The organism is Pinisolibacter aquiterrae (genome assembly GCF_019160155.1).
Lineage (GTDB): Bacteria > Pseudomonadota > Alphaproteobacteria > Rhizobiales > Ancalomicrobiaceae > Pinisolibacter > Pinisolibacter aquiterrae.
Window position 1 is genome coordinate 1 of the sequence record NZ_JAFNIH010000044.1, and the last position, 113895, is coordinate 113895.

At 70.0% G+C, this 113895-nt stretch carries 102 protein-coding genes, 3 tRNA genes and 1 pseudogene (1 of these 106 only partly in view); 52 read left to right on the plus strand and 54 right to left on the minus strand.

What is annotated here, in order from left to right; genetic code table 11:
* On the minus strand, positions 1 to 253 hold a 253-nt coding region (locus J3S89_RS18805), incomplete at its 3' end, for an acyl-CoA dehydrogenase family protein (protein ID WP_217929508.1).
* A gap of 39 nt (positions 254 to 292) precedes the next feature.
* A complete protein-coding gene (gene amaB, locus J3S89_RS18810) occupies positions 293 to 1834 on the minus strand; it encodes an L-piperidine-6-carboxylate dehydrogenase (protein WP_217929510.1) in 1542 nt (513 codons plus the stop codon).
* A gap of 135 nt (positions 1835 to 1969) precedes the next feature.
* On the opposite strand from amaB, the gene J3S89_RS18815 reads away from it, so the two are divergent.
* Entirely contained in the window at positions 1970 to 2929 is a 960-nt protein-coding gene (locus J3S89_RS18815; RefSeq protein WP_217929512.1) for a LysR substrate-binding domain-containing protein, read from the plus strand.
* A 39-nt stretch (positions 2930 to 2968) separates the two neighbouring features.
* Complete coding sequence (locus tag J3S89_RS18820; protein ID WP_230489135.1) at positions 2969 to 3661, plus strand: transglycosylase domain-containing protein; 693 nt, start codon at positions 2969 to 2971, stop codon at positions 3659 to 3661.
* Positions 3662 to 3664: 3 nt separating this feature from the next.
* Here the strand turns inward: J3S89_RS18820 and truB are convergent, their stop codons facing one another.
* The 24 genes from truB to J3S89_RS18940 all read right to left on the minus strand — a co-directional run bounded on the left by truB (position 3665) and on the right by J3S89_RS18940 (position 30070).
* Positions 3665 to 4591, minus strand: a complete 927-nt coding sequence (gene truB / locus J3S89_RS18825; protein ID WP_217929517.1) for a tRNA pseudouridine(55) synthase TruB — start codon at positions 4589 to 4591, stop codon at positions 3665 to 3667.
* Positions 4592 to 4645: 54 nt separating this feature from the next.
* Positions 4646 to 5041 carry a 30S ribosome-binding factor RbfA gene (gene rbfA / locus J3S89_RS18830; RefSeq protein ID WP_217929519.1) on the minus strand — a complete coding sequence of 132 codons (396 nt, stop codon included), beginning with the start codon at positions 5039 to 5041 and terminating at the stop codon, positions 4646 to 4648.
* The gene (locus tag J3S89_RS18835; protein ID WP_217929521.1) at positions 5028 to 5594 is read right to left on the minus strand and encodes a YcxB family protein; all 567 of its coding nucleotides are present in this window, start codon (positions 5592 to 5594) and stop codon (positions 5028 to 5030) included. Before J3S89_RS18835 ends, rbfA begins: the two co-directional genes overlap by 14 nt.
* 94 nt (positions 5595 to 5688) lie before the next feature.
* On the minus strand, positions 5689 to 8454 hold the full coding sequence (infB, locus tag J3S89_RS18840; protein WP_217929523.1) for a translation initiation factor IF-2: 2766 nt from the start codon (positions 8452 to 8454) through the stop codon (positions 5689 to 5691).
* Positions 8455 to 8461: 7 nt separating this feature from the next.
* Positions 8462 to 9217, minus strand: a complete 756-nt coding sequence (locus J3S89_RS18845; protein WP_338019801.1) for an RNA-binding protein — start codon at positions 9215 to 9217, stop codon at positions 8462 to 8464.
* Entirely contained in the window at positions 9207 to 10805 is a 1599-nt protein-coding gene (gene nusA, locus J3S89_RS18850; protein ID WP_217929526.1) for a transcription termination factor NusA, read from the minus strand. Before nusA ends, J3S89_RS18845 begins: the two co-directional genes overlap by 11 nt.
* Positions 10806 to 10868: 63 nt before the next feature.
* Positions 10869 to 11471 carry a ribosome maturation factor RimP gene (rimP, locus tag J3S89_RS18855; RefSeq protein ID WP_217930200.1) on the minus strand — a complete coding sequence of 201 codons (603 nt, stop codon included), beginning with the start codon at positions 11469 to 11471 and terminating at the stop codon, positions 10869 to 10871.
* Between the two features lie 203 nt (positions 11472 to 11674).
* On the minus strand, positions 11675 to 12388 hold the full coding sequence (trmB, locus tag J3S89_RS18860; protein ID WP_230489136.1) for a tRNA (guanine(46)-N(7))-methyltransferase TrmB: 714 nt from the start codon (positions 12386 to 12388) through the stop codon (positions 11675 to 11677).
* A gap of 75 nt (positions 12389 to 12463) precedes the next feature.
* Entirely contained in the window at positions 12464 to 13660 is a 1197-nt protein-coding gene (metK, locus tag J3S89_RS18865) for a methionine adenosyltransferase (RefSeq protein WP_217929528.1), read from the minus strand.
* Positions 13661 to 13971: 311 nt separating this feature from the next.
* A complete protein-coding gene (locus J3S89_RS18870) occupies positions 13972 to 14388 on the minus strand; it encodes a helix-turn-helix domain-containing protein (RefSeq protein WP_217930211.1) in 417 nt (138 codons plus the stop codon).
* 232 nt (positions 14389 to 14620) lie between these two features.
* Positions 14621 to 16255: an apolipoprotein N-acyltransferase gene (gene lnt / locus J3S89_RS18875; protein ID WP_217929530.1), complete on the minus strand. Its 1635-nt coding sequence runs from the start codon at positions 16253 to 16255 to the stop codon at positions 14621 to 14623.
* A gap of 71 nt (positions 16256 to 16326) precedes the next feature.
* Entirely contained in the window at positions 16327 to 17322 is a 996-nt protein-coding gene (locus tag J3S89_RS18880; protein ID WP_217929532.1) for a hemolysin family protein, read from the minus strand.
* A 75-nt stretch (positions 17323 to 17397) separates the two neighbouring features.
* Complete coding sequence (ybeY, locus tag J3S89_RS18885) at positions 17398 to 17901, minus strand: rRNA maturation RNase YbeY (RefSeq protein WP_217929534.1); 504 nt, start codon at positions 17899 to 17901, stop codon at positions 17398 to 17400.
* Complete coding sequence (locus J3S89_RS18890; protein WP_230489137.1) at positions 17898 to 19055, minus strand: PhoH family protein; 1158 nt, start codon at positions 19053 to 19055, stop codon at positions 17898 to 17900. Before J3S89_RS18890 ends, ybeY begins: the two co-directional genes overlap by 4 nt.
* The gene (miaB, locus tag J3S89_RS18895; RefSeq protein ID WP_217929536.1) at positions 19052 to 20449 is read right to left on the minus strand and encodes a tRNA (N6-isopentenyl adenosine(37)-C2)-methylthiotransferase MiaB; all 1398 of its coding nucleotides are present in this window, start codon (positions 20447 to 20449) and stop codon (positions 19052 to 19054) included. Before miaB ends, J3S89_RS18890 begins: the two co-directional genes overlap by 4 nt.
* 164 nt (positions 20450 to 20613) lie before the next feature.
* Positions 20614 to 21396, minus strand: a complete 783-nt coding sequence (gene olsA / locus J3S89_RS18900) for a lyso-ornithine lipid O-acyltransferase (protein WP_217929538.1) — start codon at positions 21394 to 21396, stop codon at positions 20614 to 20616.
* Positions 21397 to 21400: 4 nt separating this feature from the next.
* A complete protein-coding gene (locus J3S89_RS18905) occupies positions 21401 to 21784 on the minus strand; it encodes a Fur family transcriptional regulator (protein WP_217930215.1) in 384 nt (127 codons plus the stop codon).
* Positions 21785 to 21899: 115 nt separating this feature from the next.
* A complete protein-coding gene (locus J3S89_RS18910) occupies positions 21900 to 22439 on the minus strand; it encodes a GNAT family N-acetyltransferase (protein WP_217929540.1) in 540 nt (179 codons plus the stop codon).
* The gene (tsaB, locus tag J3S89_RS18915; protein WP_217929548.1) at positions 22436 to 23155 is read right to left on the minus strand and encodes a tRNA (adenosine(37)-N6)-threonylcarbamoyltransferase complex dimerization subunit type 1 TsaB; all 720 of its coding nucleotides are present in this window, start codon (positions 23153 to 23155) and stop codon (positions 22436 to 22438) included. Before tsaB ends, J3S89_RS18910 begins: the two co-directional genes overlap by 4 nt.
* A gap of 87 nt (positions 23156 to 23242) precedes the next feature.
* Positions 23243 to 23797 (minus strand): NifU family protein, encoded by a 555-nt coding sequence (locus J3S89_RS18920; RefSeq protein WP_217929549.1) that lies wholly within the window; start codon positions 23795 to 23797, stop codon positions 23243 to 23245.
* Between the two features lie 134 nt (positions 23798 to 23931).
* Complete coding sequence (locus J3S89_RS18925; protein WP_217929550.1) at positions 23932 to 24423, minus strand: universal stress protein; 492 nt, start codon at positions 24421 to 24423, stop codon at positions 23932 to 23934.
* Between the two features lie 104 nt (positions 24424 to 24527).
* The gene (trpS, locus tag J3S89_RS18930; protein ID WP_217929551.1) at positions 24528 to 25589 is read right to left on the minus strand and encodes a tryptophan--tRNA ligase; all 1062 of its coding nucleotides are present in this window, start codon (positions 25587 to 25589) and stop codon (positions 24528 to 24530) included.
* Between the two features lie 67 nt (positions 25590 to 25656).
* The gene (murJ, locus tag J3S89_RS18935) at positions 25657 to 27252 is read right to left on the minus strand and encodes a murein biosynthesis integral membrane protein MurJ (protein ID WP_217929553.1); all 1596 of its coding nucleotides are present in this window, start codon (positions 27250 to 27252) and stop codon (positions 25657 to 25659) included.
* Between the two features lie 25 nt (positions 27253 to 27277).
* Positions 27278 to 30070 (minus strand): [protein-PII] uridylyltransferase, encoded by a 2793-nt coding sequence (locus J3S89_RS18940; RefSeq protein ID WP_217929554.1) that lies wholly within the window; start codon positions 30068 to 30070, stop codon positions 27278 to 27280.
* A 292-nt stretch (positions 30071 to 30362) separates the two neighbouring features.
* On the opposite strand from J3S89_RS18940, the gene J3S89_RS18945 reads away from it, so the two are divergent.
* The gene (locus tag J3S89_RS18945; protein ID WP_217929555.1) at positions 30363 to 30539 is read left to right on the plus strand and encodes a hypothetical protein; all 177 of its coding nucleotides are present in this window, start codon (positions 30363 to 30365) and stop codon (positions 30537 to 30539) included.
* Positions 30540 to 30685: 146 nt separating this feature from the next.
* Here J3S89_RS18945 and J3S89_RS18950 read toward each other — a convergent pair whose 3' ends face one another.
* Positions 30686 to 31900: a penicillin-binding protein activator gene (locus J3S89_RS18950; protein ID WP_217929556.1), complete on the minus strand. Its 1215-nt coding sequence runs from the start codon at positions 31898 to 31900 to the stop codon at positions 30686 to 30688.
* Positions 31901 to 32079: 179 nt separating this feature from the next.
* On the opposite strand from J3S89_RS18950, the gene rsmI reads away from it, so the two are divergent.
* The 7 genes from rsmI to olsB all read left to right on the plus strand — a co-directional run bounded on the left by rsmI (position 32080) and on the right by olsB (position 40502).
* Positions 32080 to 33033 (plus strand): 16S rRNA (cytidine(1402)-2'-O)-methyltransferase, encoded by a 954-nt coding sequence (gene rsmI, locus J3S89_RS18955; RefSeq protein WP_217929557.1) that lies wholly within the window; start codon positions 32080 to 32082, stop codon positions 33031 to 33033.
* The gene (locus tag J3S89_RS18960; RefSeq protein WP_217929558.1) at positions 33030 to 33431 is read left to right on the plus strand and encodes a YraN family protein; all 402 of its coding nucleotides are present in this window, start codon (positions 33030 to 33032) and stop codon (positions 33429 to 33431) included. Before rsmI ends, J3S89_RS18960 begins: the two co-directional genes overlap by 4 nt.
* A gap of 193 nt (positions 33432 to 33624) precedes the next feature.
* Positions 33625 to 34578: a glutathione synthase gene (gene gshB / locus J3S89_RS18965; RefSeq protein WP_217929559.1), complete on the plus strand. Its 954-nt coding sequence runs from the start codon at positions 33625 to 33627 to the stop codon at positions 34576 to 34578.
* 23 nt (positions 34579 to 34601) lie between these two features.
* Positions 34602 to 35558 (plus strand): substrate-binding domain-containing protein, encoded by a 957-nt coding sequence (locus J3S89_RS18970; protein ID WP_217929560.1) that lies wholly within the window; start codon positions 34602 to 34604, stop codon positions 35556 to 35558.
* A gap of 242 nt (positions 35559 to 35800) precedes the next feature.
* Positions 35801 to 37333: a YifB family Mg chelatase-like AAA ATPase gene (locus J3S89_RS18975; protein ID WP_217929561.1), complete on the plus strand. Its 1533-nt coding sequence runs from the start codon at positions 35801 to 35803 to the stop codon at positions 37331 to 37333.
* Between the two features lie 242 nt (positions 37334 to 37575).
* A complete protein-coding gene (locus J3S89_RS18980; protein WP_217929562.1) occupies positions 37576 to 39378 on the plus strand; it encodes an ATP-binding protein in 1803 nt (600 codons plus the stop codon).
* Positions 39379 to 39539: 161 nt separating this feature from the next.
* Positions 39540 to 40502: a l-ornithine N(alpha)-acyltransferase gene (gene olsB, locus J3S89_RS18985; protein WP_217929563.1), complete on the plus strand. Its 963-nt coding sequence runs from the start codon at positions 39540 to 39542 to the stop codon at positions 40500 to 40502.
* A 43-nt stretch (positions 40503 to 40545) separates the two neighbouring features.
* Here olsB and J3S89_RS18990 read toward each other — a convergent pair whose 3' ends face one another.
* Both J3S89_RS18990 and mutS read right to left on the minus strand, forming a co-directional pair.
* The gene (locus J3S89_RS18990) at positions 40546 to 41172 is read right to left on the minus strand and encodes a LysE family translocator (protein ID WP_217929566.1); all 627 of its coding nucleotides are present in this window, start codon (positions 41170 to 41172) and stop codon (positions 40546 to 40548) included.
* Positions 41173 to 41252: 80 nt separating this feature from the next.
* Positions 41253 to 43994, minus strand: coding sequence for a DNA mismatch repair protein MutS (gene mutS / locus J3S89_RS18995; RefSeq protein WP_217929567.1), 2742 nt, complete (start codon positions 43992 to 43994; stop codon positions 41253 to 41255).
* Positions 43995 to 44359: 365 nt separating this feature from the next.
* Here mutS and J3S89_RS19000 point away from each other — a divergent pair, with 365 nt between their 5' ends.
* The gene (locus tag J3S89_RS19000; protein WP_217929569.1) at positions 44360 to 46639 is read left to right on the plus strand and encodes an NADP-dependent malic enzyme; all 2280 of its coding nucleotides are present in this window, start codon (positions 44360 to 44362) and stop codon (positions 46637 to 46639) included.
* Positions 46640 to 46700: 61 nt separating this feature from the next.
* On the opposite strand, the gene J3S89_RS19005 is transcribed toward J3S89_RS19000, so the two are convergent.
* The 5 genes from J3S89_RS19005 to J3S89_RS19025 all read right to left on the minus strand — a co-directional run bounded on the left by J3S89_RS19005 (position 46701) and on the right by J3S89_RS19025 (position 51290).
* Positions 46701 to 47891, minus strand: coding sequence for a nucleotide sugar dehydrogenase (locus tag J3S89_RS19005; RefSeq protein WP_217929573.1), 1191 nt, complete (start codon positions 47889 to 47891; stop codon positions 46701 to 46703).
* Positions 47892 to 48270: 379 nt separating this feature from the next.
* On the minus strand, positions 48271 to 48642 hold the full coding sequence (locus J3S89_RS19010) for a helix-turn-helix domain-containing protein (protein WP_217929574.1): 372 nt from the start codon (positions 48640 to 48642) through the stop codon (positions 48271 to 48273).
* Positions 48639 to 49361, minus strand: a complete 723-nt coding sequence (locus J3S89_RS19015) for a Smr/MutS family protein (RefSeq protein WP_217929576.1) — start codon at positions 49359 to 49361, stop codon at positions 48639 to 48641. Before J3S89_RS19015 ends, J3S89_RS19010 begins: the two co-directional genes overlap by 4 nt.
* Positions 49358 to 50470, minus strand: a complete 1113-nt coding sequence (gene mltA / locus J3S89_RS19020) for a murein transglycosylase A (protein WP_217929579.1) — start codon at positions 50468 to 50470, stop codon at positions 49358 to 49360. The genes J3S89_RS19015 and mltA overlap by 4 nt, the downstream gene beginning before the upstream one ends.
* Before the next feature lie 118 nt (positions 50471 to 50588).
* A complete protein-coding gene (locus J3S89_RS19025) occupies positions 50589 to 51290 on the minus strand; it encodes a Tim44/TimA family putative adaptor protein (RefSeq protein WP_217929581.1) in 702 nt (233 codons plus the stop codon).
* Positions 51291 to 51504: 214 nt separating this feature from the next.
* Between J3S89_RS19025 and secB the strand changes: the two genes are divergently transcribed.
* Positions 51505 to 51972: a protein-export chaperone SecB gene (gene secB / locus J3S89_RS19030; RefSeq protein ID WP_217929582.1), complete on the plus strand. Its 468-nt coding sequence runs from the start codon at positions 51505 to 51507 to the stop codon at positions 51970 to 51972.
* Positions 51973 to 52048: 76 nt separating this feature from the next.
* Here secB and dnaQ read toward each other — a convergent pair whose 3' ends face one another.
* The 5 genes from dnaQ to J3S89_RS19055 form a co-directional block, all read right to left on the minus strand.
* Complete coding sequence (dnaQ, locus tag J3S89_RS19035; protein ID WP_217929583.1) at positions 52049 to 52777, minus strand: DNA polymerase III subunit epsilon; 729 nt, start codon at positions 52775 to 52777, stop codon at positions 52049 to 52051.
* Positions 52778 to 52853: 76 nt separating this feature from the next.
* On the minus strand, positions 52854 to 53444 hold the full coding sequence (coaE, locus tag J3S89_RS19040) for a dephospho-CoA kinase (RefSeq protein WP_217929584.1): 591 nt from the start codon (positions 53442 to 53444) through the stop codon (positions 52854 to 52856).
* Positions 53441 to 54283 (minus strand): shikimate dehydrogenase, encoded by an 843-nt coding sequence (locus tag J3S89_RS19045; RefSeq protein ID WP_217929585.1) that lies wholly within the window; start codon positions 54281 to 54283, stop codon positions 53441 to 53443. The genes coaE and J3S89_RS19045 overlap by 4 nt, the downstream gene beginning before the upstream one ends.
* Positions 54280 to 54879 (minus strand): Maf family protein, encoded by a 600-nt coding sequence (locus J3S89_RS19050; RefSeq protein WP_217929586.1) that lies wholly within the window; start codon positions 54877 to 54879, stop codon positions 54280 to 54282. The genes J3S89_RS19045 and J3S89_RS19050 overlap by 4 nt, the downstream gene beginning before the upstream one ends.
* Positions 54880 to 54910: 31 nt before the next feature.
* Entirely contained in the window at positions 54911 to 55738 is an 828-nt protein-coding gene (locus J3S89_RS19055) for a pyruvate, water dikinase regulatory protein (protein ID WP_217929587.1), read from the minus strand.
* Positions 55739 to 56166: 428 nt separating this feature from the next.
* On the opposite strand from J3S89_RS19055, the gene hemE reads away from it, so the two are divergent.
* The 3 genes from hemE (at position 56167) to rho (ending at position 59297) form a co-directional block, all read left to right on the plus strand.
* On the plus strand, positions 56167 to 57198 hold the full coding sequence (gene hemE / locus J3S89_RS19060) for a uroporphyrinogen decarboxylase (protein ID WP_217929588.1): 1032 nt from the start codon (positions 56167 to 56169) through the stop codon (positions 57196 to 57198).
* A 10-nt stretch (positions 57199 to 57208) separates the two neighbouring features.
* Positions 57209 to 57739, plus strand: a complete 531-nt coding sequence (gene hemJ, locus J3S89_RS19065; RefSeq protein WP_217929590.1) for a protoporphyrinogen oxidase HemJ — start codon at positions 57209 to 57211, stop codon at positions 57737 to 57739.
* 292 nt (positions 57740 to 58031) lie between these two features.
* Positions 58032 to 59297, plus strand: coding sequence for a transcription termination factor Rho (rho, locus tag J3S89_RS19070; RefSeq protein ID WP_217929593.1), 1266 nt, complete (start codon positions 58032 to 58034; stop codon positions 59295 to 59297).
* Positions 59298 to 59390: 93 nt separating this feature from the next.
* On the opposite strand, the gene J3S89_RS19075 is transcribed toward rho, so the two are convergent.
* On the minus strand, positions 59391 to 61430 hold the full coding sequence (locus tag J3S89_RS19075; protein ID WP_217929594.1) for a thioredoxin domain-containing protein: 2040 nt from the start codon (positions 61428 to 61430) through the stop codon (positions 59391 to 59393).
* Between the two features lie 62 nt (positions 61431 to 61492).
* Here J3S89_RS19075 and mnmE point away from each other — a divergent pair, with 62 nt between their 5' ends.
* The 5 genes from mnmE to J3S89_RS19100 all read left to right on the plus strand — a co-directional run bounded on the left by mnmE (position 61493) and on the right by J3S89_RS19100 (position 67277).
* Positions 61493 to 62842, plus strand: coding sequence for a tRNA uridine-5-carboxymethylaminomethyl(34) synthesis GTPase MnmE (gene mnmE / locus J3S89_RS19080; protein ID WP_217929595.1), 1350 nt, complete (start codon positions 61493 to 61495; stop codon positions 62840 to 62842).
* Between the two features lie 93 nt (positions 62843 to 62935).
* On the plus strand, positions 62936 to 64819 hold the full coding sequence (gene mnmG / locus J3S89_RS19085) for a tRNA uridine-5-carboxymethylaminomethyl(34) synthesis enzyme MnmG (protein ID WP_217929596.1): 1884 nt from the start codon (positions 62936 to 62938) through the stop codon (positions 64817 to 64819).
* A gap of 35 nt (positions 64820 to 64854) precedes the next feature.
* A complete protein-coding gene (gene rsmG / locus J3S89_RS19090; RefSeq protein WP_338019802.1) occupies positions 64855 to 65535 on the plus strand; it encodes a 16S rRNA (guanine(527)-N(7))-methyltransferase RsmG in 681 nt (226 codons plus the stop codon).
* Entirely contained in the window at positions 65535 to 66362 is an 828-nt protein-coding gene (locus tag J3S89_RS19095) for a ParA family protein (protein ID WP_217929597.1), read from the plus strand. The genes rsmG and J3S89_RS19095 overlap by 1 nt, the downstream gene beginning before the upstream one ends.
* 93 nt (positions 66363 to 66455) lie before the next feature.
* A complete protein-coding gene (locus J3S89_RS19100; protein WP_217930217.1) occupies positions 66456 to 67277 on the plus strand; it encodes a ParB/RepB/Spo0J family partition protein in 822 nt (273 codons plus the stop codon).
* A gap of 89 nt (positions 67278 to 67366) precedes the next feature.
* Here the strand turns inward: J3S89_RS19100 and holA are convergent, their stop codons facing one another.
* The 3 genes from holA to leuS form a co-directional block, all read right to left on the minus strand.
* Entirely contained in the window at positions 67367 to 68404 is a 1038-nt protein-coding gene (gene holA, locus J3S89_RS19105; RefSeq protein ID WP_217929599.1) for a DNA polymerase III subunit delta, read from the minus strand.
* A 68-nt stretch (positions 68405 to 68472) separates the two neighbouring features.
* Entirely contained in the window at positions 68473 to 69024 is a 552-nt protein-coding gene (locus J3S89_RS19110; protein WP_217929602.1) for a hypothetical protein, read from the minus strand.
* Positions 69011 to 71632: a leucine--tRNA ligase gene (gene leuS / locus J3S89_RS19115; RefSeq protein ID WP_217929604.1), complete on the minus strand. Its 2622-nt coding sequence runs from the start codon at positions 71630 to 71632 to the stop codon at positions 69011 to 69013. The genes J3S89_RS19110 and leuS overlap by 14 nt, the downstream gene beginning before the upstream one ends.
* A 249-nt stretch (positions 71633 to 71881) precedes the next feature.
* On the opposite strand from leuS, the gene J3S89_RS19120 reads away from it, so the two are divergent.
* Positions 71882 to 72544 (plus strand): YggS family pyridoxal phosphate-dependent enzyme, encoded by a 663-nt coding sequence (locus tag J3S89_RS19120; protein ID WP_217929618.1) that lies wholly within the window; start codon positions 71882 to 71884, stop codon positions 72542 to 72544.
* Between the two features lie 240 nt (positions 72545 to 72784).
* On the opposite strand, the gene J3S89_RS19125 is transcribed toward J3S89_RS19120, so the two are convergent.
* Entirely contained in the window at positions 72785 to 73333 is a 549-nt protein-coding gene (locus tag J3S89_RS19125; protein ID WP_217929620.1) for a L,D-transpeptidase family protein, read from the minus strand.
* A gap of 228 nt (positions 73334 to 73561) precedes the next feature.
* Positions 73562 to 73637, minus strand: a tRNA-Thr gene (locus J3S89_RS19130).
* Positions 73638 to 73820: 183 nt separating this feature from the next.
* Here J3S89_RS19130 and leuC point away from each other — a divergent pair.
* The 7 genes from leuC (at position 73821) to J3S89_RS19165 (ending at position 83433) form a co-directional block, all read left to right on the plus strand.
* Complete coding sequence (leuC, locus tag J3S89_RS19135; RefSeq protein ID WP_217929628.1) at positions 73821 to 75224, plus strand: 3-isopropylmalate dehydratase large subunit; 1404 nt, start codon at positions 73821 to 73823, stop codon at positions 75222 to 75224.
* A 170-nt stretch (positions 75225 to 75394) separates the two neighbouring features.
* Positions 75395 to 76429 carry a 2-hydroxyacid dehydrogenase gene (locus J3S89_RS19140; protein WP_217929630.1) on the plus strand — a complete coding sequence of 345 codons (1035 nt, stop codon included), beginning with the start codon at positions 75395 to 75397 and terminating at the stop codon, positions 76427 to 76429.
* Between the two features lie 385 nt (positions 76430 to 76814).
* Positions 76815 to 79895, plus strand: a complete 3081-nt coding sequence (locus tag J3S89_RS19145) for a helicase-related protein (protein ID WP_420801332.1) — start codon at positions 76815 to 76817, stop codon at positions 79893 to 79895.
* A gap of 46 nt (positions 79896 to 79941) precedes the next feature.
* A complete protein-coding gene (locus J3S89_RS19150) occupies positions 79942 to 80337 on the plus strand; it encodes an RNA-binding S4 domain-containing protein (protein WP_217929631.1) in 396 nt (131 codons plus the stop codon).
* A 187-nt stretch (positions 80338 to 80524) separates the two neighbouring features.
* Complete coding sequence (gene fdxA, locus J3S89_RS19155; protein ID WP_217929634.1) at positions 80525 to 80863, plus strand: ferredoxin FdxA; 339 nt, start codon at positions 80525 to 80527, stop codon at positions 80861 to 80863.
* A gap of 758 nt (positions 80864 to 81621) precedes the next feature.
* The gene (locus J3S89_RS19160; RefSeq protein WP_217929636.1) at positions 81622 to 82233 is read left to right on the plus strand and encodes a CarD family transcriptional regulator; all 612 of its coding nucleotides are present in this window, start codon (positions 81622 to 81624) and stop codon (positions 82231 to 82233) included.
* Between the two features lie 333 nt (positions 82234 to 82566).
* A complete protein-coding gene (locus tag J3S89_RS19165) occupies positions 82567 to 83433 on the plus strand; it encodes an RNA polymerase factor sigma-32 (RefSeq protein ID WP_217929647.1) in 867 nt (288 codons plus the stop codon).
* A 32-nt stretch (positions 83434 to 83465) separates the two neighbouring features.
* Here J3S89_RS19165 and J3S89_RS19170 read toward each other — a convergent pair whose 3' ends face one another.
* Positions 83466 to 84890, minus strand: coding sequence for a M48 family metalloprotease (locus tag J3S89_RS19170; RefSeq protein ID WP_230489139.1), 1425 nt, complete (start codon positions 84888 to 84890; stop codon positions 83466 to 83468).
* An 80-nt stretch (positions 84891 to 84970) separates the two neighbouring features.
* Positions 84971 to 85798: a hypothetical protein gene (locus J3S89_RS19175; protein WP_217929649.1), complete on the minus strand. Its 828-nt coding sequence runs from the start codon at positions 85796 to 85798 to the stop codon at positions 84971 to 84973.
* 112 nt (positions 85799 to 85910) lie between these two features.
* On the opposite strand from J3S89_RS19175, the gene J3S89_RS19180 reads away from it, so the two are divergent.
* The 7 genes from J3S89_RS19180 (at position 85911) to J3S89_RS19210 (ending at position 91955) form a co-directional block, all read left to right on the plus strand.
* Positions 85911 to 85987: transfer RNA gene (locus J3S89_RS19180), tRNA-Arg, on the plus strand.
* A gap of 198 nt (positions 85988 to 86185) precedes the next feature.
* Complete coding sequence (locus J3S89_RS19185; RefSeq protein ID WP_217929651.1) at positions 86186 to 86875, plus strand: outer membrane protein; 690 nt, start codon at positions 86186 to 86188, stop codon at positions 86873 to 86875.
* Between the two features lie 249 nt (positions 86876 to 87124).
* Entirely contained in the window at positions 87125 to 88048 is a 924-nt protein-coding gene (locus J3S89_RS19190) for an NAD(P)H-dependent flavin oxidoreductase (protein ID WP_217929653.1), read from the plus strand.
* A gap of 73 nt (positions 88049 to 88121) precedes the next feature.
* Complete coding sequence (locus J3S89_RS19195) at positions 88122 to 88535, plus strand: VOC family protein (protein ID WP_217929655.1); 414 nt, start codon at positions 88122 to 88124, stop codon at positions 88533 to 88535.
* 131 nt (positions 88536 to 88666) lie between these two features.
* Complete coding sequence (locus J3S89_RS19200) at positions 88667 to 90178, plus strand: UbiD family decarboxylase (RefSeq protein WP_217929657.1); 1512 nt, start codon at positions 88667 to 88669, stop codon at positions 90176 to 90178.
* Positions 90175 to 90756: a UbiX family flavin prenyltransferase gene (locus J3S89_RS19205; RefSeq protein ID WP_217929659.1), complete on the plus strand. Its 582-nt coding sequence runs from the start codon at positions 90175 to 90177 to the stop codon at positions 90754 to 90756. Before J3S89_RS19200 ends, J3S89_RS19205 begins: the two co-directional genes overlap by 4 nt.
* Entirely contained in the window at positions 90753 to 91955 is a 1203-nt protein-coding gene (locus tag J3S89_RS19210; protein WP_217929661.1) for an NnrS family protein, read from the plus strand. The genes J3S89_RS19205 and J3S89_RS19210 overlap by 4 nt, the downstream gene beginning before the upstream one ends.
* Before the next feature lie 81 nt (positions 91956 to 92036).
* On the opposite strand, the gene J3S89_RS19215 is transcribed toward J3S89_RS19210, so the two are convergent.
* Positions 92037 to 92111 (minus strand) — tRNA-Gly (locus J3S89_RS19215).
* 350 nt (positions 92112 to 92461) lie between these two features.
* On the opposite strand from J3S89_RS19215, the gene J3S89_RS19220 reads away from it, so the two are divergent.
* The 5 genes and pseudogenes from J3S89_RS19220 (at position 92462) to cynS (ending at position 95848) form a co-directional block, all read left to right on the plus strand.
* Positions 92462 to 92980 carry a prolyl-tRNA synthetase associated domain-containing protein gene (locus tag J3S89_RS19220; protein ID WP_217929664.1) on the plus strand — a complete coding sequence of 173 codons (519 nt, stop codon included), beginning with the start codon at positions 92462 to 92464 and terminating at the stop codon, positions 92978 to 92980.
* A 145-nt stretch (positions 92981 to 93125) separates the two neighbouring features.
* Entirely contained in the window at positions 93126 to 94076 is a 951-nt protein-coding gene (gene trxA, locus J3S89_RS19225; protein WP_217929666.1) for a thioredoxin, read from the plus strand.
* A gap of 10 nt (positions 94077 to 94086) precedes the next feature.
* Complete coding sequence (locus tag J3S89_RS19230; RefSeq protein ID WP_217929668.1) at positions 94087 to 94767, plus strand: LON peptidase substrate-binding domain-containing protein; 681 nt, start codon at positions 94087 to 94089, stop codon at positions 94765 to 94767.
* A gap of 148 nt (positions 94768 to 94915) precedes the next feature.
* Positions 94916 to 95122, plus strand: coding sequence for a Trm112 family protein (locus J3S89_RS19235; RefSeq protein WP_217929670.1), 207 nt, complete (start codon positions 94916 to 94918; stop codon positions 95120 to 95122).
* Between the two features lie 222 nt (positions 95123 to 95344).
* Positions 95345 to 95848, plus strand: a pseudogene (gene cynS / locus J3S89_RS19240) (cyanase).
* A 215-nt stretch (positions 95849 to 96063) separates the two neighbouring features.
* Here the strand turns inward: cynS and ftsY are convergent.
* The 3 genes from ftsY to dapF are packed head-to-tail and all read right to left on the minus strand — an operon-like array spanning position 96064 to position 99492.
* Positions 96064 to 97308 carry a signal recognition particle-docking protein FtsY gene (gene ftsY, locus J3S89_RS19245; protein ID WP_217929672.1) on the minus strand — a complete coding sequence of 415 codons (1245 nt, stop codon included), beginning with the start codon at positions 97306 to 97308 and terminating at the stop codon, positions 96064 to 96066.
* Between the two features lies 1 nt (position 97309).
* Positions 97310 to 98602, minus strand: a complete 1293-nt coding sequence (gene mtaB / locus J3S89_RS19250; protein ID WP_217929674.1) for a tRNA (N(6)-L-threonylcarbamoyladenosine(37)-C(2))-methylthiotransferase MtaB — start codon at positions 98600 to 98602, stop codon at positions 97310 to 97312.
* Positions 98599 to 99492 carry a diaminopimelate epimerase gene (gene dapF / locus J3S89_RS19255; protein WP_230489140.1) on the minus strand — a complete coding sequence of 298 codons (894 nt, stop codon included), beginning with the start codon at positions 99490 to 99492 and terminating at the stop codon, positions 98599 to 98601. The genes mtaB and dapF overlap by 4 nt, the downstream gene beginning before the upstream one ends.
* Before the next feature lie 119 nt (positions 99493 to 99611).
* On the opposite strand from dapF, the gene J3S89_RS19260 reads away from it, so the two are divergent.
* The 7 genes from J3S89_RS19260 to rplS all read left to right on the plus strand — a co-directional run bounded on the left by J3S89_RS19260 (position 99612) and on the right by rplS (position 105544).
* Positions 99612 to 100238, plus strand: coding sequence for a class I SAM-dependent methyltransferase (locus tag J3S89_RS19260; protein ID WP_217929676.1), 627 nt, complete (start codon positions 99612 to 99614; stop codon positions 100236 to 100238).
* 113 nt (positions 100239 to 100351) lie between these two features.
* Positions 100352 to 101458 (plus strand): GyrI-like domain-containing protein, encoded by a 1107-nt coding sequence (locus J3S89_RS19265; protein ID WP_217929678.1) that lies wholly within the window; start codon positions 100352 to 100354, stop codon positions 101456 to 101458.
* Positions 101459 to 101735: 277 nt separating this feature from the next.
* On the plus strand, positions 101736 to 103253 hold the full coding sequence (gene ffh, locus J3S89_RS19270) for a signal recognition particle protein (RefSeq protein WP_217929695.1): 1518 nt from the start codon (positions 101736 to 101738) through the stop codon (positions 103251 to 103253).
* Positions 103254 to 103377: 124 nt separating this feature from the next.
* Positions 103378 to 103740, plus strand: coding sequence for a 30S ribosomal protein S16 (rpsP, locus tag J3S89_RS19275; RefSeq protein WP_217929697.1), 363 nt, complete (start codon positions 103378 to 103380; stop codon positions 103738 to 103740).
* Between the two features lie 37 nt (positions 103741 to 103777).
* Positions 103778 to 104350 (plus strand): ribosome maturation factor RimM, encoded by a 573-nt coding sequence (rimM, locus tag J3S89_RS19280; RefSeq protein ID WP_217929699.1) that lies wholly within the window; start codon positions 103778 to 103780, stop codon positions 104348 to 104350.
* A complete protein-coding gene (gene trmD / locus J3S89_RS19285; protein ID WP_338019803.1) occupies positions 104347 to 105063 on the plus strand; it encodes a tRNA (guanosine(37)-N1)-methyltransferase TrmD in 717 nt (238 codons plus the stop codon). Before rimM ends, trmD begins: the two co-directional genes overlap by 4 nt.
* 97 nt (positions 105064 to 105160) lie before the next feature.
* Entirely contained in the window at positions 105161 to 105544 is a 384-nt protein-coding gene (rplS, locus tag J3S89_RS19290; RefSeq protein WP_217929709.1) for a 50S ribosomal protein L19, read from the plus strand.
* A 150-nt stretch (positions 105545 to 105694) separates the two neighbouring features.
* Here the strand turns inward: rplS and J3S89_RS19295 are convergent, their stop codons facing one another.
* The 3 genes from J3S89_RS19295 to hemC are packed head-to-tail and all read right to left on the minus strand — an operon-like array spanning position 105695 to position 110805.
* Complete coding sequence (locus J3S89_RS19295; protein WP_217929718.1) at positions 105695 to 107395, minus strand: heme biosynthesis protein HemY; 1701 nt, start codon at positions 107393 to 107395, stop codon at positions 105695 to 105697.
* Positions 107396 to 107405: 10 nt separating this feature from the next.
* Positions 107406 to 109865, minus strand: a complete 2460-nt coding sequence (locus tag J3S89_RS19300) for a uroporphyrinogen-III synthase (protein WP_217929732.1) — start codon at positions 109863 to 109865, stop codon at positions 107406 to 107408.
* Positions 109866 to 109875: 10 nt separating this feature from the next.
* The gene (hemC, locus tag J3S89_RS19305) at positions 109876 to 110805 is read right to left on the minus strand and encodes a hydroxymethylbilane synthase (protein WP_217929734.1); all 930 of its coding nucleotides are present in this window, start codon (positions 110803 to 110805) and stop codon (positions 109876 to 109878) included.
* A 186-nt stretch (positions 110806 to 110991) separates the two neighbouring features.
* Here hemC and tsaD point away from each other — a divergent pair, with 186 nt between their 5' ends.
* The 5 genes from tsaD to J3S89_RS19330 all read left to right on the plus strand — a co-directional run.
* Complete coding sequence (gene tsaD, locus J3S89_RS19310) at positions 110992 to 112068, plus strand: tRNA (adenosine(37)-N6)-threonylcarbamoyltransferase complex transferase subunit TsaD (RefSeq protein ID WP_217929736.1); 1077 nt, start codon at positions 110992 to 110994, stop codon at positions 112066 to 112068.
* Entirely contained in the window at positions 112065 to 113078 is a 1014-nt protein-coding gene (locus tag J3S89_RS19315) for an NAD(P)H-dependent glycerol-3-phosphate dehydrogenase (RefSeq protein WP_217929738.1), read from the plus strand. Before tsaD ends, J3S89_RS19315 begins: the two co-directional genes overlap by 4 nt.
* 83 nt (positions 113079 to 113161) lie before the next feature.
* Complete coding sequence (locus J3S89_RS19320; RefSeq protein WP_217929742.1) at positions 113162 to 113452, plus strand: YciI family protein; 291 nt, start codon at positions 113162 to 113164, stop codon at positions 113450 to 113452.
* 11 nt (positions 113453 to 113463) lie between these two features.
* Positions 113464 to 113883, plus strand: coding sequence for an EVE domain-containing protein (locus J3S89_RS19325; RefSeq protein WP_217929752.1), 420 nt, complete (start codon positions 113464 to 113466; stop codon positions 113881 to 113883).
* An 11-nt stretch (positions 113884 to 113894) separates the two neighbouring features.
* Position 113895, plus strand: partial view of a class I SAM-dependent methyltransferase gene (locus J3S89_RS19330; RefSeq protein ID WP_217929754.1) — a 1-nt sliver only. It continues 671 nt past the right edge of the window; just 1 of its 672 coding nucleotides falls inside the window; its start codon straddles the right edge of the window (only 1 of its three bases is visible, at position 113895); its stop codon lies off the right edge, out of view.

Genomic DNA, 113895 nt, shown 5'->3' on the forward strand with positions numbered 1-113895 from the left:
AGGAGACGTAGCCGGCGCCGGCCCCGCCGTAGTCGTCGGAGACGGTCACACCGAGGAGGCCGAGCGAGCCCATCTCCTCGAAGATGGCGCGGTCGGTCTTCTCCGCGAGATAGGCCTCGACCACGCGCGGCGCGAGCTTCTCCTGGCAATAGGCGCGGGCCGTGTCGGCGATCAGCCGCTCGTCCTCGGTCAGCTGGTCGGTGAGGAGGAACGGGTCCTCCCATTTGAAGGAGCCACCCTTGGGGTTCGCCATGATCGTTTCCTCTGGTTTCGGGCCGGACGGAGCGCGGTGTCAGCTTTCGACGTCGAACGTCACGCCCTGGGCGAGCGGGAGCGTCAGACCGTAGTTGATGGTGTTGGTGGCGCGGCGCATGTAGGACTTCCAGGCGTCGGACCCGGCCTCGCGGCCGCCGCCGGTCTCCTTCTCGCCGCCGAAGGCGCCGCCGATCTCGGCCCCGGAGGGACCGATGTTGACGTTGGCGATGCCACAGTCGGAGCCGACCGCGGAGACGAAGAGTTCCGCCTCGCGCAGGTCGTTGGTGAAGATCGACGACGACAGGCCCTGCGGCACGGCGTTGTTGAGCTTCAGGGCGGTCTCGAACTTGGTGTAGCGCATCACCCAGAGGATCGGCGCGAAGGTCTCCTCGATCACCGGGCCGCTCTGCGACGGCATCTCCACCAGCGCCGGGGCGACGTAGACGCCGCCCTCACGGCCGGGCACGGTGACGCGGTGGCCGCCGGTGACGGTGCCGCCCGCCTCGCGCGCCGCGTCGAGCGCGCGCTTCATGGCGCGATGGGCCGCCTCGTCGATCAGCGGGCCGACCAGGGTCCCCGGCTCGGAGGGATCGCCGACGGTCACCGAGCCGTAGGCGCGGCGCAGACGCGTCACCAGCGTGTCGTAGATGGAATCGTGGACGAAGAGACGGCGCAGCGAGGTGCAGCGCTGACCGGCGGTGCCGATCGCCGAGAAGGCGATGGCGCGCAGGCCGAGGTCGAGATCGGCCGAGGGGCAGACGATGGCGGCGTTGTTGCCGCCGAGTTCGAGGATGGCGCGGGCGAAGCGCTTGGCCAGACGCGGCGCCACCGCCCGGCCCATGGCGGTCGAGCCGGTCGCCGAGAGCACCGCGACGCGGGTGTCGTCGACCAGGATCTCGCCGATCGGCCGGCCGCCGACCAGGACCTCGAGCAGGCCGTCCGGCACCTCGCCGCCGGTCGCGCGGTAGCGCTTCACCGCCCGGGCGAAGAGGGCCCCGACGCCGAGCGCGGTCAGCGGGGTCTTCTCCGACGGCTTCCACACCACCGAATCGCCGCAGACCAGCGCGAGCGCGGCGTTCCACGACCACACCGCCACGGGGAAGTTGAAGGCCGAGATCACCCCGACCACGCCGATCGGGTGCCAGGTCTCCATCATCCGGTGCGACGGCCGCTCGGTGGCGATGGTGAGGCCGTAGAGCTGGCGCGACAGGCCGACCGCGAAGTCGCAGATGTCGATCATCTCCTGAACCTCGCCGAGGCCCTCGGAGACGATCTTTCCGGCCTCGATGGTGACGAGGCGGCCGAGCGCGGCCTTGTGGGCGCGCAGCTCCTCGCCGAGCAGGCGGACCAGCTCGCCGCGCTTGGGGGCCGGCACGGTGCGCCAGACGCGGAAGGCGGCATCGGCGCGGCCGATCGCGGCCTCCGCCTCCTCCGCCTCGTGCTCGATCACGCGGCCGATCTCGGCGCCGTCGATCGCCGAGGCGACGGACAGGGTCCCCATGGTGAAGAGGGCGCGATCGACGCCGAGCGTCGTCAGGAGATCACCCGTCTCGGCGGCGAGCGAAGAGGAAGCGGACATGGGAACCTCTGGCGATCGGGGTACGACGATGGGACTCGGACGACGATGAACCGGCCGGAGCGCAGGGTCATGACCATTGCGCTCGACAAACGCGCTCGAAAGCGAGAAGTTCTCAAGACATCATGAGAAAAGGGAATGACCGTCATGTTTCGGCGCGGATTCCTGCCGCCGATCGGCTCGCTCGCCGCTTTCGAATGCGCGGCGCGTCACGAGAGCTTCTCGCGCGCGGCGGAAGAGCTGCATCTCACCCAAGGGGCGATCAGCCGGCAGATCCGCACGCTCGAGGATCTGATCGGCGTGGCGCTGTTCGACCGGGTCCGGCAGCGGGTGGTGCTGTCGGAAGCCGGGCGGGCCTATCTCGCCGACGTGCGCCGGACCCTCGCCGAACTGGGCGAGGCGACGCATCGGGTGATGGGGTTCGCCGGGACGCGGGGCGTGCTGGATCTCGCGGTGTTGCCGACCTTCGGCGCGCGTTGGCTGGTGCCGCGCCTGCCGCGCTTTCTCGCGGCGCATCCGGAGGTGACGATCAATCTTTCGGCGCGGATCGAACCTTTCGACTTTTCCGCCGAGCCCTTCGACGCGGCGATCCACGTGGGACAGCCGGCGTGGGCGGGCGGCGTGCTCGAGCATCTGATGGACGAGGAGGTGGTGCCGGTCGCCGATCCCGGCTTCGCGGCGCGCTTCGCTCTCGTCGAGCCGCGCGATCTCGAGCGCGCGCCGCTCCTCCATCAATCGACCCGGCCAACCGCCTGGGCCGACTGGTTCGGGGCGATCGGGCACACCACCGACGCGGTGTGGCGGGGGCTGCGGTTCGATCAGTTCTCGATGGTGTCGGAGGCGGCGGTCTGCGGCATGGGGGCGGCGCTGGTGCCGCGCTTCCTGGTCGAGGAGGAATTGGCGAGCGGGCGGCTGGTCGAAGTCTTCGCGCTGCCGCTCGCCACGCGCTCGGCCTATTACGTGGTGCGGCCGCAGAGCGAGGGACGCTCGGCGCTGCTCAGAGCGTTCGAGGCGTGGCTGGTGGCGGAGGCGAAGAGCGAGGTGACGCGCGCCGTCACCCGTGCCGACGAGGTTTCAACCGGGCGCGCATCCGTTTAGGGTCGTTCGGCCGATCTCGTCTCCGACCCCTCGGGTTCCATGCGCCTCACCCTGCCCTCGGTCCGATCGATGATGCGCGGCGCGGCGATCGCGGTGGTGGTCGTCGCGGCGCTGCCGCTCGCCGGGCTGGCGCTGCATTCGTTCGCCCATCCACCGACGCCGCTGATGCTGTGGCGCATGGCCGAGGGGCGCACGGTGACGCGGGTCTGGACGCCGCTCGAGCGGATCGACCGCGATCTCGTCGTGGCGGTGATCGCCTCGGAAGACAACGGTTTCTGCGGTCATGCCGGGGTCGATTGGGGCGAGCTGATCGACGTCCTCGACGAGGAGGGCGGGCCGAAGCGCGGCGGTTCGACCCTGACCATGCAGGTCACCAAGAACCTGCTCCTGTGGAACGGCCGCAGCGTCCTGCGCAAGGGGCTGGAGATCCCGCTCGCCATGCTGGTCGATCTGGTATGGTCGAAGGAGAAGATCCTCGAGACCTATTTCAACATCGCCGAATGGGGGCCGACCGGGGAATTCGGCATCGAGGCGGGGGCGCGGCGCGCCTTCGGCAAATCCGCCGCCCGCCTCTCCGCCCGCGAGGCCGCGCTTCTGACCGCGATGCTGCCCAATCCGCACAGCCGCGACGCCAAACGCCCGAACGCGCGCGTCTCGCACGTCGCCGGGATCATCCAGCGGCGCGCGGCGCGGTCTCCGGAACTGGCGGACTGCATCGCGACGGCGAAGTGAGGATCACTCCCCGTCGAGCATGAAGACGCGGCGCGGCATCAGCTCGCCGCGCGCGACCTCGCCGATGGCGACGAGATCGCCACCACAGGTGGCATAGACCGCGTCCTCGTCGGCGGGGGCGTCGCGGCCGCGCAGAATCACCGACTGGCCCCGGCGCAACCGCGCGGCGGCGTCGCGCGAGACCGGGATCTCGGTCACTTCGGCGAGGCCCGCCTCGACGGGCGCCAGGAATTTGCGGACCGCGTCGAGTCCACCCTCGGCCGCCGCCGCCTCGAGATCGGCGAGCGGGACCAGATCTTCTTCCTCGAAGGGGCCGACGTGGATCCGGCGCAGGGCGATCACATGGCCGCGGGTGCCGAGGCGAAGGCCCATGTCGCGGGCGAGCGCGCGGACATAGGTGCCCTTGCCGCATTCGCATTCGAAGACGGCTGTGTCGGCGTCGGGGGTCTCGACCAGGACGAGATCGAGGATCTCGATCGGCCGCGCCTCGAGCACCACCTCCTCGCCATCGCGGGCGAGATCGTAGGCACGCTCGCCGTCGATCTTGATCGCCGAGAACTTGGGCGGCACCTGCATGATCTCGCCGATGAACTCCGGCAGGATCGCCTCGACGGCGGCCCGCGTCGGGCGCACGTCGGAGCGGGCGACGACCTCGCCCTCGGTGTCGTCGGTCGAGGTCTGGGCGCCCCAGCGCACGGTGAAGCGATAGACCTTGGTGCCGTCCATGACGAAAGAGACCGTCTTGGTCGCCTCGCCGAAGGCGATCGGCAGCATCCCCGAGGCGAGCGGATCGAGGGTGCCGGCGTGACCGCACTTGTTGGCGTGGAACAGACGCTTCAGACGCGCCACCGCCTGGGTGGACGTCACCTCGCGCGGCTTGTCGAGCACGATCCAGCCGTTGACGTCGTCGAACTTCTTCCTGCGGGCCATGCGGGCATGCCTTCGTCGCTGCGAATGTCGGAATGGAGGAGAGCGCGGCCCGCGTCAGTCGTCGTCGCGGGGCTCGAGATCCTGGACGACCTCGGGACGATGCAGCATCTGGCTGATCTGATCGTCGTCGTCGTAGCGAGTGTCGATCTTGAAGCGGATGTCGGGAGCGAACTTCAGGTTCACCCGCCGCGCGATCTGACCACGGAACCATTTGCGAGAGCGTTCCAGCCCGGCCATGACCTTGGGCACGTCGCGGCCGCCGAGCGGCATCACCAGCGCGGTGGCGTTCTTCAGATCCGGCGACATGCGCACCTCGGCGACCGAGATGATGACGCCATCGAGGTCCGGGTCGGAGATCTGGCCGCGCGAGAGGATCTCGGCGAGGGCGTGGCGGATGATTTCGCCGACGCGGAGCTGGCGCTGCGACGGCCCCTTCTCAGGCGCGTTCATGGGGAATTCCTTTCGGCAGTCGGGCGAGCACGGTCTTCTCGATCTTGCCGAAGGCGGCCGGCGTCGCGAAGGCGGCGCGCGGGATCGGCAGGCCCTGGTTCGGGCCGACGGCGAGCATCAGGCGCTCGGGCGAGACGATCAGTCGGGTCACCGCCGCCCAGGGGAAGCGCCAGTCGAAGCCGGAGCCGTCGACGGCGCGCATGCGCACCTCCTCGTGATCGAGGATCACCTCGACCTCCTTGTCGGCGAGCGGCATGCGCTTCCAGCCGAAGCGGGCGCCGAGCCCGCTCAGGTGATGGCGGAACAGCATGCCGACGGAGAAGATCGCCAGAAAGGCGATCATCGGCCACCACTTGCGATCACCGGAGAGGACCTCCGACAGGAGCGAGCGAGCGGGATCGGCATCGGAGCGGACCCAGGCCATCACGAAGACCATCAGCGACAGCGAGGCGATCATCGTCACGATGCGAAAATGCAGGGGCCGGCGGGCGACGACGGTCGACAACTCGATCCAGTCGGCGCGCGACAGGCGGAAGCGGAAGGATTGCGACATGACGTTTCCTCGGACGGGGATCGGACCCGACGGGGGCTGAACGAACGGGGGCGACGTCGAGACGACGCCGCCCCCGGATCACGGGACGACCCGATCAGAGCGAGCGGGCGATCTCCTCGACGCGGTAGCACTCGATGACGTCGCCGGCGCGCATGTCCTGATAGGCCTCGAAGGACATGCCGCACTCCTGGCCCGACATGACTTCCTTCGCGTCGTCCTTGAAGCGCTTGAGCTGCGAGAGCTTGCCTTCGTGGATGACGACGTTGTCGCGGATGAGGCGCACCGAGGCACCGCGCTCGACCACACCGTCGGTGACCAGACAGCCGGCGACCTTGCCGACCTTGGAGACGTTGAAGATCTCCAGGATGCGGGCGTTGCCGAGCATGGTCTCGCGGATTTCCGGCGTGAGCATGCCGCTCATCGCCTTCTTCACGTCGTCGACCAGGTCGTAGATGATGTTGTAGTAGCGGATCTCGACGCCTTCGCGCTCGGATGCCTCGCGCGCTTCCTTAGAGGCGCGGACGTTGAAGCCGATGATCGCCGCTCCGGAGGCCGAGGCCAGCGTCACGTCGGATTCGGTGATGCCGCCGACGCCGCCGTGGATGACGCGGGCACGGACCTCGTCGTTGCCGAGCTTCTCCAGCGCGCCGACGATCGCTTCGAGCGAGCCCTGCACGTCGCCCTTGACGACGAGCGTGAACTCCTTGCGACCGGCGGTCTTGAGCTGGTTCATCATCTCGGTCAGCGAGCCGCGGGCCGAGGAGCCGCGCGCCTGCGCCTTCTCGCGCTTCAGACGCTGACGATAGTCGGCGATCTCGCGGGCGCGGGCCTCGTTCTCGACCACGGCGAAGCGGTCGCCCGCCTCCGGGGTTTCCTGGAAGCCGAGCACCTCGACCGGCATCGACGGCAGAGCGTCGCGCGCAGTGTCGCCCTGGTCGTTGAGGAGCGCGCGGACGCGACCCCAGGCGCCGCCGGCGACGAGGATGTCGCCGACCTTGAGGGTGCCGCGCTGGACCAGCACGGTCGCGACCGGGCCACGACCCTTGTCGAGCTTGGCCTCGATCACCGTGCCTTCGGCCGGACGATCGGGGTTCGCCTTCAGTTCGAGCACTTCCGACTGGAGCAGGATGGTCTCGAGCAGCTTGTCGAGATTGATCCGCTGCTTGGCCGAGACCTCGACCTCGAGCACGTCGCCGCCGAGCGATTCCACCACGATCTCGTGCTGGAGCAGGGCATTGCGGACCCGCTGGACGTCGGCCTGCGGCTTGTCGATCTTGTTGATCGCCACGATGATCGGCACGCCCGCCGCGCGGGTGTGGTTGATCGCCTCGACGGTCGTCGGCATGACGCCGTCGTCGGCCGCCACCACCAGGATGACGATGTCGGTGGCCTTGGCGCCACGCGACCGCATCGCGGTGAAGGCCTCGTGGCCGGGGGTGTCGATGAAGGTGATCTTCTGACCGTGGATCTCGACCTGATAGGCGCCGATGTGCTGGGTGATGCCGCCCGCCTCGCCGGCCGCCACCTTGGTGGAGCGGATGGCGTCGAGGAGCGACGTCTTGCCGTGGTCGACGTGACCCATGATGGTGACGACCGGCGGACGCGGCTGCAGGTCGGAGGCGGCGTCGGAGGCGGTGAACAGACCCTCCTCGACGTCGGACTCGGCGACGCGCTTGACGGTGTGACCCATCTCGGACGCGATCAGCTCGGCCATGTCGGCGTCGATCACGTCGTTGATCTTCATCATCTGGCCCTGCTTCATCAGCAGCTTGATGACGTCGACGGCGCGCTCGGCCATGCGGTTGGAGAGTTCCTGGATGGTGATCGTCTCGGGGAGAATCACCTCACGGGAGATCTTCTCGCGCGGCTCGAAGGACTGCATGCGGCGCTGCTGGCGCTGGACGCGGCGCTTGAAGGCGGCGACCGAACGGCCACGGCCTTCGGCGTCCTCGTCCTCGGTCTGGGCCGTGACGACCGTCAGCTTGCCGCGCGGCTTGTCGTCGACCTTGGCGCGGGTCGGCTTCGGCGGCGGCGGGGCGATCATCTTGCGGCCGACCGGAGCGGCCGGACGCGGGGCGGCACCGCGACGCGGAGCCTCCTCGTCCTCCTCCTCGCCACCGGCGCGGGCGGCGGGCACGGCGGGGGTGGCGGCGGCCGGGGCCGCCGGCGCGGCGGCAGCGGGCGCGGGCGCCTCGGCGGCGGGTTCGGAATCGGGTTCGGGCTCGCCGGCGGCGAGACGGCGCTCTTCCTCGGCGCGCTTGGCGGCGGCCTCCTCGAGCGCGCGCTTGGCGGCGGCTTCCTCGCGCTCCTTGCGGCGGCGCTCGTCCTCGATGGCGCGCAGGCGCTCTTCTTCCTCGCGACGCTTGCGATCCTCGACCTCGCGGATGCGGGCCTCCGCCAGCGCCTTCTCGCGCGCGGCGCGCTCGCCGGCCGAGAGGGTCTGGAGGACGACGCCGGTGCGCGGCGCCTGGCGCGGGGCCGGGGCGGTGGGCGCGGCCGGACGCGGCGCCTCGGCCCGCGGACGCACCTCGACGCGCGGCGCGGCCGGGGTCGGAGCCGGCGCAGCGGCGGCCGGGGCCTGAGTGGTGGGCGCCGCCGGCTGAACGGCGGGAGCCGGGGCCGGAGCGGCCGGCACCGGAGCGGCGCTCTCGGCCGGACGCGGCGCCGCGTGACCGGCATGGCCGTGTTCGGTCTCGCCGGGCTTGAGGATCCGCTTCTTCTTCGTCTCGACGAGCACGGTCTTCGACCGGCCGTGACTGAAGCTCTGGCGCACGGTCGCGTCCGCCTTCGGCTTCAGCGTCAGCGTCTTCTTGACGTCGACGTGCAGGGTCTTGTCGCCGGTGCTCTTCGTATCGTTCATGTGCCCGTCATTCCTGCGGCTGGATGCCGCTCGTCGCAGCGTGTTCGTCGATCCTCGGTTCCGCGTCTCCCTCACCCCGACGGGTGATTTCGCCACGATACCGGCCGAGCGCACTCGCGCGCTCGATGAAGATTTCGGCTGCTCGTCCAGAAAGCAGCGCAGCATGTATCACATTCGACCGCCCCAATGCCAAATCCAATTGAGGCCCGGTGAAGATTCGGACGACCGGACATCCGATTTCCCCTCCGAAGCGACGTTTGAGCGCCGCCGTCAACTTCGATACGCCGTCCGCGCCGGCTTCCGCCGCGTGGACGATGCCGCCGAGGCGCTCACGCGCCACCGCGGCTTCCACCTTGGCGAAGCCGATCACGATCTGCCCCGCCTTGCGCGCGAGACCCAGGGTTCCGAGCGCATAGTCCGTCATCAGGCGATCGATCAGGTCGGGAAGACCGGGATCGACCGTGACCCGAGCCCGAAGGCTGCGAGCGAACATCTTCTTGGCGACGGCCGTCTCGACCGCCGCGCGCGTCGCTTCCACCCAGACGCCGCGACCGGGAAGGTTCCGCTTCAGATCCGGCACCACCGAACCGTCGGGGGCCGCCACGAAGCGGATCAGATCCGCGATCGGCATCACCTCGCGCGAGACGATGCAACGCCTGGAAACGTCGCCCTTGCGGGGCGGACGCTCCTCGTATTCGACCGGCTCGTCGGTCGGCGCGACGCCGTCCGGCGCCTCCGCCGGAGCTGGGGTGTCAGTCGACACTCTCCGCCTCGCCTTCCGCCACGTCCTCGGAACCGGCCACCGGGGCTTCGATCCAGCCGGCGGCGACGCGCGCCGCCATGACGATCGCCTCGGCCTCGGCCCGCGACAGTTCGAAACCGTCGAGGATGCCGGCGTGCTTCTCGGTCTCGCCGTTCTTGCGCTCCGACCAGCCGACGAGATCGTCGGTGGCGCAGCCGGCGAGATCCTCGACCGTCTTCAACCCGTCCTTGCCGAGGGCGACCATCATCGCCGTGGTCACGCCCGGCACCGAGCGCAGCGCGTCCTCGACGCCGAGTTCCTTGCGCTCGGCGTCCTGCTCGGCCTCGATGGCCTCGAGCCAGGAATTGGCGCGGCTCTGGATCTCTTCCGCCGTCTCCTCGTCGAAGCCCTCGATGCGGGCGATCTCGTCGACGCCGACGTAGGCGATCTCCTCGACCGTCGAGAAGCCCTCGGTGGCGAGCAGCTGGGCGACGACCTCGTCGACGTCGAGCGCCTGCATGAAGAGGGCGGTGCGCTCGGCGAATTCCTTCTGACGGCGCTCCGATTCCTCGGCCTCGGTCATGATGTCGATGTCCCAGCCGGTGAGCTGGGAGGCCAGACGCACGTTCTGACCGCGACGGCCGATGGCGAGCGACAGCTGATCGTCGGGCACCACCACCTCGATGCGGCCGGCGTCCTCGTCGAGCACGACCTTGGAGACCTCGGCCGGCTGGAGGGCGTTGACGATGAAGGTGGCCGGGTCGTTCGACCAGGGGATGATGTCGATCTTCTCGCCCTGCAGCTCCTGCACCACCGCCTGGACGCGGCTGCCGCGCATGCCGACGCAGGCGCCGACCGGATCGATCGACGAATCGCGCGAGATCACGGCGATCTTGGCGCGCGAGCCGGGGTCGCGGGCGACCGACTTCACCTCGATGATGCCGTCGTAGATCTCCGGCACTTCCTGGGCGAAGAGCTTGGCCATGAACTGGGGATGGGTGCGCGACAGGAAGATCTGCGGGCCACGCTGCTCGCGGCGGACGTCGTAGACGTAGGCGCGGACGCGGTCGGCGTTGCGGAAGGCCTCGCGCGGGATCAGCTCGTCGCGGCGGATGATCGCCTCGCCACGGCCGAGATCGACGATCACGTTGCCGTATTCGATGCGCTTGACGGTGCCGTTGACGATCTCGCCGATGCGGTCCTTGAACTCGTCGAACTGACGGTCGCGCTCGGCCTCGCGCACCTTCTGGACGATGACCTGCTTGGCCGACTGGGCGGCGATGCGGCCGAAGTCCATGGGCGGCAGCGGTTCGCCGATGAAGTCGCCGACCTGGGCGTCCGGGTTGCGCAGACGGGCGTCGGCGAGCGGGATCTCGATCGCCGGGTTCTGGAAGTCCTCGACCACCTGGAGCAGGCGCTGCAGCTTGATCTCGCCGGTCTTCGGGTTGATCTCGGCGCGGACCTCCGTCTCCGATCCGTAGCGGGAGCGGGCGGCCTTCTGAATGGCGTCCTCCATCGCGGCGAGCACGATCCGCCGATCGATCACCTTCTCGCGGGCGACCGCGTCGGCGATCTGGAGGAGTTCCAATCTGTTGGCGCTGACTGCCATCGTCTTCTCCCTCGAGGTCCTCGCAAACCGCTCCGCTGGCGGCCGGCCTCGTGACGTCTGCCTTCAGTGGACGGAGCGAGCGTCCGTCTCGTCTTCCTCGACCTCGGCCGGATCTTCGGCCAGGGCCTTCTTCGCCGCCTTGAAGGAGGCGGCGATGAGATCGTCGGTCATGATCAGCCGCGCCTCGGCGAGAAGCGCGAAGGGCAGCCACACCGTGTCGGGCGTGTCCGCCGGCACGTCCTCGAGACGCAGGCCGAAGGTCTCGTCGGTGACGCCGACCAGGATGCCCCGGAAGCGGCGGCGGCCGTCGTGGCCCTCGCTCAGCTCGATCTTGGCGACGTGGCCGGCGGCGCGATCGAAATCGGAGCGACGCACCAGCGGCCGGTCGATGCCGGGTGAGGAGACCTCGAGATGATAGGCGCGATCGACCGGGTCCTCGGCGTCGAGCACCGGCGCGACGTTGCGCGAGATCTCCTCGCAGTCGACGACGCCGATGGTGCCGTCGGGACGCTCGGCCATGATCTGGACCGTGAATCCGTTGCGACCCGACGTCTTCACCCGAACCAGCCGAAACCCGAGATCCTCGATCACGGGTTCGACGAGCGCCGCGATGCGGGCATCGAGGCCGGTCTCGGCGATCAGGCGGGGTTCGTTTCGTGTCGTCAGGGTCGTGGTTCCCGATGGTGTGGAGCGTCGCTTCGTCGGCGAAAGAGGTTCGAGGCCAACAGCGAAAGAGCGGGTCCCGGAGGGGCCCACTCTCGTTTCGTCGATGAGGACGATCTGAGAATTTCGTGCTTGGCGCGCTTTATACAGCCGAAAGACGGAGCCGCGCAAGCTCTTTCGGGCTCGCGCCGCGCGACGAGGCCCCGTCAGACCCTGCGGAAGATCAGATAGGCCGGCGTCCGGCCCTCACGGATCGCCTTCTGCTCGTAGCGGGTTCCCGGCCAGCCGGCCCAGGGCCTTCGCCAATCGTCGGCGATCTCGGCGGTCCATTCGAAGGCCGGATGACGCGGCACGCGGGCGAGCGTCCAGTCGACGTAGGGCGCCCAATCGGAGGCGAAGCGGAACTCGCCGCCGGGGCGCAGGACGCGCGCGATCCGGTCGAGATTGCCCTTGTCGACGAAGCGGCGCTTCCAATGGCGCTTCTTCGGCCAGGGATCGGCGTAGAGCAGATAGAAGCGGCCGAGCGAGGCGGGGGCGAGCGCGTCGAGCAGCGGCACCGAATCGGCATGGTGCATGCGGATGCGGTCCTCGAGCCCGGCCTCGTGGACGGCGACCAGGGCCTTGGCCATGCCGTTGACGAAGGGTTCGGCGCCGATGAAGCCGATCTCCGGGTTGGCCTTCGCGGTCTCGATCAGATGTTCACCACCGCCGAAGCCGCTCTCCATCCAGACGTCCTCGACCGGCGTCTCGAAGAGGGCGCGCGGATCGATCGGCGGCGCGGAGAGGTCGACGGCGAGGCGCGGCAGCAGGTCCTCGATCGCGGTCGCCTGACCGAGACGCAGGGCCTTGCCCTTGCGGCGGCCGTAGAAGGCGGCGGCGCGAGCCTCGGTCTCGTCGGAGAGCGGATCGGTTGGGATCACGGTGCGGCACCCGGCAATGAAGGAGGCGCACGCGGGGACGGCCCACGTGCGCCTCGGATCGTCTCGGAGGTCGGCTCAGGCGCCGACGGCGGTCTTCAGCGCGTCGACGAGATCGGTCTTCTCCCAGGAGAAGCCGCCGTCGGCGGCGGGCGCGCGGCCGAAATGGCCGTAGGCCGAGGTGCGGGCATAGATCGGCTTGTGGAGGCCGAGGTGCTCGCGGATGCCGCGCGGCGAGAGGTTCATCACCTCGCGCGCGGCCTTCTCGATCGCCGCTTCCTCGACCTTGCCGGTGCCGTGCAGGTCGCAATAGACCGCGAGCGGCTGCGACACGCCGATGGCGTAGGCGAGCTGGATGGTGGCGCGGTCGGCGAGGCCGGCGGCGACCACGTTCTTGGCGAGATAGCGCGCGGCATAGGCGGCGGAGCGATCGACCTTGGTCGGGTCCTTGCCGGAGAAGGCGCCGCCGCCGTGCGGGGCCGCGCCGCCGTAGGTGTCGACGATGATCTTGCGGCCGGTCAGGCCGCAGTCGCCGTCGGGACCGCCGATGACGAACTTGCCGGTCGGGTTGACGTGCCAGATCGTCGCGGCGTCGACCCAACCCTTCGGCAGGGTCGCGGTGATGTAGGGCTCGACGATGGCGCGGATGTCGGCCGAGGTCAGCGTCTCGTCGAGATGCTGGGTCGAGAGCACGATCTGGGCGGCGCGAACCGGCTTGCCGTTCTCGTAGGCGACGGTGACCTGGCTCTTGGCGTCGGGGCCGAGCATCTTGAGCGGGCCGGCCTTGCGAGCGATCGCCAGATCCTCGAGGATCTTGTGGGCATAGTAGATCGGCGCCGGCATCAGCTCCGGCGTCTCGCGGCAGGCGTAGCCGAACATGATGCCCTGGTCGCCGGCGCCCTCGTCCTTGTTGCCGGCCGCGTCGACACCGACGGCGATGTCGGCGGACTGGGGATGCAGCAGCACCTCGATGTCGGCATATTCCCAATGGAAGCCGTCCTGCTCGTAGCCGATGTCGCGGATGGCGAGCCGCGCCAGATGGCTGAGCAGATCGTGGGTGATGGCGGCGGGACCGCGGGTCTCGCCGGCGATCACCACGCGATTGGTGGTGGCCATCGTCTCGGCCGCGACGCGCAGATGCGCGGGATCCCATCCGAGTTCCGGTCCGATCCGGAAGAAGGCGTCGACGATCTCGTCGGAGATGCGGTCACAGACCTTGTCGGGATGACCTTCGGAGACGGATTCGGAGGTGAAGAGATAGCTCGCGCGAGACACGTCTTCGGTTCTCTTTGAATGAGCCGGTCGGCAGGCCGTCGAAGGCGCGACGTCGGCGGGAACACAGGCCCGGGCCGGGTGGCCGAACCTGCCCTCGCCCGGCGATTTCCCGGCCGAAAGGCCCACTCGTTTAGCAACGCCTGTGCAATGCGGTCAAGCGCCGGCACCGGCTCGGAGCGTCGCGGCGGGCGTCGAGGCCGACACGAACGCCCGCGGATCGACCGCGGGCGTTCGAAATCGAGCGCGCGAGACGCTCTCCGAGCGGGTTCACGACGTTTCGACACGGCCGAAACCTCGCGAGCCCCCGGGTCTCACTCCTCCTCGTCGCCGGCCATCGCCTTGACGAGTTCGACCACCTTGCGACGCTGCTTGGCGTCCTTGATGCGAATGAAGGCCTTGTTGAGCGAGAGACCCTCGGAGGACGACAGGAAGTCGACCACGTAGGACGCGGACTGCGGCTCGTCGAAACCCTGATCGCCGGCGACCGGCGCGTTGCCCGGCGCGTCCTCGAAAAAGAAGGCGACCGGCACGCTCAAGACTCGAGCGATGGCCTGGAGTCGGCTGGCGCCGATACGATTGGTGCCCTTCTCGTATTTCTGAATCTGCTGGAAGGTGATGCCGAGATGCTCGCCGAGTTTTTCCTGACTCATTCCGAGCATCATGCGACGGAGCCGAACTCGACTGCCGACATGAATGTCGATCGGATTGGGGGATTTCTTACTGGCCATATCCATGCCTTTGCTTTTCTTTGGTATGTTTCGACTCGACATCGAAGCGTTTCGCAGGGGACGACTTCGATCGATGCCGCGGCGGCCATTTCGCATGTCCTCATGTATCCGGAGAGTTACCGAATACGATCCCGAGGGGATCACCGAGTCATCGGTGCAGGATCCGAACAGGTCCAACTCGCCATCCGCTGGCCGAACATTGTGAGCGCACGCGCGCGAAGTCAACGATGCCCTAACCGACAGGATGAATGCGTCTGTAACCTGCCCACGAAAAAGCGGTTAACGCGAGTACCAGGGACGGCAACATACCCCAACGTGAGAAGACCGTGGGGGCGGCGGGGCGCGGCAGATCGGCGTCGACGATGCCGGTGGCCCCCAGCGTGAGGCTCGCCACAAGGCGTCCGTTGCCGTCGATCACCGCCGAAATTCCGTTGTTGGCGGCGCGAACCACCGGCAGCCCCTCCTCCACCGCGCGCAGTCGCGCCTGATGCAGGTGCTGCCAGGGACCCGGCGTCATGCCGTACCAGGCATCGTTGGTGACGTTGAGCATCCACTGCGGCGGATGCGCGCGGTCGACCACCCGGCCGGGGAAGACGATCTCGTAACAGACCAGCGGCGCGAAGGACGGCAGGCCGGCGATCTCGATCGTGCGCAGGCCCGGCCCGGCGCTGTAGCCGCCGCGCAGCTTGGTCAGCTGGCGCAGGCCGATCGATTCCAGAAGATCCTGGAACGGCAGGTATTCGCCGAAGGGCACCAGATGGGCCTTGTCGTAGGCGGCGAGGATCTCGGCGCCGCGACCGAGGGCGTAGATCGAATTGTAGTAGCGATGGCGGACCTCGCCGGCGGCGGGGGCCTCGGCCCGCACCGCGCCGGTGAGGAGGGTCGTGTGATCGCCGATCAGCTGGGCGATGGTGGAGAGCGCCCAGGGCTCGTTGGTGAGCAGGAAGGGAAAGGCCGATTCCGGCCACACCAGATGGGTGATGCCGGGGATGCCCTTGGCACCGCCGCGCAGACCGTCGGGCAGCGGCTTGCCGGAAGCGTCGAGGGCGGGGCGCGAGGACAGTTCGACGTAGCGCTCGACCGTCTCGGTCTTGAACTCCGGCCGCCACTTCGCCCATTGGTCGATCGCCGGCTGGACGAGACGCAGGTGGACGTCGGGGACGAATTCGGTCCGGGCCTCGTGCAGCCGCAGCGCGCCGAAGGCGACGACGCCGACGAAGACCACCGCCGTCGCGGCGGCGAAGCGGCGATCGGCGCGCGCGCCCCGGGAGAGGACCGCCGGCGCGGCGAAGACCATCACCGCCAGAAGCGTCAGGCCGTAGCCGCCGAGGATCGCGTCGATCTGCATCATCGGCTCGTTGGCGGCGAAGCCGTAGCCGATCAGATTCCAGGGAAAGCCGGTCAGGACGTGGCCGCGCAGCCAGTCGGCGACGAAGAAGCCCAGCGCCAGCGCCGCGATCCGGGCCGGACCGTCGCTCCACAGGAGACGGGCGATCGCGGCGGCGAGGCCGTGGAAGAGGCCGAGGCCGATCGACATCACCGCCAGCGCGATCGGCAGCAGCCAGCCGAATTCGGCAATATCGACCAGGAAGGCCGCGCCGATCCACCACAATCCCGCGAGGAACCAGCCGAAACCGAAGGCCCAGCCGATCAGGAAGGCCGGCCCGAGCCGCGTCAGGCGGCCGCCGCCCTTCAGATCGGCGGCGCCGTCGAGCGCCCACACCAGCACCGGGAAGGAGATCCACAGCACCGGGAAGACGTGGAACGGCGCCAGGGACAGGGCGCCGATCGCGCCGGCGAGGGCGACCACCGCGGCTCGTCGCCAGCCCCACGACAGAGTGACGGCATGCGCCGTTCGTTCGAGCACGGGCGGGGTCTCCCTCGCGAATCACGCCGCCCCTCGCGGCCGCCCCACCTCGTGCGGAGGGCGGCGGGCCGTCAAGTCGCTTCGCCCTCGCTCGGCTCGATCCGACGCAGACCGAGGCGTTTCAGCCGCCGTTGATCGGCGTCGAGAATCTCCACCGCCAGATCGGGCAGGCGCTCGGAGAGGAAGGTCTCGCCGACGGCCGGCACGCGGCCGGCGAGCGAGACGACGAGGCCGCCGATGGTCTCGACCTCCTCGTCGAGACCGACGCCGGAGAAGTCCCAGCCGGTGGCCTCGGCGGTGTCGTCGAGTTCGGCGCGCGCATCGACGATCCAGCGGCCGGGGCCGGCGGCGACGATCACGTCGTGTTCGTCCTCGTCGTGCTCGTCCTCGATGTCGCCGACCACGGTCTCGACGATGTCCTCCATCGAGATGAGGCCGTCGACACCGCCGTATTCGTCGATCACCAGGGCCATCTGGATGCGCTGCGACTGCATGCGCGCCAGGAGGTCGCTCGCCGGCATGGTGCCGGGCACGAACAGCACCGGGCGCACCAGCCCGGTGTCGGCGAGGCGGGCGGAGAGGTCCGCGCGGGCGAGATCGAGACGGGGATCGTCGTCGTCGCCGAGGCGGGCGGCGCGCGTGACGTGGCTCATCAGATCGCGGATGTGGATCATGCCGACGGCCTCGTCGAGGCTCTCGCGATAGACCGGCATGCGGGAATGGCCGGAGGCCATGAAGGCGAGCAGCAGGCGCTCGAGCGTGGTGGCCTCGTCGATGCCCTCGATGTCGGCGCGCGCCACCATGACGTCGTCGACCCGGGTCTCGCGCAGCCGCAGGATGTTGCGGATCATCTCGCGCTCTTCGGCCGAGAATCCGCCTTCCCCGGTGTCGTCCAGGGCGCTCTCGAGATTTTCGCGGAGATCGGCGGCGGTCGGCTTCCACCCCACCACCGCGCGCAGTCGATCGATCCAGCTCTCGCTCGATCGGAGGGGAGGTTCACCACGGGTGTCGGAGGCCTTGGCCGCCTCGCCCGTGGTGCCGGTACTCTGGGAATGCGCGTCGGTCATCTCACGTCGATCTCTCTGGGGTCTTCCAAATGCCGGGCCCCGTCCGCGAATGGTGCGGCGGCGCGGGCGCGCCTGTCAATCGATCGCTTCGCCGTAGGGGTCGGCGATGCCGAGGCCGGCGAGGATCTCGGTCTCCAGCGCCTCCATTTCCTCGGCCTCCGCGTCGGTCTCGTGATCGAAACCGAAGAGGTGGAGAAGGCCGTGGACGAGGAGGTGGGCGAAGTGATCGTCGAAGCGCTTGCCCTCGTCGGCGGCCTCGCGGGCGGTCGTCTCGCGGGCGACGGCGACGTCGCCGAGAAGGGGGCCGGGCTCGTCGTCCTCGTCGGCGGCGGGAAAGGAGAGGACGTTGGTCGGCTTGTCCTGGTCGCGCCAAGTGCGGTTCAACACGCGGACATGGGCGTCGTCGGTCAGGAGCAGCGACAGTTCGGCCCCCTCCGGCACGATCAGCTCGGGCCGGGCGGCGACGGCGGCGGCGACGCGCTCGACGAGCGGGCGCCACGCCGCCTCCTCGCCCCAGTCGCCGGCCTCGACGGTCGCCTCGACCGTGATCGCGGGCGCGGGGTTCGTCGTCGCGCTCACGACCGGCCTCCACCGCCCTGGAGGGTGGGGTCGATGCCGTATTTGTCGCGCAGGTCGCGCTCGGCGTTCGCCCGTTCGGCCTTCTCGGCCGCCCACCGCTCGCGGATCTCGCGTTCGACGGCGAGCTTCTCGCGCGAGGCGTCGTCGTAGGCCTTGACGATGCGGGCGACCAGTTCGTGGCGGACCACGTCCTTCTCGGTGAAGTTCACCCGGATCATCCCGTCCATGCCGGCGAGGATCTCGAGCGCGTCGACGAGGCCCGACCGCGTGCCGGGCGGCAGGTCGACCTGGGTCGGATCGCCGGTGACGATCATCTTGGAGTTCTCGCCGAGGCGCGTCAGGAACATCTTCATCTGCATCGCCGTGCAGTTCTGCGCCTCGTCGAGCAGCACCACCGCGTTCGAGAGCGTCCGGCCGCGCATGAAGGCGAGCGGCGCCACCTCGATCATGCCGGACTGGAGGCCGCGCTCGACCTTCTCCGCCGGCATCATGTCGTAGAGCGCGTCGTAGAGGGGCCGCAGATAGGGATCGACCTTCTCCTTCATGTCGCCGGGCAGGAAGCCGAGGCGCTCGCCGGCCTCGACCGCCGGACGCGACAGGACCAGGCGATCGACGTCGCCGCGCTCGATCAGCGCCGCCGCATAGGCGACCGCCAGATAGGTCTTGCCGGTGCCGGCCGGGCCGATGCCGAAGACGAGGTCGGCGCGGTCCATGGCGCGGACATAGGCGTCCTGGGCGGGCGTGCGGGCGGAGACGGTCTTGCGGCGGGTCGAGATCTGGGCCGGCGTGAAGCGGGCCTTGGGCTCGAGGGTCGGCAGCGGCAGCTGTTCGGCCTCGTTCTCGGCCATGCGGATGGCACCGTCGACGTCGCCGGGGTGAACGTCGTGGCCCTCCTGGAGGCGATCCCAAAGGGTCTCGAGCACGCGGCGGGCCTGATCGCAGGCCTCGTGGCCGCCCTTCACCGTCACCTGATTGCCGTGGGCGATCACGGTGACGTGGAGGCGACGCTCGATCTCGGCCAGATTCTGGTCGAACTGGCCGAACAGATCCGACACCAGCCGATTGTCGTCGAAGGCGAGGACGACATGGGTCAGGTCCGAGGCGTGGCCCGTCACCGGGAAGTTCGAGGACGACGGGCGCTTCGCATCGCTCACTGGGCAACTCCGTGGACGGAGACCGGGGGTTCGCTCCTCGACGGCGGATCGAGCAGCGCGGCGGAGAGGGAATTGGCGGCGACCGCCTCGACGCGGACCGGAACGATCCGCCCGAGGAGTTCACTCGGGGCCTCGAGATGCACCGCCTGGAGCCAGGGCGAGCGGCCGGCGAGCTGGCCGGGACGGCGGCCCGGCTTCTCGAGCAGGACGTCCATGGTCATGCCGAGACGTGACAGATTGAAGGCGCGCGTCGCCGCGTCGATCGCCGCCTGGAGCCGGGCGAGACGCTCGATCTTGACGCCTTCCGCTATCTGATCGGCCTCGCCGGCCGCCGGCGTGCCGGGGCGGGCGGAATATTTGAACGAGAAGGCGGAGGCGTAGCCGACCTCCTCGACGATCCGCAGCGTCGCCTGGAAATCCTCTTCCGTCTCGCCGGGGAAGCCGACGATGAAGTCGCCGGAGAGCGCCATGTCCGGGCGGGCGGCGCGGATCCGGTCGATCAGGCGGAGATAGTCGTCGCGGCCGTGGCGGCGGTTCATCGCCGCCAGGATCCGGTCGGAACCGGACTGCACCGGCAGATGCAGATAAGGCATCAGCTGGGGCAGATCGCGATGGGCGGCGATCAGATCGTCGCTCATGTCGCGGGGATGGCTGGTCGTGTAGCGGATGCGGTCGAGGCCGGGGATCTCGGCGAGTGCCCGGCACAGGCGGCCGAGGCCCCAGGCGGTGCCGTCGGGACCCTCCCCATGGAAGCCGTTGACGTTCTGTCCGAGCAGGGTCACCTCGCGGACCCCGGCATCGGCGAGCCGGCGGGCTTCGGCGAGAATGCGGTCGACCGGCCGCGAGGTCTCGACACCGCGGGTATAGGGCACGACGCAGAAGGTGCAGAACTTGTCGCAGCCCTCCTGCACCGTCAGGAAGGCGGTGAGACCGCGCGCGATGGTCTTCTCTCGGGTGGCGGGGGCGAGGTGATCGAACTTGTCCTCGACCGGGAACTCGGTCTCCACGACGCGGGCGCCGTTGCCGGTGCGGGTCAGGAGATCGGGCAGGTGATGATAGCTCTGCGGGCCGAACACCATGTCGACCACCGGCGCGCGGCGGGCGATCTCGCGACCCTCGGCCTGGGCGACGCAGCCGGCGACGCCGACGAGGAGCTTCTCGCCGCGCTCGGCCTTCTCGCTCTTCAGCACGCGCATGCGGCCGAGCTCGGAATAGACCTTCTCGGAGGCCTTCTCGCGAATGTGGCAGGTGTTGAGGATGACCAGATCGGCCTCCTCGGCGCTCGGTGCCTCGATCCATCCGAGCGGCGCCAGCGTGTCCGTCATACGCTCGCTGTCGTAGACGTTCATCTGGCAACCGTACGTCTTGATGAAGACCTTCTTCGTTTCGCTCATCGACCGTCTTTTGAAAATCGGGCGGCGCGACCTCGGGCGGCCCTTGTTCCTCTTCGATCCTCTAGCGCAGATCGGGGGCGGGGAAAACAGCGCCGGCCGGCCCACCGGCGTTTTCCCGCGCGGCGTGGCCGGGCGGCGTCACGATCCGCCGGTCCGATCGGCGCTCACGGGCGCAGCACCCCGAGGAGATCGGCGCGCACCGCGCTCTCCAGATCGACGGCGAGCGCCTTGCGGTCGGTGCGGGTGTCGAAGGGCCGGGCCCGGCCCCAGACGATCTCCACGTCGATGCCGCCGGCCGTGAAGATGCCCCAGAGATGAGGCGGCAGGTCGACGTCGCCGGTCCAGCCGACGCGCGGGCGTTCGGCGCGGCCGATCGGCATGCCGGCGATGCGAGTATAGGCCACGGTCAGCGGCTGGACCCAGACCTCGGTGGCGCCGCCCTCGTCGATCGCCGCGCGGGCGGCGCCGAGCAGGGCGGAGCGGAACGGCAGCACGACGTCGCCGGTCGACGACGTGCCCTCGGGAAACAGCACCATGCAGTCGCCGGCGGCGAGGCGGCCGGCGAGTTCGCCGGTGGCACGGCCGGTGGCGGTGCGACGGGTGCGATCGACGAAGACCGAACGCTGCAATTTGGCGAAGAGGCCGAAGAGCGGCCAGGTCGCGACCTCGGACTTGGCGACGAAGGAGATCGGCATCAGGCTGGCGATGACGGGTATGTCGAGCCAGGAGACGTGATTGGGGGTCACCAACAACGGTCGATCGGCGACCGGGGCGCCATGGACCGAGACGCGCACGCCCATCGCGGCGAGGGCGTTGCGATGCCACCAGATCGGCAGGCGGCGCGACAGGCGCCAACCGCGCCGCACCGCCAGCATCTGGGTGGGCAGGGCCACCAGCGTGACCGCGGCGAGCCGCGCGATCGCCAGGGCGGCGACGAAGCGCCTCATGACGTCACGACTCGTCGGTCTCGTCGAGCGGCACCCCGTAGAGCTCCAGGCGATGATCGACGAGGCGATAGCCGAGCTCGCGGGCGATGAACTGCTGCAGCTTCTCGATGTCGGCGTTGCGGAACTCGACGACCTTGCCGCTCCTCAGATCGATCAGATGATCGTGGTGATCGTCGGAGACGGTCTCGTAGCGCGAGCGACCGTCGCGGAAGTCGTGGCGCTCGATGATGCCGGTGTCCTCGAACAGCTTGACCGTGCGATAGACGGTCGAGATCGAGATGCGGCGATCGATCGCGGCGGCGCGGCGGTGCAGCTCTTCGACGTCGGGATGATCGAGCGAGGTCTCGATGACGCGGGCGATGACGCGACGCTGATCGGTCATGCGCATGCCGGCGGCGACACAGCGATCCTCGAGCGGTCCCTCGGACGGGATCTCGTCGGGCTTGTTCGTCGTTGGGTTCACGGGTGACCTCCCCCGGCCGGATCGAACTGGTTCATCGCGATTAGCGAAGATCGGCGCGCATGACAAGCGCGGTGGCGCCCGGCACGGTGCCGTGGGCGTAGTATCCCTTGCGCTCGCCCACCTTTTCGAAGCGCAGGCGGCGATAGAGCGCGAGCGCGGCGGCGTTGCCGGCGTCGACCTCGAGGAAGAGGCTCGCGACGCGGTCGCGATAGAGCCGGCGCATCGCCTCCTCGATCAGGGCGCGGCCGACGCCGCGGCGGCGATGCGAGGCGGCGACGGCGATGGTCAGGATCTCGGCCTCGTCGGCGGCGACCCGGACCAGCACGAAGCCGACCGCCGATCGGGTTCCGAAGGCGTTGGCGCGGCGGGCGACGACGCCGAAGACGCTCTCCTCGCGCAACAGCGCGGCGAGATCGGACGCCGACCACGCGGCGCCGGGAAAGCCGGCCGCATGGATCGTCGCCAGCCGCTCGGTATCCTCGCTCCAAGCCTCCTCGAAGACCAGCAGCGACCGCGACGACCACGAATTCCAAGGCGCCGTCCAGGCGCCGATGTCCCACAGATCGTCCCACAGGCTCATCGCGCCGCCTCCCCGAGCAGGGCCTCGGGCGTCAGCCGCGCCAGACGGCGGCCGTCCTGTGGCTTGGCGTCGGCCGGACGCACGTAGAGCGGCGACGGCTTGTCGCAGGCGCCGCCACAGGCGTCGAGGCGGGCGAGCGCGAGGCGGGCGATGGTCTCGATGCCGGGGATGGCCGGCGCGGGGAGCACGGCGAGCGCCGGGGCATGGGCGGCGACGAGGCCGGCGCCGGTGCCGACCAGGACCGCGTCCCGGGCACTCGCCCGTTCCGCGACGAGGGCCGGGGCGATCACCTCGGCGCGGCCGAGCGGGGCGCCCTCGGCGGTGAAGCCCTGGGCGTAGACCTCGTCCTTGCGGGCGTCGAGCACGGCGAAGATCGCCCGGCCGGGCACGATCGCGCGGGCTTCGGCGGCGAGCGCCTCGAGCGTCGGCACGCCGACCGCCGGCCTTCCGGCGGCCAGCGCGAAGCCGCGCGTGGCGGCGACGCCGATGCGGATGCCGGTGAAGGAGCCGGGGCCGGTGGTGACGGCGAAGGCGTCGATCGCGTCGAGCGGCGTTCCGGCGCGAGCGAGCAACGCGTCGATCGCACCCATCAGGCGTTCGGCGTGACCGCGCCCGATGATCTCGGTCTCGGCGAACACGTCGATCCGATCGCCCTCCCGGACGAGGAGGGCCACGGCGAGCGCATCGAGTGCGGTGTCGACGGCGAGCAGTTTCATGAGATGCAGACTACCTCGGTTGGCGGCCGCGGATCATCGCGACGTTGGTCGAGAGGACCCGCGATCGACGGACCGAGAGAGCCACTCTCAGGAGACGGCGCGGACCTCGCGCACTTCCGGAATGAAGTGCTTGAGCAGGTTCTGGACGCCGTTGCGCAGCGTCGCGGTGGAGGACGGACAGCCGGAGCAGGCGCCGCGCATGGTCAGATAGACGATGCCGTCCTCCCAGGAATGGAAGGTGATGTCACCGCCGTCGCCGGCCACCGCCGGGCGGACGCGCTCGTCGAGGAGCTGCTTCACCGTGGCGACGATGCGGGCGTCGGCGTCCGAATAGGCCGTCTCGGCCTGCGCGGTGTCCGCCTCCACCAGAAGGGGCGCGCCGGACATGAAGAATTCCATGATCGCGCCGAGGATGGCGGGCTTCAGGTGCTGCCATTCCGGGCCGTCCTTGGTGACCGACACGAAGTCGGCGCCGAAGAAGACGGCGGTGACGCCGGAGATGCCGAACAGGCGCGCGGCGAGCGGCGAGGCGGCGGCCTCGGCGGCGGAACGGAATTCCCGCGAGCCCTCGCCCAGGACCTTGCGGCCGGGAACGAACTTCAGCGTGGCGGGATTGGGCGTGACTTCGGTCTCGATGAACATCGCTTCTCCTCTCTCGGTTTCAAGGGCCGAGCCGGATGGAATGTTTCCAGATAGGGCCTTCCGCGCCCCGCGTCCAGACGCGGGCGCCGGAAGAAGGGGCGAGAGCCGCACCGAGCGCGGTTTCGTCGCGGCGATCAGGCGATCGCGGCGATGTCGGCGTCGGAGAGATGGCCGGGGACGATGGTGATCGGCACGGGGAAGGTGCCGGAGGCGCGGCCGAGCGAGGTGACGAGCGGGCCCGGGCCTTCCGAGCCGGTGCCGGCGGCGAGCACGAGGACGGCGATGTCCTCGTCCTCCTCGATCAGGCGGACCACCTCGCCGGCGCGCGTGCCCTCGCGCACCACCGTCTCCGGCAGGATCGCGGCGATCTCGGCGACACGGGCGGTCACGGCGGCGAGGACGCGCTCGGCCTCGGCGCGGGCCTCGGCGCGCATCACCTGCTCGACGCCGAGGAAGCCGCGGAAGTCGGCGTCGTCGATCACGTAGAGCAGCACCAGCACGCCGCCGGTATGCTCGGCGCGGCGCGCGGCGAAGACCACCGCGCGGTCGCATTCGGCCGTGTCGTCGACGACGACCAGGAACTTGCGCCGGTGACCGGCTTCGAGAGAGCTTCGCTTGAGAGCCATGGCGCGAGGCTGCCACCGGGCGGCGAGGAACACAAGGCCCCTCGCCTCGTCCGTTCACGGGGCGCGTCGTCGCATCGACCGGTCCGGATCGCGGCTCGGCGCGGTCAGCGCAGGAAGCCGACGATGTCCTTGACGGCGTTCATCACCGGCGCGGCGATGGCGGAGGCGCGTTCGGCGCCCTCGCGCAGCACCGTGTCGATGTGGCCGGGGTCGGCGACGAGGCGCTTCATCTCCGAGCCGACCGGGCCGAGCTTGTCGACGGCGAGATCGGTCAGGGCCGACTTGAAGCCGGAGAACTGACCACCGCCGAACTCGGCGAGGACGTCGGCGGCGGTGCGGCCGGAGAGGGCGGCGTAGATGCCGACCAGATTCTCCGCCTCGGGGCGCCCGGCCAGACCCTCGACCTCGCTCGGCAGCGGCTCGGGGTCGGTCTTCGCCTTGCGGAGCTTCTGGGCGACGGTGTCGCGGTCGTCGGTCAGGTTGATGCGGGAGAGGTCGGAGGGATCCGACTTCGACATCTTCTTGGTGCCGTCGCGCAGGCTCATGACCCGGGTCGCCGGGCCCTGGATCAGCGGCTCGGTCATCGGGAAGAAGGCGTCGCCGAACCCGTGCTCGGCGATGGATTCGGCGAAGTCGTTGTTGAACTTCTGCGCGATGTCGCGGGTCAGTTCCAGATGCTGCTTCTGGTCCTCGCCGACCGGCACGTGGGTGGCGCGGTAGAGCAGGATGTCGGCGGCCATCAGTGAGGGATAGGCGTAGAGACCGAGCGAGGCGTTCTCGCGATCCTTGCCGGCCTTCTCCTTGAACTGGGTCATCCGGTTCATCCAGCCGAGGCGGGCGATGCAGTTGAAGACCCAGGCGAGTTCGGCGTGCTGATGGACCCGGCTCTGGTTGAAGACGACGTGCTTCACCGGATCGATGCCGGCGGCGAGGAAGGCCGCGGTCACCTCGTGGATGTTGCGCGCCAGTTCCTTCGGGCCGCCCCAGACCGAGACCGGCTGCGTGATCGCATGGAGATCGACGACGCAATAGATGCAGTCGTGGGTCTTCTGCATCTCGACGAAGCGCAGGATCGCGCCGAGATAATTGCCGAGATGGAGGTTGCCGGTCGGCTGGACGCCCGAAAAGACACGGGGGGCGATGGCGGCGGAGATCTCGTCGGTCATGTCGATTGAGTCCTCGGGGACGGGCGCCACGCTCCAACGGACGGGCGGAGGGCGCGATTGCGGCGGGTTATGCGCGATCCGACGGGTCCTCGCAAGCCACATCCTCGTCGCGACGGCGCGCGCGGCCGAGCGCGGCGAGGTCGATCGCCCGGGTGAGGACGACGAGGCCGGCGTAGACCGCGACCCCGCCGGCGACGAGCAGGCCGAGGCCGGCGAGGCGCGCCGAGGTGGAGGGCGCGGCGAGAAGGGCATCGACGCCGAGGGGCCGCAGCGCCGCCACCCCGGCGCCCATGGCGAGCGCGGCGGCGAGGAGGCGCGGCAGCCGGCGGCGGCTCTCTCCGTCGAAGCGCCAGTGTCGGCTCCGGATCAGGGCGGCGGCGAGAAGGGCGAGGTTCGCCCAGGCGGCGGCGGCGGTCGCCCAGGCGACGGCGACCCAACCGAGGGACGGCCGCAGCGCCAGCGCCAGCGCGATGTTCACTCCCACCGCGACGAGGCCGTGGATCATCGGCGTCACCGTGTCGCCGCGCCCCCAATGGGCGGCGGTGAGGACGCGGATCCCGACGAAGGCCGGCAGGCCGAGGGCGAAGGCGGTCAAGGCCCGCGCCGTCGCGGCGGTGTCGGCGGCGGTGAAGGCGCCGCGCTCGAAGAGCACGGCGACGATCGGCGTCGCCAGCAGCGCGAGGCCGACCGCCGCCGGCAGGGCGAGGGCGAGGGCGGCCTCGAAGGCGCGGTTCTGGACCCGGTGGACGGTCGCGGCGGGACGGTTCATCACCGCCTCGGTGATCTCCGGCAGCAGGACCTGGCCGATGGCGATGCCGACGATCCCGAGCGGCAGCTGATAGAGACGGTCGGCGTAGTAGAGCCAGGCGACGGCGCCCGGCTCGATCGAGGCGATCATGGTGCCGACGACGAGGCTCAGCTCGGCGAAGCCGCCGGCGAAGAGGCCGGGAAGCACCGCGCGTCCCAGCTTCCGCAAGGCCGGCGAGCGGTCGGGACGGGCAAGGTGCGGCAGGATCCCGGCGCGGGCGGCGACGGCGAAGACGAACAGCGCCTGAACCACTCCGGCGATCGCCACCGTCGCCGACAGGAGCCGCCCGGCGAGAAGGCCGCTCGGCACGGCGAGGACGATCAGGCCGACCAGCGTCGCGATCAGCAGGAGATTGAGGATCACCGGAGTGAGGCCGACGGCGAGAAAGCGCTTCTCGGCCGCCAACTGTCCGCCGAGGAGGGCGACCACCGCGATCCCGATCAGATAGGGAAAGGCCAGGCGGGTCAGCGCGGCGGCGGTCGCCAGCCGGTTCGGGTCGTCGGCCCAGCCCGGCGCCAGGACGGCGACGAGCGGCTCGGCCCAGATCCAGGTCGCCACCGTCAGGACCGACGTCGCCACGGTCAGGACGACCAGCGCCCGCCCGGCGAAGCGGCGGGCGGCCTCCTCGCCGGCCTCCTCGCGCAGCGCGACATAGGCGGGCACGAAGGCGGCGGCGAAGGCGCCCTCGGCGAAGAGGCGGCGAAACAGATTGGGCAGGCGCAGGGCGACGACGAAGGCGTCGGCGATCGGCCCCGAGCCGAGCACGGCGGCGACGAGCCCGTCGCGCAGGAAGCCGAGCAGGCGGCTGAGCAGGGTGGCCGAGCCGACCACGACGGCGTTGCGCAGGATCGTCATCGCCGCCCTCCGCCGCCGGCCCCGGTCATGCCGCGGGCTTGCGCGCGGCCTCGCGCGAGGGACCGTCGAAGGCGCGGACGAGGTGCTCGCGGATCGTCTTTTCGCGCGAGCGGCTCTCGACCTTGTGGCCGATCAGATCGGTCACGTAGAAGACGTCGACCGCGCGCTCGCCGAAGGTCGCCACGTGAGCCGAGGCGATGTTGAGGTTGAGATCGGAGATCTCGCGGGTGAGGTCGAAGAGGAGGCCGGGGCGGTCGAGCCCGGAGACCTCGATCACGGTGAAGCGATCCGACCAGGCGTTGTTGACCATCACGTCGGTCGGGATCTGGAACGCCTTCAGACGGGCCTTGACCAGCCCCTTCTTCTGCTCGACCTGCTCGGGCAGGCGTTCGACGCCGGTCAGTGTCTTCTCGATCAGCGCGGTGATGCGCTGGCCGCGGCGGCGTTCGTCGGCGTCGTCGGGGAACTCGCGGCCGACGAAGATCGTGTCGAGGGCGAGGCCGTCGGTCGTCGTATAGATCTGGGCGTCGACGATGTTGGCGCCGGCCACGGCGCAGGCGCCGGCGATCGCCGACAAGAGGCGGGGATGGTCGTCGGCGAGCACGGTGATCTCGGTGACGCCCTCGAAGATGTGCGGCATCACAGAGGTGGCGAGGTGCTTGCGATCGCGGGTCGCCTCGCGGATGAAGGTGGCGTGCTCGATTTTGCGGGCGATGTCGACGCGCAGCCAATAGGGCGCGTAGTGGCGCTCCACATAGGCCTTCTTGTCCTCCTCCGACCAGCCGACGAGGCGATCGCACAACTCCCGCTTGGCGCCGGCGACGCGCTGGTCGCGGGTGACCTGGGAATGGCCGCCGGCGAGGAAGGGTTCGGTCTCGTAATAGAGCGTGCGCAGGAGCTGGCCCTTCCAGCCGTTGAAGACGCCGGGACCGACGGCGCGGATGTCGGCGACGGTCAGGCAATGCAGCAGGCGCAGGCGCTCGGGGCTCTGGACGATCTCGGCGAAGGTCTCGATGGTGCGGCGGTCGTTGAGATCGCGGCCTTGCGCGACCGAACTCATGACGAGATGGTTCTCGACCAGCCAGGCGACCGTCTCGGTCTCGGCCGGGGTCAGGCCGAAGCGCGGTCCGAGCTTGCGGGCGATCTTGCCGCCGTAGAGCGAATGATCCTCCGGCCGGCCCTTGGCGATGTCGTGCAGGAACGTCGCGACGTAGATCACCTTGCGGTTCTGGATGCCGGGGAAGAGCTCGGTGGCGAGCGGCACCTCGTCCTTGATGGCGCCCTTCTCGATCGCCGAGAGCTCGCCGATGGTGCGCAGCAGGTGCTCGTCGACGGTGTAGTGGTGATACATGTTGAACTGCATCATCGCCACGACCTTGCCGAACTCGGGCACGAAGCGGCCGAGCACGCCGGTCTCGTTCATGCGGCGCAGAATGCGCTCGGGCGAATGGCGCGAGGCGACGACGTCGACGAACAGACGGTTGGCGCCCTCGTCGTTCCGGACCGCCTCGTCGATCAGGCGCAGCGACCGGGTCATCAGCTGCAGCGCGTCGGGGTGGAAGTCGAGGTTGTGGCGGTCGGCCTCGTGGAAGATGCGGATCAGATTGACCGGATCGCGCTCGAACACGGTCGGATCGGCGACGTTGATGCGGGCGTTGTCGACCACGAAGGGGCCGCCGTCGCCGACCACCTTGGGCTTGCGGCGGCGGGTGAAGCGGCCGAGCAGGCGGTTCAGCGCCGGGGTCTGCTTGACGTGCTCCTCCTCGAGGGCGGCGCAGAAGATCAGCGTGAGGTCGCCGACGTCCTTGGCCACCAGGAAGTAGTGCTTCATGAAGCGCTCGACCGAGCGCTGGCCGGCCTTGTCGACATAGCCGAGACGGGCGGCGATCTCGCGCTGGAGATCGAAGGAGAGGCGCTCCTCGGCCCGGTTGGTGGCGAAGTGCATGTGGCAGCGAATGCCCCACAGGAAGTCGTCGCAGCGCTCGAAGCGGCGGTATTCGGCGCGGGAGAAGACCCCCGCCTGGATCAGATCGCGGGCGTCCTTGACCCGATAGAAGTACTTGGCGATCCAGAACAGGGTCTGGAGATCGCGCAGGCCCCCCTTGGCCTCCTTGATGTTGGGCTCGACCAGATAGCGGCTCATGCCCTGGCGCTTGTGGCGCTCGTCGCGCTCGGCGAGCTTGGCGGCGATGTATTCGCGGCCGGTGCCCTGCACCACCTCCTGATCGAAACGCACGGTCAGTTCGTCGAACAGGGGGCGGTCGCCCCAGATCCAGCGCGCCTCGAGGATGGCGGTGCGGATGGTCAGATCGGAGCGCGACAGGCGGATGCATTCCTCGACGTTGCGGGTGGCATGGCCGACCTTCAGGCCGAGATCCCACAGCATGTAGAGGATGTATTCGACGACGCTCTCGCCCCACGGCGTCTGTTTGTAGGGCAGCAGGAACAGGAGATCGATGTCGGAGCCCGGCGCCAGGGTGGCGCGGCCGTAGCCGCCGACCGCCGTGACCGACAGGCGCTCGGCCGAGGAGGGGTTCTTGACCGGATAGACGTGGGTCACGGCGAAGTCGTAGACGACGCGGATCAGCTCGTCCTGAACGTGGGAGAGACGCTCGGCGCAGAGCACTCCGCGCCGATCGGCCAGAAGCAGGCGCTGGACGCGATCGCGGGTCTTGGCGCGTTCCTCCTTGAGGATCGTCAGAACCTTGGCACGAATCGCCGGATTGCCACCGTCGGCGCCGTCGGCGACGAGCGCGGTCAGGCGGCGGCGCAGGTCGGCGGAATCGATCAGGCCCTCGAGCAGTCTCGGTGCGGTCATCGGGGGTCCGTCTCCTCGTCGTCCGTTCGCGCCGGGCGGCTCCCGTCTCCGCCGGTCCCGGTGCGCCACCTTTGCCACGACGCGCGCGGTATTTCCATGGCCGATCGTCCGGGCGCCCACGGAGGGGCGGACAGCTCTGCGACCAAGGGAGGCTTTACGTCCGTGGTTTTCCCGATGTATCAAGCCGCGTTTCCCACGGTGCCGTGGGTGCGCGAGAGGGGACCGGGCAGAACTTGCTCACGGGCGGCCGCCCCGACCTCGCCGTCCGTTTTCCCTTCTCGAGGAGGAATCGATGTCCGTTCTGATCGCCATGCTTCTCGCCGTCGTCGTCTGGGTCGGCGCCACCGTGATGTTCGGCTATGCCGGCCTCATCATCGGCGCCCTGGTCGGCGTCGCGGTGATGTACGCCTTCATTCTGGCGCTGACCGCGTCGGGCCTCTTCGCCAAGAAGGGCGGCGCGGCGCACTGAACGCCGCCGTTTCGCGCCACGCGACGATCGACAGGACGGCGGTGCCCACCGGGCGCCGCCGTTTTTTTCATGTCTCGACAGTGTGGGGGCGCGTGAGCGGCCGACCCCGGGCCACCGCCGGGATCAGGCCCCCGTCACGACAGGGTTCACGACCCGGGCGCGAACTGCTTCGGCGCGGGCGAGACGATGCGCGCGGTGCCGCCGCCGACCTCCATGACCGCGAGACCGCGCTCGGAGGTGCCGTCGGCCTTGAAGCGGAACAGGCCGGTGACGCCGAGGAAGCCGTTGCGCGAGAGCAACACGTCGTCACGGAAGGGCTTGGCGCCGGCATTGCGGACCAGCCCCGCGGCGAGGAAGACCGCCTCGTAGCCGAGAATGGCGAGCGGGCCGGGAGCCGAGCCGTAGTTCGCCTGATAGCGGCTCCTGAAGCCGTCGGATCCGGTCGGATCGACCGCCGGGAACCAACCGCCGGCCAGCGCCGGCGAGGAGAGGCTCGCCGGATCGTTCCAACGGCCCGAGCCGAGGAACTTGACGCGCGAGCGATCGAGCCCGGCCGAGACCATCGACTGGATCACCATGGCGGCGTTGCCGCCGGCGTCCGGTACGAAGACCGAATCGATCGACGAGCCGAGCTTGGCGACCGTCGCCGCCTTGGCCTGGATGTCGGCGGTGTCGCCCTTGTAGCGCTCCACCCCCATCAAGCGGACGCCCGAGCGGGCGGCCTGTTCGCGGAAGGCGGCCTCGACGATCAGGCCGTAGGCGTCGTCGGGAACGATCGCCGCCATCGACTTGCGATTCTGCGAGGCGGCGTAGGAGACGATGCGCTCGACGTCGGTCGCGGGCAGGAAGCCGATCAGATGGACGCCGCGCGAGGCGACCGAGGTGTCGGTGGTGAAGGTGACGACCGGCACGCCGGCGGCGCGGGCCGGCTCGGCGGCGCCGCGCGCCGATACCGCGTTGAGCGGGCCGATGATCAGCTGGGCGCCCTGGGCGACCGCCTCGGAGGCGGCGCGTTGGCCGCCCTCGGTGGTGCCGGCGTCATCCTTGACCATGATCTGGACGTCGGCGCCGGGGAAGTCCTTCAGCGCCAGTTCGGCGGCGTTGCGCAGCTGTCCGGCGATCTGAGCCGACTGGCCGCCGGCGGATTTGGGCAGGATCAGCGCGATGCGCACCGACCCGGCGCCGATCACGTCGCCACTGGCGGGCATGGCTCCGCCGGGTGTAGGTTCGGCGAAACCACCGCCCCCGCTCCCACCCGGGAAGGTGCTGCCGCAGGCGGCGAGGGTGAGCGTGGAGACGCCGGTGATCGCGACGGTGAGAAACCGCCGGCGAGCGGCGAGGGAGGGGGCATTGCGCGGCAAGGAGGAACACCTCTTTTCGGACGATGCGGCCACCCGACGTACTGGCCCATTCGGGTCGGATTTTGTCCTTCCCGGGGCGACAAGTCAAAACCCGACGCCCCGAATTCCACCCCGTCCGCTCTCCGAAACCTGAGAAGCCGGCGTTTTCACCAGCCTTTTCCCCCCGACGAAGGGTCGAGATGACGGACCTGAGACAAACGGACGCGAGCCCCGACGACGACACGATCGACGACGCGCCGGGCTCCGCGACCTATCGCATCGACGCCGCCACCTTCACCGCGCCGCGTCTCGCGCCGGGCCTGCACGTCGTCGCCACGCCGATCGGCCGTCTCGCCGACGTCTCGCTGCGCGCGCTCGAGACCCTCGCCGGCGCCGACACGATCGCCTGCGAGGACACGCGGGTGACGCGGGTGCTGCTCGAGCGCTACGGCATCCGCAACCGTCTCGTCTCCTACAACGATCACAACGCCGCCGAAAGGCGGCCGCGACTGCTCGCCGCCCTCGACGAGGGCAAGGCGGTGGCGCTGGTGTCGGACGCCGGGACGCCGCTGGTGTCGGATCCCGGTTTCAAGCTGGTGGGCGAGGTGATCGCCGCCGGCCATCGGGTGATCCCGGTGCCGGGTCCCTCGGCGATGCTGGCGGCGCTGGTGGCGAGCGGGCTGCCCTCCGACGCCTTCCTCTTCGCCGGGTTCCTCTCGCCCAAGAGCGAGGCGCGGCGCCATCGGCTGGAGGCGCTCGCCCGGGTTCCGGCGACGTTGATCTTCTACGAGAGCCCGCATCGGCTGGCGGACTGCCTCGCCGACGCGGTCGCGGTGCTCGGGCCGGAGCGTCCGGCGGCGATGGCGCGCGAATTGACCAAGACCTTCGAGGAGATCGTGCGAGCGCCGCTCGGCGCATTGGCGGAGACCTTCGCCGCGCGTTCCGTCAAGGGCGAGGTCGTCGTGGTGATCGGTCCGCCGGCCGAGGAGACGACCAGTGCGGCCGACGTCGACGCGATGTTGCGCGCCGCGCTCGCCCGTCAGGCGCCGGGCAAGGCGGTGGCCGAGGTCGCGCGCCTCACCGGCTTCGACCGCAAGGCGCTCTACGAGCGCGCCATGGCGCTGAAGAGCGGCGGAGGCGAGCCGCCGCGATGAGCCCGCGCGACCGCGATGAGCGCCGCCGCGCCTATGGTCTCGGGCTCGACGCCGAGACGCGGGCGGCGTGGGTGTTGCGCCTGAAGTTCCACCGGATCCTCGCCCGTCGCTTCCGCTGCCGGGCCGGCGAGATCGACCTGATCGCCCGGCGCGGCCGCACCCTGGTCTTCGTCGAGGTCAAGGCGCGCGCCACCGAGGAGGCGGCGATCGAGGCGGTGACGGCGCGGGCGCGGGCGCGCATCCTCGCCGCCGCCGATCTCTGGGTCGCCGGCCATCCCCACTACGCCGCGTTCGACCGCCGCTTCGACGTGATCGCGGTGCTGCCGAACCGCTGGCCGCGCCACCGCGCGGACGCCTTTCGCGGCGACGATCTCGATCTGCCGCGCGGGCGCCGGTGACGGCGATGTTCCACATGAAACGCTGCGGAAGGTCGTCCCCGGAACCGATTTCGACCGCGAACACCCGTTTCGGTCACGGTTTCGTGGCGTTGTCGGCGCCGAGCGCGCGCGCTAGAACGGAACCACGCCGCACGACCGCGGCCACCCCGCGACGCCTCGCGCCCGTGGCCGCCGAAGAGAGGATCGCTGTCGCATGACGCTCGACGTCGCCGTCCAGATGGACCACATCGCCACGATCAAGATCGCCGGCGATTCGACCTTCGCCCTGTTGCTCGAGGCGCAGGCGCGCGGACACCGCCTGTGGCACTACACGCCCGACCGGCTCGCCCTGCGCGACGGCCGCGTCTTCGCCGGAGTCGAGGCGCTCACCGTGCGCGACGTCGCCGGCGACCACTTCACCCTCGGCGCCGCCGAGCGGGTCGATCTCGCCCGATTCGACTGCATCCTGCTGCGCCAGGATCCGCCGTTCGATCTCCATTACGTCACCACGACGCACATGCTGGAGCGGCTCCACCCGAGGACCCTGGTGGTCAACGATCCCGCCAGCGTCCGCAACGCGCCGGAGAAGATCTTCGTCACCGAATTCCCCGACCTGATGCCGCCGACGCTGATCACCCGCGACGTCGAGGAGATCCGCGCCTTCCGCGCCGAGCACCGCGACATCGTGATGAAGCCGCTCTACGGCCACGGCGGCGCCGCCGTGTTCCGGGTTCGGGCCGAGGACGAGAATTTCGGCTCGCTGATGGACATGTTCGCCTCGACCTGGCGCGAGCCCTGGGTGATCCAGCGCTATCAGCACGAGGTGCGGCACGGCGACAAGCGCATCATCCTGGTCGACGGCGTCTTCGCCGGCGCGGTCAACCGGGTGCCGGCGGCCGACGATCTGCGCTCCAACATGGTGCGCGGCGGGCAGGCGGCGGCGACGGACCTCACCCCGCGCGAACGCGAGATCTGCGAGCGGATCGGCCCGGCGCTCAAGGAACGCGGCCTGATCCTGGTCGGCATCGACGTGATCGGCGACTGGCTGACCGAGATCAACGTGACCTCGCCGACCGGCATCCGCGCCATCCGCCGTCTCGGCGGGCCGGACATCGCCGCGATGGTATGGGACCGTATCGAGGCCCGGATCGCCGCGCGCGCCGCCTGACGACAGCCTCCGGAGGCCCGCCCGTGACTGCAGTCCGCGCCGCTCGCACTCTTCTCGCCGCCGGCCTCGCGGTCGCGGGCGCCCTCCTCGGCGGGGGCGGCGACGGCGTGGCGGCTGAGCGCTACGCCGTGGTCGGGCCGGCCGCCGGCAGCAGTTTCCACGAGGCGGTGGCGGCGGGTTGCGCGGCGCGCGCGGCCACGCTCGACGGCGCGACTTGCGTCTTCCTCGCCCCCGGCCGCGCGGAGACGCGCAGCCAGGGCGAGATCATCGCCGCCCTCACCGCCGAGAAGATCGACGGGATCGCCGTCTCGCCGGCACTGATCTCCGAGGTCCTGCCGGCCGTCGCCGCCGCGCGCGCCGCCGGCCTTCCGGTGATCGCCTATGACGCCGATCTGCCGGCGGATGCCCGCGACGCCTTCGTCGGCAGCGACGCGCGCGACTTCGGCCGTGCGCTCGGCGCATCGCTGCGCCGGTGGCGGCCGGACGGCGGCCTCTACGCGGTGCTGACCGGCGATTCCGCCTCGCGCAATCTCACCGAACGGGTGGCCGGCGTCCGCGACGCGCTTGGACCGTCGTGGCACGAGATCCCGGCTTCGCCGGTGACCACGTCGACCGAGCCGCGCGAGGCGGCGGCGGCGCTCGACCGGGTGATGAGCGATCACGCCGAACTCGACGCGGTGATCTCGGTCGGGGCCTGGCCCTTCCTCGACGAGGCGCGGTGGCGCGAGATCGCCGGCCGTCACAAGGACCGTCTCGACCGGGCCAAGGTGGTTCTGGTCGTCGCCGACGCCCTGCCGGTCGAACGCGCCCTGGTGCGCGACGGTCTCGGCCATGTGCTGGTCGGGCAGCGGCCGGCCGAGATGGGGGCGCGCATCGCCGAGATCCTGACGGCGCGGCGGGCGGGACGGCGCACGCCCGAGATCGTCTACGCCGGTTTCGACGTCCTGACGCGGCGCGATCTGCTCGACGACACCAAGTGATACCGATCACAGGAAATTCCGACTCGTCGGAATTTCCTGTGGTTGCGACCCGACCAGCCGACGCCCGTTCGGGCTCGCCTTCGCCTACGAAGGTTCGGACGGGTCGAGACTTCGTAGGCTCGGTATGACGAGCCGTTCGAGCGATGTTCCCATTTTGCAACCGGACGATCGCGGAATCGGCGGCTCCGGTTGCAATCGATCTCGGTTTGTTCTAATGAGAACCATCGAGGGAGGGGCGAGCCATGGTCGCGCGGGTCACCACGGTGGCGTTTCAGGGCATCGAGGCGGTGCCGGTCGACGTCCAGGTTCAGATCACCGCCGGCAATCCGGTCTTCGCCCTGGTCGGCCTTCCCGACAAGACCGTCGGCGAGAGTCGTGAGCGCATCCGCGCGGCGCTCTTCGCCTCCGGCCTCGCGCTGCCGCAGCGGCGCATCACCGTCAATCTGGCGCCGGCCGATCTGCCCAAGGAGGGGAGCCATTACGATCTGCCGATCGCGCTCGCGATCCTGGCGGCGATCGGGGCGATCCCCGGCGATCAGCTCGCCGATCACGTCGCGCTGGGCGAACTCGGGCTCGACGGCACGATCGCCCCGGTGGCGGGGGTTCTTCCGGCGGCGATCGGCGCGAGCGCGCTCGGCAAGGGGCTGATCTGCCCGGCGGAGAGCGGGTCGGAAGCCGCCTGGGCGAGCCCGGATCTCGCCATCGTCGCCGGCCGCAGCCTCACGCAGCTCGCCAATCACTTCAAGGGAACCCAGGTCGTCGCCCGGCCGACGCCGAAGGTGCGCGAGGCGGCGAGCGATCTGCCCGATCTCGCCGACGTCAAGGGTCAGGAGACCGCCAAACGCGCGCTCGAGGTCGCCGCCGCCGGGGGTCACAATCTCCTGATGGTGGGGCCGCCGGGGTCCGGCAAGTCGATGCTGGCGAGCCGCCTGCCGTCGATCCTGCCGCCGCTCGAACCGCGCGAATTGCTCGAGGTGTCGATGATCGCCTCGATCGCCGGCCAGCTCGCCGACGGGCGGCTGACCGATCGCCGGCCGTTTCGATCGCCGCATCATTCCGCCTCGATGGCGGCGCTGGTCGGTGGAGGCCTCAAGGCGCGGCCGGGCGAGGTGTCGCTCGCCCACAACGGCGTCCTCTTCCTCGACGAACTGCCGGAGTTCCATCCGCAGGTGCTCGACAGTCTGCGCCAGCCGCTCGAGACCGGCGAGGTGGTGATCGCCCGGGCCAATCATCGCGTCAGCTATCCCGCGCGGATCCAACTGGTGGCCGCGATGAACCCGTGCCGCTGCGGCCATGCCGGCGAGCCCGGCCACACCTGCCGGCGCGGCGCGCGCTGCGCCGAGGATTATCAGGCGCGCCTGTCCGGGCCGCTCATCGACCGGATCGACCTGCGGGTCGAGGTCGCGGCGGTGAGTGCGGCGGATCTGATCCTGCCGGCGCCGCGCGAGGGCTCGCGCGAGGTCGCCGCCCGCGTCGCCCGCGCCCGGGCGATCCAGACCGCACGCTTCCGCGCGCTCGGGCTCGACCGGATCCTCACCAATGCCGACATGCCCGCCGCGCTGGTCGAGGAAGTGGCCGCGCCCGACGCCGGTGGGCGCAAGCTGCTTTCGGATGCCGCCGACAGTCTGCGTCTGTCGGCTCGCGCCTACCACCGCGTGCTCAAGGTGGCGCGCACCCTCGCCGATCTCGACGAGGCGCCGCGCGTCGGACGGTTGCATCTCGCCGAGGCGCTCAGCCACCGCCGCGCCGGCGAGCAACTGGCCGGCGCCGCCTGAGCCGGCGCGCCTCGCCCCCGAGGCGCCCGCTCGCGACGGGACCGCGCGCGGCGGGACCGCGCGCGGCGGCGTCCGATGCGGACGAAGGCCCGCGATCCTCGCGCCATCAAGTCTTTCGCAACTCCTGTCGGGGCAAGATGCGTTCGGGCTCGGGTCCTGTCCGCCGGGCTCGCCGAACGTCGTCCCGATCCCGTCGACGTCGGTCTCCGGTTTCCCATCGTCTCGCGTATCCGGACCGTCCGATGCCCCGAGAGGTCGCCCTCCCCGCCGAACCGCCCGTCTCCCGCCCGTCCCGGCGCGGGTCGCGCTTCGGCGGCCTCGCCCTCGCCGGGATCGGCCTCACCGTGGTCGCCGGCATCGCCGACCCCGAACTCGCCCGCGACATCGTCGCCGTCGGCGGCGTCGGCGCCGCGCTGACGGTGATCCTGAACCAATTGCGCCCGCAGGCCCCGGCGGCGGCGCCACTCGCCAGCGTGTCGGCGCCGGATCTCGGCGCGGCCGAGGCCGAGATGGACGCCAAGGCGCATTTCCTGGCGCTGGCCGCGCACGAGATCCGCACGCCCCTGACCGGCATTCTCGGCCTCGCCGATCTCCTCGGGGAGACCGCGCTGACGGCGGAGCAGAAGGCCTATGTCGCCGCCCTCCGCGCCTCCGGCACCACCCTCCTGCGACTGGTCGACGGCTATCTCGACCTCTCCCGCCTCGAGGACGGCAACGTCGAGCCGACGCCGGTTCCGACCTCGCTCGAGACGGTCGTCGAGGACGTGATCGAACTGCTCGCGCCGCCCTGTCAGGCCAAGGGCCTGGAACTGGCCGGCTTCGTCGCGCCGCGTCTCTCCGCCCCGGTCCTCGTCGACCCGCTCCTGCTGCGCCAGGTCCTCATCAATCTGACCGGGAACGCGGTCAAGTTCACCGAGACCGGCGGCGTCGCGATCGAGGTCGAACGAGTCACCGGCAGCGAGACCGGGGTGGTCTTCCGGGTGCGCGACACCGGCATCGGCATCGACGCCGCCGAGGCCTCGCGGATCTTCGACGCCTGGGAGCGAATCGAGACCGAGGGGGTCGGCTCCGCCGCCGGCACCGGGCTGGGCCTCGCCATCGCCCGCGGCATCGTCGAGCGGATGGGCGGCACGATCGGCCTCGTCAGCCGGCCGGGCGCGGGCTCGACCTTCGCCTTCGAGCTCGACCTTCCGGCCGCCGGCCCGGCCGCGCCGCTGGAACGCCCCTTGCGCGGCCGCCGCATCGGGCTGATCTCGCGCGCCGTGGTGGAACCCCCGCTCCTGGTGCGCCGGCTCCATTCGCTCGGCGCCGAGGCCTGTCTCGTCGACGCCCCCGAGGCACTCGCCGCGCTCGACCCTTGCGACGTCGTGCTGATCGACGGCCAGGGGGGGGCCGATCCGGTCGCGGTGCTGGCCGAATGGCGGGCGCTCGGTTCGACCGCGCCGGCCGTGGTGCTGATCCCGCCCGGCGAACGCAATGCCCTGCCGGCGCTGCGCGCGGCCGGGTTCGCCGCCCACCTGATCCGGCCGATCCGCCCGGCCTCGCTGGCGCGCGTCGTCGCGCTCGCCGTCGAGCGCGGCGAGGCGCCTCAGGCGCGAGCCCTCGTCGAGGCGGCCGAGCCGACGGGCGGACTGCGCGTGCTCCTCGTCGACGACAACGAGATCAACGCCCTTCTCGGCCGCGCCGCGCTCGAGCACGACGGTCACGGCGTCGCGGTGGTCGAGGACGGCCTCGCCGCGCTCGACGCGATCGCCGCCGCGCGCGAGGCGGGGCAGCCCTTCGCGGCGGTGCTGATGGATCTGCACATGCCCGGCCTCGACGGCTTCGCCGCGATCCGCGAGTTGCGGGCGGGCGAGCCGGCGGAGGCGCCGCCCGCGCTCGTCGTGGCGGTGACGGCGGACGCCACGCCCTCGGCGGCGGAGCGCGCGCTCGCCTGTGGCGCCGACGCGGTTCTGGTCAAGCCGATCGATCGCGACCGTCTCGCGACGATCCTCGCGGAGGCGCGGGATCGCGCCGCCCCGCCGGCGCTCGACAGGGCCGGTTGAGGCGACCGTCACGGTTTCGTCGCGGGATCGTCACGGGACTGTCGCCGGGGCATGGTTTGACGGCTCCATGCCGCCTCGCCGGCCGGCCGAATCGCCCGATGCTCCGGCACGGGTCGACCGGATCCGGTGCCGTGCGAACTCGCGCTTCACGAGGTCCGCCGATGTCCCGCGCCGTCGCCCCCGCCACTCCCGCGTTGCCGTTTCTGGGCCGATTCGTACCGCCGCGCCGGCTGCCCTCGGGCCGCGTCAACGTGCTCCCCGGTTTCGGCGTGCCGTTGCCGGTCGGTCCGCTGGTCGGCACCGCCAAGGACGAGTCGCTCGGCCGGATCGGCAATCTCGAGGTGCGGCTCGCCCGCACCGTCGGCGAGGTCAAGCGGGCGCAGGAACTGCGGTTCCGGGTGTTCTACGAGGAGATGTCGGCGATCGCCGACGCCTGGACGATGATGAGCCGGCGCGACGCCGATCGCTTCGACGCGATCTGCGACCACATCCTCGTGCTCGATCACGATCATCCCGAGATCAAGCCCTTCGGCAAGACGCGGCCGCGCATCGTCGGCACCTACCGGGTGCTGCGCCGGTCGGTCGCCGAGCGGCACGACGGCTTCTATTCGGCCGGGGAATACGACCTCCAGCCGCTGCTCGACGCCCGCCCCGGCCTCGAATTCCTCGAACTCGGCCGTTCCTGTGTTTTGCCGGCGTGGCGCGGCAAGCGCACGCTCGAGCTCCTGTGGCAGGGCATCTGGGCCTATGTGCAGCGCCACCGCATCGACGCGATGATCGGCTGCGCCAGCCTCGAGGGCACCGATCCGAGCCGCCTCGCCCTGCCCCTGTCGTTCCTGCATCACCATTGTCTGGCCGACGCCGATTGGAGCGTCCGCGCGCTGCCCCATCGCCACACCGCGATGGACCGCCTCTCGAGGGAAGCGATCGATCCGCGTGCGGCGATGAAGGCGTTGCCGCCGTTGATCAAGGGCTATCTCCGGGTCGGCGCCAAGGTCGGCGACGGCGCCGTGGTCGACCATCAGTTCGGCACCACCGACGTCTTCATCGTCATGCCGGTGAAGCAGATCGCGCAGCGCTACGTCGACTTCTACGGCGCCGACGCCTCGCGCCGGGCGGCGTGACCGCGCGCGCGAACGCCGATCTTCGGATCCGCGCGGCCCGCGATCAGCGCAGTTTCGCGGTGAGGACGGCGAAGCTCGCCGCGCCGAAGGCGATCGCGAAGGCACCCTCGAACCACCGCCGGAGCCGCAGATAGGCCGCCGTCGCGACCCGGTTGGAGAAGAGCAGCGCGTAGCCGTGCACGACCAGCGCGCTCTGCAGGCCGACCGCCGCGACCACCACCGCGAGCTCGGAGGCGGTCGCGTCCGCCGGGACGCCGAGCGAATAGAGCGCGCCGAAGAACAGGATCGCCTTGGGATTGGTGACGTGGAGGGCGAAGCCCTGGAGCACGGTCTGCGCGGTCGAGCGCGCCCGCACGGCGCGGGTCGCGACCAGACCCGGCCGCAGCGCCGCCCGCGCCGAGCGGACCGCCAGCCACGCGAGATAGACCGCGCCGGCCCAGCGCAGCACCTCGAACACCCAGGCATTGGCGAGCATCACCGTGCCGAGCCCGAGCGCCGCCGAAATCGACCACGTCAGCGATCCGCAGGTGATCCCGGTGGCGAGCGCGAGCCCGCGCCGGCGGCCGTAGTCCATGGAGGTCCCGGCGATCGCCAGGGTCGAGGGGCCGGGGCTCGCCACGCCGATCAGACCGGCGGCGAGGATCAGGGGCAGATCGACGTGTTCGAGCATGACGGGCTCCGGTTCGCGCCGAGGGCGATCGCTGGGATCGACAGGATGTGCGGAGGAATCCGGCTTTCCCGTGAACGGGCTCAGTCGCCGGCCTCGATCGTGCGGACGCGCGCCTTCAGCGCATAGAGCGCGTCGAGCGCGGCGCGCGGGGTGAGGTCGTCGGGATCGATCGCCGCGATCGCCTCCAGAATCTTCGAGAGACGCGGGTCCTCGCGCGGAACGGCCGCCGGGACCGGGGCCGGGGCGGGCGCCTTCAGCGCCGAGAACAGCGGCAACTCGTCGATCAGCGCCTCCTTCGGGCGTTTGCGGTCCTGTTCCTCGAGCTGGCGCAGCACCTGGCGAGCGCGGTCGATCACCTTGGCCGGCAGACCGGCGAGGCGGGCCACCTGGATGCCGTAGGACCGATCGGCCGCCCCGGCGACGATCTCGTGCAGGAAGACCACGTCGCCCTTCCACTCGCGCACCGCCGAGGTGACGTTGGCGACGCGCGGCAGGCGATCGGCGAGCGCCGTCAGCTCATGGTAATGGGTGGCGAAGAGGGCGCGGCAGCCGTTGACGGCGTTGAGATGCTCGATCGTCGCCCAGGCGATCGACAGGCCGTCGAAGGTCGCGGTGCCACGGCCGATCTCGTCGAGGATGACCAGCGCCGAGCGGCCGGCCTGATTGAGGATGGCGGCGGTCTCGACCATCTCGACCATGAAGGTGGAGCGGCCGCGCGCCAGATCGTCGGCGGCGCCGACGCGGCTGAAGAGCTTGTCGACGACGCCGATCCGCGCGGCCCGAGCCGGCACGAAGGCGCCGACCTGGGCGAGGAGGACGATCAGCGCGTTTTGTCTGAGATAGGTCGACTTGCCGCCCATGTTGGGGCCGGTGACCAGGATCAGGCGCCCGCCGGTCTCGCTCCCGCGCGGGCCGAGGTCGCAGTCGTTGGCGACGAAGGGCTCGCCGCTTCCCGCCCGGAGCGCCTGTTCGACCACCGGATGGCGGCCGCCCTCGATGCGGAAGGCGAGACCCTCCTCGACGATCGGCCGGACCCAGCCCTCGGCGTCGGCGATCTCGGCGAAGGAGGCGGCGACGTCGAGGATCGCCAGCGCCTCGGCGGCGGCGCGGATCGGCGCCTCGGCGGCGAGCACGCGGGCGGCGAGATCCTCGAAGATCTCGTTTTCGATGCCGAGCGCGCGTTCGCCGGCGGAGGCGATCTTGGCCTCGAGATCGGACAGTTCGACGGTGGAGAAGCGCACCGCGTTGGCGAGCGTCTGGCGGTGGACGAAGCGCTCGACGAGCGGCGGCTTCGTCAGCTTGTCGGCATGCGCCGGGGTGGTGTCGACGAAGAAGCCGAGGACGTTGTTGTGGCGGATCTTGAGCGACTTGATGCCGGTCTCGAGCACGTAGTCGCCCTCGAGCCGGGCGATCAGGCGGCGGCTGTCGGCGGAGAGTTCGCGCGCCTCGTCGAGCGGCATCGACCAGCCGGCGCGCACGAAGCCGCCGTCGCGTCGCAGCAGCGGCGGTTCGTCGACCAATGCGGTCGCGAGCGCCTCGGCGAGGTCCTGCGGCGCCTCGAGGGCGGCGTCGCGGGCGCGCGCCAGTTCCTCCGGCAGCACCGGCAGGCGCGCCAGCGCGGCGCCGATGGTGCCGGCGGCGGTCAGGCCGGCGCCGATCGCGGCGAGATCGCGCGGACCGCCGCGTTGAAGCGCGAGGCGGCCGAGCGGGCGCAGCATGTCGGGGGCGGAGGCGAGCGCCTCGCGCAACTGGCGGCGGAAACTCGGATCCTCGAGCAGGAAGGCGACCGCATCGGCGCGCCGACCGATCACCGGAACGCAAGTCGAGGGGCCGGCGAGGCGCTCGGCGAGAAGGCGCTGGCCGTTCGGCGTGACGCAGCGATCGACCGCCGCCAGCAGCGAACCGCGCCGCTCGCCGGAGAGCGTGCGCATGATCTCGAGATTGGCGCGGGTGCCGGGATCGATGGAGAGGGTGCCGCCGTCCTCGCCCTCGCGACGCGGCGGCTCGAGCCGGGCGCGCAGGCCCACCTGCGTCTTCTCGACATAGGCGACGACGCCTGAGATCGCCGAAAGCTCGGCCCGCTCGAAGCGGCCGAAGCCGTCGAGGGCGGCCACCTCGAAATAGGCGGCGATGCGCGCTTCCGCCGTGGCGCCGTCGAAGAGGGCGGCGGAGACCGGCGTGAGCGCGATCTTCTCGTGCCGGATCAGCGGCTTCAGCGCCTCGTCCTCGAACAGTTTCTCGGCCAGCACGATCTCGCGCGGCTCGATCCGGGCGATCTCGGCGGAGAGGCCCGCGAGATCGGTGGAGAGGACGCGGAACGAACCGGAGGAGACGTCGACCCAGGCGAGGCCCCAGCGGGCGCCCTCGCCTTCGCCGCCGACCCGGGCGATCGCCAGCAGGTGGTTGGCGCGGCCGGCGTCGAGCAGCGTGTCCTCGGTGATCGTGCCGGGCGTGACCAGACGGACGACGTCGCGGCGGACCACCGCCTTCGACCCGCGCTTCCTCGCCTCGGCGGGATCCTCGAGCTGCTCGCAGACCGCGACCCGGAAGCCGAGGCCGATCAGGCGCTGGAGATATTCGTCGGCGCGCACCACCGGCACGCCGCACATCGGGATGTCCTCGCCGAGATGCTTGCCGCGTTTGGTGAGCACGATGCCGAGCGCGCGCGAGGCCTCCTCGGCGTCGCCGAAGAAGAGCTCGTAGAAGTCGCCCATCCGATAGAACAGGAGGCTGTCGGGATTGGCCGCCTTGATCTCCAGGAACTGCTCCATGACCGGCGTCGGGCGCGGATCGGCATCGTCACGGGAGGCGGCGTCGGACATGGGCAAAGGTCTTCGTCGGAGCGGTGGCGGCGGGGTTGCGGGCGAAGATAGCCGACGCGGGCGCGCGGTGCGACAGCCGGGAGGCACCTTCTCGCGCGCGTTCACCGATTTCGAGATCGCCCGCATCGGGGCCAAGTTCGGGGACCGTGGCGCCTCGTCCGGGCGGCGCGCGATCGAGGCCGCGCGAATCGAACCGATTTTGCCGCTCTCGAGACCAATGAGTGAGGCCACGGGGCCCATTCCCCGTCTTGAGCGCGACGAGGGGGCCGACTATGGTCGCCTCCCCTCGCCGCGCGCCGATCCGCGCCGGACGAGACGAACGAGGCGCCGCGAACGGCGGCCCCCCCGGGAGACCGAGAATGGACATGAACGAGAAGTCGGCCGGCCGCAACACCCGCCTCGCCGTCACCGACCAGGAAGCCCTCCAGTTCCACGCTCAGGGCAAGCCCGGCAAGATCGAGATCGTCGCGACCAAGCCGATGGCGACCCAGCGCGATCTCGCGCTCGCCTATTCGCCCGGCGTCGCGGTTCCGGTGCGCGCCATCGCCGAGGATCCGTCGCTCGCCTACGACTACACCTCCAAGGGCAATCTGGTCGCCGTCATCTCCAACGGCACCGCCATTCTCGGCATGGGCAATCTCGGCGCGCTCGCCTCCAAGCCGGTGATGGAGGGTAAGGCGGTCCTGTTCAAGCGCTTCGCCGACGTCGATTCGATCGACCTCGAGGTCGATACCCAGGACGTCGAGGAGTTCATCGCGGCGGTGCGCTATCTCGGCCCCTCCTTCGGCGGCATCAATCTCGAGGACATCAAGGCGCCCGACTGCTTCATCATCGAGAGCCGTCTGCGCGAGCTGATGGAGATCCCGGTCTTCCACGACGACCAGCACGGCACCGCGATCATCTCCTCGGCCGGCATCATCAACGCGCTGCATCTGACCGGCCGGAAGCTCGAGGACGCCAAGCTCGTCTGCAACGGCGCCGGCGCCGCCGGCATCGCCTGTATCGAACTCGTCAAGGCGCTCGGCTTCCGCCCCGAGAACGTCATCCTCTGCGACACCAAGGGCGTGGTCTGGAAGGGCCGCACCGAGGGCATGAACCAGTGGAAGTCGGCCCATGCGGTGGAGACCGACAAGCGCGACCTCGCCGAGGCGCTGGTCGGCGCCGACATCTTCTTCGGCCTCTCCGCCAAGGGGGCGCTGACGCCGGAGATGGTCGCCTCGATGGGGCCGAACCCGATCATCTTCGCCATGGCCAACCCGGATCCGGAGATCACGCCGGAGGAGGTCCACGCGATCCGCTCCGACGCGATCGTGGCGACCGGCCGTTCGGACTATCCCAACCAGGTCAACAACGTCCTCGGCTTCCCCTACATCTTCCGCGGCGCCCTCGACGTGCGGGCGACCACCATCAACGAGGAGATGAAGATCGCCGCCGTCCATGCGATCGCCGAACTCGCCCGCGCCGACGTGCCGGACGAGGTCGCGGCCGCCTATCGCGGCGTGCGGCCGAAGTTCGGACCGGAGTACATCATCCCGGTGCCGTTCGATCCGCGTCTGATCTCCGAGATCCCGGTGGCGGTCGCCAAGGCGGCGATGGAATCGGGCGTCGCCCGGCGCCCGATCGTCGACATGGATGCCTATCGCCAGCAGCTCTCGGCGCGACGCGATCCCGTCGCCGGCACGCTCCAGCGGGTCTTCTCCAAGCTCAAGGCCGAACCGCGCCGGGTCGTGTTCGCCGAGGGCGAGGAGGAGCAGGTGATCCGCGCCGCCGCCTCCTTCGCCAACCAGGGCCTCGGCACGGCGATCCTGGTCGGCCGGCGCGACCGGATCGAAGCGGCGGCGGATGCCGCCGGCATCGACATCCACGAAGGCATCGAGATCGTCTCCGTGCTCGAGTCGCCCCGCGTCAAGGCCTACACCGACCATCTCTACGAGCGGCAGCAGCGCCTCGGCTTCCTCTACCGCGACTGCGCCCGTCTCGTCCTCGATCGCAACTATTTCGCCTCGTCGATGGTCGCGCTCGGCGACGCCGACGCGATGGTGTCGGGCACCACCCGTCACTTCGCCTCGGTGATGGCGGACGTGCGCCGTGTCATCGACGCGAAGCCGCACCACCGGGTCATCGGCATCTCACTGATCCTGGCGCGCGGCCGCACCGTTCTGGTCGCCGACACCGCGATCACCGAACTGCCGACCGGCGAGGAACTGGCCGACATCGCCGAGGAGGCCGCCGGCGCGGCCCGTCGTCTCGGCTACGAGCCGCGGGTGGCGATGCTCGCCTATTCCAACTTCGGCCAGCCGCCGGGCGAGCGCACCGCGCACGTCAAGGAGGCCGTCGCCATCCTCGACCGCCGCCACGTCGACTTCGAATACGACGGCGAGATGTCGGCGGACGTCGCCCTCGATCCGGCGCGGATGGCGGCCTATCCGTTCTGCCGCCTCAAGGGTCCGGCCAACGTGCTGATCATGCCGGCCTTCCACGCCGCCGCGATCTCGTCGGGCATGCTCCGGGTGCTGGGCGGGGCGACCGTGATCGGCCCGTTGCTGGTCGGTCTCGACAAGCCGGTGCAGATCGTGCCGCTCGGCGCGCGCGATACCGATCTCGTCAACATGGCGGCGCTCGCCGCCTACGACATCAACGGCTGAGCCCGCGTCTCCCCGTTCGCCACCGGCGGACGGGGACCCGGCGCATCGCCGGAGGCGCCGCTCAATCCCGGTGGAACAAGTCGCGGGTGAAGACCTTGTCGGCGACGTCGGTCAGTTCGACGTCGAGGCGGTTGGCGAGGATGACGTCGGCGCGGCGCTTGAAGTCGGAGAGATCGGGCAGGACCGGCGAATTGAAGAAGGCCGGCTGTTTGAGCGTCGGCTCGTAGACGATCACGTCGATGCCCTTCGCCTTGATCCGCTTCATGATTCCTTGAATCGACGACGAGCGGAAATTGTCCGAACCCGACTTCATGGTCAGGCGGTGGATGCCGACCGTGCGCGGTGCGCGGGCGATGATCGTCTCGGCGATGAAGTCCTTGCGGGTGCCGTTGGAGGCGACGATCGCCTGGATCAGGTTCTGCGGCACGTCCTGATAGTTCGCGAGGAGCTGGCGCGTATCCTTGGGCAGGCAGTAGCCGCCGTAGCCGAAGGACGGGTTGTTGTAATAGTCGCCGACGCGCGGATCGAGGCAGACGCCGGAGATGATCTTCTGCGAATCGAGCCCTCGGCTCATGGCATACGTGTCGAGTTCGTTGAAATAGGCGATGCGCATCGCGAGGAACGTGTTGGCGAAGAGCTTGATCGCCTCCGCCTCGGTCGAGCCGGTCAGGACGACGGCGATGTTCTTCTTCTCGGCGCCACGCTCGAGCAGGGTCGCGAACAGGCGGGCGCGATCGTCGGTGGCCCCGACGACGATGCGGGAGGGATGGAGATTGTCGTAGAGGGCGCGGCCCTCGCGCAGGAACTCCGGCGAGAAGAGAATGTCGTCGGTGCCGAAGACCGCGCGCATACGGGCGGTGAAGCCGACCGGAACCGTCGACTTCACGACGATGATCGCCTTCGGCAGGCGCCGCGTCACCTCCTCGATCACCGAGACCACCGAGGTGGTGTCGAAGCCGTTGGTGATCGGATCGTAGTTGGTGGGCGTCGCCACCACCACGAATTCGGCGTCGCGATAGGCGCGGTCGGGATCGGTGGTCGGGGTCAGGCGCAGCGCGCGCGTGGCGAGGAAGGTCTCGACCTCCGGATCCTGGATCGGCGAGCGGCGCCGGGCGAGTTTGTCGATGCGCTCGCGATCGATGTCGAAGAGGACGACGTCCTCGTGCTGCGCGAGAAGCAGGGCATTGGAGAGGCCGACGTAACCGGCGCCGACGACGGTGATCTTGTGGTCGCGAGAGGCGATCGAAGCCATGGCGGGTCCCGAACCGAGCGAAGCTCATCGAACGACCGCCGATCGATCGTCCCCCCGATCGACGGCGTCGGAGCGAGGCTTAGCACCGGACGAACAAGGGATTACGACGGTCGCCCGCGACGGCGACGGCCGCCGGGATCACGCCGGCGCCCGACCAAAGGCACGGACGGGGCGACGGCGGGCGCGAACCGTGCCGCCACCCGCCGGCCAGCGGAAGAACGGCGGTTTTCCGCGCTTTCGGCGATCGGGACGGGCGGGCGGGCGATCCACCTCGTGGGCCGCGACCCTCCGCCCGCGACCACCGGCCGGCACGGGCCGCGGGGCGTCGCGGGCGAGGCCGTCGCGGGCTTTCGTGACGACGGGAGGAGCGGATCGAACCTCAGGCGCCGTCCTTGGCGGCGGCGGCGCGCAGACGGTGGGTCAGATCCTTGAGGGAGGCCTTGGAGAGGCCGCGAATGCGCGCGGCGAGGAGGTTGGCGAGTTCGGTCGCCTCCGGGTCGAGGCCGGCGGTGTCGACGACGACGCGCGGGTCGGAGGCCTCGGCGAGGCGTTGCAGCTCCTCCGCCTCGTCCCAGATCACGTTGAAATAGGCGATGATGCGCTGGACCATGTACCAAGTGGGCACGCCGCGCTTGCCGTGCTCGAGCGCCGAGAGATAGGCGGGCGAGACCTTCAGCGCCGCCGCCATGTCCTTCAGGGTGAGGCCGCGTTCCGACCGCAGTTTTCTCAGCTTGGCACCGAACGGGGTCATCGGCCGCCCTCCCCCGCCCCGCGCACGCGGCGCAGGCGGACATAGATCGCCCCGGCCCCGCCGTGGGCGAGATGGGCCTCCTCGAAGCCGAGGACGACCTCGCGCAGGCTCGGCTCGGACAGCCAATGCGGCACCGCCCGGCGCAGCACGCCGCGATCGTGGGGATCGGCGCCGCCCTTGCCCTTGCCCTTGCCGGTGATGACCAGGACGATGCGGGCGCCGCGCGCCCGCGCCGTCGTCAGGAAGCCGCGCAGGATCGAATGCGCCGCCTCCTGGGTCGCGCCATGCAGATCGAGGCGTTCGTCGATGGCGATGACGCCGCGCACCAGCCGCCGCTTGGTGCGGTGATCGAGGCGGGCGAGCGAGGGCGGCGCGGTGACCGCCGGGGCGAGACCGTCGGACCGCTCGGCGTGTTTCACGTGAATCACCGGCAGGCGGCCGGCAGTCTCGCCACGCCGGGTCGGTCCGGTCGGACGCACCACGGTCGGTTTGCCGCGCGGCACGCTCGCGGCCGGCGGGGCGGGCGAAGGAGGGATCGCGACGCCCGCGTCGAGGGGCGTCGCCGGCTCGGGATCGGGACCGGGATCGGCGGCGGCGCGGCGGCCGCGGCGATGACCGTGGTCCAGCGGCTCGATCGTCTCGGCGATCTTCTCCCAGAGGCGGCGTTCGTCCTCGCTCAGGGTGCGGGTCCGGCGGCGGCGGCCGAGGCTCGACGTCATCGCGTGCCCTCCCCGTTCGGCGCCAGAACGACGAAGTCGCGCGCGGCGTGGCGGATGCGGCCGGCGCGACGGCCGGCCTCGGCGCCGCAGCCGAGGAAGACGTCGCCGCGCGCCGGGCCGACGATGGCCGAGCCGGTGTCCTCGGCGAGCATCAGCCGGCGGAAGGGCACCGTTGCGCCGTCGGTGCCGAGCGGCAGATCGGCGTCGAGGAAGATCGGCGTGCCGAAGGTGTGGAGGGTGCGATCGACGGCGAGGGAGAGGCCCGGGGTCAACGGCACACCGGCCGCGGCGACCGCACCGAGACCCGGGTCGAGATCGGCCTGTTCGGCGAAGAAGACATAGGAGCGATTGGCCCGCATCAGATCGCGGGCCTCGGCCGGATGGGCCTTCAGCCAGGCGCGCAACACGTCGAGGGTCATCGCCTCGGCGGCGATCAGCCCGCGCTCGATGGCGAGCCGGCCGATCGACGTATAGGGGTGCCCGGCCTTCGCCGCATATGCGAGCCGCATCGTGCCGCCCTCGGCGAGGCGGATGCGGACCGAGCCCTGGACATGGACGAAGAAGGCCTCGACCGGATCGGCGACGAAGACCAGCTCGAGGCCGCGCCCGGCGAGAGCGCCCATCTCGATCGCGGCGCGATCGGCATAGGGCTCGAGGCCGTCCTCGGTGCGCCGCGCGAAGGCATAGGCGGGATCCCAACCGGGCGGACGGGTGGCGGCGTCGACGTCGACGAGATCGTCGGGGCGCGCGAGGAGAGGGGCGGGGAAGCGCGGATCGCCGGGGCGACGGGTGCCGTCGAGCTCCGGCTCGAAATAGCCGGTGAGGAAGGGCGTCCCCTCGCGCGGCCTCACCCGACGCGCGGTGAAATGCGTCTCGAAGAAGCGGCGGGCGGCGGCGGCCTCGAGCCTCTCCGGCAGGGCGAGAGCGGCGGCATGGGCGCGGGCGAGGGCGTGACCGTCGATGCCGAGGGCTCGGGTCTTCGGCGGGGTCGCGACGTGATGGGGCGCGGCGCGGCGAAAAGCCGCGAAACTCGCGCTCACGTCGGCCGCCGCCCAGCCGGCGAGGGCGTCGAAGGCGACCGGAACGAGATCGGCGGTCGGATCCTGCATCGCTGTCTCGCGGGCACTCGCGGGCGTGGAGGGAAGGGCGGCCGGCCGACGGGACCGGCGCCGTCCGGCCGAGCCGCCGATCCACCGGGAGGAGGATGAGGCGGCTCGGCCGGTCTCGTCAGGAGACGGCGCGGGTTTCGACCAGACGCCAGTTCGGATCGGACGACTTCAGCTCGCGAGCGAAGGTCCAGACGTCGATCAGGTCGGTCAGGCGGGCCGCGTCGCCGTCGACCACGGTGCCGTCGGCGGCCGTCGTGACGGAGATCACCTTTGCGGCGAAGCGCACGGTGACGCGGGCGGAGCCGCCGGTGTTCTCGGCTTCGACGATCTCGGTGCGATCGAGGCCGACGAAGGTGAAGTCGACCTTCTCGCCACGCTTCTCGCGCTCGTCGATGCCGCGTCCGAAGCTCTCCATCACCTCCTTGGAGAGGAGCGACTTGAGGGCCTTGCGGTCGCCCTTGGCGTAGGCCGAGACGATCATCTCGTAGGCGATCTTGGCGCCGTCGACGAAGCGGACCGGATCGAAGGAACGGTCGGTGGAGGCGATCGCGCGCAGGGCCGCGGAGAGCGGCGTCTCGGGGGCGGTCGGCTCCGCCGGCTCGTGATCGACCACGACGGCCTCGGTCTCGCGACGCGTCTCCCCGCTCGGCCGCGTCATCGGGATGACGTTGTCGTTGCCGGCGGTGCCGTCGTCGGCGTCGTCGGGGATCTGAAAGGGGGGTCGCTCGGAGCCGTTCTTCTGACCGAGCACGCCGTAGAGGCGCACGAAGATCACCACCGCGATGGCGAAGAAGACGATGGTGTAGAAATCGAGATGCATCTGATCGGGATCCTCGTCTCGATGTCGCCGACGAACCCGGTGCGGGCGGGGCGACGCGCGACTTCCCCCCTTATCTAGCAACTCCGAAGCCTCGGTACGAGGGGTCGGTGTGATCTCTTCCTTCGCTCGACTTGTTCGGGCGCCCCCCGCATGCTAGCCAATCGCGCGACGATTTCGGCCCGGACACGGCGTTCGGGCGAGCCGGAGAACAGCGATGAGCGAAGAAAACGGCGCCGCCGGAGAGGCCCAGGCCCCCTCCCTGAGCGTGTTGGTCCAGTACGTCAAGGATCTCTCCTTCGAGAACCCCAATGCGCCGAACTCGCTGGCCCCCCAGCAGAACGGGCCGCAGATCGACATCAACGTCAACGTCGGCGCGCAGCCGCTGTCGGCGACCGAATTCGAGGTCGAGCTGAAGCTCACCGCCAAGGCGAAGCTCGAAGAGACCGTCATGTTCAACGTCGAGCTGGTCTATGCCGGCCTCTTCCGGATCCAGAACGTGCCGGAGGAGCACCTCCACCCGTTCGTGCTGATCGAGTGCCCGCGCCTGCTCTTCCCCTTCGCGCGCCAGATCCTGGCCGATTCGACCCGCAACGGCGGCTTCCCGCCGCTGCTGCTCGATCCGATCGACTTCGTCGCGCTCTATCAGCAGAACGCCGCGCAGCAGGCCGCCGCCGTCAACTGACGCGACGCCACTCCGCCTTCGATCGAGACCCTCGGAGCCCGGCTCCGGGGGTCTTTCGTTTCGGGGGCGACGATCCTCAGCTCTCGCCGGGGCGCTCGGGGCCGGCGTAGTGCGTCCACAGCGCCTTCTCCCCCATCTTGCCGACGAAGGCCTGATGAGCGGTCCATTCGGCCTCGGAGAGACGCGGCGCGAGCGGGGTCGGGCGGGTGCGCGGGCCGGAGCGGGCGGCGGCGGCCGATCCGTCGGCGCGGCGGCCACGGCCGGGTTCCTCGGTGACGAGGCCGAGTGCGGCCTGACGGCCGCCGAGCAGCTCGACATAGACCTCCGCCAGGAGCTCGCTGTCGAGCAGCGCGCCGTGGAGGTCGCGGCGCGAATTGTCGATGCCGTAGCGACTGCACAGCGCGTCGAGCGAGTTGGGGCCGGCGGGGTGGCGGCGCTTGGCCAGCGCCAACGTGTCGACCATGCGCTCCGAGCCCACCGGCGGCAGGCCGAGGCGGGCGAATTCGGCGTTGATGAACTTGAAGTCGAATTCGGCGTTGTGGGCGACGAGGCGGGCGTCGCCGATGAAGGCGACGAAGTCGGCGGCGATCTCGGCGAACTTCGGCTTGTCGGCGAGGAATTCGTCGGAGAGCCCGTGCACCTCGAAGGCGCCGCGCGGCATCGTCCGTTCCGGGTTGATGTAGACGTGGAAGGTCTGGCCGGTGGCGATGTGATTGACGAGCTCGATACAGCCGATCTCGACGATACGGTCGCCGGTCTTGGGATCGAAGCCGGTGGTCTCGGTGTCGAAGACGATTTCGCGCACGGTCGGTTCTCCCTCGTCGGCCCGAGCCGCGATGGAATCAGGGTGCCGCCTCCGGTTCAAGTCCGGGCGGCGCCGATCAGCGGTTCATCCCCCGGCAAGCGCGCAGGATCCCCTCGACCTGGTGGCGGGCCGGGGCGAGACCGCGTCCGCTGTCGACCAGGAAATGCGAACGGCGACGCTTCTCGGCGTCCGGCATCTGGCGGGCGAGGATGCGCTCGAAGGTCTCGACGGTCGCGCCGGGGCGGGCGAGGACGCGGGCGCGTTGCACGTCGGCCGGCGCCGTGACGGTGACGACGGCGTCGACCCGAGCGTCGCCGCCGGTCTCGAAGAGGAGCGGGATGTCGAGGACGACGACGCGCCGGCCGCACGACCGGGCCGTATCGAGAAAGGCGGTCTCGGCGGCGCGCACCAGCGGGTGGACGATCGCCTCGAGCCGTTTCACCGCCGCGTCGTCGCCGAGGACACGGGCGCCGAGGGCGACGCGATCGACGCCGCCGTCCCGCGTGGTGCCGGGAAAGGCCGCCTCGATCGCGGCCACGGCGGGCCCGCGATAGAGCGCGTGGACGGTGGCGTCGGCGTCGTGGACCGGGATACCGGCCGCGCGGAAGAGATCGGCCGTGGTCGACTTGCCCATGCCGATCGAGCCGGTGAGGCCGAGGACGATCATTCGATCCCTCCGAGATCGGCGAGGATCCGGCGTCGCAGGGCCGGCGTCACCGTCGGGCGGACCCCGAACCAACGCTCGAAACCGGGCACGGCCTGATGCAGCAACATGCCGAGGCCGTCGACGGTGGCGAGGCCACGGGCGCGGGCGGCGGCGAGGAGCGGGGTCTCGAGCGGCACGTAGACGATGTCGGTGACGAGGGCATCGCTCGGGAGCGGCGCCAGATCGATCGTCATGTCGTCCTTGCCGGTCATGCCGAGCGAAGTGGTGTTGACGAGGAGGCGCGCGTCGACGAGGAGGCGCGACACGTCGTCCCAGCCGTGCGCGCGTGTCTCTCCGCCGAGACGGGCGGCGAGCGCCTCGGCGCGGGCGAGCGTCCGGTTGACGAGGCGGACGCGGAATCCGCGCGCCTGCAGTCCCCAGGCGACGGCGGAGGCCGCCCCGCCCGCCCCGAGGACCACGGCGTCGCCGGGTCGGGTGTCCCAACCCTCGGAGCGATCGTCGAGATTGGCGAGAAAGCCGGGCGCGTCGGTGTTGGCGCCGCAGAGTTTTCCGCCGTCGATCCACAGGGTGTTCACCGCTCCGGTCGCCTCGGCGACGGGATCCCTTTCGGAAGCGATCCGATAGGCGACCTCCTTGTGCGGCACGGTGACGTTGCCGCCGGCCCACGCCCCGCCGGGCAGAGCGCGCAGGAAGGATTCGATCTCCTCCGGCGGCACCGCGAGGCGCTCGTAGGAGCCGGCGAGGCCGTGTTCGGCGAGCCAGAAACCGTGGATCAGGGGCGAGCGCGACTGGGCGATCGGCCAGCCGAGGACGAAGGCGCGCGGCGCGGCGGCGGTCATGCGGGCAGGTCTCCCCGGCGGCGGAGTTCGGCGAGAAGCGGCAGGAGCGGCAGGCCGAGGATGGTGAAATAGTCGCCCTCGATCGCCTCGAACAGGGTGATGCCGATCCCTTCCAGCTGATAACAGCCGACGCTCGCGAGCACGGCGTCGCCGGCGCGATCGCAATAGGCGTCGAGGAAGGCGTCGGAGAAGGGCCGCATGGTCATGGCGGCGACCGAGACGTGGCGCCATACGACGGTGCCGTCCTCGACCAGGGCGAGGGCGGAGTGGAGTTCGTGGGCGCGGCCGCGCAGACGTTCGAGCTGGGCGCGGGCGGCGGCGCGGTTCTCCGGCTTGACGAAACGCTCGCCGTCGAGTCCGAGCGTCTGATCGCAGCCGAGCACGAGATCGCCGGGACGGCGGGTGGCGACGTCGAGCGCCTTGGCCTCCGCGAGATGAAGGGCGAGGGCGCCGGGCGAGGCCCCGGCGGCGAGAAGCGGTTCCTCGACGGCGCGTTCGTCGACGTCGGAGGGTTCGGTCGCGAAGGCGAGGCCGGCGCCCTCGAGCAGCGCGATGCGCGAACGGGAACGCGAGGCGAGGACGAGGGTCTTCGGCATGGATCTCCTCGGGCGAATCGGATGCGTGGCGTCAGCCGCGGCGATGGGTGCGGAGATAGCCGGTGATCGCAGCGGCGGTCTCCTCGATCGAGCGGCGGGTGACGTCGATCACCGGCCAGTCGTGATCGGCGCAGAGCCGACGCATGGTGCCGAGCTCGGCGGCGATCGAGGGGCGATCGACATAGGTGGTGTCGAAGGCCTTCGAACCCATGGCGAGAACCCGATTCTCGCGGATCTGGGCGATGCGGTCGGGACTGGCGATGAGGCCGACGACCAGGGGCTTCGTCACCAGGAACAGCGACGGCGGCGGCGGGATCTCCGGCACGATCGGAATGTTGGCGACCTTGATGCCGCGATTGGCGAGATAGATCGAGGTCGGTGTCTTGGAGGTGCGCGACACGCCGAGAATCACCACGTCGGCCTCGTCGAGGTCGTGCGGCAGCTGGCCGTCGTCGTGCGCCATGGTGAAGTTCATGGCCTCGATGCGTTTGAAATAGTCGGCGTCGAGCGAATGCTGGGCGCCGGCGCGCCAGGTCTCGGTCACGTTCAGGAACGAACGGAAGATGTCGAGGACCGGCGCCAGGACGGAGACGCAGGGCAGGCCCTGATCGCGGCAGAACCGATCGAGGCGGGCGGCGAGATCCGGATTGACCAGGGTGTAGAGCACGATGCCGGGGAACTGCTCGATCTCGACCAGCGCCTTGTCGAGATGGCGATCGACCCGGATCAGGGGATGAATGTGCTCGATCGGCTCGATCTTCTCGTACTGGGCGGCGGCGGCGCGCGCGACGGTGATCAGCGTCTCGCCGGTCGAATCCGAAATCAGATGAAGATGAAAGAAGTTGGTCGAGGTGTTCACTGGTTTGTCCCCAGGGGGGCCGGCGTCGGTGGACGAATGGGCCGGTCGGCGCGGCGGGCGCCACTCTCTCCCGTTCGTGCAATTCGATCAACAGGAACGAAGGAACGAGGGCGAACCGCCACGCTCATACCGGGTTGGGGACGGAGGACGCGCCGGACGGGAGATCTCGACTCCTCGTCCACAGGCGCGAGTCTCGAACGAGTTCGTTAAGGTTCTGTAAAGACAGATTAACGAATCGTTAACGAGGTGGTCGCTCGCATCGAGCCGGAATCGATCCGATGCGCCGTCGAGAATCGGGGGTGACACGTGAGTCATTGTGGATCGAGCGAGATCCCGGTAATCCACCGTCAAACAGTCTCAGCAGACTTCATTCGAAGAATGTTCTGAAGAGAAGGGATGTGGGCCACTCGGCCCGGAGGGAGATCGGCATGACCGAACGAAAGATGATGGCGGTGCTGAATGGGGCGAGCGTGTTCCCCCCGCCGATCTGGGTCATGCGTCAGGCCGGCCGCTATCTGCCGGAATATCGCGCGACGCGCTCTCAGGCCGGCGGCTTCCTCGACCTCTGTTACAATCCGGGTCTCGCCTGCGAGGTCACGCTCCAGCCGATCCGCCGCTACGGTTTCGATGCGGCCATCCTCTTCTCGGACATTCTCGTGATCCCCGACGCGCTCGGGCGGAAGGTCGCGTTCCAGGAGGGCGAAGGTCCGGTTCTCGAGCCGCTCGATCTCGATCGGGTGGGTGCGCTCGATCTGACCCGCATCCACGAGCGCCTGGGGCCGGTCTACGAGGCGGTCGAAAGGATCCGGGGGGCGCTGCCTCCCGAGACCACGTTCCTCGGCTTCTGTGGCGCTCCCTGGACGGTGGCGACCTATATGATCGCCGGGCGAGGCACCTCCGATCAGGGTCCGGCCCGCAAGGCGGCGTTGCGCGATCCGGACGGGTTCGCCAAATTGATCGACGTTCTGGTCCAGGCGTCGATCGCCTATCTGGCGCGGCAGATCGCCCGTGGCGCCGATGCGGTGCAGATCTTCGACACCTGGGCAGGGGTTCTCGACGAAAGCGAGTTCGAGCGGTGGGTGATCGCGCCGACCAAGGCGATCGTCGCCGGTCTCCGGGCGATCCATCCGGGCGCGCGGGTGATCGGCTTTCCGAAGGGCGCGCAGGCGCTGCTCGCCCGTTACGTCGCCGAGACCGGGGTCGACGCGGTCGGGATCGACTGGACCATGCCGCATGCCTTCGTGCGGGCCGAGCTCCAGGACAAGGTCGCGGTGCAGGGCAATCTCGATCCGATGCGGGTGGTGGTCGGTGGCCGCGCTCTCGACGAGGGCGTCGACCGGGTGCTCGAAGGGCTCGGGGCGGGACGTCTGATCTTCAATCTCGGTCACGGCATCACGCCGGACGCCGACCCGGCCAACATGGCGCGCCTCGTCGAGCGGGTTCGCGCGGCGAAGCGGTGAGGAGAGGGACATGGCGGCGAGCCGAGCGGAAGTCGGGACGCGGGTGAAGCGCACGGTCGTTTCTCTGGCGATCACCGGGGCGATCCTCGTCGCGTCGATCTATGCGATCGGTCCGGGCGCCTACGACTGGATCAAGTCACTCCACGTGATCGCGGTGATCTCGTGGATGGCGGGCATGCTCTATCTGCCGCGGCTCTTCGTCTATCACTGCGGCGTCGCGCCGGGGTCGGAGGCTTCGGAGACCTTCAAGGTGATGGAACGCAAGCTCCTGCGCTACATCATCAACCCGGCGATGGTGGTGTCATGGGTCGCGGGTCTGTGGATCGCGATCGTCGTCTTCGGTTTTCACGGCGGCTGGCTCCACGCCAAACTGGCGCTGGTGCTCGGGCTTTCGGCCGCGCACGGCTATTTCGCCAAGGCGGTCGCCGATTTCGCCCGCGACGAGGGCAATCGCAATCATCGCCACTGGCGCTTCATGAACGAGGTGCCGACCCTGATCATGATCGCCGTCGTGATCCTGGTGATCGTCAAGCCGTTTTGAGGGGGGTCGGGCGGGAACGCCTTCGATTTCGCCAACCGGGGTCTTGCGACGCAGGGCAGGACCGACTATTTTGCAGCCGTCCCATCTTGCGAGACGATTTCTTCGTGAGCGTTCGAGCGCATCGAAGATCCGGAGGTCCGGCCGAGCCGCTCCATCGTTTCGCCCTCCCTCCTCTTCGTGCCGCGGACGCTCTTCGGTTCTTCACCGCGACACGCAAGTTTCTCCTCCGTTCAATCGGCCGGCGATGCGACCATCGCCGGTTCCGGGTCGTCATCCCGAGAGACCTCTCCCCATGCAGCAGCTGAAACTCCAGGACCTCAAGTCCAAGTCGCCGACCGAACTCCTCGCCTTCGCGGAGGAGCTCGAGGTCGAGAACGCCAGCACGATGCGCAAGCAGGAGCTGATGTTCGCGATCCTCAAGCAGCTCGCGGCGCGGGAGGTGGAGATCATCGGCGAAGGCGTCGTCGAGGTGCTGCAGGACGGCTTCGGCTTCCTGCGGTCTCCGGACGCGAACTATCTGCCGGGTCCCGACGACATCTACGTCTCGCCTTCGCAGATCCGCCGCTTCTCGCTGCGCACCGGCGACACGGTCGAGGGCCACATCCGATCCCCGAAGGAGGGCGAGCGTTATTTCGCCCTGCTCAAGGTCAACACGATCAACTTCGAGGATCCGGAGCGGGCGCGTCACAAGGTCAACTTCGACAACCTGACGCCGCTCTATCCCGACAGCCGCTTCAAGATGGAGCCGGAGGAGCCGACCTCGAAGGACAATTCGGCGCGCGTGATCGACATCGTCGCGCCGCTCGGCAAGGGCCAGCGCGCGCTGATCGTCGCGCCGCCGCGCACGGGTAAGACGGTTCTTCTGCAGAACATCGCCCGCTCGATCACCGCCAATCATCCCGACTGCTTTCTGATCGTCCTCCTCATCGACGAACGTCCCGAGGAAGTGACCGACATGCAGCGTACGGTGAAGGGCGAGGTGGTCTCCTCGACCTTCGACGAGCCGGCGTCACGTCACGTCCAGGTCGCCGAGATGGTCATCGAGAAGGCCAAGCGTCTGGTCGAGCACGGCCGCGACGTCGTGATCCTGCTCGATTCGATCACCCGCCTCGGCCGCGCGTACAACACGGTGGTGCCGTCGTCGGGCAAAGTTCTGACCGGCGGCGTCGACGCCAACGCCCTGCAGCGCCCGAAGCGCTTCTTCGGCGCGGCGCGCAACATCGAGAACGGTGGCTCGCTGACCATCATCGCCACGGCGCTGATCGAAACCGGCAGCCGCATGGACGAAGTGATCTTCGAAGAGTTCAAGGGCACCGGCAACTCCGAGATCATTCTCGACCGCAAGGTGGCCGACAAGCGCGTCTTCCCGGCGATCGACATCACCCGCTCCGGCACCCGCAAGGAGGAGCTGCTGGTCCCCGCCGACGTGCTCAAGAAGACCTATGTGCTGCGTCGCATCCTGACGCCGATGGGCACCGTCGACGCGATCGAGTTCCTGCTCGACAAGCTGCGCCAGACCAAGCGCAACGCCGACTTCTTCGATTCGATGAACACCTGATCGAATCGGCGACGAACCGAATCGGATGTGCAACGGGCCCCGAGAGCGATCTCGGGGCCCGTTCGTGTTTCACGTGAATCCTCCGCCGATCGCTCAGACGTAGCGGCCGGTCTCGAGCAGGGTGCGCAGAGGGCCGGGTTCGGTCAGCGGCAAGCCGCAGCTTCCCTCGCGACAGACCCAGGCGGTCGGCAGACCGTCGACCGCCGGCTTGTGGGCGGCGGGGTGGGTCTCGGGGAGGGCGGCGGTCGATTCGGTTTCGAACAGGATGATGCGCGGGTCGGTCGATTCGAAGACGACACGACGCAAGGGCGTTCCGTCGGTGTCCGGCGGGACGATCAAGACCACCTCGACCGCGCCGATGGCGAGATCGAGCGCGGTGGAGAGCGAGGCGGTGGAGAAGATGTCGGCGAGCATGGCGCTCGACAGACGTCCGAGAATCTCCTCCGCGCGGGCGCGCCATTGATCGTCGCCGGTGAGAACCGCGAGCCGGATGCAATTGTCGAGACCGATGGCGATCGGATTGGGGACGGCGTCGTCGCTCGTCGAGGCGGGACGCACGATCAACGCCTCGGCGTCGTCGGCGGTGAGGAACCAGCCGCCGGCGGGATCGGCGTGGTGGGTCTCGAGCGCGGTCATCCAGCGGCGGGCGTCGTCGAGCCAAGGGTTGCGCCCGAGCGTTTCGGCGAGCGCCAGGGCGGCGCGGGCCATGTGGACGAGGTCGGAGGAGAGGCCGGGCTTGACCGACCGGCCATCGCGCCAGGCGTGGCCGAGGCGGTCGCCGTCGTAGCCCATCTCGGTCGCGACAAAGCGATAGGCGGCGACGGCGCGCTCGATCCAGTCGGGTCGATCGAGCCGGCGACCGGCCAGGACCAGGGCATGGATCATCGCGCCGTTCCAATCGGCGAGGATCTTGTCGTCGGTGGCGGGGCGGACGCGTTCGGCGCGTCGCTCGAGCAGCCGAGCCCGGGAGTGGGCGAGGCGGGCCTCGCGGTCGCGGCCCCAGCGGGTGCGGTCCGAGGAGCGATTGAGGATGATCTTGCCTTCCCAGTTGCCATCCCGGGTGACGTCGTAGGCGGCGGCGAATTCGTCGGCGTCGGATCCGAGGACGTCGCGGATCTCGGCTTCGCTCCAGACGTAGAAGCGGCCCTCCTCATGCTCGCTGTCGGCGTCGATCGAGGCGGCGAAGGCCCCGCCGGGGAGCGTCATCTCGCGGGCGAGCCAGGCGACGGTCTCTTCGATTCGGGCACGAAACAACGGATCGCCGGTGTCGCTCCAGGCGCGGCCGAGGAGGTCGAGGAGCTGCGCGTTGTCGTAGAGCATCTTCTCGAAATGCGGGACCAGCCAATGATCGTCGACGGCGTAACGGGCGAAGCCGCCGCCGACATGGTCCCAGATGCCGCCCCGGCTCATGCGCGAGAGGGTGAGGAGGACGACGTCGGCCGCAGGGCGGCCGGCGCGGTGGCGCGCGGCGCGCCAGAAGAACTCGAGGAGTGGCGTCTGCGGAAATTTCGGAGCGCCACGGGTGCCGCCCTCGACCGGGTCCATCACGCCGAGGAGACGCTCGGCGACGGCGTCGAGATAGTCGGGGCCGAGGGGCGATCGCGTCGTGGTGGCGGCGCGGGCGGCGAGGCGGCGATGGACCACGTCGGCGTTCTTGGCGATCTTGTCGGGCTCCTCGCGCCAGAGCCGCGCCATCTCCTCGAGGATCTGGACGAAGCCGGGCCGGCCCCATTTCGCTTCCTTGGGGAAATAGGTGCCGCCCCAGAAGGGCCGTCCGCGCGGATCGAGGAACATGGTCATCGGCCAACCACCGCGTTCGTTGAACGTATGGAGCGCGGACATGTAGATCTGGTCGATGTCGGGCCGTTCCTCGCGATCGACCTTGATATTCACGAAGAGCCGGTTCATCACCTCGGCGACCTCATCGTCCTCGAAGGACTCGTGCGCCATGACGTGGCACCAGTGGCAGGCGGCGTAACCGACGGAGAGCAGGATCGGCTTTCCGGTCGCCTCCGCCTCGGCCAGTGCCTCGGGTCCCCACGGCCACCAATGGACGGGATTGTCCGCGTGTTGGAGCAGGTAGGGGCTGGTCGCCTCGGCGAGACGATTGCGGGCGGGTTCGGTCACGGACATCCTCCATCGGGCGAAGCGGGCGCCCGGGGAACATTAGGGCTTTCGACCGAAAGGAACAGGGTGTGGTTTCGGGCGGCACGACGACGATCTATGCGCTGGCGAGCGGGGGGGCGCCCTGTGGGGTCGCGGTGATCCGGGTCAGCGGGCCGCGCTGTCGATTCGTCCTCGAAACGATGGTCGGTTCGATCCCGGCGCCCCGGGTCGCGACCCTGCGATCGATTCGGGACCGAACGGGTTCGACGATCGATCGGGGGCTGGTCCTGTGGTTGCCGGGGCCGGGGTCCTTCACCGGCGAGGACACGATCGAGTTTCAGGTGCACGGCAGCCGGGCGGTGATCCGCGCGCTGACGGCGGCACTCGGCGAGATCGAGGGTCTGCGTCCGGCGGAGGCGGGCGAGTTCACCCGGCGCGCCTTTCTCACCGGGCGGATCGATCTCACCGAGGCCGAGGGGCTCGCCGATCTTCTGACGGCCGAGACCGAGATGCAGCGCCGTCAGGCGCTGGCGCAGAGCGAGGGCACACTGCGACGGCTCTACGAGGGCTGGCGCGAGGACCTGATCCGCGCCCGGGCGATGATCGAGGCGGATCTCGACTTCGCCGACGAGGAGGACATTCCAGGTTCGGTGATCGACCAGGCGATGGCGACGGTCGCGGGGCTGCGGCGTGCGATCGCCCTTCATCTCGCCGACGATCATCGCGGCGAGCGCCTGCGTTCCGGCCTGATGGTGGTGATCCTCGGGCCGCCGAACGCCGGCAAGTCGAGCCTCCTCAATGCGCTCGCCCGGCGCGACGTGGCGATCGTCACCGACGAGGCCGGGACGACGCGCGATCCGATCGAGGTGCATCTCGACCTTCGGGGCTATCCGATTACTCTGGTCGATACGGCGGGCCTGCGCGAGGCGGAGGGCAAGGTGGAGCGGGAGGGCATCCGCCGGGCGCTCGACCTTGGGCACTCGGCCGATCTGATCCTGTGGGCCCAGGCGGCGGATCTCGCCGACGGCGGTCCGGTTCCGGTGATGGATTGCCCGATCTGGCGGGTCGATGGTAAGGGAGATCTCGCGACGGGAGCGGCCGCGACGGTGGTCGTGGATCCCGGCGACGATCGGGTGGTTCGACGGTTCGCCCTCTCGACGGTCACCGGCGAGGGACTCGATGCGCTGATCGAGGCGCTCGGGGGTTTCGCCGCCGACCGGATGGCGATCGAGACCGTGGTTCCGACGCGGGAGCGGCATCGCTCGGCCTTGGTCGCAGGGGTCGAGGATCTCGAACAAGCGATTCGATTCCGGAACGATCCCGAGATCGCGGCGGATTTCCTGCGTCGCGCCGGGGATCACCTGGGCCGGATCACCGGCCGGATCGACGTCGAGGATCTGCTCGACACGATCTTCGGGTCGTTCTGCATCGGCAAATGAGGCTCGCGTCGCGCCTCCGATGTTTCACGTGAATCACTCGATTCGAAAGCGATACGATCGGCCGCGCGGACCGATGCGGACAGGGACGAAGGCATGAAGTCGGATTGGGACGTCATCGTCATCGGCGGCGGGCATGCCGGCACCGAGGCCGCCGCCGCCGCGGCACGCGTCGGCGCGTCGACGCTGTTGTTGACGCAGAAGCGGGCGACCATCGGTGCGATGTCCTGCAACCCGGCGATCGGCGGGCTCGGCAAGGGTCATCTCGTCCGCGAGATCGACGCGCTCGGCGGGGTGATGGGGCGTGCGGCCGATCTCGGTGGCATCCAGTTCCGTCTTCTCAACCGGCGCAAGGGGCCGGCGGTGCGGGGACCGCGGGCGCAGATGGATCGTCGTCTCTATGCGAGTGCGGTGCAGGAGATCCTGAGCGGGACCGACGGCCTTTCCATCGCCGAGGGCGAGGCGGGGCGGTTGATCGTCGAAGCCGGCGCGGTCGTCGGTGTCGAGACGCGCGACGGCGCGCGCCTCACCTGCCGGGCGGTGGTGGTGGCGACCGGGACCTTCCTCAACGGGGTCATGCACGTCGGCCATCGGCGCTCGCCGGGCGGCCGGGTCGGGGATGCGGCGGTCACCGGGTTCTCGGACGGTCTCGCGGGCGCCGGGCTTCGCTTGGGACGGCTCAAGACGGGAACGCCGGCGCGGCTCGATGGGCGGACGATCGACTGGGACCGGCTCGAGATGCAGGACGGCGACGCCGATCCGGTGCCGTTCTCGATGCTGACGGCGGCGATCACGCGACCGCAGATTCGCTGCGGCATCACGCGCACGACCGGGGAGACCCACCGGATCATCCGCGCCAATCTCGAGCGCTCGGCGATGTACGGCGGGCAGATCGACAGCCGGGGGCCACGTTATTGCCCGTCGATCGAGGACAAGATCGTCCGCTTCGGCGACCGCGACGGGCATCAGGTGTTTCTGGAGCCGGAAGGGCTCGACGATCCCACGGTCTATCCCAACGGGCTCTCGACCTCGCTGCCGGCGGATGCGCAGGAGGCGATGTTGCGGTCGATCCCTGGTCTCGAACGGGTGGAGCTCTTTCGGCCCGGCTATGCGATCGAATACGACCATGTCGATCCGCGTGGGCTGCGGTCGTCGCTCGAGGTCGATGGTGCGCGGGGGCTTCATCTCGCCGGGCAGATCAACGGCACCACGGGGTATGAGGAAGCGGCGGCGCAGGGGCTCGTCGCCGGGCTCAACGCGGCGCGTTCGGCGGCCGGGGTGGAGCCGGTCGTGTTCTCGCGAGCGGAGAGTTACATCGGCGTGATGATCGACGATCTCGTGACGCGTGGGATCACCGAGCCTTATCGGATGTTCACTTCGCGGGCGGAGTTTCGTTTGAGCCTGCGGGCGGACAACGCGGATCGCCGTCTCACGCCTCGAGGGATCGCCTGGGGGTTGGTCGACGCGGAGCGGCGGTCGGTGTTCACGACGCGGCTGGGCGAGATCGAGGCCTGTGAGGCGCGCCTGCGCGCGATCAGCCTGACGCCGACCGAAGCCGAGCGCGCGGGAATCAATCTCAATCGCGACGGCCGGCGGCGCAGTCTCTTCGAGATCCTGGCGCATCCGGAAGTGACCTTCGAGACGGTGCGGCGGTTCTGTCCCGAACTCGAAACGGTTTCCGATTCGGTTGCGGAACAAATCGAAATCGATGCGAAATATGCGGTCTATCTCGATCGCCAACACGACGATCTCGAGCGTCTGCGGCGGGACGAGCAGGTCGCCCTTCCGGACGATCTCGACTATGCCTCGCTGCCGGGGCTTTCCAACGAGATGCGTCAGAAGCTCGCAGCGACGCGGCCGCAGACCCTCGGGCAGGCGGGGCGGATCGACGGCATGACGCCGGCGGCGCTGACGCTGGTTCTCGCACATGTGCGCAAATGGGGCCTGCGAGACGTGGCGGCGACGGCCGCGGGGATCTAATCTGAGGGACCTCCTCGGATTGATTCGGATCAGACATGACTTCGATGGTCGACGGGATCGCTGCGGTCGAAGCGATCGCACCCGTTTCACGTGAAACAGCCGAACGGCTCGGGATCTATGTCGATCTTCTGCGCAAATGGCAGAAGAGCCAAAATCTCGTCTCGCCGAACACTCTGCCGATGGTGTGGGCGCGCCATGTCGCCGATGCCGCCCAGACCCATGCCTTGCTTCCCGAGGCGCGGCGCTGGATCGACTTCGGTTCGGGCGCCGGCTTCCCCGGGCTGGTGACGGCGATCTTTCTCGCCGACGTGCCGCAGGCGCGGGTTCATCTGGTCGAGAGCAACAAGGGCAAGGTCGCGTTCCTGAGAACCGTCGCGCGGGAGACCGGGGCGCCGGTCACCGTCCACGCCGAGCGGATCGAGGCCTTCAACGCGCATTTCGACGAGGCGGTCGAGGGCGTGTCGGCGCGCGCGCTGGCGCCGCTGGTCGATCTGGTCGCGATGGCGGAACAACATGTTGCGCGCGGTGCGGTCGCTGTTTTCCACAAAGGACAAGATTTTGCGTCGGAGGTGCGCGAAGCCACTCTATCTTGGGACCTGGATCTGGTAGAACAGATCAGTCGGATCGATCCGGCAGGGCGCATGATCGTCGTTCGCCGGATCGCCGCGAAACCGCGGAATTCCCGTCAAGAGATTGTCGGACGGAGCACTCCCTGATGGCCAAGCTCAACAAGTCGCCTCGTGTCCTCGCGCTCGCCAACCAGAAGGGCGGCGTCGGCAAGACCACGACCGCGATCAACCTCGGCACCGCTCTTGCGGCGATCGGCGAGGAGGTTCTGATCCTGGATCTCGATCCGCAAGGCAATGCCTCCACCGGCCTCGGGATCGATCGGCGCTCGCGCAAGCGTTCGACCTACGACGTCCTCGTCGGCGATTCCAGCCTCGACGACGTCCTGATCGAGACGGCGGTGCCGCGCCTCTGGGTCGCGCCGTCGACGCTCGATCTGCTCGGCGTGGAGCTCGAGATCGCGTCCAGCGCCGATCGCGCGTTCCGGCTGCGCAAGGCGGTGTCGGACTACATCTCGACGGTGCCGGAGGATCGCCCGCACTTCTCTTATGTGCTGGTCGATTGCCCGCCGTCGCTCAACCTGCTGACGGTCAATGCGATGTGCGCGTCGCATTCGGTGCTGGTACCGCTCCAGTGCGAGTTCTTCGCGCTCGAGGGCCTGTCGCAGCTCCTGTCGACGGTCGAGCAGGTCAAGACCACGCTCAATCCGGAACTGTCGATCCACGGCATCGTGCTGACCATGTACGACAGCCGCAACAATCTCTCGGGTCAGGTGGTGGCCGACGTGCGCGAGCACATGGGCGACACGGTCTACGAGACCATCATTCCGCGCAACGTGCGCATCTCGGAAGCGCCCTCGCACGGCAAGCCGGCGCTGCTCTACGATCTGAAGTCGGCGGGCAGCCAGGCCTATCTGCGCCTCGCCTCGGAGATCATCCAGCGCGAGCGCCGCTTCAAGGCCGCGGCGGCGGCCTGACGATCGGTCCGGAGCGCAACGACAGTCGAACGGGAGGGTCCGGTGGAAGAACGCAGACGGTTGGGCCGCGGCCTCGCGGCACTGCTCGGGGACATGGCCGAGCCGGAGACGATGAGCGAACAGGCGCGGGTCGGCTCGAAGCGGGTGCCGATCGATCTGGTCCATCCCAATCCGCGCAATCCGCGCCGTTCCTTCGCGGAGGCCGATCTCGGCGATCTCGCCCAGTCGATCCGCGAGAAGGGCGTGGTGCAGCCGATCCTGGTGCGCCCGGCTGCCGGTCGCGCCAATCACTTCGAGATCATCGCCGGCGAACGGCGCTGGCGCGCCTCGCAGCGGGCCGGGCAGCACGAAATTCCGGTCATCGTCCAGGACGTCTCCGACAAGGAGGCGCTCGAACTGGCGATCATCGAGAACGTTCAGCGCGCCGATCTTAACCCGATCGAGGAGGCCTTCGGCTACGAACAACTGATCGCCGAATTCGCCTATACGCAGCAGGATCTGGGGCAGGTGATCGGCAAGAGCCGTAGCCATGTCGCCAATACGCTGCGGCTTCTGAAGTTGCCGGAGTCGGTCAAGGAACATCTGCGCGAGGGTCGACTCACGGCCGGTCACGCCCGCGCACTGGTGACGGCCACGGATCCCGAGGGTCTGGCCGAGCGGATCGTCGCCGACGGGCTGACGGTGCGTGACGCGGAGGCGTTGGCTCAGGCGCCGGCGGCGGGCGAGGCACCGAAGCCGGCCAAGGCGAAGCGCGCCAAGGATGCCGATACGATCGAGCTCGAGAAGACGCTCTCGGATCTTCTGGGGCTATGGGTTTCGATCGACCACAAGGCCGACGGGACCGGCAAGCTCGAGGTCAAATATCGGACGCTCGAGCAGCTCGACGATCTGGTCCGACGGCTGAAGAACGGCTGAGCGAAATCGAATCGGAAGCGAGACGACGGGGTGGCCTTCGGGCCGCCCTTTTTGCGTTCGGAGGCCCGGGGTGGGTGTTCGGGGTCGGTTCAGCGGCGGTCGGCGGCGCGCGCGGCGCGGGCGAGCGTCAGCGCGGCGTCGGAGACCACGGCGGTGGCGAGGGCCTGAGTGCGCCGGCTGCGCCACAGCGCCTCGTCGAGGATGTCGAGGGCGCGACGCAGGCGTTCGGGCGTCCACAGGGTGACCTGGCGGGCGATGGCGGGGCGGCGGCGGAAGAAGATCGGCGGCTGAACCCCGGCGACGACGTCGGCGGCGTTGCGGCCGGCGGTGACCTCGGCGCGCAGACGCTCGAGCAGCTGGAAGTGGCGCTGCAGCATGGTGACGGCGACCGAGGCGGGGGTGCCGGAGGCCTCCAGGCGGCCGAGCAGCCGGTCGGTGGCGGCGGGATCGCCGCCGGCGACGGCGTCGATCAATTCGTCCATGGCGAGCGCGGAGGCGTCGCCGACGATGGCGACGACATCGGCGAGTTCGATCGTCTTCTTGCCGTAGGCATAGAGGCAGAGCTTGCGCAACTCGCCACGGGAGGCCATGCGATCGCCGCCGAGATGGGCCTCGAGCGCCTGACGGGCGTCGCGGTCGATCCCGAGGCCGGCATCGGCCAGTTCCTTGTCGACGAGCCGGGCGATGTCCTGGGCGGTGTCGGCATAGCAGGGAATCACCGCGGTCGCGGCGTGATCCTCGATCTTCTTGCGGAGCGGTGCGGTCTTCTTGAGGTCGCCGGCCTCGAGCACGACCAGACTGCCGGACGCGGGTTCGTCGAGGAGGGGCTGCACGGCGGGCAGGAGATTGCGGGCGCCGCAGTCGCGCACCCAGACGACCCGGCGCGAACCGAAGAGCGAGACGGTGCGGGCCTCGTCGACGAGGCGCGCGGGGTCGGAGACGAGCTCCACGCCCTCGAGACGGACCAGCGAAAAGGGATCGTCGCCACCGCCGCTGGCGGCCTTGACGATGGCGGCTGAGCGCTCGGTGACGAGGCCGTCGTCGGTGCCGTAGACGAGGACCACCGAGACCCGTTCGCCGGGCTTCTTGAGAAAACCCTCGATCTCGCCGGCCTTGAGGATCGTCATCGATTCGCTCCCGCAACGATCATGTCACCCGCGCCCCGCAGCTCGCGGCGCCTGGGCGCCGGACCGGCTCAAGGGGTCGGATGCTCGGCGAACCAGACGGCGATCTTGGTGCGAATGTCGAGGGCGATGGCGCCCGCGGCGCGGTTTTCGGCATCGCGCTTGGCGCGGAGGTCGGCGAAACGCTGCTGCGAATAATCGTAGGCGGCGTTGGCGAAGGAGGTGCCGGTGACCAGCGTCTGGTCGGTGGCGATCTCGGTCAGAACCCAGCCGGCGGAGACCTGATCGAGATGGGCGCTGGCGAGATTGCTGGAGCGATCGATGCCGACGGCGGTGTCGATCGTCGTGGTGGTGATGTCGAGGCGCCAGCGCGGCCGATCGGGCTCGCCGGCGCCGGAGCCGAAGCCGAAGACCAGATCGTTGCGGATCTGCTGGCCGATGCGGCCGGGGGCGACCACCTCGATCCGGCTCAGGGCGGCGCGGGTCTCGCCGCCGGCGGCGGAGCCGTAGAGCGGGCGGATCCCGCCGGCGCCGCACCCTCCGAGACCGAGGAGGGCGACGAGCGCCAGGGCCGGGCCGACGAGCGCGCGCGGGCGACGGGATCTGATCTCAGGCGACGACATTGACGATCCTCGCGGGTACGACGATGACCTTCTTCGGCGGCTTGCCGTCGAGGGCGGCCTGAACCGCCTCCAGCGCCAGCACGGCGGCTCGGACCTCAGCCTCGCCCGCGTCGCGGGGCACCGTCAACTCCGCGCGCTTCTTGCCGTTGATCTGGACCGGCAGCGTGATCGTGTCGTCGATGACCAGGGCGGCGTCGACCTTCGGCCAGGGCGCATCGGCGACGAGACCGGACCGGCCGAGCTCCGCCCAGCATTCCTCGGCGAGGTGGGGCATCATCGGCGCGACCATGCGCACCAGGGCGTCGAGCGCCTCGACCAGCGCCCGCGCGAGGCCGGCGTCGGCCTTGACCGCATCCGGGGTCGCGACGACGCGCCCGACGGCGTTGGCGAACTCGTAGAGCCGGGCGACGGCACGGTTGAAGCCGAGCTTCTCGATGTCGTCCTCGACGGCGGCGATGGTCTTGTGGGTGGCCTTGGCGAGGGCCAGGGCGGCGGCCGAACGCTCGCCGGCCTCGCTCGCAGCGGCGGTGAGGGCGGTGCCGTCGCAGACGAGGCGCCAGACGCGCTGGACGAAACGGTGAGCGCCCTCGACGCCGGCCTCGGTCCAGATCACGTCGCGATCGGGCGGGCTGTCGGAGAGGACGAACCAGCGGGCGGTGTCGGCGCCCCAGCCGAGGATGATGTCGGAGGGATCGACGGTGTTCTTCTTCGACTTCGACATCTTCTCGATCGAGCCGATCTCGACCGGGCCGGAGCCGTCCTTCATGCGGGCGGTGCGGCCGCCTTCGACCTCGTCGACGACGATGTCGGCGGGCGAGACCCAATGGCCGTCCGGACCCTTGTAGGTCTCGTGGACGACCATGCCTTGCGTGAAGAGGCCGGCGAAGGGCTCGTCGAGGCCGACGTGGCCGGTCGCCTTCATGGCGCGGGTGAAGAAGCGCGAGTAGAGTAGGTGCAGAATCGCGTGCTCGATGCCGCCGATGTACTGATCGACCGGCAGCCAGCGGTCGGCGACGGCGCGGGTGGTCGGCGCTTGCGCGTTCCACGGGTCGGTGAAGCGCGTGTAGTACCAGGACGAATCCACGAAGGTGTCCATGGTGTCGGTCTCGCGCCGGGCCGGCTTGCCGCACTTCGGACAGGCGACGTGCTTCCAGGTCGGGTGATGGTCGAGCGGGTTGCCCGGCTTGTCGAAGGTGGCGTCGTCGGGCAGCAGAACCGGCAGATCGGCGGTGGGCACGGGCACCGTGCCGCAATCGTCGCAGTGGATCATCGGGATGGGGCAACCCCAATAGCGCTGCCGCGAGATCAGCCAGTCGCGCAGGCGGAAGTTCACCTTGCGGGCGCCCATCGGGGCGCCGTCGAGGTCGCGCGCCTCGAGACGGTCGGCGACCTCGTCGAAGGCGGCGTCGGTGCCGAGCCCGTCGAGGAAATCGGAATTGAAGAGCGTGCCCTCGCCGTCGACGGCGACGTCTCCGACCGTGAAGGACGCGGGATCGGCGCCGGCCGGGAGCACGACGGGCGTGACCTCGAGGCCGTATTTGCGGGCGAAGTCGAGGTCGCGCTGGTCATGGGCCGGGCAGCCGAAGATGGCGCCGGTGCCGTAGTCCATCAGGATGAAGTTGGCGACCCAGAGCGGCAGGGTCTTGCCCTCGATGAAGGGATGCTTCACCCGCAGTCCGGTGTCGTAACCTTCCTTCTCGGCGGTCTCGAGCACCGCGACGGAAGTGCCCATGCGCCGGCACTTCTCCTGGAAGGCGGCGAGCGCGAGATCCTTCTCGCCCAGCGCCTTGGCGAGCGGGTGATCCGGCGACATCGCCATGAAGGAGGCGCCGAACAGCGTGTCGGGGCGGGTGGTGAAGATCTTCAGCGTGGTCTCGCCGGTCGGGCCGGGGGTGGCGAGCTCGAAGCGGACCTCGAGGCCGACCGACTTACCGATCCAATTGCGCTGCATCAGCCGGACCTTGTCGGGCCAGCGATCGAGCGTGTCGAGCGAGGCGAGCAGCTCCTCGGAGAAGGCGGTGATGCGGAAGTTCCACTGCACCAGCTCCTTCTGCTCGACGAGCGCGCCGGAGCGCCAGCCGCGGCCGTCGATGACCTGCTCGTTGGCGAGCACGGTCATGTCGACCGGGTCCCAATTGACCTTGGAGGTGCGGCGATAGGCCAACCCCGCGTTGAAGAAATCGACGAACATCTTCTGCTGGTGGCGATAATAATCGGGATGGCAGGTCGCCACCTCGCGCTTCCAGTCGAGCGAGAGGCCCATGGCCTTCAGCTGGCCGCGCATGTAGTCGATGTTCTCGTAGGTCCATTTGGCGGGATGGACCTTCTTCTCGATGGCGGCGTTCTCGGCGGGCAGGCCGAAGGCGTCCCAGCCCATCGGGTGGAGCACCGAGAAGCCCTTGGCGCGCTTGTAGCGGGCGACCACGTCACCCATCGTGTAGTTGCGGACGTGACCCATGTGGATGCGCCCCGACGGGTAGGGGAACATCTCGAGGACGTAGTACTTGGGGCGGCCGTCGTCGTTCGACGTGGCGAAGACCTCGCCGTCGGCCCAGATCTTCTGCCATTTCGGTTCGGATTCGCGGGGATTGTAGCGTTCGCCGGCCATGGGTTTCGTCGCAGTCCGTCTTCTCGGGAAAATTCACGGCGGCCGTCGTGCTCGCCGAAGCGGGAAACGGCGCGGGGTCAGTCGGCCGACCTTCATCAGAAAGCACCGCGACGGTCAATGGTCCCGGCGGATTTCGGCCCGATCGCGGCGGTTTCGTCACGGCCGCCGGGGCGCCGCACCGCCCCGGGATGACGGGCTCGCGGGCCGCGTGATAGACCGGGGGCCTCATCTTCGATCCGAGGCCAGCCCATGACCGCCGCGACCCGTCTCGCCGACATCCGCCATCGCATCGCCCGCGCCGAGCGCACAGCGGGGCGCCCCGAGGGTTCGACCACGCTGGTGGCGGTCTCCAAGACCTTTCCGGTCGAGGAGATCCGGCCGGTGATCGAGGCGGGGCAGCGCGTCTTCGGCGAGAACCGGGTCCAGGAGGCGGCGGCGAAATGGCCGCTGCTGCGCGCGGAGACCGACGGGATCGAGCTGCATCTGATCGGGCCGCTGCAATCGAACAAGGCGGCCGAGGCGGTGGCACTGTTCGACGTGATCCACACCGTCGACCGCGACAAGATCGCGGCGGCGATCGCGGCCGAGGGTGTCCGGCAGGGCCGGCGGCCGCGTCTCTTCGTTCAGGTCAACACCGGGCTCGAGCCGCAGAAGGCGGGGATCGATCCGCGCGAGGCGGTCGCCTTCGTCGAGCGCTGCCGGTCGGTTCACGGTCTGGCGATCGAGGGGCTCATGTGCATCCCGCCGGCCGAGGACGCGCCGGCACCGCATTTCGCACTCCTGGCCAAGCTCGCCCGGGCCGCCTCGGTCGACGGGCTCTCGATGGGGATGTCGTCCGATTTCGAGATCGCGGTCGGCCAGGGAGCTACCCACGTGCGGGTCGGCAGCGCGCTGTTCGGTCACCGCGGCTGAGGTGGCGCGTGGGTTGCGCGCGCAACGAGTCGTGACGATCGATTCACCTACGAGATGATTTCGTATCCGTAACGATTGACCGCGAGAGAGACTCGTGGAGCGGCGTTCGCGAGGGTGTCCGATGTCTTGGTGCGCTCGATCGAAACGGCCGTCACGGTGACTCCGCGCGCGATCGGGAGGGGGTGTCGGCGCATGGTGGTTTCGCCGACGATCCGTTCGAGAACGAAACGAGTCCGAGCGTCAGCCGACGACGAGGACGGTGTTTCGGCCGAGGCGCGGCAGCAGGCGGCGCATGTCGGCGATGCGCAGGGCGACGCAGCCGGCGGTCGGCTCCAGCGTCTCGCGGGCGCAATGGAAGAAGATGGCGCTGCCGCGACCGAGGCCACGCCGCCGGATGTTCCAGTCGAGCACGAACACGAGGTCGTAGAGGCCGTCGTCTCGGGCGAGCCGCTCGTGCGACGCCCGGCAGGGCAGGTGGACCGGCCGATTGTAGCGACCGTCCCCGGCGTCGTCGCACCAACCGTCGTCGCGACGGATCGGGACCAGCGCGACGGGTGCCGGTACCGGCAGGCCGCGATCGATTCGGTAGCGACCCGAAAGGATCGCCATGCGCGCGACCGGGGTGGCGCCGTCGCCCTCGCGCTTGAGCCGGGTGAGGCCGGAGCGTCCGAGCGCGCAGGGGAGGGTGAGGCCGGCTCCGGTCAGAAGGCCGCGCTGCGGCCGCCCGGGGAGGGGGCGGACCCGCAGGATCGTCGGGGTCGATTCGGAGGCGGTTCGTTTCGGCGACATCGGCGGAGCCTCGACAGTCCGGTTCGGCGTCCGCGCGCGGGGTGGAACCGAATCGGTTCCGAGACGAGGACGGGGCCGCGAGATCGAATCGGCGCGGCTTCGATCGGCGACGGTAGAACCGGGCCGACACGGACGGAAGCGGAGACGAGGGGAGGGGAGCGTCCACGCGCTCGGACGAACGTTCGACCGCCGAACTTCGGCGTGGGGCGAATCATCGGAGGGGAGAAGTGGTGCCGCGGAAGGGATTCGAACCCCCGACCCCATCATTACGAATGACGTGCTCTACCGGCTGAGCTACCGCGGCGACCTTTCGTCGGTCGCGTGATCGGTCGGGCACGACGCAGCGGGCGTGCGACGGCGATCACGCCGGACGGCCGGCTCGATAGCAACTATCGGCCCCCTTGGCAAGCGTCACGACCCTTTCCCTCGCCGCCATCCTGTTCTAAATGAGCCCCCACGTTTTCCCGTCTCACGAAGGACGCAACCGATGGCTCCGCGCACGCTCTACGACAAGATCTGGGACGATCACGTCGTCGCCACCCAGCCGGACGGCACCTGCCTTCTCTACATCGACCGCCATCTCGTCCACGAGGTGACGAGCCCGCAGGCCTTCGAGGGGCTGCGTCTGGCCGGTCGCAAGGTCCGCGCGCCGGAGAAGACCCTGCTGGTGGTCGATCACAACGTGCCGACCACCGACCGCTCCAAGGGCATCGAGGATCCGGAATCGGCGCTGCAGGTGGCGACCATCGCCAAGAACGCCGAGGACTTCGCGCTCGAATATTACGACGCCTTCGACGTCCGCCAGGGCGTCTGCCACGTCGTCGGCCCCGAGCAGGGCTTCACCCTGCCCGGAACCACCATCGTCTGCGGCGACAGCCACACCTCGACCCACGGTGCCTTCGGCGCGCTCGCCCACGGCATCGGCACGTCGGAGGTCGAGCACGTGCTCGCCACCCAGACCCTGGTCCAGGCCAAGGCGAAGAACATGCGCGTCGTCGTCGACGGCAAGGCGCCGGAGGGCATCACCGCCAAGGACATCGTGCTCGCCATCATCGGCAGGCTCGGCACCGCCGGCGGCACCGGCTACGTCATCGAATACATGGGCGAGGCGATCCGCGATCTGACGATCGAGGGGCGCATGACCGTCTGCAACATGTCGATCGAAGCGGGCGCGCGCGCCGGCCTGATCGCCCCGGACGAGAAGACCATCGCCTATTTCGAAGGCCGCCCGAAGGCGCCGAAGGGCGACAAGTGGGACGCGGCCGTCGCCTATTGGAAGACCCTCTTCTCCGACGAGGGCGCCCATTTCGACGCGGAGATCCGGCTGAACGCCGCCGATCTCAAGCCGAACGTCACCTGGGGCACCTCGCCCGAGGACGTCGTGGCGATCGACGGCGTGGTGCCGAACCCGGACGACATCCAGGACGAGACCAAGCGCGCCTCCAAGTGGCGGGCGCTCGCCTACATGGATCTGAAGCCGGGCCAGAAGATCACCGACATCGCCGTCGACACCGTCTTCATCGGCTCCTGCACCAACGGTCGCATCGAGGACTTCCGCGCCGCCGCCGCCGTGGCGAAGGGTCGCAAGGTGAAGTCCGGCGTCCGCGCCCTCGCCGTGCCGGGGTCGGGCCTCGTCAAGGAGCAGGCGGAGGCCGAGGGGCTCGACAAGATCCTCGTCGAGGCCGGGTTCGAGTGGCGCGAGCCGGGCTGCTCCATGTGTCTGGCGATGAACGCCGATCGGCTCTCGCCGGGCGAGCGGGCGGCCTCGACCTCGAACCGCAACTTCGAGGGCCGTCAGGGCTTCAAGGGCCGGACCCATCTGGTCAGCCCGGCGATGGCGGCCGCCGCCGCGATCACCGGCCATCTCGTCGATGTGCGCGATCTCGCCTGAACGAACGACCATCGCAGAAGTCGAAGGCCGGGGCGCACGCCCCGGCCTTTTTTCGTGGTCGCGGAGCCGTGATCGACGCTCGACACGGGGCCGACACCGCGCGAGCGGCGGTGTCGGAACATTCAACTTTCGATTAGTATCGGCCGGGTTCCGAAACGGAGACCACGGCCATGCGCATCGCGATTTTCTCGACCAAGGTCTATGATCGCACGTTTCTCGAACGGGCGAACCGCGAGCGGGGCCACGACCTCACCTTTCTCGAACCGAAACTCGACCTCGTGACGGCGCGCCTCGCCGAAGCGTTTCCCGCCGTCTGCGTCTTCGTCAACGACGTGCTCGATGCCGCCGTGCTGGAGCGGTTGCGCGCGGGCGGTACGCGGATCGTGGCGCTCAGGGCAGCCGGATACAACAACGTCGACCTCGATGCGGCCGCGCGGCTCGGGCTGACGGTACTGCGGGTGCCGGCCTATTCGCCGCACGGGGTCGCCGAATTCTCGGTGGGCCTGCTGTTGGCGCTCGATCGGCGCATCCCGAGGGCGTGGTCGCGGGTGCGGGAGAACAATTTCGCGCTCGACGGTCTGCTCGGTCACGATCTCTGGGGCAAGACGATCGGGATCATCGGTACCGGCCGCATCGGCGCGCTGGTGGCGCGGGCGTTCCGCCTCGGTTTCGGTTGTACCGTGCTCGCGCATGATTTTCGCCCTGATCCGAATCTGGTGGCGATGGGGGTGGTCTACACGAGCGTCGACGATCTCGTCGCGCGCGCCGACGTGATCTCGCTCCATTGTCCGCTGACGCCGCAGACACGGCACGTGATCGATGCGGCGGCGATCGAGCGGGCGAAGCCCGGATTTCTCCTGGTCAACACGTCGCGTGGCGCCCTGATCGACGCCGAGGCGGTCATCGTCGGGCTCAAGTCGGGCAAGATCGGCGGCGTCGCCCTCGACGTCTACGAACAGGAGGCCGATCTCTTCTTCGAGGATCTTTCCGACGAGATCATCCAGGACGACGTCTTCCAACGCCTGCTCACCTTCCCCAACGTGCTCGTCACCGGCCATCAGGCCTTCTTCACCGAGGAGGCTCTGACGGCGATCGCCGAGACGACGCTCACCGCGCTGACCGAGGAGGAGGCGGGTCGGATCTCGCCCAACCGGGTGTCGGCCGCGATCGTCGCTCCGCCGCCGGCCTCGGCCGAGACTCGCTGAAGTTGTCGGGTTCGCCCGCGCCGGTGCTCGTGCCGGTATGGCACGAAATGGTTTCGTGGGGTTCACCATACGCCCACAACCGCGCCCGGCGATTCGCCATTTCGTGTTCGGAGTGGAACGGACCACGACATCTCGATGAGAACGGACCCTGAATCCGTAGTCGACAGCGATTCGACCCCCGTTCGTTCCAGACTCGTTCCGGTTGTCTCGGATTCGTATACGAAGCTGCCCTTCGGGCGGTCGGTGGTCTTCATTCTGCGATAAGGGGGCGAATTCGTCGCGAACCCATGCTAAGGATCGCGCTTCCCGATCCTCGTCGGATCCCTTCAGGCTCGATCGCGTGACCGCTCGCCCCTCGGCGCCCCGACCCTCCGATTTCGCCGCCTTGCCGCAGCTGCCGCCCTCGGTGAGGGCGCGCACGGTGACGGCCGTGCTCGGGCCCACCAACACCGGCAAGACGCACATGGCGATCGAGCGGATGTTGGCGCAGCCCTCGGGGCTGATCGGCTTGCCGCTCCGCCTTCTCGCCCGCGAGGTCTGGGCCAAGATCGCCGAGCGCGTCGGCAAGCACGCGGTGGCGCTGATCACCGGCGAGGAGAAGATCGTTCCGCGCGACGCGCGTTACTGGGTCTCCACGGTCGAGGCGATGCCGCGCTCGGCCGACGTCGACTTCGTGGCGATCGACGAGGTCCAGCTCGCCGGCGATCTCGAGCGCGGCCACGTCTTCACCGATCGGATCCTGAATTTGCGCGGCCGTCACGAGACGCTGCTGCTCGGGGCGCTGACCGCTCGGGATCTGCTCGAGAAGCTGCTGCCGGGCATCAACGTGGTGACTCGGCCGCGCATGTCGCAGCTGACCTATGCCGGATCGAAGAAGCTGATCCGGCTGCCGGCCCGCACGGCGGTCGTCGCCTTCTCGGCGGAAGAGGTCTACGGCATCGCCGAGTTGATCCGGCGCCAGCGCGGCGGCGCGGCGGTGGTGATGGGCGCTCTCAGCCCGCGCACCCGCAACGCCCAGGTCGAACTCTTCCAATCGGGCGACGTCGACATTCTCGTGGCGACCGACGCGATCGGCATGGGGCTCAATCTCGACGTCGACCACGTCGCCTTCGCCGGCAGCCGCAAATTCGACGGCTGGCAGTATCGCGGGCTCACGGCGGCGGAGTTCGGCCAGATCGCCGGACGCGCCGGGCGGCATCTGCGCGACGGCACCTTCGGGGTGACGGGGCGGGTGGATCCCTTGCCCGACGAGTTGGTCGAACAGCTCGAGACCCACCAGTTCCAGCCGCTGCAGCGGTTCCAATGGCGCAATCCGGCGCTCGACTTCTCGTCCGTCTCGGCGCTGCGTCGTTCGCTCGACGAGGCGCCGCGCGAGACCGGGCTGACGCGCGCGCCGCAGGCCGACGATCAGAGCGCGCTCGAACTCGCCGTCCGCGACGAGGAGATCGCTCGGCTCGCCCAGGGGCGCGAGCGGGTGGCGCTGCTGTGGGACGTCGCCCAGGTACCGGACTATCGCAAGATCGCGCCGGCCAACCATGCGGATCTGATCGCGACCCTCTTTCGATTCCTCGTCGAAAAGGGCACCATCCCCCACGACTGGATCGCTCGGCGTGTCGCCGAGGCGGATCGGGTCGAGGGGGACATCGATACGTTGTCCGCTCGTATCGCCCACGTGCGCACGTGGACCTTCGTCGCCAATCGACCCGACTGGTTGACGGACCCGGTCCATTGGCGCGACAAGACGCGCGCGATCGAGGATCGTCTGTCCGATGCCCTGCACGAGAGCCTGACCCGGCGTTTCGTGGATCGGCGCACTTCCGTCCTGATGAGACGCCTGAGAGAGAATGCCATGATCGAAGCGGAGATCACCACCGGCGGCGACGTGATCGTCGAGGGCCATCGGGTCGGACACCTTCAGGGGTTCCGGTTCGTCGCCGATCCGAGCGCCGAGGGCGAGGATGCACGCGCGGTGCGGGCCGCCGCCGCCAAGGCGCTCGCCGGCGAGATCGAGGCGCGGGCGGAGAAGCTCTCCAAGGCGCCCGACGGCGAGTTCGTGTCGACCGCCGACGGGTCGATCCGTTGGCTCGGCGACACCGTCGCCAAGCTCGGACCGGGCCAGGAGGCGCTGCGCCCGACGGTTCTGCTGCTCGCCGACGAGCTGAGCGAGCCGGCGCGGGAGAAGATCCAGGCGCGGCTCGATCTGTGGATCACCGCGCAGATCGGCACGCTCCTGAAGCCGCTGACCGACCTCTACACCGCCCCCGATCTCGAGGGGCTCGGCAAGGGCGTCGCCTTCCGCCTGGTCGAGGCGCTGGGTGTGCTGGAGCGGTCGCAGATCGCCGAGGACGTCAAGGCGCTCGACCAGACCATGCGCGCCTCCTTGCGCAAATACGGGGTGCGTTTCGGCGCCTATCACGTCTTCGTGCCGGCGCTCCTGAAGCCGGCGCCGAGCGCGCTGATCGCGCGGCTGTGGGCGCTCGCCAATCCGGAGATCGACACTCATTCGGCCGGCGATCTCAACCATCTCTCGGCCTCGGGTCGCACCTCGATCCCGGTCGACAAGACCATTCCGAAGCAGCTCTATCGCATCGCCGGTTTCCGGGTGTGCGGCGAGCGCGCGGTTCGCATCGACATTCTCGAGCGTCTCGCCGACATCATCCGCCCGCTGATTGCGTGGAAGCCGATGGATCCCTCGGTCACGCCGCCGGACGGGGCGCTGCCGGGTGGCGGCGCCTTCACGGTCACGGTGGCGATGACCTCGCTGCTCGGCTGTTCGGGCGAGGATTTCGCCTCGGTGCTGAAGTCGCTCGGCTATCGCGCCGAGAAGCGCAAGGTGACGAAGGCGGTGACGCCGGCCCCGGTCGCGGCCGCGCCGGCGGGCGAGGCCGAGGTAGCCTCCGAGCCGACGGCGCCGACGGAGACCGAGACGCCGGTGGCCGAGGGCGCGCCGGAGGCGGTTCCGGTGGTCGAGGCCGCGGAAGCGGCGGAGGCGCCGACCGAGGCGCCGGCCGAGGCGGTCGCGGAGGCGCCGGCCGACGAGCCGGTGGCCGAGACCGTCGAGGTGGAAATCGACGTGTGGCGTCCCGGCCGCTTCGATCGCGGCGAGCGGCATCATCACGGCCACGGTCCTCGCGGCGGCGATCGCGGGGGCGATCGCGGTCGGGGCGGCGGCGATCGGCCGGAGCGTGGCGAGCGGCGCGAGGGCGGCAACGCCAACGCGGCCGGGCGGCGCGCGCGCGACGCGACCTTCCCCGGCAGTGGCGAGAGCCCGCGCGGCCCCCGTCCCGAAGGTGGGCGCGGACGTCCCGATCAGGGTCGGCCCGGTGGCGATCGCGGCCCGCGTCGCGACGATCGGCCGCGTCCCGAGCGCGTCGAGAAGCCGATGGATCCCAATTCGCCCTTCGCCAAGCTGATGGCGCTGAAGGCGGAGCTGGAGTCCAAGGGCAAGCCGGACACCAAGAAGTGATCGAGCGGGGCCGAGCGCGGGAGATCCCGGGCGGCGAAGGAGTGCGATGAGCGGCGACCGACAGCGCATCGACAGGTGGCTCTGGCACGCCCGCGTCGTGAAGACGCGGGAAGCGGCCAAGGCGCTGGTCGAGGCCGGGAAGGTTCGCATCGACCGGGTGCGCGAGACCAAGGCGGGGGCGCCGGTCCGGGCCGGACAGGTGCTGACGGTGACGCTGCCGTCGGTGGTGCGGGTGCTGAAGGTGGTCGGTTTCGTCGAGCACCGCGGTTCGGCCGAGGTGGCGAAAGAGCTCTTCGAGGATCTGACGCCGCCGCCCCCGCGGAGCGAAGCGACCGAGGTGGTCGCCTCGTCGGGGACGCGCGATCCCGGGGCGGGCCGGCCGACCAAGCGCGAACGGCGCGAGATCACGCGGCTTCACGACGGGGACGAGAGCGGCGAGTGAGACGAGGCGGCCCGCCGGCGGCGCGGCGGTCCTTCGCGACACGGTTCGAGGGAAACCGAGCGACGCGCGCTTGCGCCGACGCCCGACCTCGGATAACCGAAACGCCGAGAGCAGACGTCCGGCGCCTCCCCGCCCACGGGAGCGCCGGCGCCCATCCGGCCAGACCCTCAGCCGAGAGGATTGCGACATGACCTACGTGGTCACCGACAACTGCATCAAGTGCAAGTACACCGACTGCGTCGAAGTCTGCCCGGTCGATTGCTTCTACGAAGGCGAGAACATGCTCGTCATTCACCCGGACGAGTGCATCGACTGCGGCGTGTGCGAGCCGGAATGCCCGGCCGAGGCGATCAAGCCGGATACCGAGGACGGTCTCGACAAGTGGCTGGCTCTCAACACCGAGTATTCGCAGAAGTGGCCGAACCTGACCGCCAAGCGCGACCACGCGCCCGACGCCAAGGATTACGACGGCCAGACCGGCAAGCTCGAGAAGTTCTTTTCGCCGAAGCCCGGCGAGGGCGACTGACGGATCGAACTCGCCGGTCAGGGCGACCGGCGGATCGAGCTCACCTGATCGGGGACCGTCGTATCGACGGCCCGGTCGGGCGAGCGACCGACTCGCCGGTCCGATCGACGAGCGGACGCCGCTCCGGTCCATCGTGCCTCTCGCGCGGACGATCGCCGGGACATGGACGCAGAAAATGCGACCGAGGCGATCGCTGCGGTGAAATGTCGCGCTGATGAACGAACGTCCGACGGCGACCCGAAAGGGTCGCCGTTCGCGCTTGCGAAAGGGCGATGCGTGGTCGGCGGCGTGGGGCGGGGGTGAGATCGGCCGCTTCCGGAGGGGGCCCCGGCGGGGACGAGTTCACCTTTTCGCCAATGAGTGGCAAGTGTGCGCAGCTCTGGCGATCGTCGCGCTTTCATGGGCGCATATTTTGTGGTATGCAATATCCCTCAGTCGTTTTCCCACCGGCTTTCTCCCCCAGCGGAGTTCCCGAATGATCGTCAGGATCATCGAAGTCTCTCGGACCGCGTCGGCCTCTGCGCCGCTCTCGACCGAGACGAAGGAAGTCTTCGCCTCGTACCCGGTCTTCGGGTGGGAAAGCCCTCATCGGACCGGCTGATTTACGAGTGATCACGTCCACGCTCTCCCGGTCGGGACCGGGCGAGTGGGCGTGTCCGCGACGATTCGACGTCGGCGGCCGTCGTCCTTTCGGATGGTGCGGCGTCGTTTCTCGGAATGCCCCGGCACGGGGCGGATCGACCAGGAGTATCGGGCGTATGGCCACCACCCCCATCAAGAAGACGTCTCAGACCCGCAACGGTTTCAAGGCGGGCGAACACATCGTCTACCCGGCTCATGGTGTCGGCCAGATCACCTCCATCGAGGAGCAGGAAATCGCCGGTTACAAGCTCGAACTCTTCGTCATCTCCTTCGAGAAGGACAAGATGACCCTGCGCGTTCCGATCACCAAGATCGCGACCGTGGGCATGCGCAAACTGTCGGAGACCGCGGTGGTGAAGAAGGCGCTGGAGACCGTCAAGGGACGGGCTCGCGTCAAGCGCACCATGTGGTCGCGCCGCGCCCAGGAATACGAGGCCAAGATCAACTCCGGCGATCTGGTGGCGATCGCCGAGGTGGTCCGCGATCTCTATCGCGCCGATACCCAGCCCGAGCAGTCCTATTCCGAGCGTCAGCTCTACGAGGCGGCGCTCGACCGGATGGCGCGTGAGGTGGCGGCGGTCGACCAGATCTCCGAGACCGAGGCGATCCGCCAGATCGAGACCAACCTCCAGAAGAACCCGCGTCGCGGTGCCAAGGCAGACGACGCCGACGCGGCCGTCGACGGCGCCGACTTCGGGGCCGACGACGAGCGCGAAGAGGCGGCGTGATCGCCGCTTTCGAGCCGTTCGAGTATCGATGACGAGGGGCCGAGCGATCGGCCCCTCGTCGCGTTTCGGGGCCGACCCGGAGCCTGATGTCGCCTCTTGGCGTCTTCGGCGGGCCTGGTCCCGCCTCTTGATGGCCCCGGCGGGTCATTGTTCCGCCTCTTCACGTCAATGAGAGGCATTCGCGAGAATATGGACGGGGTCGACCGCATCCGGTAATCTTCGTAGAGCACGGTTCGAGGGAACCGATCGCGAGAGCCGTCGGGATCGACCGGGACGGCCGGCCGGCCCGAGGGCCCCGATCGGGTCCGTTCTTCCGTGGGGAAGGAGACCAGCATGGCCGAACACGCGAGCGATCGCCGTCGTCTGGTGCGGGCCGCGATGAACGCGCCCTATCTCGAGCGCGAGGAAGAGCACGATCTGGCGGTGCGCTGGCGCGAGCAGGGCGACGAGGCGGCGTTGCATCGTCTGACCGCCGCGCACATGCGGCTGGTGATCGCGATGGCCGCCAAATTCCGCCGTTACGGCCTGTCCAACGCCGATCTGATCCAGGAGGGTCACATCGGGCTTCTGGAGGCGGCCTCGCGGTTCGAGCCCGAACGCGAGGTGCGATTCTCGACCTATGCGGCGTGGTGGATCCGCGCGGCGATCCAGGACTACGTGCTGCGCAACTGGTCGATCGTGCGCGGCGGCACCTCCTCTACGCAGAAGGCGCTGTTCTTCAATCTGCGCCGCATCCGCGCCCGTCTCGCCCAGCAGATGGGCAACATCGGCGAGGCGGCGATCGACCGCGAGGTGGCGGCGACGCTCGGCGTCTCGGTCGGCGACGTCGCGGCGATGGGCGCGCGGCTCTCCGGACCCGACGCCTCGCTCAACGCGCCACTCTACGATCGCGACGAGGCGAGCGGCGAGCGCCAGGACGCGCTGGTCGCCGATCAGATCGACGTCGACGAGGCGGTCGGGGCGACGATCGACGGCGAGCGGCGTCTGCGCTGGCTCGACGAGGCGCTGACCGTTCTCGACGAGCGCGAGTTGAAGATCGTGCGCGAGCGGCGTCTGGCCGGCGACGGCGAGACGCTGGAGACGATCGGCCGCAGGCTCGGCATCTCCAAGGAACGGGTGCGTCAGATCGAGGCGCGGGCGCTCGAGAAGCTGCGCTCGGCGCTGCTCGCGCGTCAGCCGGACCGCGCCGCCTTCGTGTGACGGCGGTTCGGCGACGCGCGCCCCTGCCGGCATCAGGAATCGGAGACGATCTTGACGAGGCGGCCGACCTCGGGCGCATCGGCGGGTCCGAGCCCGTTGAGGATGCGGAACAGCTCGACGCGGCGCTCGCTGCCCGACATCTGCTCGGCGAGACGGTCGACGGTGTCGCCCGGCTTGACCCGCAAGATGCGCAGATGCAGCGGCCGGAGACGGGCCGATTCCTCGGGCGTCAGCCGGCGGAAGCTCGCCATGGTCTCGTCGAGCGCGGCCTCGAGCGTCGCCTGTCCCTCCTGGGCGGCGAAGATGAAGCGGAACACCGTCCGGCCCTTGCGCAGAAGGCCGATCTGGAAGATCCAGCCGTCGGCGCGGGCGGTGGCGGTGGCGACGGGGAAGTCGCCGATGGTGCGCTCGCGCACCGAGGTGGCGTCGAGCCCGTTGACCCAGCCGGTGCCGAGATAGTCGAGCAGCGAGGTCTCCGGCGGCAGCGACACGCCGTCGAAGCGCATGGCGGTGCCGGTCGCGTCGGTGCCGAGCACGGCCTTGGTGGTGTTCTCGAGGACATAGCCGGAGGGCACCGAGAACTGGATGCCCAGGCCCTTGTGCAGGAACGACCGGCCCCGCACGAAGCCTTCGGACGGGTCGTCGCCGAAGACCATGCCGTCGAGGCCGAGCAGATACTGGTCCTTCTCCTGCTCGCCGATGCCGGGGGCGCCGATCTCGCGCGCCGCCCGGACGGCGAAGGAGATGCGCTCCGGCGTCGAGGGATGGCTCGACAGGAAATCGGGGTTGCGCGAGGTGCCGCCGCCGCCGCGCTGAGAGCGGAAATCGGCGAAGCGGGCCATCGACGACAGGAAGCGCGAGGAGGCGAAGGGATCGAAGCCGGCGCGCGCCAGGGTGCGGATGCCGATGGCGTCGGCCTCGAGCTCCTGGACCTGGCTGAAGCGGGCGAGCGAAAGCTGGGTCGAGGCGAGGGCGAGGCGCTGGGCGTCCTGATCCTGCATGACGTTGGCGACGACGCGATTGACCTCGGAGGCCGCCTCGGCGCGACGGGCGCGGGCGGCGGCGTGACGGGTCGTCACATGGGCCATCTCGTGGGCGATGACGGCGGCCATCTCGGAGGTGTCGTCGGCCAGCGCGATCAGGCCGCGGGTGACGTAGAGATTGCCGCTCGGCAGCGCGAAGGCGTTGATCGCCGGCGAATTGAGGATGGTGATGCGGTAGCTCTGCGAGGGATCGTCGGAGGCGGCGACGAGGCGGCCGACGGCGCGGGCCACCGCCTGGGCGGCGGCGGGATCGTCGTAGAGGCCGCCGTAGGAGGCGACGATGCGCTCGTGCTCCGGATCCGACTTGGCGGTGTTCAGGCCGGCGGTGAGCGCAGGCTGGGTGCCCGAGGAGATCATCTGGTCGCGCATGCCGACGGAGCCGCAGCCGCTCAGCGCGGCGAGCAGGCTCGCCACGGCGACGGCGCGCGCCCACGGCAGGTGCCGCGGTCTCCGAGAACGTTCCCCGATCTCGACAGCGTCCAGAACCAAACCCTTCACCTCTTCGTCGGCTCCAAGGCCGCCGGATCGTCGATCGCCATGCGTGGCGCGTCGCCCCTGCGGAGCACGACGCCACGGACGACGACACGGCGACCGCGCAGCCGGTCGAGGGCGATTCCCGCCCGTTCGAACCGGCTCCGGTCGTTATCGTTCATGACCACGGCGAAGTCACGCGTGATGTCGCCGCCGAAGTTCAGCCATGTCCGTCCGTGCGATCGACCGATCGACGCGACGTCACCCACCGCCACGGCGACATCGCCGACGACGGTGAGCAGGGTGCGGTCGGCGGGCCTGAGGCGTGAGGCCTCTTCGTCCCACAGACCACGTCTCGCCGCGCGCGCGGCCGCCTCGCGATCGAGGAGGGCGCGCGTGCAGACCGCGTCGTCGGGGGTGGGGTCGACCCGGAGATGACCCTCGGCGACGAGATCACCCTCCAACCATTGACCGGACTCGGTGTCGACAAGATGGCCGCGCCGCCGTCCCCAGCGATCCTCGCCGAGATCGAGCAGGGAGAGCTCGCGTCCCTCGGCGCGCTCGGCGAGGGCGCGCCGCGAGGTCTCCGCCCGGAGGGCGACGGCCCGGGCGGCGCGCGGGTCGGTGCGGGCGGCGAGGGATCGCGGCACCTCGACCCCGGAGAGGCGGAGACGGCGGCCGTCGACGAGGCGCACTTCCTCGCCGCTGGTGACGCTCTCGACCCAGACGCTCTCGCGCGGACCGTCGAGGCAGAGGGTCTCGTCGGCGCGCGCGGGCAGGGCGAGGACGAGCGCGGCGATCGGCAGCGAGAGACGGGTAAGAGCGCGGGGGGACAGCTTCGATCCGACCATTTCGCCCTCGACCTTCCCTGCTGCATCGGCGTTCGAAACATGCTATGCGACGCCCCGCGTCGATCCTCGCGCCGTCGTCACGCGCGCGGTCGACCCGGCGTCCGCGTCGCATCTCCCGGTAGCTCAGCAGGATAGAGCAACGGTTTCCTAAACCGTAGGTCAGGGGTTCGAATCCCTTCCGGGAGGCCATGCGGGCGGATTCTCCTGCCGCCATATGCGCCGCGTCCTCCGATGTCTCGTGATGGAACTCGCAACGCGGTGTGACGTTTAGGAGACTCAGGGGGACCGACTTGGTGTCGGATCCACATTCCGATCTTATCGGAATGTTTATTTTTTGGTTCTTATGTCATGTCAGATCAGCTCGATCTTCGAAACGGGGTACCATCGATGAAATTCTCCATTGTCCTCGCCACCCTCGTCGGAGCCACTGCGATCGTGTCGTCGGCCAATGCCGCGGACATGGCCCGCAAGGTTCCCTACGCCGCTCCGGTCGTCGAGACCCGTGCCTACGACTGGTCGGGTTTCTACGCCGGCGCCATCCTCCAGTACGGCTTCGGTGACGACCGTGTCGGCATGGGCGGCGGCGTCTCCGCCGGCACGCTCCATCCCAAGGGCTTCGGTGGCGGTCTGACCGCCGGCTACAACTATCAGGCCGGCAACTTCGTCGCCGGTCTCGAGGCGGACGTCGCCCTGTCGGCGATGCGCGACAGCATCGACAGCGCCGTCTTCGGCGGCACCCGCGCCGAGACCAAGATGCCCTGGCTCGTCACCGTGCGTCCGCGCGTCGGCTATGCCTTCGACCGCGCCCTGATCTTCGCGACGGCCGGTCTCGCGGTCGGCGGTCTCGACACCGACATCACCGCGAACGCCCCCGCCGGCGTGCTGCACAAGTCGACCACCCGCGCCGGTCTGGCGGCAGGCGCCGGCGTCGAATACGCCGTCACCGACAAGATCTCGCTCAAGGCCGAGTACATGTACGTCAACCTGAAGTCGGATCGCTACGACTTCGGCCCGTACACCACCAAGGTCATCGGCGAGAGCCACAACGGCCGCGTCGGCCTCAACTACCGCTTCTGAGGTTTCGGAGCGCGCTCGTCGTGCTCCGCTCCTCGCGTGATCTTCCGCCGCCGGCGTTCGGGAAACCGAGCGCCGGCGGTTTCGTTTCGTCTCCCCTCGGCGCGGGCGGCGGTCATGCCCCGCCACCGCCGCGAACTTCCCCGTGAGGGTCTTTCCGTATTGGTGAGAAGGATTGCGTCTGCGGCCGGGCAATGCCAGTCTGGCCGGACGAACGCCGCCGCCGAGCGGATAGACGAGGGGGAGGAATTCATGCCGTTGCCGACCGCATTCGAGGGACGCCTGAAGCTGCCGGCGATCGTCTCGCCGATGTTCCTGGTCTCCGGGCCCGATCTCGTCGTCGCCTGCTGCCGGGCCGGGCTGGTCGGCACCTTCCCCGCGCTGAACCAGCGTTCGAGCGAGGGCTACGAGGCGTGGCTCGACACGATCGAAGGCGCGCTTCGGCCGTCGGATGCGCCCTACGGGGTCAATCTGATCGTGCACGGCTCCAACAAGCGTCTCACCGCCGATCTCGAGACCACCGTGCGGCGCAAGGTGCCCTTGGTGATCACCTCGCTCGGGGCGGTCAAGGAGGTGGTCGACGCGGTCCATTCCTACGGCGGGCTGGTGTTCCACGACGTGATCAACCGGCGTCACGCGGAGAAGGCGGCGGAGGCCGGGGTCGACGGCATCATCGCGGTCTGCGCCGGGGCGGGCGGCCACGGTGGGCTCCTCAGCCCGTTCGCGCTGGTGCCGGAGATCCGCTCGTTCTTCGGCGGCACGATCGTGCTCGCCGGGGCGATTTCGACCGGGGCTCAGATCGCGGCGGCGCGGCTGATCGGCGCCGATCTCGCCTATATGGGCACCCGCTTCATCGCCACGACCGAGAGCATGGCGAAGGACGCCTTCAAGGAGATGATCGTCGCCTCCAGCGCCTCCGACATCCTCTACACCTCGGCGATCAGCGGGGTGAACGCCAACTTCCTGGCGCCCTCGATCATCGCCGCCGGGCTCGATCCGAAGAACCTGCCGGCCCACACCAAGCTCGACATGGACGGCGAGGCCAAGGTCTGGAAGGACATCTGGTCGGCCGGCCAGGGGGTGGGCTCGATCGCCGACGTGCCGAGCGCGGGCGAGCTCTGCGCCCGGCTCGGCGAGGAGTTCGCGGCGGCGAAGGCGGCGGCCGCCGCGTTCTGAGCCTTCGCCGGGGAGGGGGAGACAGGCGTCTCCGTTTGGCCCAAGATGGGCCGAACGACGGAGACCCTCCCCGATGAAGTCGCTGTTTCATCTCGCCTATCACGTCACCGACCTCGACGCCGCCCGGGCCTTCTACGGCGGCGTGCTCGGTTGCGCCGAGGGGCGCTCGACCGAGACCTGGGTCGATTTCGACTTCTTCGGCCACCAGATCTCGCTGCATCTCGGCGCGCCCTTCCCGGTCACCCGGACCGGGCGAGTCGGCGACCACATGGTGATGATGCCGCATCTCGGCGTGGTGCTCGGGCTCGACGACTGGATCGCGCTCGCCGCGCGGCTCGAGGCGGCGGGCGTCGCCTTCGACATTCCGCCGGTGGTGCGCTTTCCCGGCGAGCCGGGCGAGCAGCGGACGATGTTCTTCTTCGATCCCAGCGGCAATCCGATCGAGGTCAAGGGGTTCAAGGACTTCGACGGCGTCTTCGCCACCTGACCGGCGCGGCTCGCGGCGCCGGCGAGACGGGGTGCGACGAGAAACTTCGACTTTCGTTGATCGGCATCAATCCATCGCCGCGCCGTTCCGGGCACATGTGCAGGGGTCCTTTCCCGTAGAAGGCCAGCAGCGTGCCGCATCGCGACCACCCGTTCTTTCCCGACCTCTCGTCCTTCCTCGGCTTCCTCGAGGCGCGCGGCGATCTCGCGCGCATCGCCGAGCCGGTCTCCACCGTGCTCGACATGACCGAGGTCCATCGCCGCGTGTTGCGCGACGACGGTCCGGCGCTCCTCTTCGAGAAGCCGATCCTGCCGGACGGGTCGATGTCCGAGGTGCCGTGTCTGGTCAATCTGTTCGGCTCGGTGCGCCGGGTCGCGCGCGGCTTCGGCATCGAGCCGGACGGGCTCGGGCGGCTCGGCGACGAACTGGCGGCGCTGCGCGATCCGGCCCCGCCGGAGGGGTTCAAGGACGCGATCGCCCGGCTGCCGCTGATCGTCGCCGCCCTGAAGACGCGGCCGCGCCGGGTCCGTTCGGCGCCGGTGCAGGAACGGGTTCTCCTCGGCGAGGAGGTCGATCTCTCGCGCCTGCCGATCCAGACGTGCTGGCCGGGCGAACCGGCGCCGCTGGTCACCTGGGGCCTCGTCGTGACCGGCCCGCCCGATGATCGCTCGACGGCGCACGCCAACGTCGGCGTCTATCGGATGCAGGTCGCCGGGCGCAATCGGCTGATCGCCCGCTGGCTCGCCCATCGCGGCGGCGCCGCGCATCACCGCGCCTGGGCGAAACAGGGGCGCGACATGCCGATCGCGGTGGTGATCGGGGCCGATCCCGCGACGATCCTGTCGGCGGTGCTGCCGCTGCCGGAGACGCTGTCGGAACTGCATTTCTCCGGCCTCTTGCGCGGCGAGCGGGCGCGGCTGGTCGATTGCCGGACGGTGCCGCTCCGGGTGCCGGCGGAGGCCGAATTCGTGCTCGAGGGCTTCGTCTCGGCGACCGAGACCCTGCCGGAGGGGCCCTACGGCGATCACACCGGCTATTACAACGCCGTCGAGCCGTTCCCGGTCATGACCGTGACGGCGATCACCTCGCGGCGCGCGCCGATCTGGCTCTCGACCTATACGGGACGCCCGCCGGACGAGCCGTCGCGGATCGGCGAGGCGTTCAATCGGCTGTTCCTGCCGCTTCTGAAGAAGCAGTTTCCGGAGGTGGTCGATTTCTGGCTGCCGCCGGAGGCCTGTTCCTACCGGGTCGCGGTGGTTTCGATCGACAAGAGCTATCCCGGTCAGGCGCGGCGCGTGATGATGGGGCTGTGGTCGATGCTGCCGCAGTTCGCCTATACCAAATTCGTGATCGTGGTCGATCGCGACATCGACGTGCGCGACTGGACCGACGTGATCTGGGCGATCTCGACGCGCTCCGACAGTTCGCGCGACACGATGTTGGTCGACAACACGCCGATCGACTATCTCGACTTCGCCTCGCCCAAGACCGGCCTCGGCGGCAAGATGGGGCTCGACGCGACCACCAAGATCGGCAGCGAGACCGACCGCGAATGGGGCCGGGTGCTGGCGCCCGACGCGGAGGTGGTCGCGCGGGTCGACGCGCTGTGGTCGCGTCTCGGCTTGGGAGGAGAGAGCCGATGAACCGGCGTCCGCGCATCGTCCTCGGGCTCACCGGCGCCTCCGGCGCGGCGATCGGCCTGCGTCTCGCCGAGCTTCTCGCGGGCGCCGAGGTACATCTCGTCGTCACCGCCGCCGGCGAGAGGACGCTGCGCGAGGAGGTCGGCGCCGATGCCCTCGACCGGCTCGAGCGGCTGGTCCATCGCCGTCATCCGATCGGCGACATCGGGGCGGCGATCGCCAGCGGGTCCTTCGCCACCGAGGGCATGATCGTCGCGCCCTGCTCGATGCGGGCGGTCGGGGCGATCGCCGCCTCGCTCGCCGACGATCTCCTCGTGCGCGCCGCCGACGTCCATCTCAAGGAGCGGCGGCCGCTCGTCCTGATCGCGCGGGAATCGCCGCTCCATCTCGGTCATCTGCGGGCGATGGCGGCGGTCACCGAATATGGCGCGGTGGTCGCGCCGCCGGTGCCGGCCTTCTATCTGCGCCCGGCGACGGTCGACGACATCGTCGATCAGATCGCGCGGCGGGCGCTCGCGCTCCTGCGCGTGCCCGATCTGCCGGAGCCGACCGCCTGGCTCGGCGAGGGACCGGCCCCATGACGACCCCGGTCGCGGCGCGCCTGCCGCCCCATCGCCTGTTCTTCACGCTGGCGGGGCTCGGCGGGATCGCGGTGGTGGGGGGCGTGCTGGTGTCGCGTCTCGGTCTGCCGGCGCCCTTCGACGGGGTGCCGCTCGGGCCGTGGCATGCCCATGAAATGGTGTTCGGCTGCTTCGCGGCCGCCTTCGCCGGGGTGCTGCTGACCGCTCTGCCACGCTGGACGGGATCTCCGCCGGTCACGCCGGCCACGGTGCTGGCGCTCGCCGGCTGCTGGCTGGCGGGGCGGATCGGTCAGCTGCCCTTTACGGTCGAGGACGGGAGCGCGCTCGTCGCCGTGCGTGGTCTCTCCGCCGTCTTTCCGGCGGCGCTGGCGGTCACGGCGGGAATGCGGATCGCGCGCGCCGGGGATCGGCGCGACGCTCTGGTGCCGGTGATCCTGACGGCGCTCGCGGTGGTCGACCTGCTCGTCTCGCTCGATCGCCTGCCGGTCGACAGGGGCGAGCGCCTGGGTCTCGGCGCCGCGCTCTCGATCGCCACGCTGGTCGGCGGGCGGGTGACGCCGGCGCTGACGCGCCATCTCGGCAAGAGCAGGGGCGCCGAGCCGGATCTGTGGCGGCCGCCCGGATTGGAGACGGCGGTGGGGCTCTCGACGCTCGTCGCGGTGGTGGCCTGGGGGGGCGACCCGAACGCGCCGGCGACGGTCGCGGCGCTGACGCTGGCTTCGGTGGTCCATGCCCTGCGGCTCGCCGGATGGTCGGGGGTGACGACCCTGGCGCGGCCGAGCTTTCTCGCGCTCCATCTCGGCTATGCCTTCCTGCCGTTCGGCTTCGCCCTCACGGCGCTCGCCGGGCTCCTCGACGATGTTCGTTTCGCCGACGCGGGGCTCCATGCCTGGGGGGCCGGCGTGCTCGGCCTGATGTGCGGGGCGGTCCAGGCGAGCGTGGTGCGGCGCCACGGCGGCCGCGCGCTGCGGATCGACCGGATCGCGGACTTCGCCTGCACCGCCTTCCTGGCGGCGGCGGTGGCGCGGACGGCGGCGCTCTTTCTCGACGATTCGTCGCGGGCGATGGTCTGGGCGGGGGCGGCGTGGTGGCTCGGGCAGGCCGGCCTGATCGTCTCGGCGCTGCGCCCGAAGCCCGCCCTGGCACCGGACGGCCCGGCCGCTCCGCCGATCGAGGCCCGAGCGGCGCCTCCGATGTGAGGCGAGGCGGACGGGCGTCCGAAAACAAAAAGGCCGCCCGAAGGCGGCCGTTTTGCAAGTCCCTCGAATTTCGAGGGAAATTGGAGCGGGAGAAGGGATTCGAACCCTCGACCCCAACCTTGGCAAGGTTGTGCTCTACCCCTGAGCTACTCCCGCATCCTGGGTATGTGCCGGCGTCGCCGCCGGACGGGCGCCTCTATGCCCCAGCTTTTTCCTTTCTGCAAGCCCGATTTTTCGAAGATGTGCGTCGCGGCGGGTTGTCCACAGGCGTCTCACGAAAAAACATGATGTTCTCCAATGAGATGAACAAAAAAACTGAAGTTTTTGCAGGAGCCGCCTCGGAGGCCGGTCGGCGGGGCGGTCGAGGGGGAGGGACGGCGCCGGCGTCGCGGGTCGAGCGCGATCGAGGGGTTCGCGGGGTTTCTTCACCCGCGCGGGCCGGGTTGCCTCGCCGGGGCGCGGTCCCTTAAGGTTCGGCCGGCCCTCGCCTCGCTTCGGATTCCGTCATGCCGATCACCCGCGCCGAACTTCTCGCTCGCCTCGCCGATCTCGGCATCGCCACGACGACCCGGGATCACGAGGCCGTCTTCACGGTGGCGGAGAGCCGATCGGTCAAGGCGGTGATCCCCGGCGCCCATTCGAAGAACCTGTTCCTCAAGGACAAGAAGGGCCGGATCTTCCTGGTGACGGCGGAAGGCGACGCGGCGATCGATCTGAAGGCGATCTCCGGCGTGATCGGCGCCTCGGGCCGGGTCACCTTCGGCAAGCCGGAACTGCTCCTCGATCTGGTCGGGGTGACGCCGGGCTCGGTGACGCCGTTCGGGATCGTCAACGACACCGAGGGCCGGGTCACGGTGGTGATCGACGCGGCGATGATGGAGCACGAGATTCTCAACTTCCATCCGCTGGAGAACACCGCGACCACCTCGATCCGGCGCGAGGACTTCGTCCGTTTCCTCGAAGCGACCGGCCATCCGCCGTTGATCGTCGCCGTCTCGAACGGAAAGGTCGTGTTCGAACCCTGAGATCGACCCGCCGACGGTGGTCTCGGCGATTGCGGAACGCCGCCGTTCATCCCATCTTGGGGGAGACACGATCCCCCGCGCGCGCCGCCGGCCCGTTTCGCGAGCCCGAGCGGCGGTCCGCCGACCAGAGCGAAGAAAGACGATCATGACCGGCCCCACCTTCACCTTCTCTCCCGGCCTCAGCCCCTCCAAGCCGGCCCAGCCGGCCGCGCCGGCCGGCGGCGGCGACGATCTGGTGCGCGAGACCACCACCCGCGACTTCATGAAGGACGTCATCGAGGCCTCGGCGACGGTGCCGGTGCTGGTCGACTTCTGGGCGGAATGGTGCGGGCCGTGCAAGCAGCTCGCCCCGGCGATCGAGAAGGTGGTCCGCGCCGCCAAGGGCAAGGTGAAGCTGGTCAAGATGAACATCGACCACCACCCGGAAGTGGCCGGTCAGATGGGCATCCGCTCGATCCCGGCCGTGATCGCCTTCAAGGGCGGCCAGCCGGTCGACGGCTTCATGGGCGCGCTGCCGGAGAGCCAGATCAAGACCTTCATCGACAAGATCACCGCCGGTGGGGCGCCCTCGCCGGTCGAGGCGCTGATCGCCGAGGGCGAGGCGGCGTTGGCGGCGGGCGATCTCCAGACGGCGTCGCAGCATTTCGCGGCGGTGCTGCAGGCCGAGCCGCAGAATCTCGCGGCGATCCTCGGGCTCGCCGACGTCTGCGTGAGCGCGGGCGAGTTCAAGGAGGCGGAGGAACTGCTCGCCTCGGTGCCGGCGGCGTCGGCGGCCGATCCGCGCGTGGCGGCGCTCAAGGCGCGCATGGCGCTGGCGCAGCAGAGCGCCGATCTCTCCGACGTGGTCGAGCTCGAGGCGCGGATCACCCGCGATCCCAACGATCATCAGGCCCGGTTCGACCTCGCTCTGGCGCTCGCCGCCAAGGATCACAAGCAGGAGGCCGCCGATCAGCTGATCGAGATCTTCCGCCGCGACCGCGCCTGGAACGACGACGGCGCCCGCAAGCAGCTGCTCACCTATTTCGAGGCCTGGGGCAACAAGGACCCGGCGACGCTCTACGGCCGCCGCCGTCTCTCCTCCGCGCTGTTCTCATGAGGGCGGACGCATGACGCGGGCCGGCAACGAGGTCTACGACGGGCCGGGCGACCTGCCGGCGGTGGTGCCGGTGTTCCCGCTCGCCGGGGTGCTGCTGCTGCCGCGCCGGGTGTTGCCGCTCAACGTCTTCGAGCCGCGCTATCTGGCGATGATCGAGGCGGTGCTGTCCGGCGATCGCCTGATCGGCATGATCCAGCCGCGTCTCGACACGCCCCATCCGATGATCCCGTCGCGGCCGCCGCTGGAGCGGGTCGGCTGCGTCGGCCGGCTCACCCAGTTCGGCGAGACCGGCGATGGGCGGCTGACCATCGGGCTGACCGGCATCGCCCGGTTCCGGGTGGTGGAGGAACTGGCGACGACGACGCCCTATCGGCTCTGTCAGATCGACGCCGCGCCCTTCGCGACCGACTTCGAGGCGGGGCGCGGCGAGGTGGCGGTCGATCGGGCGGCGGTTCTGAAGACGCTCTCGGCGTGGCTCGAGGTGCACGCGCCGCAGCTCGATCGGTCCGGCTTCGAGGAGGCCGGCAACGAGGCGCTGGTCGACGGTCTGGCGATGATGTCGCCGTGCGGGCCGCGCGAGAAGCAGGCGCTGCTCGAGGCGCGGAGCCTCGAGGAACGGGCGGCGCTGTTGATCGCCATCACCGAGCGTTCGCTCGGCGGCGAGGGCACGCCGAACGGACCGTTGCAGTGAGACCGAGCTCACGAGGTTTCGATCCATTCGAAACGTCGTGGGCGAAGGCAAGCCCGAACGGGCGTCGGCCGGTCAGGCCGCAACGCTCACGAAATTCGGACACGTCCGAATTTCATGAGCTTGGTATGAGACCCGAAGGAGAGGCGCGATGGTGGACGTTCCGGTGACCGAGGATCGCCGTCGGGGGCGGCTCGATCCCAAGCTGCTCGAACTCCTGGTGTGTCCGATTTCCAAGGGGCGGCTCGAATACGATCGCGAGGCGCAGGAGTTGATCTCGCATTCGGCGAAGCTCGCCTATCCGATCCGCGACGGGGTTCCGATCCTGCTGCCCGAGGCGGCGCGCGAGATCGATTGATCCCATCGCCGGTCCTGTGCCCGCTTCGACGGCAGACGCGCAAGCGGCGGGCGCGCCTCTCTGGGCGGGTTCGGTCCCAGGGGCCGGGGATGCGGTGGTTCGGCGATGGCATGCGGCTTGCGGCGCCGGGAGCGCCGGCGAGGGAGCGATCCGATCGGAACGACGCGTCGGTCGGGTCAGGGATGCGCCCGTTCCCACCATCCCGGCCGGAGACGACGACCGATGAAGCGTTCGGACCTCACCGAGAAGATCCTCGACATCAAGCGTGAGAAGGGATGATCCTGGGCCCACGTCACCGGCGAGATCGGCGGCATGTGGCCGGCTCCGATCGTCGGCGCGTTGCTCGGACAGAGGAAGTTGGTGAAGCCGCTGGCGGCCAAGGCGGCGGCGCTGTTCGGCCTTTCGGCAGCGGAAGAGGCGATGCTCAACGAGGTGCCGATGCGCGGCGAGGGCATCGTCATGCCGCCGACCGACCCGCTGATCTATCGCTTCTACGAGCTGATCATGGTCAACGGTCCGGCCCGGAAGGCGCTGATCGAGGAGGAGTTCGGCGACGGCATCATGTCGGCGATCGACTTCGACTTCGATTTCGAGCGCCAGCCCGATCCCAAGGGCGATCGGGTCCGGGTCACCCTGTCGGGCAAGTTCCTGCCCTACAGATACTACGGCGCCGAACAGGGCATCCCGCCGCTCGGCTACAAGGAGGACCGAGCCCCGACGCGATGACGCTCCGGCGTTTTCCGCATCGCTCGGCTTCGCCCTGAGGTGCCCGGCCGAAGGTCGGGCCTCGAAGGGCGAGTCGCCTCGCCGGCCCGGTGCCACTCGGTCCTTCGTGCTTCGAGGCTCGCTCGCGCTCGCACCTCGGCGTGAAGGACCTCCGCGAGAGGCCGTGAGCGTCCGAACTTCATGCGTTCCCGAGAGACGCGGGCCGTTTCTCGACCTCAGCGCTCGAGGCCGGCGACGGCGCGGGCGAAGTCCTTGGCGTCGAAGGGTTCGAGATCCTCGACGCCCTCGCCGACGCCGATGAAATGGACCGGCAGGCCGAATTTCTCGGCGACCGCCACCAGGATGCCGCCGCGCGCGGTGCCGTCGAGCTTGGTCATGACGAGGCCGGTGACGCCGGCGACCTTGCCGAAGATCTCGACCTGATTGACCGCGTTCTGGCCGGTGGTGGCATCGAGCGTCAGGATCACGTCATGGGGCGCGGTCGGATCCTGCTTCTTGATCACGCGGATGATCTTCTCGAGCTCGGCCATCAGCTCGGCGCGGTTCTGGAGGCGGCCGGCCGTATCGATCACCACCACGTCGGAGCCGTTTTCGCGGCCGGTCACCAGAGCGTCGAAGGCGAGACCGGCGGCGTCCGCCCCGGGCTCGCGGGCGACCACGGTGGCGCCGGTGCGGGCGCCCCAGATCTTCAGCTGTTCGATCGCGGCGGCGCGGAAGGTGTCGCCGGCGGCGAGCGTCACCTTGCGGCCCTCGCGGGCGAGCTTCATCGACAGTTTGCCGATGGTGGTGGTCTTGCCGGAGCCGTTGACGCCGACGACGAGCACCACGTGCGGCTTGGCGGTGCCCGCGATCTCGAGGGGCTTGGCCACCGGCAAGAGAACCTTCTCGATCTCGGCTGCCAGGACCGCGCGGACCTCGTCGTCGGTGATCTCCTTGTCGAAGCGATCCTTGCGCAGCGCCTCGGTGATCCGGGTGGCGGTGGCGAGACCGAGGTCGGCCTGGATCAGGATGTCCTCGAGCTCTTCCAGCGTGTCGTCGTCGAGGCGGCGCTTGGTGAAGATGGCGCCGATGCCGGAGGTCAGCGCCGAGGAGGTGCGGCCGAGGCCGGACTTCAGCTTCTGCCACCACGAGGTCTTCACCTGGGTCGGCGGCGTGAGGTCGACGGCCACCGCCGGGGTGATCTCCAGCGACGAGGAGGCCTCGCTCGGCGCCTCGGTCTCGGGTTCGGGCTCGACTTCGATTTCGACCGGGGCGGGACCCTCGGCCGCGACGGCGGGCTCGAGCGGGGGCTCGGCCGGCGCGTCGGGGATGACGGACGGTTCGGCGACCGTGTCGACCGGGGTCGGTTCGGGGCTGGTCGCCTCGGCGACCGGGACGGGGGGTTCGGCGACGGGCTCCGCGGGCTTGCCGGCCTTGCCGAACAGACGGCCGAACAGACCGCGTTTCTCGGGTTCGCTCATGTCATGCCTTCGCTTCGCCGGAGGGGAGGGCCACGGCCCGCAGCACACCGTCCGCATGGCCGGTGACGCGGGCGGCGACGATGTCGCCGATGGGCAGATTGGAGACCCCGGCGGCGTCGACGCGGACGGGGAAGAAGCGTTCGGTGTGGCCGAAGTCGGCCTTCTCGATCAGGACCGAGGCGGTACGGCCGATCTCGGCGTCGAGGGCCTTCGCCAGCGCCGCCTCGCCGGCGGCGCGCAGGCGGGCGGCGCGATCCTTGATCACCGCCTTGTCGAGCTGCGGCATGCGCGCGGCCGGGGTGCCGGGGCGGGCGGAGAAGGGGAAGACGTGGGTGAAGGTCAGGCCGCAGTCCTCGACGAGCCGCGCCGTGTTCTCGAACATCGCCTCGGTCTCGGTCGGGAAACCGGCGATGAGATCGGCGCCGAAGACGAGATCGGGGCGGCGGGCGAGGAGATCGGCGCAGAACCGGACCGAATCTGCACGCGAATGGCGCCGCTTCATGCGCTTCAGGATCAGGTCGTCGCCCGACTGCAGCGAGAGATGGAGATGGGGCATCAGGCGCGGCTCGGCGCCGATGTGCTCGATCAGCTCGTCGTCGGCCTCGACCGAATCGATCGAGGAGATGCGCAGGCGCTCGAGCGCGGGGACCTGGTCGAGCAGTGCGCCGACGAGGCGACCGAGCCGCGGCGCGCCCGGCAGGTCGTGCCCCCAGGAGGTGATGTCGACGCCGGTCAGCACCACTTCCCTGTAGCCGCGCTCGGTCAGTCCCCGGATCTGGTCGACCACGGCGCCGGCCGGCACCGAGCGCGAATTGCCGCGCCCATAGGGGATGATGCAGAAGGTGCAGCGGTGGTCGCAGCCGTTCTGGACCTGGACGAAGGCGCGGGTGTGCTCCTCGAAACCCTGGACCATGTGGCCGGCGGTTTCGCGGACCGCGAAGATGTCGTTGACCCGGACCTTCTCGGTCGCGTCGATGCCGAAGTCGGCGAGCGCGCCCCAGGAGGCGGCCTCGAGCTTGGCGTCGTTGCCGAGCACCAGATCGACCTCGCTCATGCCGGCGAAGGTCTCGGGCTGAACTTGAGCGGCGCAGCCGGTGACGACGATGCGGGCGTCGGGACGTTCACGGCGGGTGCGGCGGATGGTCTGGCGGGCCTGACGCACCGCCTCGGCGGTGACGGCGCAGGTGTTGACGATCACGACGTCGTCGAGACCGGCGGCGCGGGCCTGCTCGCGCATGGTCTCCGATTCCGCCGTGTTCAGCCGACACCCGAGCGTGACCAGTTCGACGCTCACTCGGCCGCTCCTCGCGTCGGTTCGTTCCGCCGCCACGTCAGGGTGTCGCGATCGATGACGCCCTCGAACTCGGTCTCGATCGGGCCGGTCATCATGACGTGGTCGTCCTCCTCGCGCCAATGGATGAGGAGATCGCCGCCGGGCAGCGTCACGCGGACGCGGCGGCCGGTGCGGCGGGTGCGGGCGCTCGCCACCGCGGCGGCGCAGGCGCCGGTGCCGCAGGCGCGGGTGATGCCGGCGCCGCGTTCCCAGACCTTCAGCGTCAGGCTTTCCGGGCTCGTCACGTGGGCGAGCGAGATGTTGGCGCGTTCGGGGAAGATCGGGTGATTCTCGAGCATCGGGCCGATGGTCTCGAGGTCGTAGGCCTCGACGTCGTCGACCCAGAAGATCGCGTGCGGATTGCCCATCGACACCGCCGAGGGCGAATGGAGGATCGGCGCGTCGATCGGGCCGATCTGCAGCTCGATGGCGCGGGTGTCGGCGAAGGGTTCGGCGAGCGGGATCTCGTCCCACTTCAGGCGCGGCGCGCCCATGTCGACCGTGACCATCTCCGGCGCGCCGGCGTCGGCGGCATGGAGGAGGCCGGCGCGGGTCTCGATGGTGACCGCGTCCTTGGCGGCCTCGCGCATCAGCACCCAGCCGACGCAGCGGGTGGCGTTGCCGCAGGCGGAGACCTCGCCGCCGTCGGCGTTGTCGATGCGCATGAAGGCGTCGGCGCCGGCGGGGGAGCGCTCGATGGTGATCATCTGGTCGAAGCCGATGCCGGTCCTGCGATCGGCGAGACGAGCGATCTCCTCCGGCGTCAGGCGCGGCGCGCCGGCGCGGGCGTCGAAGACGAGGAAGTCGTTGCCGAGCCCGTTCATCTTGCGAAAGGGGATCGCGGTGGTCATGGTCGCTCCAGAACTTCGAGGCGGCCGCGACGCATGCGCGACCGGGCGGCGGGCATGGCCCGTCGCCGATCCTCCACATATGGCGAAACTCCGGTGAAAAGACCAGTGCGAGGCGAGCGATGAACGAGGCGAAGAGCGCGGAAACCGGCGCGGTGAACCCGCATGGACACGGTCGGGCCTCCGATTGGATCGAGCGGCATCTGATCGGCGCGACCCCGGGCGGGACGGTGATCGACGTCGCCTGCGGCGCCGGCCGGCATCTGAGGCGGGCGCTGGCGCTCGGCCACCCGGTCGTCGGCCTCGATCGCGACGTCTCCGGCCTCGCCGATCTCGCGGGCGAGGCGGGCGTCGAGATCGTCGCGCACGACATCGAGGCGGAGGGCGGCCTCGCGCTGCCGCTCCAGGGGCGCCGCTTCGCCGGGGTGATCGTCACCAACTATCTCTTCCGGCCGCTGTTTCCGGTGTTGCGTGATCTCGTCGCCGAGGACGGGATGCTGCTCTACGAGACCTTCGCGCGCGGGCAGGGCCGGCACGGCAAGCCGTCGAAGCCGGCCTTCCTCCTGGAGCCGAACGAGCTGCTCTCGCCGGCGCTGATCGAGGGTCTCGTGGTGATCGCCTTCGAGCAGGGCGAACTGCCGGCCGATCTCACCATGACGCGCAATGCCAAGATCGTGCAGCGGATCTGCGCGGTCGGGCCGAAGCACCCGTGGGTGGAGGCGGCGCCGCGCCCGATCGGTTTCCGCTGACGCGGCGTCGCGCCGGGCCTCGACGATCTCGCGAAGGCGGCGGCGGCGTGCCATGGTGCGGGCGAACGGACGATTCGGGGCCGCGCGCCCCGCGATCGGTGGAGACGAGAGCCATGCGGTTCGACCTGCGGATGGGACTGACGAGCGCGGCCTCGGGCCTCGCGATGCTGGCGGTGGCCGGCGCGGCCGTGGCACAGACGGCGGGCGCGCCGACGCTCGCCATCGAGCGTCAACCGCCGATCGGCACCCAGCCGGTCGCCCCGGCGCCGGTGCTGGTGCCGCAGGTGAGCGGTCCGCCGATGGTGACGCAGCCGCCCGTCGTCCCGGCGCCGATGGTGGTGCCGCCCGGCCCGCCGCCGGTGGCTGTGCCCGCGCCGATCGCCCCGAGCCCGGTGTTCGTGCCGGAAACGCCGAAGACGCAGGCCTCGTCGGCGCCGAAACCGACCGAGCCGCCGGTCTCCGCCCCCGCCGAGAGCGAAGCGAAACCGGCCGAGCCGAAGCCGGATGCCCCCGCGCCGGCGGACCCCGCCGCGTCCGCGCCGGCTCCGGCTGCGCCCGCCCCGACGGCGCCCCCGGCCGCCGCTCCGGCCGAACCGCCGGCCGCCACTCCGGTGGCTCCCCCGGCCGCCGTGCCGAAGCCCGAGGCTCCCACCGCGACGCCGGCTCCTGGTCCCGCCCCTGCTCCGGCGCAGCGGGTCGTCCCGCTCGCCGAACCGCCGGCCGCGCCGGCGCCGGCTCCCGCGCCCGAGGCGACCGAGACGGGGCCGACCACCGAGGAGGTCGAGATGACGCCTCGCCCGGTTCTGTTCGTGACCGGGGTCACCACGTGGGATCAGGCCGAGGAGAAGCTCGGCTCGGTCTTCGCCACCCTGGCTCAGGCGGCGAAGAAGCTCGGCATCGCCGAGCCCGGCGCGCCGCTGGTGGAATATATCGAGAGCGACAGCGACGACGTCGGCTTCCGCGCGATGCTGCCGGTCTCCGCGCCGCCCAAGGGCAAGTTGCCCAAGGGGGTGAAGGCCGGCCAATCGCCGGGGGGCAAGGCGCTCCGGTTCCGTCACAACGGGCCGCTCGACGACCTCGAGGAGGTCTACGGTCGGATCGACGACGAATTGGCCAAGCGCGGCGTCGAGGCCAAGACCATTCTCGAGCAATACGACGGGGACGCGCTCGCCTCGCCGGAGGACCGGGTGGTGGTGGACGTCTACGTCTTCGTGAAGTGACGAGCGAGGCGCCGGGGCGCGTCCCGTCGCGACCGGCGTCCCGGCGCGGGCGGAGGCGCCGCGTCGCGCGCGAAAATCGGCGCGGACCTTGACTCTCGGCGCGGCGGCGGGTAACCGTCGCGCCATTCTCGTCGACTCCGTCGTCGATCCGCCGACCGAGGCATACCGTCAAGACCTCGGAGGTCACCGTCCGCCAGCGCGATGCGCCCGCGGGCGCGTTTCCGCTTGGGGGATCGCTCGAAGGGGGCGAGGACACGAAACCGGGATCCGAGGTCTCATGTTCGACACCCTCTCCGAACGCCTTTCCGGCATTCTGGACAAGCTCACCCGCCGCGGCGCCCTCTCCGAGGCCGACGTGGGCGAGGCGATGCGCGAGGTGCGTCGCGCCCTGATCGAGGCGGACGTCGCCCTCGACGTGGTGAAGTCCTTCACCGACAAGGTGCGCAACCGGGCGATCGGCCACGAGGTGCTGCGTTCGGTGACCCCCGGCCAGCAGGTCATCAAGATCGTCCACGACGTGCTCGTGGAGACGCTGGGCTCGGAAGCCAAGCCGATCGATCTGCACGCGCCGGCCCCGGTCGCGATCATGATGGTCGGCCTCCAGGGCTCGGGTAAGACGACGACCTCGGCCAAGATCGGCAAGCGGCTGACCGAGCGCAACAAGGTCAAGGTGCTGCTCGCCTCGCTCGACACTCGCCGTCCGGCGGCGCAGGAGCAGCTGCGCGTCCTCGGCGAGCAGATCGGCGTCGACACGCTGCCGATCGTCGCCGGCCAGACCCCGACCCAGATCGCCGAGCGCGCCGAGATGGCCGCCCGTCTCGGCGGTTACGACGTGGTCGTGCTCGACACCGCCGGCCGTACCCACATCGACGAGCCGCTGATGCTCGAGATGGCCGAGATCAAGAAGATCGCCCGGCCGCACGAGATCCTGCTGGTCGCCGACAGCCTCACCGGCCAGGACGCGGTCAATCTCGCCAAGTCCTTCGATCAGCGCGTCGGCATCACCGGCATCGTGCTGACCCGCATGGACGGCGACGGCCGCGGCGGCGCCGCGCTCTCCATGCGCGCGGTCACCGGCAAGCCGATCAAGCTGGTCGGCGTCGGCGAAAAGGCCGATGCGCTCGAGGATTTCGATCCCGCCCGCATCGCCGGCCGCATCCTCGGCATGGGCGACATCGTCGCCCTGGTCGAGAAGGCCGCGCAAGAGATCGACATGAAGAAGGCGGCCGACATGGCCGCCAAGATGAAGAAGGGTCAGTTCGACCTCGACGATCTCGCCGACCAGCTCGGGCAGATGAAGAAGCTCGGCGGCATGAAGGGCATCATGGGGATGCTGCCCGGCATGGGCAAGATGAAGGGCCAGCTCGACGGTCTCGACGAGAAGGTGTTCGACCGTCAGGTGGCGATCATCCGCTCGATGACGCCTAAGGAGCGCCGCAAGCCCGAACTCCTCGCCGCCAGCCGCAAGCGCCGCGTCGCGGCCGGCTCCGGCACCCGGGTCGAGGACGTCAACAAGCTCCTCAAGATGCATCGCCAGATGGCCGACATGATGAAGGCCATGGGCAAGAAGAAGGGCGGCATGTTCGGCGGGCTGGGCTCCCTGCTCGGCGGCGGCATGCCGCAGGTCGATCCGGCGGAACTCGAGGCGATGGCCAAGTCCGGCCAGATGCCGCAGCTGCCGCCCGGTGGCCTCGGAGGGATGGGCGGCGGTCTGCCGACGCTGCCGAAGGGCATGGGGCTTCCGGGCATGGGACTGCCCAAGGGCCCGCTGCCTCCGGGGTTCAGGAAGAAGTGAGTTTCTCCCGCCGATCCACTCGCGAGCGTCGCTCGGAGCGGGAGGCGGGGTGGAAGGTTTCGGAATTCCCCGAACCTCGGTTCGGGTCACACGAACAGTCGAAGATCACAAGAAAGGAAGAGCCATGTCGCTCAAGATCCGTCTCGCCCGTGGTGGCTCCAAGAAGCGCCCGGTCTATCGCATCGTCGTCGCCGACGCGCGTTCGCCCCGCGACGGCCGCTTCATCGAGAAGGTCGGCACCTACAACCCGATGCTGGCCAAGGATTCGGCCGATCGCGTGTCTCTGGTCGCCGAGCGCATCACCCATTGGCTGTCCGTCGGCGCTCAGCCGACCGATCGCGTCGCCCGCTTCCTCGACACCGCCGGCCTGATGAAGCGCGAAGCCCGCAACAACCCGCAGGCCGCCCTGCCGGGCAAGAAGGCCCAGGAGCGCGCCGCCGAGAAGGCCAAGAAGGCCGAGGCGCTGGCCGCCGCCACCGCCGAGTGAGCGATCGACCGGGGCGACGAGGGCGAGGTGAACCGTCATGAGCGATGAACCGATCCTCGTCGGCCGCGTCGGCGCCGCCCACGGCATTCGCGGCGAGGTGCGGGTCAAGGCCTTCACCGAGCCGATGGACGCCATCGGCGACTACGGCCCGCTGTCGCTTCCCGACGGCCGGCGACTGACGATCGAGCGGATGCGGACCCAAGGCGACATGCTGGTGGTCAAGTTCCGCGAGATCGCCGATCGCAACGCCGCCGAGACGCTCACCAACCGCGATCTCACCATCCCCCGTTCGGCGCTGCCGGAGCCGGAGGACGAGGAGACCTTCTACCACACCGACCTGATCGGGCTCGACGTGGTCGATGCGGCCGGGGCGTCGATCGGGACGATCGTCGCGGTGCCGGACTACGGCGCCGGCGATCTCCTGGAGATCCGCCCGGCGGCGGGGACCAGCTTCTACCTGCCGTTCACCCGGGCCTTCGTGCCGGTGGTGGACGTGAAGGCGGGACGGGTGGTGGCCGATCTGCCGGAGGGCTTCCTCGCGGAGGCGAAGCCGGAAGCGGGCGAGGACGGGGCCGACCCGTCCACGTCCGAGGGGGAGCGTGGGGCGTGACCGGATTTTCCGCGACCGTGCTCACGCTCTATCCGGAGATGTTCCCGGGGCCGCTCGGCGCGGCTCTGGCGGGCAAGGCGCTGGAGAAGGGGATCTGGGGTCTCGAGACCGTCCAGATCCGCGACTTCGCCACCGATCGTCATCGCTCCGTCGACGATACGCCGGCGGGCGGGGGACCGGGGATGGTGCTCAGGGCCGACGTGGTCGGCCGGGCGCTGGACTCGATCGGTTCCGACGACCGTCCCAGGCTCCTGATGAGCCCGCGCGGTCGACCGCTGACGCAAGGCTTCGTTCGCGACCTGGCGGCGGGGCCGGGGCTGGTTGCTCTGTGCGGGCGCTTCGAGGGCGTCGACGAGCGGGTGATCGAGGGGCGCGAGCTGATCGAGGTCTCGGTCGGCGACTACGTGCTCTCCGGCGGGGAGGTCGCGGCGATGATCTTGCTCGACGCGGTCGTCCGCCTCCTCGACGGGGTGATGGGACAACGCGAGTCCGGTTGCGAGGAGAGCTTCGAGACCGGGCTCCTGGAATATCCGCACTACACCCGGCCCCAGGTCTGGGAGGAGCGGAGGATCCCGGAGGTGCTCACCTCGGGCGATCACAAGGCGATCGCGCGTTGGCGACACGCGAAGTCGGAGGCGATCACCCGGGACCGGCGCCCGGACCTGTGGCGGGCGTGGGAAGCCGCGCACGCGACGGGTGGGACCAGGAAATGACGAATCACGGCCTTCTCGGCCCCAAAGTCACGACGGGGGCATGACAAGGCGACGGACTTCGAGTATAGGCAACGCAAATTCCGAACAGGTGACGACCATGAACATCATCGAACAGCTCGAGGCCGAGCAGGCCGCGGCCATCGCCGAAAAGCGCAAGATCCCCGACTTCGCGCCGGGCGACACCGTCCGCGTCAACGTGCGCGTCGTCGAAGGCTCGCGCACCCGCGTCCAGGCCTACGAGGGCGTCTGCATCGCCCGCGCCGGCTCCGGTCTCAACGAGAGCTTCACCGTCCGCAAGATCTCCTACGGCGAGGGCGTCGAGCGCGTGTTCCCGTGCTACACCCCCCTCATCGAGGGCGTCGAGGTGGTCCGCCGCGGCAAGGTGCGTCGCGCCAAGCTCTATTACCTGCGCGGCCTGACCGGCAAGAAGGCTCGTATCGTCGAGCGCCAGGACAAGAAGACCGTCGCCGCCGCCGAGTGATCGGCGCCGCGATCGACATCCTTCGAAAGGGCCGGAGCGATCCGGCCCTTTTCGCGTTCGCGGGGCTGCCACCGGCTTCGACGGGCCGCGAACGGAAAAGGCCGGCGGGGTGAGCGCCGGCCTTCGTCGTCTCTCGCTCGGGATCGCCGGTCAGGAGAACAGGCGGAACCGCTTCGGTGCCGGTGGCGTCTCGGTCAGATCGGGGCCGGGATCGTCGGGCATGTGCGGCTGAAGCTCGACGATCTCGGCGCTCGGCCGGGCCGGGTTCGCGGGGGCCGCCTTCGGCGCCGGCGTGGCCTCGGGGGCGGCGGCCGGCCCGGCACTCGCGGCGAGGGTCTCGGCGGGGGCCTCGGGCACGGCGGCCGGCGGCTCGACGGCGGTCGCCGGCGCGGGGGCCTGAGCCGAAGTCGGAGCCGGGGCCGGGGCCTGAGCCACGGGGGCCGGTTCGGGCGCGGGCGGCGCGGCGGGCTCGACGGCGGTGCGGACCGTCTCGACCGGCACGATCGAGCCGGAGAGCGCGAGCGTCTCGTCGGCTTCGTCGGCGGGATCCTCCCAGGCGAGCGCGGCGACGTCCTCGGACGGGATCTTCCATTCGAAGGCGTCGAGACGGCCGTTGATCGGCGAGACGGCGGCCCAATGGTCGGAGACGAAGCCGTCGGCGACCCAGGCGGCATCGCGCGGGGCGTGGACCGCCCGGGTGAGCCAGCCGCGCACGGCGCCGGGGGTGCCGCCCTCGCCCTCCTCGATGCGGGCCATCAGCAGGCAGACCCGGCGGGTGGCGCCGTCGGCGAGGATCGGCTTCAGCGCGGCGCGCGCGGCGGCGAAGTCCTGGGCCTCGATCTGGGCGCGGGCGAGCGCGATCACACCTTCGGGGTGATTGGCGCGGATCTCGGTCAGTTTGGTGACCCGGGCGAGGCGATCGCGGGCGCCGTCGCCGGGCCGCAGGTGGGCGTAGGCCTCGGCGATCTCGGGATGGGGCGCGACTTTCCAGGCGGCCTCGAGGACGCGGCCGGCGTTGCGCAGATCACCGGCGCGGGCGGCGAGCCGCGCGGCGAGGGTGGCCGCCGGCACCAGATCGGGGGCGAGGCCGTGCGCCTCGAGCGCGGTGCCACGGACCACGTCGGGGGCGGAGCTCTCGCGCTCGAGCCCGTCGGCGGTCAGCACCACGGCGCGCAGGCGGCGGGCGGCGGGCTTGTCGATGATGCCGTGGCGGCGGTTCTGGTCGATCGCCTCGAGGGCGCCCTGCCAGTCGCGGCTGCGGGTGCGATATTCGACCAGGGCCTGACCGGCCCAGGCGAGACGGGGGGCGGCGCGGTGAGCGGCCTCGGCGTAATGGGCGGCGCCGGGGCCGTCGCCCCAGCGCACCGCCTCGACATAGAGGCCGCGCAGGCCGAGGAGGCGGGTGCGGGGATCGTCGAGCATGGTCTCGAAGGCGCGGCGGGCGGTGCCGCGATCGCCGAGGAGCTGGGCTTGCTGCGCCTCGAGGAGGAGCGCCAGCGGCTCGTCGCCGAGATGGGCGCGGGCATCGGCGGACGCCTTGACGGCGGTGCCGAGGTCGCCGGCGCCGACGGCGATCATGCCGCGCGACAGGGCGGCCCAGCCCTTCTCGCGGCGGCGGCGGCCGAAGAAGGAGCCGATCGAGCCGGGGGCGTTCCAGATCAGGCGGACGATCGCCAAGAGGATCAGAACGGCGACGATCAACACCACCAGACCGATGCCGAGCGTGGTGGTGTCGGTCTCGACGCGCTGACCGAACCAGGTGATCGAGGCCTCGCCGGGATGGTCGGCGAGCCAGGAGAAGCCGAAGGCGAGGCCGACGAGGGCGGCGAGGAAGACGAGCAGACGGATCATCTTCGGACCCTCACTTCGGTTGGGACAATTTGGAGACGACACCGGCGGTCTGGGCGGCCAGCGCGGCATCGACGGCGACACGGGCCTCGAGCGCGGCGCCCCATTTCGCCGAGACCGCGCGGGCGCCGTCGGGCAGGGCCTTCCAGGCGGCCAGCGCGGCGGGAAGATCGCCGCTCGCCAGCCGGCTGTCGATCCGCGAGACCTTGGCGGAGAGGCTCTCGCCGGCACTCTCGCCGGCCGGGCGGACGCGGACGATCGAGGCGGCGTGGCTCATCATCCGATCGAGGAATCCGGAGCCGGCGCTCGCCGCCTCGTCGGCCTCGACCATGGCGCGGGCGACCTTGGGCAGGTCCTCGCGCAGTTTCGTCGGCGAGGGCACGCCGGTGGCGACGAAGGCCTCGAGCGGAGCGAGCGTCGGCACGCCCTCGGGGGCGGCGCGCTTCACCACCTCCCATTCGGGGCCGAAGGGACGGCCGGCGTCGACGGCGGACTTGAGATCGGCCAGCGCCACCGCGAACACCGCCTCGGCCTGGGCCTTGGTGGCGGCCTCGGCGCCGGCCTCGATCTTGGCGAGCTTCGATTCCATCGAGCCGACCCGGCCCTCGGTCGCTTCCAGGGTCTGGTCGAGGCTCTCGGCGATGCGGCCGCGATCGGCCTTGGCCTCGGTGTTGGAGGACTCGAGACCACCGAGGCGGCCGACGAGGCCGTCGACCTCGGCGCGCAGGCCCTCGACGCCACCGAGGCGCTTGCGCATGCCGTCGAGAGCGGCGGTGACTTCGGCCTTCTGCTTCTCGACCTCGGCGGCGAGGCGGGTGGCGGCGTCGGCGAGCGCGGCCTTGGCGGCCTCGCCTCCATCGGCGCCGCGCGCCTTCAGATCCTCGCGGGTGGCGTCGAGACGGGCGGAGAGCGCGGCGACCTCGGCGGCGGCGCTCTCGCGGGCGGCGGCGATGGCCGCGTCGACCCGGGAGGCGAGGTCGTTCAGGGTGGCGCCGTCCGCGGCCGGCAGTTTGGCGAGACCTTCGGCGACCGAGGTCTTGGCGGCGGCGAGGCGCTCCTCGGCCGCCTTCTGCAGCGTGTCGACGCGGGCGGCGAGGTCGGCGGGAAGCTTCAGGGCGGGTGCTGCCTCGATCGCGGCGATGCGCTTCTCGATCGGGGCGAGGTCGACGACGGGCGTCTCGGCCACCTTCTTCTCGTCGGCGGCGACCTTGGCCTCGAGTGCGGCGAGACGATCGGTCGCAGCCTTCAGGGCGGGATCGGGGGTCTTCGCGGCCGGGCCGAGCAGCGCGTCGACCTGCGGGGCCAACACGCGACCACCGCCGATGCCGATCACGCCGCCGGCGAGCGCGGCGACGATCACACCGCCGATCAGGGCACCGCCGCCGATACCACGCGCCGCAGCCGGCGTCGGTGCGGGGGGTGGGGCAGGGGCCTCGGCGACGGGGGCCGGCGCGGGTCCGGCGGGCGTGGCGTCGTCGTCGGCGGGAGGCGGAGGGGTCGCTTCCTCGGGGGCGGGAGCGGTCTCGGCCGGGGTCTCGGCGACGGTCTCCTCGGGGCCGGGTGCGGCCGGCGTGGCGGCGTCGACCGGGGTTTCCTCGGCCGTCTCGGCGGGGACGGGAGCGCTCTCGATCGTCGTCTCGTCGGCGCGGGTCGCCTCGATCGGTTCGGCCGGATCGTGCTTTTCGGGCTCGAATCCCGTCTTCGGCGCCATGTGCGATCTCCCTGTCTCCGCGTCGTCTCCCGGTTCGGGATGTTCGCGGGATTGAACGAAGGTCACCAACAGGCCCGGTTCGTCGGGCCTTTCGGCGACCACGACCCGGGCATAGCCGGCACGCCGAAGGGGTTCGGCCGTCGCCTCGGATATAGCATGGATGCGAAAGCGCGAGTCAGTTGGAGAAAAGCCTCGAGCCGCCAGGGCCTCGACGAGGATCTCCGCGCTTCGCGGCGAATAGACGGCGATGGCGTCGATGTGGCCCCCGGCGAGGTCGGCGGCGACGCTGTCGGGAAGCGTCGCGACCGCCTCGGCGCGGTAGAGCTCGACGACCCGGACGGCGAAACCGCGCGCCTCGAGATCGTCGACGAGATCGGCGGTACGGTCGGCGCCGGCCGCCCACAGGAGGGGTCCGCGCGCGGGGTCGAGCCGGTCGGCGGCGAGCGCCGCCAGGGCGCGGCGATCGCCGTCTGCGGAGGCGACGTCGGTGAAGCCGCGATCGCGGGCGGCGCGGGCGGTGCGCTCGCCGACGGCGAGGAGCGGCAGGGCGCGGGCGCGGTCGGCGGCCGGATTGAGGGCGAGCGCGGCGACGCCGTTGAGGCTCGTCACCAGGATCGCCTGGACGTGGTCGAGATCGAGCTCGACGTCGCCGTCGAGGACGATGCGGGTCAAAGGCGCGACGACGCCGTCGAGACCGGCCGCCTCGAGACGGGCCTTGGTGGCGCGTCCCTGGTCTTCGGCCCTGGTCACGAGGACGCGCATCGAGCTCTCCTCAGGGGAGCGGGGTGAAGAAATCCGGCCCGCCGAGCCGCTTCAGGTGTTCGCCCGCCTCGCGGCCGATCGCCTCGGCCTCGCCGATCGGGCCGGAGCGGGTGACGGCGTGGGCCTCGGACCCGTCGGGTCGCAGGATCAGCCCGTCGAAGCGGACGGTGTCGCCCTCGACCCGGGCGAGGCCGGCGATGGGCGTGCGGCAGGAGCCGTCGAGAACGCGCAGGAAGGCCCGTTCGAGGGTGAGGGCGGTGGCGGTGTCGGTATGATGGATCAGCCCGACGAGGGAGCGGGTGGTGGCGTCGTCGGCGCGGCTCTCGATGCAGATGGCGCCCTGGCCGACGGCCGGAAGGAAGTCCTTCGTCTCGATCAGCGAGGCGATCTCGGTCTCGAGACCGAGACGGCGCAGGCCGGCGGCGGCGAGAAGCGTGGCGTCGGCGACGCCCTCCTCGAGCTTCCTCAGGCGCGACTGGACGTTGCCGCGGAACTCGACCACCTCGAGGTCGGGGCGCAGGCGCCGGACCATGGCGCGGCGGCGCAGGCTCGAGGTGCCGACCACCGAACCGGCCGGCAGATCGGCGAGGCTCTTCGCCCGCTTCGACAGGAAGGCGTCGCGGACGTCCTCGCGCGGCAGGAAGGCGGTGATCTCCAGCCCGTCGGGCAGGACGGTCGGCATGTCCTTGGAGGAATGGACGGCGAGGTCGATCGAGCGATCGATCAGCGCCTCTTCGATCTCCTTGGTGAAGAGACCCTTACCGCCGACCTCGGAGAGGGGGCGATCGAGGATGCGATCGCCGGAGGTCTTGATGACGACGATCTCGAACAGGTCGGGGCTGCGGCCCGTCGCCGCGGCGAGGCGGTCGCGGGTCTCGTGGGCCTGAGCGAGCGCCAGCGCGCTGCCGCGCGTGCCGATCCGGACCTTCGTCTCTGACATCTTCGATTGCACGTCGTTCCCACCCGGTGATACGGCAAGGGCCACACCGAGACGAACGCTCGACCGGCCTCGCGCATGAGATCGTTCGTCTTCTCTAGAGGAAAGCCGGATCGCTCGCCACCTCCCTCGGGGATGGGACGTTTCCGGACGGGACAGCGGATCGCGGGCGCGATCGAGGGGACGGACGTGCGGGTCCTGGGCATCGAGACCAGTTGCGACGAGACGGCGGCGGCGGTGGTCGAGCGCGGCGACGACGGGCGCGGCCGCATTCTCTCCGACGTGGTCCATTCGCAGATCGCCGAGCACGCGCCCTTCGGCGGCGTGGTGCCGGAGATCGCGGCGCGCGCCCACGTCGACCTTCTCGACGGCATCGTCGAACGGGCGATGCGCGAGGCCGGGCTCGGCTTCTCCGATCTCGACGCGATCGCCGCGACCGCCGGGCCGGGGCTGATCGGCGGCGTCATCGTCGGGTTGATGACCGCCAAGGCGATCGCGGCGATGCATCGGCTGCCGCTCGTCGCGGTCAATCATCTGGAAGGCCACGCGCTGACGCCGCGCCTGACCGACGACGCGCCCTTTCCCTATCTCCTGCTGCTGGTCTCCGGTGGCCACACCCAATTCGTCGCGGTCGAGGGGCTCGGGCGTTATCGCCGGCTCGGCACGACCATCGACGACGCGCTCGGCGAGGCCTTCGACAAGACCGCCAAGATGCTGGGTCTGCCCTATCCCGGTGGGCCGCAGGTGGAGAAACGCGCGGCGGCGGGCGATCCGGCGCGGTTCGATCTGCCACGTCCCCTGATGCGGCGCGACAGCCTCGATTTCTCCTTCTCGGGGCTGAAGACGGCCGTGCGGTTGGCGGCGGAGGCGGAACAGCCGCTGTCGGAACAGACGATCGCCGATCTCTGCGCCTCGTTCCAGGCGGCGGTGACCGACGTCGTGCGGTTCAAGGCGGAACTGGCGCTGAAGCGCTTCAAGGCGGAGACCGGCGTCACCGCGCCGCTGCTCGTCACCGCCGGCGGGGTCGCGGCCAACAAGGGGATCGCGGCGGCGCTGGCGGCGGCGGCGGGAAAGCTCGGCGGCCGGGTGGTGGTGCCGCCGGGGCGGCTCTGCACCGACAACGGCGCGATGATCGCCTGGGCCGGGGCGGAACGGCTGGCGGCGGGCTGCGAGGACGGCATGAACGCGCAGGCGCGGCCACGTTGGCCGCTCGACGAGACCGCCGCGCCTCGATTGGGCTCGGGACAATGGGGAGCCAAGGCATGAGCGAACGGCCGGCGATCGAACGGGTCGCGGTGATCGGTGCCGGGGCCTGGGGCACGGCGCTGGCGCTGGTGGCGGCGCGGGCGGGCCGTGAGGTCCGCCTCTACGGACGCGATCCGGAGACGGTGGCGGCGATCGGCGAGGAGGGGCGCAACCCGCGCTATCTCGGCGACATCCGCCTCGAGCCGGGTCTCTATGCCACCACCGACGCGGCTCATGCGCTCGACGGCGCCCAACTGGTCATCCTGTCGGTTCCGGCTCAGGCGACGCGGGCGAGCGCGGGCGAACTCGCCGGGCTGATCGCGCCGGGCACGCCGGTGGTCAGCGCCGCCAAGGGGCTCGAGCACGGCACCCGGGCGACGATGACCGACGTGATCGCCGCGGCGATGCCGAACGCGGTCGCCGGGGTTCTGTCGGGGCCGAGTTTCGCGGTCGACGTGGCGCGCGGCCTGCCGACGGCGGTGACGGTGGCGGCGAAGGACGACGCGCTCGCCGAGGCGATCGCCCGGGCACTGTCGTCGTCGACCTTCCGGCCCTATGCCTCGCACGATCTGATCGGCGTCCAGGTCGGTGGCGCCTTGAAGAACGTGCTCGCCATCGCCTCCGGCATCGTCGTCGGGCGTGGACTCGGCGCCAGCGCGCAGGCCGCCACCACGGCGCGCGGCTTCGCCGAGCTGACCCGGCTCGCCCGGGCGCTGGGGGCCGAGGCGGAGACGCTGATGGGGCTCTCGGGGCTGGGCGATCTGGTGTTGACCGCGACCTCGCCGCAGTCGCGCAACTTCTCGCTCGGGGTGGCGATCGGCGCGGGCGGGTCGATCGCCGATCTGACCCGGCGCGGCACCAAGCTCGCGGAAGGGGTCCATACCGCGAGCGTGGCGGTCGAATTCGCCGCGAGCCACGGGGTCGAGCTGCCGATCACGGCGGCGGTCGCCGACGTGGTGGCCGAGACGATCGGCGTCGACGGGGCGATCGACCGACTGATGAGCCGCCCCTTGAAGCGCGAGGTCGGCTGAGAGGAGGGGGCCGGCGGGTGGACCGGGGGCGACGCAACGCCTAAGGTCGGCACGACTCGTCCATCCTTTCGGAGACCCCGCGCATGCTCTTCGTCGCCCTCTGTCACGACATGCCCGACGGCCTCGCCGTCAGGCTCGCCACCCGCGACGCGCACGTCGCCTGGCTGAAGAGCCTCGGTGAGAAGGTCCGCATCGCCGGCCCGTTCTTCGACGAGAGCGGCGAGACCATGTGCGGCTCGGTGGTGGTGATCGAGGCGGGGGATCTCGCCGAGGCGAAGGCGACCTTCGCGGCCGACCCTTACGCCGGCGCCGGGCTCTTCGCGGCGGTCGATATCCGGCCGTGGCGCTGGGTCGTCGGCGCGCCGGCGGCGTGAGGAGACCCGGCATGGCGCATTGGCTCTACAAGTCCGAACCGGGCGTGTGGTCGTGGGACGATCAGGTCGCCAAGGGCGAGGCCGGCACCTATTGGGACGGGGTGCGCAATCCGCTCGCCAACAAGAACATGAAGGCGATGGAGGTCGGCGAGCGCGGCTTCTTCTACCACTCCAACGAGGGCAAGGCCGTGGTCGGGGTGGTCGAGGTGGTGGCGACGTGGGCGCCCGATCCCAACGACGCCAAGGGCACCTACGGCGCGGTGACGCTGAAGGCGGTGGAGAAGCTGCCGCGTCCGGTCACGCTCGCCGAGATCAAGGCCGATCCGCGCCTCGCCGAGATGGTCCTGGTCAAGAATTCGCGCCTCTCCGTGCAGCCGGTGACGGACGAGGAATGGGCGATGGTGCGCGCCCTCGGCGGGCTCGAGCCCTGAGCGAGGGTGTCA

What these genes read in the sequence shown, in the direction of transcription:
- amaB (WP_217929510.1), bottom strand. Translation starts at nt 1,834, where the DNA reads ATGTCCGCTTCCTCTTCGCTCGCCGCCGAGACGGGTGATCTCCTGACG.
- J3S89_RS18815 (WP_217929512.1), top strand. Translation starts at nt 1,970, where the DNA reads ATGACCGTCATGTTTCGGCGCGGATTCCTGCCGCCGATCGGCTCGCTC.
- J3S89_RS18820 (WP_230489135.1), top strand. Translation starts at nt 2,969, where the DNA reads ATGCGCCTCACCCTGCCCTCGGTCCGATCGATGATGCGCGGCGCGGCG.
- truB (WP_217929517.1), bottom strand. Translation starts at nt 4,591, where the DNA reads ATGGCCCGCAGGAAGAAGTTCGACGACGTCAACGGCTGGATCGTGCTC.
- rbfA (WP_217929519.1), bottom strand. Translation starts at nt 5,041, where the DNA reads ATGAACGCGCCTGAGAAGGGGCCGTCGCAGCGCCAGCTCCGCGTCGGC.
- J3S89_RS18835 (WP_217929521.1), bottom strand. Translation starts at nt 5,594, where the DNA reads ATGTCGCAATCCTTCCGCTTCCGCCTGTCGCGCGCCGACTGGATCGAG.
- infB (WP_217929523.1), bottom strand. Translation starts at nt 8,454, where the DNA reads ATGAACGATACGAAGAGCACCGGCGACAAGACCCTGCACGTCGACGTC.
- nusA (WP_217929526.1), bottom strand. Translation starts at nt 10,805, where the DNA reads ATGGCAGTCAGCGCCAACAGATTGGAACTCCTCCAGATCGCCGACGCG.
- J3S89_RS18870 (WP_217930211.1), bottom strand. Translation starts at nt 14,388, where the DNA reads ATGGCCAGTAAGAAATCCCCCAATCCGATCGACATTCATGTCGGCAGT.
- J3S89_RS18880 (WP_217929532.1), bottom strand. Translation starts at nt 17,322, where the DNA reads ATGACCGACGCGCATTCCCAGAGTACCGGCACCACGGGCGAGGCGGCC.
- miaB (WP_217929536.1), bottom strand. Translation starts at nt 20,449, where the DNA reads ATGAGCGAAACGAAGAAGGTCTTCATCAAGACGTACGGTTGCCAGATG.
- olsA (WP_217929538.1), bottom strand. Translation starts at nt 21,396, where the DNA reads ATGAGGCGCTTCGTCGCCGCCCTGGCGATCGCGCGGCTCGCCGCGGTC.
- J3S89_RS18905 (WP_217930215.1), bottom strand. Translation starts at nt 21,784, where the DNA reads ATGCGCATGACCGATCAGCGTCGCGTCATCGCCCGCGTCATCGAGACC.
- J3S89_RS18910 (WP_217929540.1), bottom strand. Translation starts at nt 22,439, where the DNA reads ATGAGCCTGTGGGACGATCTGTGGGACATCGGCGCCTGGACGGCGCCT.
- tsaB (WP_217929548.1), bottom strand. Translation starts at nt 23,155, where the DNA reads ATGAAACTGCTCGCCGTCGACACCGCACTCGATGCGCTCGCCGTGGCC.
- J3S89_RS18920 (WP_217929549.1), bottom strand. Translation starts at nt 23,797, where the DNA reads ATGTTCATCGAGACCGAAGTCACGCCCAATCCCGCCACGCTGAAGTTC.
- J3S89_RS18925 (WP_217929550.1), bottom strand. Translation starts at nt 24,423, where the DNA reads ATGGCTCTCAAGCGAAGCTCTCTCGAAGCCGGTCACCGGCGCAAGTTC.
- trpS (WP_217929551.1), bottom strand. Translation starts at nt 25,589, where the DNA reads ATGACCGACGAGATCTCCGCCGCCATCGCCCCCCGTGTCTTTTCGGGC.
- murJ (WP_217929553.1), bottom strand. Translation starts at nt 27,252, where the DNA reads ATGACGATCCTGCGCAACGCCGTCGTGGTCGGCTCGGCCACCCTGCTC.
- J3S89_RS18940 (WP_217929554.1), bottom strand. Translation starts at nt 30,070, where the DNA reads ATGACCGCACCGAGACTGCTCGAGGGCCTGATCGATTCCGCCGACCTG.
- J3S89_RS18945 (WP_217929555.1), top strand. Translation starts at nt 30,363, where the DNA reads ATGTCCGTTCTGATCGCCATGCTTCTCGCCGTCGTCGTCTGGGTCGGC.
- rsmI (WP_217929557.1), top strand. Translation starts at nt 32,080, where the DNA reads ATGACGGACCTGAGACAAACGGACGCGAGCCCCGACGACGACACGATC.
- J3S89_RS18960 (WP_217929558.1), top strand. Translation starts at nt 33,030, where the DNA reads ATGAGCCCGCGCGACCGCGATGAGCGCCGCCGCGCCTATGGTCTCGGG.
- gshB (WP_217929559.1), top strand. Translation starts at nt 33,625, where the DNA reads ATGACGCTCGACGTCGCCGTCCAGATGGACCACATCGCCACGATCAAG.
- J3S89_RS18975 (WP_217929561.1), top strand. Translation starts at nt 35,801, where the DNA reads ATGGTCGCGCGGGTCACCACGGTGGCGTTTCAGGGCATCGAGGCGGTG.
- J3S89_RS18980 (WP_217929562.1), top strand. Translation starts at nt 37,576, where the DNA reads ATGCCCCGAGAGGTCGCCCTCCCCGCCGAACCGCCCGTCTCCCGCCCG.
- olsB (WP_217929563.1), top strand. Translation starts at nt 39,540, where the DNA reads ATGTCCCGCGCCGTCGCCCCCGCCACTCCCGCGTTGCCGTTTCTGGGC.
- J3S89_RS18990 (WP_217929566.1), bottom strand. Translation starts at nt 41,172, where the DNA reads ATGCTCGAACACGTCGATCTGCCCCTGATCCTCGCCGCCGGTCTGATC.
- mutS (WP_217929567.1), bottom strand. Translation starts at nt 43,994, where the DNA reads ATGTCCGACGCCGCCTCCCGTGACGATGCCGATCCGCGCCCGACGCCG.
- J3S89_RS19000 (WP_217929569.1), top strand. Translation starts at nt 44,360, where the DNA reads ATGAACGAGAAGTCGGCCGGCCGCAACACCCGCCTCGCCGTCACCGAC.
- J3S89_RS19005 (WP_217929573.1), bottom strand. Translation starts at nt 47,891, where the DNA reads ATGGCTTCGATCGCCTCTCGCGACCACAAGATCACCGTCGTCGGCGCC.
- J3S89_RS19010 (WP_217929574.1), bottom strand. Translation starts at nt 48,642, where the DNA reads ATGACCCCGTTCGGTGCCAAGCTGAGAAAACTGCGGTCGGAACGCGGC.
- J3S89_RS19015 (WP_217929576.1), bottom strand. Translation starts at nt 49,361, where the DNA reads ATGACGTCGAGCCTCGGCCGCCGCCGCCGGACCCGCACCCTGAGCGAG.
- mltA (WP_217929579.1), bottom strand. Translation starts at nt 50,470, where the DNA reads ATGCAGGATCCGACCGCCGATCTCGTTCCGGTCGCCTTCGACGCCCTC.
- J3S89_RS19025 (WP_217929581.1), bottom strand. Translation starts at nt 51,290, where the DNA reads ATGCATCTCGATTTCTACACCATCGTCTTCTTCGCCATCGCGGTGGTG.
- secB (WP_217929582.1), top strand. Translation starts at nt 51,505, where the DNA reads ATGAGCGAAGAAAACGGCGCCGCCGGAGAGGCCCAGGCCCCCTCCCTG.
- coaE (WP_217929584.1), bottom strand. Translation starts at nt 53,444, where the DNA reads ATGATCGTCCTCGGCCTCACCGGCTCGATCGGCATGGGCAAGTCGACC.
- J3S89_RS19045 (WP_217929585.1), bottom strand. Translation starts at nt 54,283, where the DNA reads ATGACCGCCGCCGCGCCGCGCGCCTTCGTCCTCGGCTGGCCGATCGCC.
- J3S89_RS19050 (WP_217929586.1), bottom strand. Translation starts at nt 54,879, where the DNA reads ATGCCGAAGACCCTCGTCCTCGCCTCGCGTTCCCGTTCGCGCATCGCG.
- hemE (WP_217929588.1), top strand. Translation starts at nt 56,167, where the DNA reads ATGACCGAACGAAAGATGATGGCGGTGCTGAATGGGGCGAGCGTGTTC.
- hemJ (WP_217929590.1), top strand. Translation starts at nt 57,209, where the DNA reads ATGGCGGCGAGCCGAGCGGAAGTCGGGACGCGGGTGAAGCGCACGGTC.
- rho (WP_217929593.1), top strand. Translation starts at nt 58,032, where the DNA reads ATGCAGCAGCTGAAACTCCAGGACCTCAAGTCCAAGTCGCCGACCGAA.
- J3S89_RS19075 (WP_217929594.1), bottom strand. Translation starts at nt 61,430, where the DNA reads ATGTCCGTGACCGAACCCGCCCGCAATCGTCTCGCCGAGGCGACCAGC.
- mnmG (WP_217929596.1), top strand. Translation starts at nt 62,936, where the DNA reads ATGAAGTCGGATTGGGACGTCATCGTCATCGGCGGCGGGCATGCCGGC.
- rsmG (WP_338019802.1), top strand. Translation starts at nt 64,855, where the DNA reads ATGACTTCGATGGTCGACGGGATCGCTGCGGTCGAAGCGATCGCACCC.
- J3S89_RS19095 (WP_217929597.1), top strand. Translation starts at nt 65,535, where the DNA reads ATGGCCAAGCTCAACAAGTCGCCTCGTGTCCTCGCGCTCGCCAACCAG.
- J3S89_RS19100 (WP_217930217.1), top strand. Translation starts at nt 66,456, where the DNA reads ATGGCCGAGCCGGAGACGATGAGCGAACAGGCGCGGGTCGGCTCGAAG.
- holA (WP_217929599.1), bottom strand. Translation starts at nt 68,404, where the DNA reads ATGACGATCCTCAAGGCCGGCGAGATCGAGGGTTTTCTCAAGAAGCCC.
- J3S89_RS19110 (WP_217929602.1), bottom strand. Translation starts at nt 69,024, where the DNA reads ATGTCGTCGCCTGAGATCAGATCCCGTCGCCCGCGCGCGCTCGTCGGC.
- leuS (WP_217929604.1), bottom strand. Translation starts at nt 71,632, where the DNA reads ATGGCCGGCGAACGCTACAATCCCCGCGAATCCGAACCGAAATGGCAG.
- J3S89_RS19120 (WP_217929618.1), top strand. Translation starts at nt 71,882, where the DNA reads ATGACCGCCGCGACCCGTCTCGCCGACATCCGCCATCGCATCGCCCGC.
- J3S89_RS19125 (WP_217929620.1), bottom strand. Translation starts at nt 73,333, where the DNA reads ATGTCGCCGAAACGAACCGCCTCCGAATCGACCCCGACGATCCTGCGG.
- leuC (WP_217929628.1), top strand. Translation starts at nt 73,821, where the DNA reads ATGGCTCCGCGCACGCTCTACGACAAGATCTGGGACGATCACGTCGTC.
- J3S89_RS19140 (WP_217929630.1), top strand. Translation starts at nt 75,395, where the DNA reads ATGCGCATCGCGATTTTCTCGACCAAGGTCTATGATCGCACGTTTCTC.
- J3S89_RS19150 (WP_217929631.1), top strand. Translation starts at nt 79,942, where the DNA reads ATGAGCGGCGACCGACAGCGCATCGACAGGTGGCTCTGGCACGCCCGC.
- fdxA (WP_217929634.1), top strand. Translation starts at nt 80,525, where the DNA reads ATGACCTACGTGGTCACCGACAACTGCATCAAGTGCAAGTACACCGAC.
- J3S89_RS19160 (WP_217929636.1), top strand. Translation starts at nt 81,622, where the DNA reads ATGGCCACCACCCCCATCAAGAAGACGTCTCAGACCCGCAACGGTTTC.
- J3S89_RS19165 (WP_217929647.1), top strand. Translation starts at nt 82,567, where the DNA reads ATGGCCGAACACGCGAGCGATCGCCGTCGTCTGGTGCGGGCCGCGATG.
- J3S89_RS19175 (WP_217929649.1), bottom strand. Translation starts at nt 85,798, where the DNA reads ATGGTCGGATCGAAGCTGTCCCCCCGCGCTCTTACCCGTCTCTCGCTG.
- J3S89_RS19185 (WP_217929651.1), top strand. Translation starts at nt 86,186, where the DNA reads ATGAAATTCTCCATTGTCCTCGCCACCCTCGTCGGAGCCACTGCGATC.
- J3S89_RS19190 (WP_217929653.1), top strand. Translation starts at nt 87,125, where the DNA reads ATGCCGTTGCCGACCGCATTCGAGGGACGCCTGAAGCTGCCGGCGATC.
- J3S89_RS19195 (WP_217929655.1), top strand. Translation starts at nt 88,122, where the DNA reads ATGAAGTCGCTGTTTCATCTCGCCTATCACGTCACCGACCTCGACGCC.
- J3S89_RS19205 (WP_217929659.1), top strand. Translation starts at nt 90,175, where the DNA reads ATGAACCGGCGTCCGCGCATCGTCCTCGGGCTCACCGGCGCCTCCGGC.
- J3S89_RS19210 (WP_217929661.1), top strand. Translation starts at nt 90,753, where the DNA reads ATGACGACCCCGGTCGCGGCGCGCCTGCCGCCCCATCGCCTGTTCTTC.
- J3S89_RS19220 (WP_217929664.1), top strand. Translation starts at nt 92,462, where the DNA reads ATGCCGATCACCCGCGCCGAACTTCTCGCTCGCCTCGCCGATCTCGGC.
- trxA (WP_217929666.1), top strand. Translation starts at nt 93,126, where the DNA reads ATGACCGGCCCCACCTTCACCTTCTCTCCCGGCCTCAGCCCCTCCAAG.
- J3S89_RS19230 (WP_217929668.1), top strand. Translation starts at nt 94,087, where the DNA reads ATGACGCGGGCCGGCAACGAGGTCTACGACGGGCCGGGCGACCTGCCG.
- J3S89_RS19235 (WP_217929670.1), top strand. Translation starts at nt 94,916, where the DNA reads ATGGTGGACGTTCCGGTGACCGAGGATCGCCGTCGGGGGCGGCTCGAT.
- ftsY (WP_217929672.1), bottom strand. Translation starts at nt 97,308, where the DNA reads ATGAGCGAACCCGAGAAACGCGGTCTGTTCGGCCGTCTGTTCGGCAAG.
- dapF (WP_230489140.1), bottom strand. Translation starts at nt 99,492, where the DNA reads ATGACCACCGCGATCCCCTTTCGCAAGATGAACGGGCTCGGCAACGAC.
- J3S89_RS19260 (WP_217929676.1), top strand. Translation starts at nt 99,612, where the DNA reads ATGAACGAGGCGAAGAGCGCGGAAACCGGCGCGGTGAACCCGCATGGA.
- J3S89_RS19265 (WP_217929678.1), top strand. Translation starts at nt 100,352, where the DNA reads ATGCGGTTCGACCTGCGGATGGGACTGACGAGCGCGGCCTCGGGCCTC.
- ffh (WP_217929695.1), top strand. Translation starts at nt 101,736, where the DNA reads ATGTTCGACACCCTCTCCGAACGCCTTTCCGGCATTCTGGACAAGCTC.
- rpsP (WP_217929697.1), top strand. Translation starts at nt 103,378, where the DNA reads ATGTCGCTCAAGATCCGTCTCGCCCGTGGTGGCTCCAAGAAGCGCCCG.
- rimM (WP_217929699.1), top strand. Translation starts at nt 103,778, where the DNA reads ATGAGCGATGAACCGATCCTCGTCGGCCGCGTCGGCGCCGCCCACGGC.
- rplS (WP_217929709.1), top strand. Translation starts at nt 105,161, where the DNA reads ATGAACATCATCGAACAGCTCGAGGCCGAGCAGGCCGCGGCCATCGCC.
- J3S89_RS19295 (WP_217929718.1), bottom strand. Translation starts at nt 107,395, where the DNA reads ATGATCCGTCTGCTCGTCTTCCTCGCCGCCCTCGTCGGCCTCGCCTTC.
- J3S89_RS19300 (WP_217929732.1), bottom strand. Translation starts at nt 109,865, where the DNA reads ATGCGCGTCCTCGTGACCAGGGCCGAAGACCAGGGACGCGCCACCAAG.
- hemC (WP_217929734.1), bottom strand. Translation starts at nt 110,805, where the DNA reads ATGTCAGAGACGAAGGTCCGGATCGGCACGCGCGGCAGCGCGCTGGCG.
- J3S89_RS19315 (WP_217929738.1), top strand. Translation starts at nt 112,065, where the DNA reads ATGAGCGAACGGCCGGCGATCGAACGGGTCGCGGTGATCGGTGCCGGG.
- J3S89_RS19320 (WP_217929742.1), top strand. Translation starts at nt 113,162, where the DNA reads ATGCTCTTCGTCGCCCTCTGTCACGACATGCCCGACGGCCTCGCCGTC.
- J3S89_RS19325 (WP_217929752.1), top strand. Translation starts at nt 113,464, where the DNA reads ATGGCGCATTGGCTCTACAAGTCCGAACCGGGCGTGTGGTCGTGGGAC.